This window comes from Roseivirga sp. AWQ4_251 (assembly GCF_056158225.1).
In genome coordinates this window covers 1-115,343 of the sequence record NZ_JBSWSW010000001.1, presented here as the reverse complement: position 1 = coordinate 115,343, position 115,343 = coordinate 1, and the positions used below count along the sequence as shown (strand labels likewise).

At 41.2% G+C, this 115,343-nt stretch carries 112 protein-coding genes, 2 tRNA genes and 3 pseudogenes (1 of these 117 running past the window's edge); 46 read left to right on the top strand and 71 right to left on the bottom strand.

Annotation, left to right across the window (positions count from 1 at the left end; all coding sequences use genetic code 11):
• Window positions 1–452: the 5' portion of a urocanate hydratase gene (gene hutU / locus ACXACJ_RS00585; RefSeq protein ID WP_475132319.1), read on the bottom strand. The gene continues 1,219 nt to the left of window position 1, outside the view; only the first 452 of its 1,671 coding nucleotides appear in the window; the start codon lies at window positions 450–452; its stop codon lies off the left edge, out of view.
• Window positions 430–1,998, bottom strand: a complete 1,569-nt coding sequence (gene hutH / locus ACXACJ_RS00580; protein ID WP_475132318.1) for a histidine ammonia-lyase — start codon at window positions 1,996–1,998, stop codon at window positions 430–432. Before hutH ends, hutU begins: the two co-directional genes overlap by 23 nt.
• A 198-nt stretch (window positions 1,999–2,196) precedes the next feature.
• Between hutH and ACXACJ_RS00575 the strand changes: the two genes are divergently transcribed.
• From ACXACJ_RS00575 to ACXACJ_RS00520, 12 genes are all read left to right on the top strand, one after another.
• Window positions 2,197–3,090: a LysR family transcriptional regulator gene (locus ACXACJ_RS00575; protein WP_475132317.1), complete on the top strand. Its 894-nt coding sequence runs from the start codon at window positions 2,197–2,199 to the stop codon at window positions 3,088–3,090.
• Between the two features lie 55 nt (window positions 3,091–3,145).
• Window positions 3,146–4,285, top strand: a complete 1,140-nt coding sequence (locus ACXACJ_RS00570) for a DUF4221 family protein (RefSeq protein ID WP_475132316.1) — start codon at window positions 3,146–3,148, stop codon at window positions 4,283–4,285.
• Window positions 4,286–4,482: 197 nt separating this feature from the next.
• A complete protein-coding gene (locus ACXACJ_RS00565; RefSeq protein ID WP_475132315.1) occupies window positions 4,483–5,991 on the top strand; it encodes an ankyrin repeat domain-containing protein in 1,509 nt (502 codons plus the stop codon).
• A 1-nt stretch (window position 5,992) separates the two neighbouring features.
• Window positions 5,993–6,487, top strand: coding sequence for a DUF2271 domain-containing protein (locus ACXACJ_RS00560; RefSeq protein WP_475132314.1), 495 nt, complete (start codon window positions 5,993–5,995; stop codon window positions 6,485–6,487).
• A 90-nt stretch (window positions 6,488–6,577) separates the two neighbouring features.
• Window positions 6,578–8,785, top strand: coding sequence for a PepSY domain-containing protein (locus tag ACXACJ_RS00555; protein WP_475132313.1), 2,208 nt, complete (start codon window positions 6,578–6,580; stop codon window positions 8,783–8,785).
• Between the two features lie 96 nt (window positions 8,786–8,881).
• Window positions 8,882–9,622, top strand: coding sequence for a lysophospholipid acyltransferase family protein (locus tag ACXACJ_RS00550; protein ID WP_475132312.1), 741 nt, complete (start codon window positions 8,882–8,884; stop codon window positions 9,620–9,622).
• On the top strand, window positions 9,609–9,896 hold the full coding sequence (gene gatC / locus ACXACJ_RS00545; RefSeq protein WP_475132311.1) for an Asp-tRNA(Asn)/Glu-tRNA(Gln) amidotransferase subunit GatC: 288 nt from the start codon (window positions 9,609–9,611) through the stop codon (window positions 9,894–9,896). Before ACXACJ_RS00550 ends, gatC begins: the two co-directional genes overlap by 14 nt.
• Window positions 9,897–9,900: 4 nt before the next feature.
• Window positions 9,901–12,486 (top strand): tetratricopeptide repeat protein, encoded by a 2,586-nt coding sequence (locus tag ACXACJ_RS00540; protein WP_475132310.1) that lies wholly within the window; start codon window positions 9,901–9,903, stop codon window positions 12,484–12,486.
• Window positions 12,487–12,672: 186 nt separating this feature from the next.
• Window positions 12,673–13,410, top strand: coding sequence for an ABC transporter ATP-binding protein (locus ACXACJ_RS00535; RefSeq protein ID WP_475132309.1), 738 nt, complete (start codon window positions 12,673–12,675; stop codon window positions 13,408–13,410).
• 6 nt (window positions 13,411–13,416) lie between these two features.
• On the top strand, window positions 13,417–13,971 hold the full coding sequence (locus tag ACXACJ_RS00530) for a cob(I)yrinic acid a,c-diamide adenosyltransferase (protein WP_475132308.1): 555 nt from the start codon (window positions 13,417–13,419) through the stop codon (window positions 13,969–13,971).
• Window positions 13,972–14,219: 248 nt separating this feature from the next.
• Window positions 14,220–15,284, top strand: a complete 1,065-nt coding sequence (locus ACXACJ_RS00525) for a branched-chain amino acid aminotransferase (protein ID WP_475132307.1) — start codon at window positions 14,220–14,222, stop codon at window positions 15,282–15,284.
• A gap of 44 nt (window positions 15,285–15,328) precedes the next feature.
• Window positions 15,329–15,832 (top strand): hypothetical protein, encoded by a 504-nt coding sequence (locus ACXACJ_RS00520; RefSeq protein WP_475132306.1) that lies wholly within the window; start codon window positions 15,329–15,331, stop codon window positions 15,830–15,832.
• A 7-nt stretch (window positions 15,833–15,839) separates the two neighbouring features.
• Here the strand turns inward: ACXACJ_RS00520 and ACXACJ_RS00515 are convergent, their stop codons facing one another.
• The 6 genes from ACXACJ_RS00515 to ACXACJ_RS00490 form a co-directional block, all read right to left on the bottom strand.
• Window positions 15,840–18,158 carry a TonB-dependent receptor gene (locus ACXACJ_RS00515; RefSeq protein WP_475132305.1) on the bottom strand — a complete coding sequence of 773 codons (2,319 nt, stop codon included), beginning with the start codon at window positions 18,156–18,158 and terminating at the stop codon, window positions 15,840–15,842.
• A 46-nt stretch (window positions 18,159–18,204) separates the two neighbouring features.
• Window positions 18,205–18,912, bottom strand: coding sequence for an RluA family pseudouridine synthase (locus ACXACJ_RS00510; protein WP_475132304.1), 708 nt, complete (start codon window positions 18,910–18,912; stop codon window positions 18,205–18,207).
• A gap of 25 nt (window positions 18,913–18,937) precedes the next feature.
• Window positions 18,938–20,026 (bottom strand): sensor histidine kinase, encoded by a 1,089-nt coding sequence (locus ACXACJ_RS00505; protein ID WP_475132303.1) that lies wholly within the window; start codon window positions 20,024–20,026, stop codon window positions 18,938–18,940.
• Between the two features lie 2 nt (window positions 20,027–20,028).
• Entirely contained in the window at window positions 20,029–20,715 is a 687-nt protein-coding gene (locus ACXACJ_RS00500; protein WP_475132302.1) for a response regulator transcription factor, read from the bottom strand.
• Between the two features lie 82 nt (window positions 20,716–20,797).
• Complete coding sequence (locus tag ACXACJ_RS00495; protein WP_475132301.1) at window positions 20,798–21,604, bottom strand: DUF3108 domain-containing protein; 807 nt, start codon at window positions 21,602–21,604, stop codon at window positions 20,798–20,800.
• Between the two features lie 47 nt (window positions 21,605–21,651).
• A complete protein-coding gene (locus tag ACXACJ_RS00490) occupies window positions 21,652–22,689 on the bottom strand; it encodes an aminopeptidase (RefSeq protein WP_475132300.1) in 1,038 nt (345 codons plus the stop codon).
• A 107-nt stretch (window positions 22,690–22,796) separates the two neighbouring features.
• On the opposite strand from ACXACJ_RS00490, the pseudogene recA reads away from it, so the two are divergent.
• From recA to ACXACJ_RS00475, 3 genes and pseudogenes are all read left to right on the top strand, one after another.
• Window positions 22,797–23,814 (top strand): annotated as a pseudogene (recA, locus tag ACXACJ_RS00485) (recombinase RecA).
• A gap of 151 nt (window positions 23,815–23,965) precedes the next feature.
• Window positions 23,966–24,844 carry a sigma-70 family RNA polymerase sigma factor gene (locus ACXACJ_RS00480; protein WP_475132299.1) on the top strand — a complete coding sequence of 293 codons (879 nt, stop codon included), beginning with the start codon at window positions 23,966–23,968 and terminating at the stop codon, window positions 24,842–24,844.
• A 52-nt stretch (window positions 24,845–24,896) separates the two neighbouring features.
• The gene (locus ACXACJ_RS00475; protein ID WP_475132298.1) at window positions 24,897–25,355 is read left to right on the top strand and encodes a carboxymuconolactone decarboxylase family protein; all 459 of its coding nucleotides are present in this window, start codon (window positions 24,897–24,899) and stop codon (window positions 25,353–25,355) included.
• An 82-nt stretch (window positions 25,356–25,437) separates the two neighbouring features.
• On the opposite strand, the gene ACXACJ_RS00470 is transcribed toward ACXACJ_RS00475, so the two are convergent.
• Window positions 25,438–26,697: an ABC transporter permease gene (locus ACXACJ_RS00470; protein WP_475132297.1), complete on the bottom strand. Its 1,260-nt coding sequence runs from the start codon at window positions 26,695–26,697 to the stop codon at window positions 25,438–25,440.
• A gap of 272 nt (window positions 26,698–26,969) precedes the next feature.
• On the opposite strand from ACXACJ_RS00470, the gene queA reads away from it, so the two are divergent.
• The gene (gene queA, locus ACXACJ_RS00465) at window positions 26,970–28,016 is read left to right on the top strand and encodes a tRNA preQ1(34) S-adenosylmethionine ribosyltransferase-isomerase QueA (RefSeq protein WP_475132296.1); all 1,047 of its coding nucleotides are present in this window, start codon (window positions 26,970–26,972) and stop codon (window positions 28,014–28,016) included.
• A gap of 108 nt (window positions 28,017–28,124) precedes the next feature.
• On the opposite strand, the gene arsC is transcribed toward queA, so the two are convergent.
• Complete coding sequence (gene arsC, locus ACXACJ_RS00460; protein WP_475132295.1) at window positions 28,125–28,466, bottom strand: arsenate reductase (glutaredoxin); 342 nt, start codon at window positions 28,464–28,466, stop codon at window positions 28,125–28,127.
• A gap of 71 nt (window positions 28,467–28,537) precedes the next feature.
• On the opposite strand from arsC, the gene ACXACJ_RS00455 reads away from it, so the two are divergent.
• The 4 genes from ACXACJ_RS00455 to ACXACJ_RS00440 all read left to right on the top strand — a co-directional run bounded on the left by ACXACJ_RS00455 (window position 28,538) and on the right by ACXACJ_RS00440 (window position 31,475).
• Window positions 28,538–29,437 carry an aldo/keto reductase gene (locus ACXACJ_RS00455; RefSeq protein ID WP_475132294.1) on the top strand — a complete coding sequence of 300 codons (900 nt, stop codon included), beginning with the start codon at window positions 28,538–28,540 and terminating at the stop codon, window positions 29,435–29,437.
• A 102-nt stretch (window positions 29,438–29,539) separates the two neighbouring features.
• Window positions 29,540–30,070 carry a YfiT family bacillithiol transferase gene (locus tag ACXACJ_RS00450; protein WP_475132293.1) on the top strand — a complete coding sequence of 177 codons (531 nt, stop codon included), beginning with the start codon at window positions 29,540–29,542 and terminating at the stop codon, window positions 30,068–30,070.
• A gap of 112 nt (window positions 30,071–30,182) precedes the next feature.
• Complete coding sequence (locus ACXACJ_RS00445; protein ID WP_475132292.1) at window positions 30,183–30,572, top strand: VOC family protein; 390 nt, start codon at window positions 30,183–30,185, stop codon at window positions 30,570–30,572.
• A 105-nt stretch (window positions 30,573–30,677) separates the two neighbouring features.
• Window positions 30,678–31,475: an SUMF1/EgtB/PvdO family nonheme iron enzyme gene (locus tag ACXACJ_RS00440; RefSeq protein ID WP_475132291.1), complete on the top strand. Its 798-nt coding sequence runs from the start codon at window positions 30,678–30,680 to the stop codon at window positions 31,473–31,475.
• Between the two features lie 14 nt (window positions 31,476–31,489).
• Here the strand turns inward: ACXACJ_RS00440 and ACXACJ_RS00435 are convergent.
• The 4 genes and pseudogenes from ACXACJ_RS00435 to ACXACJ_RS00420 form a co-directional block, all read right to left on the bottom strand.
• Window positions 31,490–32,071 (bottom strand): annotated as a pseudogene (locus tag ACXACJ_RS00435) (LytR/AlgR family response regulator transcription factor); the annotation flags it as partial.
• Between the two features lie 102 nt (window positions 32,072–32,173).
• Window positions 32,174–33,004, bottom strand: a complete 831-nt coding sequence (locus tag ACXACJ_RS00430) for a sensor histidine kinase (RefSeq protein ID WP_475132290.1) — start codon at window positions 33,002–33,004, stop codon at window positions 32,174–32,176.
• A 186-nt stretch (window positions 33,005–33,190) separates the two neighbouring features.
• Window positions 33,191–34,078 carry a hypothetical protein gene (locus ACXACJ_RS00425; protein WP_475132289.1) on the bottom strand — a complete coding sequence of 296 codons (888 nt, stop codon included), beginning with the start codon at window positions 34,076–34,078 and terminating at the stop codon, window positions 33,191–33,193.
• Window positions 34,079–34,219: 141 nt separating this feature from the next.
• Window positions 34,220–34,765 carry a D-glycero-alpha-D-manno-heptose-1,7-bisphosphate 7-phosphatase gene (locus tag ACXACJ_RS00420; RefSeq protein ID WP_475132288.1) on the bottom strand — a complete coding sequence of 182 codons (546 nt, stop codon included), beginning with the start codon at window positions 34,763–34,765 and terminating at the stop codon, window positions 34,220–34,222.
• 120 nt (window positions 34,766–34,885) lie between these two features.
• Here ACXACJ_RS00420 and ACXACJ_RS00415 point away from each other — a divergent pair, with 120 nt between their 5' ends.
• Window positions 34,886–35,677 (top strand): polyprenol monophosphomannose synthase, encoded by a 792-nt coding sequence (locus tag ACXACJ_RS00415; RefSeq protein WP_475132287.1) that lies wholly within the window; start codon window positions 34,886–34,888, stop codon window positions 35,675–35,677.
• Here the strand turns inward: ACXACJ_RS00415 and ACXACJ_RS00410 are convergent.
• Complete coding sequence (locus ACXACJ_RS00410) at window positions 35,674–36,891, bottom strand: ABC transporter permease (RefSeq protein WP_475132286.1); 1,218 nt, start codon at window positions 36,889–36,891, stop codon at window positions 35,674–35,676. The two genes, ACXACJ_RS00415 and ACXACJ_RS00410, sit on opposite strands and share 4 nt — an antisense overlap.
• A gap of 51 nt (window positions 36,892–36,942) precedes the next feature.
• Between ACXACJ_RS00410 and ACXACJ_RS00405 the strand changes: the two genes are divergently transcribed.
• The 3 genes from ACXACJ_RS00405 to ACXACJ_RS00395 all read left to right on the top strand — a co-directional run bounded on the left by ACXACJ_RS00405 (window position 36,943) and on the right by ACXACJ_RS00395 (window position 39,781).
• A complete protein-coding gene (locus tag ACXACJ_RS00405; RefSeq protein ID WP_475132285.1) occupies window positions 36,943–38,127 on the top strand; it encodes an exo-beta-N-acetylmuramidase NamZ family protein in 1,185 nt (394 codons plus the stop codon).
• A 230-nt stretch (window positions 38,128–38,357) separates the two neighbouring features.
• The gene (gene fmt, locus ACXACJ_RS00400) at window positions 38,358–39,278 is read left to right on the top strand and encodes a methionyl-tRNA formyltransferase (RefSeq protein WP_475132283.1); all 921 of its coding nucleotides are present in this window, start codon (window positions 38,358–38,360) and stop codon (window positions 39,276–39,278) included.
• Window positions 39,275–39,781, top strand: a complete 507-nt coding sequence (locus tag ACXACJ_RS00395; protein ID WP_475132282.1) for a dihydrofolate reductase — start codon at window positions 39,275–39,277, stop codon at window positions 39,779–39,781. Before fmt ends, ACXACJ_RS00395 begins: the two co-directional genes overlap by 4 nt.
• A 571-nt stretch (window positions 39,782–40,352) precedes the next feature.
• Here the strand turns inward: ACXACJ_RS00395 and ACXACJ_RS00390 are convergent.
• A complete protein-coding gene (locus ACXACJ_RS00390; protein WP_350126915.1) occupies window positions 40,353–40,553 on the bottom strand; it encodes a hypothetical protein in 201 nt (66 codons plus the stop codon).
• A 189-nt stretch (window positions 40,554–40,742) separates the two neighbouring features.
• Between ACXACJ_RS00390 and ACXACJ_RS00385 the strand changes: the two genes are divergently transcribed.
• On the top strand, window positions 40,743–41,516 hold the full coding sequence (locus tag ACXACJ_RS00385) for a hypothetical protein (protein WP_475132281.1): 774 nt from the start codon (window positions 40,743–40,745) through the stop codon (window positions 41,514–41,516).
• Window positions 41,517–41,528: 12 nt separating this feature from the next.
• A complete protein-coding gene (locus ACXACJ_RS00380) occupies window positions 41,529–41,936 on the top strand; it encodes a DUF5675 family protein (protein ID WP_475132280.1) in 408 nt (135 codons plus the stop codon).
• Window positions 41,937–42,428: 492 nt separating this feature from the next.
• Here ACXACJ_RS00380 and ACXACJ_RS00375 read toward each other — a convergent pair whose 3' ends face one another.
• Both ACXACJ_RS00375 and ACXACJ_RS00370 read right to left on the bottom strand, forming a co-directional pair.
• The gene (locus ACXACJ_RS00375) at window positions 42,429–42,956 is read right to left on the bottom strand and encodes a DUF6943 family protein (RefSeq protein WP_475132279.1); all 528 of its coding nucleotides are present in this window, start codon (window positions 42,954–42,956) and stop codon (window positions 42,429–42,431) included.
• Window positions 42,957–43,109: 153 nt separating this feature from the next.
• Window positions 43,110–43,727, bottom strand: coding sequence for a hypothetical protein (locus tag ACXACJ_RS00370; protein WP_475132278.1), 618 nt, complete (start codon window positions 43,725–43,727; stop codon window positions 43,110–43,112).
• Window positions 43,728–44,417: 690 nt separating this feature from the next.
• On the opposite strand from ACXACJ_RS00370, the gene ACXACJ_RS00365 reads away from it, so the two are divergent.
• Entirely contained in the window at window positions 44,418–45,284 is an 867-nt protein-coding gene (locus tag ACXACJ_RS00365; RefSeq protein WP_475132277.1) for a transposase, read from the top strand.
• Here the strand turns inward: ACXACJ_RS00365 and ACXACJ_RS00360 are convergent.
• From ACXACJ_RS00360 to ACXACJ_RS00195, 34 genes and pseudogenes are all read right to left on the bottom strand, one after another.
• The gene (locus ACXACJ_RS00360) at window positions 45,269–45,460 is read right to left on the bottom strand and encodes a rhodanese-like domain-containing protein (RefSeq protein ID WP_475132276.1); all 192 of its coding nucleotides are present in this window, start codon (window positions 45,458–45,460) and stop codon (window positions 45,269–45,271) included. The two genes, ACXACJ_RS00365 and ACXACJ_RS00360, sit on opposite strands and share 16 nt — an antisense overlap.
• A 4-nt stretch (window positions 45,461–45,464) precedes the next feature.
• A complete protein-coding gene (locus tag ACXACJ_RS00355; protein WP_475132275.1) occupies window positions 45,465–45,701 on the bottom strand; it encodes a thioredoxin family protein in 237 nt (78 codons plus the stop codon).
• Between the two features lie 5 nt (window positions 45,702–45,706).
• Entirely contained in the window at window positions 45,707–45,904 is a 198-nt protein-coding gene (locus ACXACJ_RS00350; RefSeq protein WP_475132274.1) for a hypothetical protein, read from the bottom strand.
• 29 nt (window positions 45,905–45,933) lie between these two features.
• Entirely contained in the window at window positions 45,934–46,245 is a 312-nt protein-coding gene (locus tag ACXACJ_RS00345; RefSeq protein ID WP_475132273.1) for an ArsR/SmtB family transcription factor, read from the bottom strand.
• Window positions 46,246–46,340: 95 nt separating this feature from the next.
• Window positions 46,341–47,069, bottom strand: a complete 729-nt coding sequence (locus tag ACXACJ_RS00340; protein ID WP_475132272.1) for a metallophosphoesterase family protein — start codon at window positions 47,067–47,069, stop codon at window positions 46,341–46,343.
• Window positions 47,066–48,128, bottom strand: a pseudogene (gene arsB, locus ACXACJ_RS00335) (ACR3 family arsenite efflux transporter). The gene ACXACJ_RS00340 and the pseudogene arsB overlap by 4 nt, the downstream one beginning before the upstream one ends.
• 54 nt (window positions 48,129–48,182) lie before the next feature.
• Entirely contained in the window at window positions 48,183–49,820 is a 1,638-nt protein-coding gene (locus ACXACJ_RS00330) for an alkaline phosphatase family protein (RefSeq protein WP_475132271.1), read from the bottom strand.
• Between the two features lie 23 nt (window positions 49,821–49,843).
• Window positions 49,844–50,974, bottom strand: a complete 1,131-nt coding sequence (locus ACXACJ_RS00325) for a hypothetical protein (RefSeq protein WP_475132270.1) — start codon at window positions 50,972–50,974, stop codon at window positions 49,844–49,846.
• Complete coding sequence (locus tag ACXACJ_RS00320) at window positions 50,971–51,639, bottom strand: low molecular weight phosphatase family protein (protein WP_475132269.1); 669 nt, start codon at window positions 51,637–51,639, stop codon at window positions 50,971–50,973. The genes ACXACJ_RS00325 and ACXACJ_RS00320 overlap by 4 nt, the downstream gene beginning before the upstream one ends.
• Window positions 51,636–52,583, bottom strand: coding sequence for a thioredoxin-disulfide reductase (trxB, locus tag ACXACJ_RS00315; RefSeq protein ID WP_475132268.1), 948 nt, complete (start codon window positions 52,581–52,583; stop codon window positions 51,636–51,638). The genes ACXACJ_RS00320 and trxB overlap by 4 nt, the downstream gene beginning before the upstream one ends.
• 19 nt (window positions 52,584–52,602) lie before the next feature.
• The gene (locus tag ACXACJ_RS00310) at window positions 52,603–53,073 is read right to left on the bottom strand and encodes a DUF6428 family protein (protein WP_475132267.1); all 471 of its coding nucleotides are present in this window, start codon (window positions 53,071–53,073) and stop codon (window positions 52,603–52,605) included.
• 47 nt (window positions 53,074–53,120) lie between these two features.
• Window positions 53,121–53,456: an ArsR/SmtB family transcription factor gene (locus ACXACJ_RS00305; protein ID WP_475132266.1), complete on the bottom strand. Its 336-nt coding sequence runs from the start codon at window positions 53,454–53,456 to the stop codon at window positions 53,121–53,123.
• Window positions 53,457–53,515: 59 nt separating this feature from the next.
• A complete protein-coding gene (locus tag ACXACJ_RS00300) occupies window positions 53,516–54,631 on the bottom strand; it encodes a Fic family protein (RefSeq protein ID WP_475132265.1) in 1,116 nt (371 codons plus the stop codon).
• 111 nt (window positions 54,632–54,742) lie between these two features.
• On the bottom strand, window positions 54,743–55,426 hold the full coding sequence (locus ACXACJ_RS00295) for an AAA family ATPase (protein ID WP_475132264.1): 684 nt from the start codon (window positions 55,424–55,426) through the stop codon (window positions 54,743–54,745).
• Entirely contained in the window at window positions 55,410–56,216 is an 807-nt protein-coding gene (locus ACXACJ_RS00290; protein WP_475132263.1) for a hypothetical protein, read from the bottom strand. The genes ACXACJ_RS00295 and ACXACJ_RS00290 overlap by 17 nt, the downstream gene beginning before the upstream one ends.
• 15 nt (window positions 56,217–56,231) lie before the next feature.
• Window positions 56,232–56,561 (bottom strand): helix-turn-helix domain-containing protein, encoded by a 330-nt coding sequence (locus ACXACJ_RS00285; protein WP_475132262.1) that lies wholly within the window; start codon window positions 56,559–56,561, stop codon window positions 56,232–56,234.
• An 89-nt stretch (window positions 56,562–56,650) separates the two neighbouring features.
• Window positions 56,651–57,277 carry an RteC domain-containing protein gene (locus tag ACXACJ_RS00280; protein ID WP_475135057.1) on the bottom strand — a complete coding sequence of 209 codons (627 nt, stop codon included), beginning with the start codon at window positions 57,275–57,277 and terminating at the stop codon, window positions 56,651–56,653.
• A gap of 22 nt (window positions 57,278–57,299) precedes the next feature.
• Window positions 57,300–57,497, bottom strand: coding sequence for a hypothetical protein (locus ACXACJ_RS00275; RefSeq protein WP_475132261.1), 198 nt, complete (start codon window positions 57,495–57,497; stop codon window positions 57,300–57,302).
• A gap of 207 nt (window positions 57,498–57,704) precedes the next feature.
• Window positions 57,705–58,445 (bottom strand): hypothetical protein, encoded by a 741-nt coding sequence (locus ACXACJ_RS00270; protein WP_475132260.1) that lies wholly within the window; start codon window positions 58,443–58,445, stop codon window positions 57,705–57,707.
• Between the two features lie 11 nt (window positions 58,446–58,456).
• Window positions 58,457–59,173, bottom strand: a complete 717-nt coding sequence (locus ACXACJ_RS00265; RefSeq protein WP_272987516.1) for an ABC transporter ATP-binding protein — start codon at window positions 59,171–59,173, stop codon at window positions 58,457–58,459.
• Window positions 59,166–60,722 (bottom strand): ABC transporter permease, encoded by a 1,557-nt coding sequence (locus ACXACJ_RS00260; protein ID WP_272987518.1) that lies wholly within the window; start codon window positions 60,720–60,722, stop codon window positions 59,166–59,168. Before ACXACJ_RS00260 ends, ACXACJ_RS00265 begins: the two co-directional genes overlap by 8 nt.
• Entirely contained in the window at window positions 60,707–61,714 is a 1,008-nt protein-coding gene (locus tag ACXACJ_RS00255) for an extracellular solute-binding protein (RefSeq protein ID WP_272987520.1), read from the bottom strand. The genes ACXACJ_RS00260 and ACXACJ_RS00255 overlap by 16 nt, the downstream gene beginning before the upstream one ends.
• Window positions 61,711–63,882 carry a DUF5916 domain-containing protein gene (locus ACXACJ_RS00250; RefSeq protein WP_475132259.1) on the bottom strand — a complete coding sequence of 724 codons (2,172 nt, stop codon included), beginning with the start codon at window positions 63,880–63,882 and terminating at the stop codon, window positions 61,711–61,713. The genes ACXACJ_RS00255 and ACXACJ_RS00250 overlap by 4 nt, the downstream gene beginning before the upstream one ends.
• 11 nt (window positions 63,883–63,893) lie before the next feature.
• Window positions 63,894–64,967 (bottom strand): efflux RND transporter periplasmic adaptor subunit, encoded by a 1,074-nt coding sequence (locus tag ACXACJ_RS00245; RefSeq protein ID WP_475132258.1) that lies wholly within the window; start codon window positions 64,965–64,967, stop codon window positions 63,894–63,896.
• Between the two features lie 44 nt (window positions 64,968–65,011).
• On the bottom strand, window positions 65,012–68,146 hold the full coding sequence (locus tag ACXACJ_RS00240; protein WP_188467602.1) for an efflux RND transporter permease subunit: 3,135 nt from the start codon (window positions 68,144–68,146) through the stop codon (window positions 65,012–65,014).
• 2 nt (window positions 68,147–68,148) lie between these two features.
• Complete coding sequence (locus ACXACJ_RS00235) at window positions 68,149–69,522, bottom strand: TolC family protein (RefSeq protein WP_475132257.1); 1,374 nt, start codon at window positions 69,520–69,522, stop codon at window positions 68,149–68,151.
• A gap of 110 nt (window positions 69,523–69,632) precedes the next feature.
• Window positions 69,633–70,982: a chromate efflux transporter gene (chrA, locus tag ACXACJ_RS00230; RefSeq protein WP_188467600.1), complete on the bottom strand. Its 1,350-nt coding sequence runs from the start codon at window positions 70,980–70,982 to the stop codon at window positions 69,633–69,635.
• Between the two features lie 79 nt (window positions 70,983–71,061).
• Window positions 71,062–71,790: a superoxide dismutase gene (locus tag ACXACJ_RS00225; RefSeq protein ID WP_226334942.1), complete on the bottom strand. Its 729-nt coding sequence runs from the start codon at window positions 71,788–71,790 to the stop codon at window positions 71,062–71,064.
• 86 nt (window positions 71,791–71,876) lie between these two features.
• Window positions 71,877–73,160 carry a sensor histidine kinase gene (locus ACXACJ_RS00220; protein ID WP_137402991.1) on the bottom strand — a complete coding sequence of 428 codons (1,284 nt, stop codon included), beginning with the start codon at window positions 73,158–73,160 and terminating at the stop codon, window positions 71,877–71,879.
• Window positions 73,157–73,840: a response regulator transcription factor gene (locus ACXACJ_RS00215; protein WP_188467599.1), complete on the bottom strand. Its 684-nt coding sequence runs from the start codon at window positions 73,838–73,840 to the stop codon at window positions 73,157–73,159. The genes ACXACJ_RS00220 and ACXACJ_RS00215 overlap by 4 nt, the downstream gene beginning before the upstream one ends.
• 186 nt (window positions 73,841–74,026) lie before the next feature.
• Window positions 74,027–75,274, bottom strand: a complete 1,248-nt coding sequence (locus ACXACJ_RS00210) for a site-specific integrase (RefSeq protein ID WP_188467598.1) — start codon at window positions 75,272–75,274, stop codon at window positions 74,027–74,029.
• Window positions 75,275–75,558: 284 nt separating this feature from the next.
• Window positions 75,559–75,632, bottom strand: a tRNA-Pro gene (locus ACXACJ_RS00205).
• Between the two features lie 391 nt (window positions 75,633–76,023).
• Complete coding sequence (locus ACXACJ_RS00200; RefSeq protein ID WP_475132256.1) at window positions 76,024–77,289, bottom strand: MFS transporter; 1,266 nt, start codon at window positions 77,287–77,289, stop codon at window positions 76,024–76,026.
• A gap of 11 nt (window positions 77,290–77,300) precedes the next feature.
• On the bottom strand, window positions 77,301–77,936 hold the full coding sequence (locus tag ACXACJ_RS00195; protein WP_475132255.1) for a TetR/AcrR family transcriptional regulator: 636 nt from the start codon (window positions 77,934–77,936) through the stop codon (window positions 77,301–77,303).
• A 146-nt stretch (window positions 77,937–78,082) separates the two neighbouring features.
• Between ACXACJ_RS00195 and ACXACJ_RS00190 the strand changes: the two genes are divergently transcribed.
• The gene (locus ACXACJ_RS00190; RefSeq protein WP_475132254.1) at window positions 78,083–78,418 is read left to right on the top strand and encodes a PadR family transcriptional regulator; all 336 of its coding nucleotides are present in this window, start codon (window positions 78,083–78,085) and stop codon (window positions 78,416–78,418) included.
• Entirely contained in the window at window positions 78,418–81,009 is a 2,592-nt protein-coding gene (locus ACXACJ_RS00185) for an FtsX-like permease family protein (protein WP_475132253.1), read from the top strand. Before ACXACJ_RS00190 ends, ACXACJ_RS00185 begins: the two co-directional genes overlap by 1 nt.
• Before the next feature lie 71 nt (window positions 81,010–81,080).
• Here ACXACJ_RS00185 and ACXACJ_RS00180 read toward each other — a convergent pair.
• Window positions 81,081–81,155, bottom strand: a tRNA-Val gene (locus tag ACXACJ_RS00180).
• 202 nt (window positions 81,156–81,357) lie between these two features.
• Between ACXACJ_RS00180 and mscL the strand changes: the two genes are divergently transcribed.
• Genes mscL through ACXACJ_RS00165 form a run of 3 tightly spaced genes read left to right on the top strand, consistent with a single transcriptional unit; the run spans window position 81,358 to window position 84,187 of the window.
• Entirely contained in the window at window positions 81,358–81,786 is a 429-nt protein-coding gene (gene mscL, locus ACXACJ_RS00175; protein ID WP_475132252.1) for a large-conductance mechanosensitive channel protein MscL, read from the top strand.
• A 59-nt stretch (window positions 81,787–81,845) separates the two neighbouring features.
• The gene (locus ACXACJ_RS00170; RefSeq protein ID WP_475132251.1) at window positions 81,846–82,727 is read left to right on the top strand and encodes a cation diffusion facilitator family transporter; all 882 of its coding nucleotides are present in this window, start codon (window positions 81,846–81,848) and stop codon (window positions 82,725–82,727) included.
• A 2-nt stretch (window positions 82,728–82,729) separates the two neighbouring features.
• Window positions 82,730–84,187 (top strand): M20 family peptidase, encoded by a 1,458-nt coding sequence (locus ACXACJ_RS00165; protein ID WP_475132250.1) that lies wholly within the window; start codon window positions 82,730–82,732, stop codon window positions 84,185–84,187.
• Window positions 84,188–84,327: 140 nt separating this feature from the next.
• On the opposite strand, the gene ACXACJ_RS00160 is transcribed toward ACXACJ_RS00165, so the two are convergent.
• Both ACXACJ_RS00160 and ACXACJ_RS00155 read right to left on the bottom strand, forming a co-directional pair.
• Complete coding sequence (locus tag ACXACJ_RS00160; RefSeq protein WP_475132249.1) at window positions 84,328–84,765, bottom strand: cytochrome B; 438 nt, start codon at window positions 84,763–84,765, stop codon at window positions 84,328–84,330.
• Between the two features lie 56 nt (window positions 84,766–84,821).
• Window positions 84,822–85,463, bottom strand: coding sequence for a DUF4412 domain-containing protein (locus tag ACXACJ_RS00155; protein ID WP_475132248.1), 642 nt, complete (start codon window positions 85,461–85,463; stop codon window positions 84,822–84,824).
• Window positions 85,464–85,641: 178 nt separating this feature from the next.
• Here ACXACJ_RS00155 and ACXACJ_RS00150 point away from each other — a divergent pair, with 178 nt between their 5' ends.
• Entirely contained in the window at window positions 85,642–85,974 is a 333-nt protein-coding gene (locus ACXACJ_RS00150) for a hypothetical protein (RefSeq protein WP_475132247.1), read from the top strand.
• On the opposite strand, the gene ACXACJ_RS00145 is transcribed toward ACXACJ_RS00150, so the two are convergent.
• Window positions 85,907–88,294 (bottom strand): ABC transporter permease, encoded by a 2,388-nt coding sequence (locus ACXACJ_RS00145; RefSeq protein WP_475132246.1) that lies wholly within the window; start codon window positions 88,292–88,294, stop codon window positions 85,907–85,909. The genes ACXACJ_RS00150 and ACXACJ_RS00145 overlap by 68 nt on opposite strands.
• A gap of 93 nt (window positions 88,295–88,387) precedes the next feature.
• On the bottom strand, window positions 88,388–88,930 hold the full coding sequence (locus ACXACJ_RS00140; RefSeq protein ID WP_475132245.1) for a DsrE family protein: 543 nt from the start codon (window positions 88,928–88,930) through the stop codon (window positions 88,388–88,390).
• A 251-nt stretch (window positions 88,931–89,181) separates the two neighbouring features.
• Between ACXACJ_RS00140 and ACXACJ_RS00135 the strand changes: the two genes are divergently transcribed.
• Together ACXACJ_RS00135 and ACXACJ_RS00130 are read left to right on the top strand one after the other, a co-directional pair.
• Window positions 89,182–89,820, top strand: coding sequence for an SGNH/GDSL hydrolase family protein (locus ACXACJ_RS00135; protein WP_475132244.1), 639 nt, complete (start codon window positions 89,182–89,184; stop codon window positions 89,818–89,820).
• A gap of 70 nt (window positions 89,821–89,890) precedes the next feature.
• A complete protein-coding gene (locus ACXACJ_RS00130) occupies window positions 89,891–91,705 on the top strand; it encodes a glycosyltransferase (RefSeq protein WP_475132243.1) in 1,815 nt (604 codons plus the stop codon).
• Window positions 91,706–91,807: 102 nt separating this feature from the next.
• On the opposite strand, the gene ACXACJ_RS00125 is transcribed toward ACXACJ_RS00130, so the two are convergent.
• A complete protein-coding gene (locus ACXACJ_RS00125) occupies window positions 91,808–92,803 on the bottom strand; it encodes a DUF1028 domain-containing protein (protein ID WP_475132242.1) in 996 nt (331 codons plus the stop codon).
• A 144-nt stretch (window positions 92,804–92,947) separates the two neighbouring features.
• On the opposite strand from ACXACJ_RS00125, the gene ACXACJ_RS00120 reads away from it, so the two are divergent.
• The 4 genes from ACXACJ_RS00120 (at window position 92,948) to ACXACJ_RS00105 (ending at window position 96,204) form a co-directional block, all read left to right on the top strand.
• On the top strand, window positions 92,948–93,553 hold the full coding sequence (locus ACXACJ_RS00120) for a TetR/AcrR family transcriptional regulator (RefSeq protein WP_475132241.1): 606 nt from the start codon (window positions 92,948–92,950) through the stop codon (window positions 93,551–93,553).
• Window positions 93,550–94,794, top strand: a complete 1,245-nt coding sequence (fabF, locus tag ACXACJ_RS00115) for a beta-ketoacyl-ACP synthase II (protein ID WP_475132240.1) — start codon at window positions 93,550–93,552, stop codon at window positions 94,792–94,794. Before ACXACJ_RS00120 ends, fabF begins: the two co-directional genes overlap by 4 nt.
• Before the next feature lie 116 nt (window positions 94,795–94,910).
• Window positions 94,911–95,612, top strand: a complete 702-nt coding sequence (locus tag ACXACJ_RS00110; protein WP_475132239.1) for a CPBP family intramembrane glutamic endopeptidase — start codon at window positions 94,911–94,913, stop codon at window positions 95,610–95,612.
• A gap of 151 nt (window positions 95,613–95,763) precedes the next feature.
• Complete coding sequence (locus ACXACJ_RS00105) at window positions 95,764–96,204, top strand: GNAT family N-acetyltransferase (RefSeq protein ID WP_475132238.1); 441 nt, start codon at window positions 95,764–95,766, stop codon at window positions 96,202–96,204.
• Window positions 96,205–96,279: 75 nt separating this feature from the next.
• On the opposite strand, the gene ACXACJ_RS00100 is transcribed toward ACXACJ_RS00105, so the two are convergent.
• The 5 genes from ACXACJ_RS00100 to ACXACJ_RS00080 are packed head-to-tail and all read right to left on the bottom strand — an operon-like array spanning window position 96,280 to window position 100,610.
• Window positions 96,280–98,133, bottom strand: a complete 1,854-nt coding sequence (locus ACXACJ_RS00100) for a leucine-rich repeat domain-containing protein (protein ID WP_475132237.1) — start codon at window positions 98,131–98,133, stop codon at window positions 96,280–96,282.
• 36 nt (window positions 98,134–98,169) lie between these two features.
• The gene (locus ACXACJ_RS00095) at window positions 98,170–98,712 is read right to left on the bottom strand and encodes a hypothetical protein (protein WP_475132236.1); all 543 of its coding nucleotides are present in this window, start codon (window positions 98,710–98,712) and stop codon (window positions 98,170–98,172) included.
• Entirely contained in the window at window positions 98,699–99,532 is an 834-nt protein-coding gene (locus ACXACJ_RS00090) for a hypothetical protein (RefSeq protein WP_475132235.1), read from the bottom strand. Before ACXACJ_RS00090 ends, ACXACJ_RS00095 begins: the two co-directional genes overlap by 14 nt.
• Window positions 99,529–100,113, bottom strand: coding sequence for a hypothetical protein (locus ACXACJ_RS00085; RefSeq protein WP_475132234.1), 585 nt, complete (start codon window positions 100,111–100,113; stop codon window positions 99,529–99,531). The genes ACXACJ_RS00090 and ACXACJ_RS00085 overlap by 4 nt, the downstream gene beginning before the upstream one ends.
• Window positions 100,114–100,136: 23 nt before the next feature.
• Entirely contained in the window at window positions 100,137–100,610 is a 474-nt protein-coding gene (locus ACXACJ_RS00080; protein WP_475132233.1) for a nucleoid-structuring protein H-NS, read from the bottom strand.
• Window positions 100,611–101,194: 584 nt separating this feature from the next.
• Here ACXACJ_RS00080 and ACXACJ_RS00075 point away from each other — a divergent pair.
• A complete protein-coding gene (locus ACXACJ_RS00075) occupies window positions 101,195–101,929 on the top strand; it encodes a VIT1/CCC1 transporter family protein (protein ID WP_475132232.1) in 735 nt (244 codons plus the stop codon).
• 70 nt (window positions 101,930–101,999) lie between these two features.
• On the top strand, window positions 102,000–102,689 hold the full coding sequence (locus ACXACJ_RS00070) for a hypothetical protein (protein ID WP_475132231.1): 690 nt from the start codon (window positions 102,000–102,002) through the stop codon (window positions 102,687–102,689).
• Here ACXACJ_RS00070 and ACXACJ_RS00065 read toward each other — a convergent pair whose 3' ends face one another.
• The 4 genes from ACXACJ_RS00065 to dnaN all read right to left on the bottom strand — a co-directional run bounded on the left by ACXACJ_RS00065 (window position 102,690) and on the right by dnaN (window position 105,368).
• The gene (locus ACXACJ_RS00065) at window positions 102,690–103,406 is read right to left on the bottom strand and encodes a phosphoadenylyl-sulfate reductase (RefSeq protein WP_475132230.1); all 717 of its coding nucleotides are present in this window, start codon (window positions 103,404–103,406) and stop codon (window positions 102,690–102,692) included.
• A 4-nt stretch (window positions 103,407–103,410) separates the two neighbouring features.
• A complete protein-coding gene (locus tag ACXACJ_RS00060) occupies window positions 103,411–103,656 on the bottom strand; it encodes a DUF2061 domain-containing protein (RefSeq protein ID WP_475132229.1) in 246 nt (81 codons plus the stop codon).
• 81 nt (window positions 103,657–103,737) lie between these two features.
• The gene (locus ACXACJ_RS00055; RefSeq protein WP_475132228.1) at window positions 103,738–104,151 is read right to left on the bottom strand and encodes an RrF2 family transcriptional regulator; all 414 of its coding nucleotides are present in this window, start codon (window positions 104,149–104,151) and stop codon (window positions 103,738–103,740) included.
• A gap of 95 nt (window positions 104,152–104,246) precedes the next feature.
• Complete coding sequence (gene dnaN / locus ACXACJ_RS00050; RefSeq protein WP_475132226.1) at window positions 104,247–105,368, bottom strand: DNA polymerase III subunit beta; 1,122 nt, start codon at window positions 105,366–105,368, stop codon at window positions 104,247–104,249.
• 343 nt (window positions 105,369–105,711) lie between these two features.
• On the opposite strand from dnaN, the gene ACXACJ_RS00045 reads away from it, so the two are divergent.
• The 4 genes from ACXACJ_RS00045 to ACXACJ_RS00030 all read left to right on the top strand — a co-directional run bounded on the left by ACXACJ_RS00045 (window position 105,712) and on the right by ACXACJ_RS00030 (window position 109,594).
• Window positions 105,712–107,856 carry a nitrite reductase gene (locus ACXACJ_RS00045; RefSeq protein WP_475132225.1) on the top strand — a complete coding sequence of 715 codons (2,145 nt, stop codon included), beginning with the start codon at window positions 105,712–105,714 and terminating at the stop codon, window positions 107,854–107,856.
• Complete coding sequence (cobA, locus tag ACXACJ_RS00040; protein WP_475132224.1) at window positions 107,856–108,635, top strand: uroporphyrinogen-III C-methyltransferase; 780 nt, start codon at window positions 107,856–107,858, stop codon at window positions 108,633–108,635. Before ACXACJ_RS00045 ends, cobA begins: the two co-directional genes overlap by 1 nt.
• Window positions 108,625–109,209: a precorrin-2 dehydrogenase/sirohydrochlorin ferrochelatase family protein gene (locus tag ACXACJ_RS00035; protein WP_475132223.1), complete on the top strand. Its 585-nt coding sequence runs from the start codon at window positions 108,625–108,627 to the stop codon at window positions 109,207–109,209. The genes cobA and ACXACJ_RS00035 overlap by 11 nt, the downstream gene beginning before the upstream one ends.
• A gap of 67 nt (window positions 109,210–109,276) precedes the next feature.
• Window positions 109,277–109,594, top strand: coding sequence for a rhodanese-like domain-containing protein (locus tag ACXACJ_RS00030; RefSeq protein WP_475132222.1), 318 nt, complete (start codon window positions 109,277–109,279; stop codon window positions 109,592–109,594).
• 60 nt (window positions 109,595–109,654) lie between these two features.
• On the opposite strand, the gene gldG is transcribed toward ACXACJ_RS00030, so the two are convergent.
• The 4 genes from gldG to ACXACJ_RS00010 form a co-directional block, all read right to left on the bottom strand.
• On the bottom strand, window positions 109,655–112,060 hold the full coding sequence (gene gldG / locus ACXACJ_RS00025) for a gliding motility-associated ABC transporter substrate-binding protein GldG (RefSeq protein ID WP_475132221.1): 2,406 nt from the start codon (window positions 112,058–112,060) through the stop codon (window positions 109,655–109,657).
• Complete coding sequence (gene gldA / locus ACXACJ_RS00020; protein WP_475132220.1) at window positions 112,041–112,970, bottom strand: gliding motility-associated ABC transporter ATP-binding subunit GldA; 930 nt, start codon at window positions 112,968–112,970, stop codon at window positions 112,041–112,043. Before gldA ends, gldG begins: the two co-directional genes overlap by 20 nt.
• Before the next feature lie 24 nt (window positions 112,971–112,994).
• Window positions 112,995–113,696: an SDR family oxidoreductase gene (locus ACXACJ_RS00015; protein WP_475132219.1), complete on the bottom strand. Its 702-nt coding sequence runs from the start codon at window positions 113,694–113,696 to the stop codon at window positions 112,995–112,997.
• 108 nt (window positions 113,697–113,804) lie between these two features.
• Window positions 113,805–114,623, bottom strand: coding sequence for a purine-nucleoside phosphorylase (locus tag ACXACJ_RS00010; RefSeq protein WP_475132218.1), 819 nt, complete (start codon window positions 114,621–114,623; stop codon window positions 113,805–113,807).
• A 122-nt stretch (window positions 114,624–114,745) separates the two neighbouring features.
• Here ACXACJ_RS00010 and ACXACJ_RS00005 point away from each other — a divergent pair, with 122 nt between their 5' ends.
• Window positions 114,746–115,270: an NADPH-dependent FMN reductase gene (locus tag ACXACJ_RS00005; RefSeq protein WP_475135056.1), complete on the top strand. Its 525-nt coding sequence runs from the start codon at window positions 114,746–114,748 to the stop codon at window positions 115,268–115,270.
• Window positions 115,271–115,343: the final 73 nt, after the last annotated feature.

The window sequence follows — 115,343 nt, the reverse complement described above, 5'->3', positions numbered from 1 at the left end:
TGAAGAATACCCTGACTACCGATGTAAATCCAGCTACCGGCCGTCATCTGGCCGTACATCATTAGGCCTCTTTCTTTCAGCTCGTTGAAATGCTCCCAATTTGCCCACTGCGGCACCAAATTGCTATTGGCAATTAAAACACGCGGAGCTTCAGGATGCGTTGGAATAATACCAACCGCCTTTCCTGACTGCACCAAAAGGCTTTGATCATCTTCCAATTTCAAAAGGCATTCTATGATTTTTTCCAAAGCCTCGGGATTTCGGGCAGCCTGACCATTTCCGCCATACACCACCAATTTTGAAGGATCTTCAGCAACGTCCGCATCAAGGTTGTTCAGCAACATGCGCAAAGGCGCTTCTGTTTGCCAAGATTTGGCATTCAATTCACTTCCTGTTGGCGCTTTATAGCTTGGATGTTTCGCGTATTTCTCAATAAACTTCGAATAACTCATGATGCTCAGTTTTTAAATCTTCAAATGTTTTGTGCGCTTGAACCAGTTTGAGCAAAGCTCCGCTTCGAACCAAATCAATCGCTTTTTCAATATCGTTAGCGAAAACTCTGTCTTCGCTGGCAAATTCAATATGTTGCCTCACCAAATCGTGCAAACCAGAAATTACTTCGCTCGATTTTAAAGGTTTGTGAAAGTCCAAGGCCTGTGCTGCGCAAAGCAGCTCAATGCCCAAAATCTTCTCTACGTTTTCCACCACGCGTAAAGCTTTTCTACCTCCAATCGACCCCATACTTACGTGATCTTCTTGCCCCAAAGAAGTTGGAATGCTATCGGCACTGGCAGGGAAGCAAAGCCCTTTATTTTCACTGGCTAATGCCGCTGAGGTGTACTGCGGAATCATAAAACCGGAATTGATTCCAGTTTCTTTCATCAGTAATTTAGGCACATTGCTCACGGTTCCTTCCAAAGAAAGGTAAGTTCTTCTGTCGGAAATATTTCCAATTTCAGAAGCCGCCAAACAAGCATAATCCAAAGGAAGCGCCATGGGCTGGCCATGAAAATTGCCTCCACTAATGGTTAAATCTTCGCTGAAAACTACCGGATTATCTGTAACTGAATTGAGCTCTACTTCGAGGCTTTCTTTCAGATGGAGCCAAGCATTTCGCGAAGCGCCATGCACCTGCGGAATACAACGCAAAGAATACGGATCTTGCACCCTATTGCAATTGGTGTGCGACTCCATTACTTGAGACCCCTGCAATAATGACTGCATTCTGGCCGCCACATGTTGATTTCCTCTAAAAGGCCTGAGTTGATGTAACTCGGCCCTGAATGGTTTTTTCGAACCCAGAAGTCCCTCCACCATCATGGCTCCGATCAAATCGGCTTGCGAAAGACAATTGTGCAATCGCTCAACCACCTTTACCGCAAAGGCGGCAATAAACTGCGTACCATTGATCAGCGCCAAACCTTCTTTAGGGCCAAGATCGATTGGCGTTAATTGATGTAGCTTAAAGGCTTCACAAGTAGGAACTCTTTTGCCTTCCATTATCACTTCGCCTAAACCAATCAATGGCAGAAAAAGATGAGAAAGAGGAGCTAAATCGCCCGAAGCACCTACCGAACCCTGGCTTGGCACAACGGGAATAATGTCGTTATCGATATGCCAGATCATCCTGTCCAAAGTAGCTTCGGCAATGCCAGAATAAGCCTGCGACAAAGCATGGGTTTTCAGAATCAGCATTAATTTAGCCACTTCCGTTTCAATCGGTTCGCCCACTCCCACACTGTGGCTCATCAATATGTTTTGTTGGAGAATACGGGTTTTCTCTTCAGAAATCATGGTGGTACACAGAGGCCCAAAGCCCGTATTGATACCATAAACAGCTTTTTTACCCGCTGCAATCTTTTCAACCACAGCCTGACTTGCCTTCACCTTTTTTCTCACAGCTGGACTTAATTGTCCGTGCATTTCACCTCGGCTAATGGCCAGCGCCTTACCCGCAGTCAAATAGCCTTCTCCATACCAAAAAGTACTTTCTGACATATTTCAAGTTTTATAAAAATCCTGTTTATCCTCTTGCTAACTAATACCTGCTCTCACAAATGGATTCTGAAACACTCCGATACTTCGGAGCAGAATGACAGCCATTTTCAAAAACGACATCCATTAAGCTTTGAGATATTCAAAAGTATCGTTTAGCTTTAATAATTAGAAATACCATTTTCTTACCAGTTAATAACCATGGGTTATCAAATAGAACTTAGGCATTTGCAATATTTTCAGGCTGTAGCCGAGACCCTGAACTACAGAAAAGCTGCCGAAAAGCTGTTCATCTCACAACCAGGCCTCAGTAGGCAAATTAGCCAGATGGAAGAAATGCTGGGCGTTAAACTTTTTGAGAGAACGAAAAGGAAAGTGGAGTTAACCGAAGCAGGCAGATTTCTTCAAAAAGAAGTGGCCTTTCTGAACAACCATCTCGACAGAACTTTTGAAGAGTTAAAAAGAATTGATTCTGGCGACCAAGGCGAAATAAAAGTAGGCTTTATTGGTTCGGCCATGCAGCAGATTATTCCTGAACTGATGGTGAAGATGAACGACAGTCTTTCGGAAATAAAAGTGAGTTTGGAAGAAATGTCGAATGGTTTGCAGGTGGCCGCTATGGAAAGAAACGAACTGGATTTCGGCTTTGTCAGGCTGGCCAAAGTTCCTGAGGGCTTTCATATGCGCCCAATTCTGGAAGATACTTTTTCCATTGTTTTACCTAAAAATCATCCGCTTAACTCTTCTTCCTTTAAGAACATGAGGCAATTCAAGGATGAGCATTTTATTCTTTTTTCAAGCGAATACAGCCCTTTGTATTATGATATGATTTTGAGCATTTGTGAAGATCAAGGCTTTACCCCTTACGTTTCACACAAATCCGTTCATGCGCAAACCATTTTTAAATTGGTAGAACGTGGGCTCGGAGTAGCCATTATCCCCAGTGCTCTGCAGTTTGGTTTCGATTTAAACGTGAAGTTTATTGAATTGAAAAATATTCCTCAGCGAACAACACTTTCGGTAATGTGGAAGAAAAACAACCGCAATCCTGCTATGCAAAAAGTGAAGGAGTTGTGGTTTGACAGTACAGTTTAAAAGACACTTGCAACCTAATCCATAGGTTAGGCATCATAGAACAAACCTTCTCTTTATGAAAAGCATTTTTTACACTCTTTCGGCTCTTTATTTTCTTTTATTTTTTAGCTGCAGCAAACCAAGCGAATCCGATTCGGAAGAAATTACTAGTATCCACTTTTCAAAAGTTGCAGAAAAATCTATTCAGGTAGAAGGTTTGAGCGACTGGAATTTCTTATTGCCTCAAACCCTGAAAAGTGAAGACAAAACTTACCTTATCAACTTTGACTATCAGAATCAAGCTCTTTTGATTTATGATTACGATAAAGAAAAAATTTACAAAAAGATTTCCTTCCCAAAAGAAGGCCCAAACAGCATCCCCACTCAACTTTTTGGATTTCAGGCCTTTTCTATAGATAGTCTTTTTATTGCTGACCCAATCGGTAACCTCTACCTTTCGGACTTTGACGCCATCATTCACAATAAAATTGCTTTGGACCCCGATAGAATTCCTGGCGCCCCACTGTTGAGACATAATGCTATTCCAGCATTTTTTCATAAGGGAAACCTGATTGTTGAGAACTACTTTCTACGAAATGAAGATCGGTTGATGAAAATCGCTGTAAACCTGAACAATGGAGAAACGGAATACTTTCAGAAACTCCCTTCAGAGTTCATAAAAGGGTTTTACGGAGTAGGTGATTTTGGCGACTACACCTCAGTAATCAATCAAAAAACAAAAAAGATGATTTACAATTTCCCCAATCAGGATTCGCTTTATGTTTGGGATATTGAATCTCGTGAGTTAGAAAAAGTCTATGCCGGAACAAACTTATTTGAGCATCCAATAAGTGAAATATTCGATTTAGATAGCAGGCCCTCAGAAAAGCAAATTGAAGAAGAACCCTTAAAAAGAGGCGCTTATACACACATCTTCTATGAGCCCAAAAGAGATATTTATTTTAGGTTAATAGGCCTGCCAATTAGCCAAACCCTGCTGGATTTAGATGATCCTATTAAGAGCAAGCAAAGAACCTACGCGGTTATGGTGCTTGATAATCAGTTCAAGCTGTTGGGCGAATTTATGCTGCCTGAATACGAATATCTCATCAATACAGAAAGAACATTTGCCAATGAACATGGCATACATTTTCAAAAAGAAAGCGAAAATGAAGATATAGCGGTGTTTGATGTCTGGAATGTCACTTCCAAATAAACCACACTCCATAAATCAAGAAAGCTTGACTTAAAAACTCGGCTTCTCTTACCAAGCAGAAACTTTCACAAACTTGTTCACCATTCTTTGTTGACAATAACATTCTCAATCTTATATTTGCAATTATTTATAATTAGTCTAAATAAGAAATACCAAAGCTGAAATTCTAAATTTCACAGGTTTACAAAAATAAAATAATGAGAATCAACAAGATAAGAACCCTCAGTGCAACACTGTTTTTTGCTGCTCTTATGGCATTTTCGTTTACAACTTTGGCTCAAGACAATCCTTTTCTTCAGTCGAGCTATTGGAATACGAAGCCAGCTTTAAGCGATATCAAAGCTAAAATGGCCGAAGGTCATTCAGTAACCCAAGCCAATTCAGGCGGTTTCGACCCTACTACTTATGCTATTATGGCGGCCAATCCCGTAAGCACTATCGACTTTTTAATCGGGCAAGGGAATTCCGTAAATAAAATCACTCACGATTCAAGAACTTATATTTTCTGGGCGGCATCTCGCGGAAACCTTGAAATCATGAAATATTTAATGGAAAAGGGCGCCAGAACTGACGTTAGAGATTCACATAACTACACCGTTACGCAGTTTGCCGCTGCTGGCGGGCAACAGTCTCGCGAAATCTATGATTTCTTCATTCAAAACGGAATTGATCTGAAAAACGAAACCACTGAAGATGGAAGAAATATCCTCCACATTTTAATTGGAAGACTCAAAGACTTTTCGATGCTAGATTATTTCGAATCGAAAGGCATTTCGCTCAACAGCACAGACAACAATGGCAATGGGCTTTTCAATTATGCCGCTCGTTCTGCGAACAAAGAGGCCATGACTGAACTGATCAAAAGAGGAGTTCCTTATGGTGAAAACAAAATTTCGGGAGAAAATGCCATTATTATGGCTAGCACCAACCGTTCTGCCACATTGGATTTCTTTAAATACTTGGAAGGTTTGGGATTGAATCCTGCGGCCAAAACCAACAGAGGCACTACTGCCCTTCACAACTTGGCCAACTCAAACAATAACCTGGAAGTATTCAACTACTTTATTGGCAAAGGCTTGAATGTTAACGATGCCGATGAAAATGGCAACACGCCATTGATCAATGCGGCCGGAAGAAACAGTTTAGAGGTAGTGAAATTCTTAGCAGAAAAGACCAAAAACATCATTCACACCAATAAGGAAGGTGTTTCGGCTTTAACAAGAGCCGTTGCCGGCAACAGCCCTGAAGTTGTTGATTACTTGCTTTCTAAAGGAGCAGACGCCACCATTGTTGACAAAGATGGACACAACCTGGGCTACTATTTGGTACGCGCATACCGATCGAACAACAAAGAGGTTTTCAATCAAAAACTGGCAGCCATTACAGCCAAAGGTTTTTCTCCAAAACAAGCTCAAAGCGACAAGAAAACTTTGTTTCACTTAGCGATTGATAGAAACGACTTAGAGCTTCTTAAAAAAGTAAACAGCCTAGGAGTTGATGTAAACGCCAAAGATGAAAACGGCAACACCGTTCTCCATTACGCGGCTATGAAAGCTAAAAATCCAGAAATCATGAAGTATTTGATTTCTATCGGAGCCAATACCAAAGCCACTACTGACTTTGACGAAACTGCCTATGATTTGGCTTCTGAAAACGAAATTCTGAAAGAAAATAAAGTGGACTTGAACTTCCTTAAAACCAAATAAAATGAAGTCGTTGAATTCTATTTCTACTAAAATATTGATGGTGCTGGGCATTGCTTTAACCTTTGCTTTTTCGGGAGCTACAGGGGCTAAAAAGTTCAAATGCATGGTGCAAATGATCAACTACACAGGCGAAAAAGCTTATATCGCGGTATCGTTGATTAACCCTGAAGGCAAATACGAAAGAACCCTTCACGTTCATGGCGATGACGATGAATGGTTCAAAGACGTGAAAACTTGGTGGGAATTTTCCAAAAATGCCGGTGAAGATATTGACGGTTTGGCTGGAGCAAGCATCGGAAATGGTGAACGCCAAATTTTGGTCTTCGATATTGACGAAGCCAAAATAGACACTGGCTATAAAATCCGTTTCGAATCGGCCGTAGAAAATCAAGATTACTACGAAACAGATGCTGAAGTAGACCTGAATAGCGAAACCCTTACCGATAAAGTTGTTGGCAAAGGTTATATCCGATACATTAGGCTTGTGCCTAACTAAAGCCTGCTTTAGAGTCTTCCTGAGTTTGTTTCAGGAAGACTCTAAAAAACACCTCCCTGTTCGCTTCGCAGATCAACAACTCCCAGACTGATGACACTTTCCATTTGGAGATTGAGCCACTTATCTCTAGCGCTGGCTTCATCTCTTTTCCTTCTATTGGCCTCCATTACCGGAGTTATTCTGGCCTTCGAACCCATTCTCGAAAATTCAGAGCCTTATGAGATAGAAAATGCTTCTCGCTTAACTATTGCCGAACTTCTGGAAAATGTGAGCGATCGGTATATGGAAGTTCTCACCATAGAAAAGGATAGAAACGACTTCATCAGAGCTTCGGTAATTACAAATGAAGGTGAAAGCGCAACTTTCTACATCGACCCATTTACTGGAGAAAAAATAGCAGATATAGAAAGTGAGCCAGAAATTTTTGAGTTCACCACAAGCCTTCATCGTTCGCTTTTCCTGGGCACTGTTGGCCAACTCTTCGTAGGCATTGCTTCATTCCTCTTCTTTCTTATGGCGGTTTCTGGTGCCTTTTTAATTCTGAGACGCCAAGGCGGAACCAAACACTTCTTCACCAAAGTGGTAAAAATGTCCTTTTGGGCCGATTACCACACTGTGTTGGGCCGACTTGCTCTTATACCCATAATCATCATTTCCCTATCGGGAACCTACCTTTCCTTGCTGCGATTCTCCATTATCAAAAATCCTGCAGTGAATTTGTCCGTGGACTATGACACGATAACTGATGATCCTGCGATTGATCGAAGTGAAATTCCAGCTTTCAAAAACAATACACTAGCCGATTTTAGATCTATTGAATTCCCATTTTCTCCCGATGTGGAAGATCCCTTCTACTTGAAATTGAAAAAGAAGGAAATGATGGTGAATCAGGTTACGGGAGAAATCCTGAGCGAAAAGCCATATCCTTTTGTAGCGCTATTTTCCGAACTGGCATTGATGCTCCATACAGGGCAGGGCACTACAATTTGGGCCGCTATTCTTGGCCTGGCTAGTCTCACCATTCCTTTCTTTATTTATTCCGGCTTCGCCATTTCGTTGAAAAGAAAGAAGAAGAAATTTAAAAATCCATTTGCCAAGGATAAGTGTGAGTTCGTAATTCTTGTAGGCTCGGAAGGAGGAACCACCTGGCAATTCGCAAATTTGCTTCACAAAGAACTCTTAAATCAGAAGAAGCACAGCTACCTGACAGACCTCAACAAAGTTGAGCATTTCAAATCCATGAAGCATCTGTTGGTAATTACAGCTACCTACGGCCAAGGCGAAGCCCCAAGCAATGCCACAAAATTTGCAAAAAGGCTCAACGAATTATGGCCTGCCGATCATCAGTTCAACTATTCAGTGGTTGGTTTTGGATCTTTGGCTTATCCTGAATTCTGCAAGTTCGCCTACGATACCGATCAATTAATTGATCAACACCCCGCTAGCCAACAATTGCTTGGTGTACACACAGTAAACCATCAGTCATTCGAAGCTTTTAGCCAATGGGTAAATGCATTGGCTACAAACTTGGGCTTGAGTTTGGAACTTCCCAAAGCACCTAACCTTCAATTCAAAAAGAAGATGAGTGCTTTTGAGGTGGTGAGTAAAACCATTTCGGATAACATTGAAGATGATACTGTGTTGCTGGAATTAACGCCAAAAAGCAAAGCCAAATTTCAAGCAGGTGATTTACTGGCCATTTACCCTGAAAATAGCGACCGAGAAAGATTATATTCTCTTGGCACTGATTTGACAGGCAAAAACATTCTGATGAGTGTTAAAAAACATCATGGAGGTTTATGTTCTACACTGTTGCATAACCTACAAATTGGCGATCAATTGGAAGGAAGTCTTCTAAACAACAATAGTTTTCACTTCCCTAAAAAAGCCACTAAAGTTGTAATGGTTGGCAATGGAACAGGCATTGCACCATTTTTGGGAATGTTAGGTGAAAACGGAATTAAAAGAGAAAGCACTCTTTATTGGGGCGCTAGAAACTTCGATTCTTTAGGTATTTACAAGCCTTTAATTGATCAGGCGTTGGCCAAAGGCAGTTTATCTCGCTTTGTTCCTGCCTATTCCAGAGTTGGAGAAAGACAGTATGTGCAAAACCTCATTTCACAAGATTCAGACTTTATAGCTGACACCTTCAAGGCTGGTGGGATTTTCATGATTTGCGGCTCCATCACCATGCAAAAAGGAGTGACTCAAGTGCTCGATGAAATTTGCAAAGCGAAAACCGGAAACAGCTTAAGCTACTACCAAAACAACAAACAAGTTCTGATGGACTGTTATTGATTCTTCCCTCTTTTAAAGAAATAGCCAACCGTTTATACCGAAAACGAACATCCCTTTATCTGGTAAAAGCATTTCCCTTATCTTCGCGCTACGCGCATGAAAACACTTCGAAAAATCTATACCGCTTACGGTTTTATAGTCTTTACGCTAACCTTTCTTGTTCTGCTTCCCTTCTTTTTGATGGCCATTTATATTAAACCATTGGAAGGCTGGGCGGGGCCGTTGAACCGTTTTTGGGCCAAGTCATTATTTTTCCTCTTGTTTCTTCATCGCTCTAAAATTCGTTATGAAACTGAGCTAGATAAGAAACAACGTTATATTTTCTGCGCGAATCACTTCTCTTATTTGGACATCCCCACTTTAGGATTGATCAAACACAACTTTAAGTTTATTGGCAAAAGTTCTTTGAAAAAAGTACCGCTTTGGGGCTTTATGTATAGCAAGCTCCACATTTTAGTAGACCGAAGTAGTTTGCGAAGCAGGCATGCCAGTTGGCTTCAAGTTCAGGAGAAAATCCGAGAAGGTTTTTCGATTGCCTTTTTCCCTGAAGGAGGTATTTATTCGAAAAACCCTCCACAAATGGCTCGCTTTAAAGACGGTAGCTTTCGAATTGCTGTTGAAGAACAAATTCCGATTGTGCCTGTAACAATTCACAACAATCACATAATTTTACCAGACAAAAGACCTTTTATTGTGAACATGGGAGTGATTTCTCTACAAGTTCACAAGCCAATTTGGCCACAAGGAACGGGAGATGAAGCTGCCAACTTATTAAAAGAGCAGGTTTTTGAAGTTATTCAAGGTGAATTGAACAAAGTACACAATGCAAGTAGATAAGGATACGTTGGAAAAAGTAGCTCATTTAGCTCGCTTAAATATTAAGCCAGAAGAACAAGAAAAACTTCTGAAAGACATGAGCGAAATTTTAACATGGGTAGATAAACTGAGTGAATTGGATACCGAAGGTGTAGAGCCGCTCACCCACATGACTCAAGAAGTGAACGTGCTTAGAAAAGATGAAGCCAAAACCTCAATTACTCAGGCCGAAGCTTTAAAAAACTCACCTACCCAAGACACCCAATTTTTTAAGGTGCCTAAAGTTTTAAAGTAAAACATTGAACACTCAAAGGGATAATTCGCTCATAAAAGTATTGAGCCAAGTTTGTGGCACTCTTGCCATTGCTTCGGCTGTTTTAGTCATTTTAACCTTGATTGTGGGCAACTCGTGGACCCTGCCTTGGTTTACCGACACCGAATACATCAAATCCCCGCTCTTCTTAGAGTATTTCACTATTGAAGGCAAACCCATCGGCCTTCAACTGGACCAAATCACCAGCTGGACACAGTTCAAAACTGGCCATTATCAGTTTTTGGCTTGGCCACAATACGCCCTTTTGGGCCTAACCTTATTTGCATTTGTTCTGATTTCCGTTGTCATTACCTACCTAGAGCGGTTTTGGTATTTGGTTTCTGCCGGAATTATGGTTTTCGTTTCCATCAATTTTGGACTGGATGAACTAGCTCTTTTTAACAATAACCTGACATACATCTTTATTGGTCTGCTACTAGCTTGCACGTATTATTTAAACAGTTTTAATCAAAATGCGAGCTTTCTATTCCGTTTTTCGATTACCTTTTTGATCTTCATTTTATTTACAAGCCTTTGTTTGTGGCTTTCTCCTGTACTTGAATCTCAGTTCGTTTGGACTGCCTTTGGGATTTTTGCCCCACTGACACTAGCTGGACTTTTCTTGATTTTTGTAGCAGGAGACAATTGCTTTTATCTATTCAAAATCGCTACCCAAAATGCACCAAGTGGCAAGAACGGTTTGGTCCATTTTCTAATCATTGGCGCAATTTACATTCTGCTTTTGGTGCTTCTGTTTTTGAACATGACGGGCGATTTAAATTTCGACCTTATCCTAATTCATCCTTATCTGATATTGGCCATCACATTGGTTTCTGGATATTTCGTAATCAATTTGAAGTTAGAAATTGTAGAGAGCGAATTACCAACTCGCTTAATCAGAAGGATGTTGTATCCAGCTTTTTCGGCACTGACTTTAATGATTATCGCCTACACGGAAATTACCGCTAATGATAGTCTAATCAATAGTATTCACATTTCGATTATCATTTCACATTTAGCTTTTGCCGTAGTTTACTATATCTATTGCTTTATGAATTTTACGCCATACTTAATGGCAAATGAGCCAGCTTGGCAAAACTTCTTCAAAGGCGAAAGAGCCCCGTTACTTACTGGTCGAATTGCAGCTATTGTATTCATGGTTGGTATGCTCTTCTTCCTCAATTACAAACCTTATTACCACTTAAGGGCCGGGCAATACAATGCTTTGGGAGAACTGGCCGAACATACCGAAAACGACTTGTTGGCGGCTCAATATTATCGTCAGGCGATATTCTATGACTATGCTTCGGTAAAAGCCAATTACAGTTTGGCTATGCTAGAAAAGCAAGGAAACAGTTCGGCACAAGCTATCAAGAAATTTGAAACGGCTTCAATTCGAAGCAAAAACCATAAGCCAGATTTAGCGCTCAGCCAATACTACAACGACAAAGGGCAGCTCTTCAATAAGCTTTTGCACCTAAAAGAGGTGAAGAATTCAAATGAAGATGAAAAAGTATTGAACAGCTTAGCCATTGCTCATTTTGAATTCAAACATTTAGACACTGCGTATTTGCTCATGCAAAAGGCATACGAAATAGACAATTCAACCACAATTGCCAGCAATTATCTGGCGCTGGATTTAAGCCTAAAAGAAAGCCTGAATATAGATTCTGTCCTTTCAGAAACTAGCAAATACACCGACCCAAAAGTCAAAACCAATAGACAGGCTTTGGCCAATGCAACATATCAAGCCGTAGATTTCAATATGGAATTGGCAAAGGATTCATTCCTCTTGATAGATGACCTTTATTACTTATACAATACCTCACTAAATGCGCAAAGCAACTCGGAAGAGATCATCAAAGCTTTGGATTATTATTTGGCTTATCCGCGAAATGTCTCGGTTTACGATTATTTAAAACTGGGCAAGGCTCTTCAGCTTTATCAACTTGGGCAGGTAAATGAAGCTGTGCTTTTACTTAACGACATGATAGCCTCTTATGGAAGCAAGGCTGGCCTATATAGTTATATTAAGGCATTGTGGGCTTATCACCAAGGCGCTATGAATTTGGGCATTGTGTTTTTAGCCGATGCCAAAGGCTATAATTTCGATACAGAAATCATTGCAGCTACTTATCTCGATTTGAAAGATCGGCAGATAGACCAAGTAGCCAATGGCTTAGAAACAGAATGGAAGACATATCAAACAGAAAAGTCTTCGCTTAATCAAGAGCAAAAAATAGAGAAACTCACTGCCTTGGCTTCCAAAAATGCTTTTAAAGATGATTTAACCATTAAAGCCATTGAAGAGCTTCGCAGTGTAAAGACTGACGAAGAACTAGTTTACGAACTGCTACAAAAAGCGCATTCTTTGAATAATATCAGCATTCCTTTATTCGAATCATTTATTTATCAGAGTGTGGAAGTGGGCTTAAGCGCTGTAGGCCAAAACGCCTTAGAGGAATTGAAACCCTTGGTTTCTGAAGCTGATTTTGAAAGAGTAAGACAAACTTTTGAGCAAAGAAAAATAGAAAGGACTGAAAGATCGCTGAATATTCAACCCAACAATTAGGGTAGCCGTTAAACTCAACTAATTGATTTTGAATCTTTCAAAAGGCCTTCAATCCGATTCAACATCCGTTCAAGGAATAAAGATTGTGACACCTTTATTATTGCGTTGTTTTGCCATGGATTAAACCATAGCGTTTTTTTTTAGTCTTCTGTTAAACTTTATTGATTATACATCCGTCCTACGAGTATGAAAACCGTTATACAAACCAAAGACATATCCAGAATTTACCAAATGGGAAGCGAGACCATTCGCGCCTTAAAATCGGTAACCATTGAAATCAAACAAGGAGAATATGTTTCCTTCATGGGGCCTTCTGGTTCGGGTAAGTCTACACTTATGAACATGATTGGCTGTCTGGATACTCCTTCTGGCGGACGTTACGTCCTAAACGGTCAGGATGTAAGTGACATGACAGAAAACGAATTGGCTGAGGTGAGAAACAAAGAAATTGGTTTCGTATTCCAGACTTTCAACCTTTTACCAAGAGCAACTTCTCTTGAAAACGTAGCGCTTCCATTGATCTATGCGGGTTACGGAAAAGCGGAAAGAGAAGAAAAAGCTATGGCTGCACTTGAAGGTGTAGGCCTTGCATCAAGAGCACACCACAAGCCAAACGAGCTTTCTGGTGGTCAGCGTCAAAGAATTGCGATTGCAAGAGCTTTGGTAAACGATCCTTCTATCATCCTTGCCGATGAGCCAACAGGTAACTTGGATACCAAAACTTCTTACGACATCATGGACCTTTTCGCGAACCTTCACGATAAAGGAAACACCATTATCATGGTAACGCACGAAGACGATATTGCTCAGTATTCACACAGAATTGTAAGACTAAGAGACGGTTTGATTGAAACTGACGTTCACAACCCAAATCCTACCAGAGGAAATCCTTTCAAACAAGCACAAGAAGCAGAAAACGCATAAGCGATTTTGAAAATATATACCAAAACTGGTGATTCAGGCACCACCTCTTTGCTAGGTGGTGCTCGTGTTTCTAAGGCACACGTACGTATTGAAGCCTATGGGACTGTAGACGAGCTAAACTCTTATGTTGGTTTACTAAGGGATCAGCCTGTAAATCAAAACCGAAAAGAGGTTCTGAAAGAAATTCAGGATAGGCTTTTTACTTTAGGAGCCGAACTTGCCACCGAACCTGGCAAAGACAAAGTAGTAAAACCCGATCTTCGAGAAGAAGACATCACTTTACTAGAAAATAAAATGGATGAAATGGAAGGCGATTTAGAGCCACTAAAAAATTTCATTCTTCCCGGAGGACATCAATCTGTTTCTTTTGCGCATTTGGCACGTTGCGTTTGTCGTAGAGCAGAGCGTATTGCAATTGCGCTCAACGAAGAATCAGAAGTTGATGCCTTAGCTATTAAATACCTCAACAGGCTTTCGGATTATTTTTTTGTACTCGGCAGAAAAATGGCCAAAGAATTGAATGCCGAAGAGGTTAAATGGGAACCTCGAAAAAAACTATAAAATTTTAAGTTTTTTTACTGACCATTCTCATTTGGAGCTTTCCCCAAAAAACTTCCGCCCTTAGAGAAGATTCTTTTTCTTCACCAAACATAATTCTGATTTTCTTACAAATAAAGAATTATAATTTTACCTCACGCTTTTAAAGAGCACTCAAAGCAAAGCATTATTGGCTGACAATCGTTTGAGTAAGTTTCGGTTTTTTGTATTTTGGGTGCATTGTTCTTTAATTCAATTTAAAATTTTGGCATATGATAGATACAATCGATATTTCAGTTGAGCAGGTGAGCCAGTCAAGAATAGATACCCTTGACGTACATAATATTCCTTTTGCCAAAATTTATTCCGACCACATGTTTGTGGCCGATTACAAAAATGGAGAATGGCAAAACGCTCAGATTGTACCTTACCAAAATCTTTCTTTAAGCCCAGCAAATACAACTTTGCATTACGCCATTACAGTTTTTGAAGGCTTAAAGGCATACAAAAATGAAAATGGAGAAGTTCTTCTTTTCAGACCTGAAATGAACGCCAAAAGGCTAAATATTTCAGCGGAAAGAATGTGTATTCCAGAAGTTCCTGAGTCTCTTTTTATGGAAGCTCTCACTCAACTTGTAAAGTTAGATAGCCAATGGGTACCTTCTGTCCCTGGTACTTCTCTATACATTCGACCTTTCGTGTTCGCTACGGACGAATATATCGGCATTCGCCCATCTGAAAGCTTCAAATTCATGATTATCACTTGTCCTGTTGGTGCCTACTATTCGGCTCCGGTTAAAGTGAAAATCGAAACTAAATTCTCTAGAGCTTTTGAAGGAGGAACTGGTTTTGCTAAAGCTGGTGGAAATTATGCTGCAAGCTTGTACCCAGCCAAATTGGCCAAAGAAAAAGGCTTTGATCAATTGATCTGGACTGACGGGAAGGACCACGAATTCATTGAGGAATCAGGCACCATGAACGTTATGTTCATCATCAACGACACCTTGATTACAGCTCCTGCGAGCGGCACCATTCTGAAAGGTATTACCAGAGATAGCGTACTTACTTTGGCCAGAGATTGGGGAATGAAAGTGGAAGAACGCAAAGTAGCCGTTAAAGAAATCGTTGAAGCTGCTAGAAACGGTCAATTGCAAGAAGCATTTGGCGTTGGCACCGCTGCTACGATTGCTCACATTGCTCAAATCGGCTTTGAAGACGAAACCTTTGACCTTGGCCCAATTGAAGAAAGAAAATTCTCTAACAAAGTGCTAGCTGAATTGGATAAGATCAAAACTGGACAAGTTGAAGATAAATTTAACTGGACACTTAAAATTTAAGCTTTAACATTCCTTAACCAGTTTTTTCATTTAATTGCAGGCCTATGAAACTCAAATGGCCCTTAATTATTCTATGCCTTTTTGTTACCTCTGAGGCCTTTTCACAGACCTATTTGGTGGTAAGAAAAAAAGGATCGATGCGCAAGTACGAGTACTTTGTTGGCTCTGAAATTGTGTACAAACAAAAAGGCATAGATGTGTACTTCACTGATCGGATTACCGAATTTGCTGATAGTACAATTGCTATGGAAAACAACCTAATTCGACTTAATGATCTTGCGGAATTAGATGTGAGAAATGCAGAATCTAACAGATCTAAAGCTCTTAAAGTTTCTGAAACGCTTCTACCTACTTTGGGAATTGGACTTTTAGCAATAGACCTTTTTAACACAACCGTTGTAGATGGCCGAAATTTTTCTCTAGACGCAGGAACAACCGCAGTAGCTGGCCTTTTAGCAGGAACAGGTTATGGATTGAAGATCGCTAGGCGCAAGAAGGTCAAATTTGAAAAGGACAAGTTTGAAGCTTACATTATTGGGCTGAAATAACTGGCTCTTAAAAGTCGATGACCACACCAAAAGTAGGAATCGTGCTACTGTTGTTCGCCTCTTCAATTTGAATTAATCTTCTGCGCATTACTACTTCACCATTATCATCAAGATCGAGGCCATATTGAGGCGATTGAGGCAAATCACTTCCCAGTAAATTGGTGACCTCCAAATACACATTGAGTGACCAATTTTTCAAATTCCATTTCTTATCGATCCGAACATCTAAAGAATTGTAGGCCTTTAACCTTTGCTGCCCAATTTGATCGTAGCGATAAACGATTGTCGGATATACATCTTCTGTGGCTTGTTCATTCACAGGAATGAATGGTGCGCGGCCCAAAAAACGATTTCGGACACCCAACTCCCAATTTCTGCCAAACTTATAACCACCCGTGAAGCTCAATAGGTGCCGATTATCCCACAAAGCGGGTTGGTATCCCGTATTATTCAAATCTGTGTATTTGCTCCAGAATAAGGTATAGGCCAGAATACCATAGAAGTTTTTATTAAGCTTTTGTTGAGCTAAAAACTCTACGCCATAAGTTCTTCCTTTACCCGATGTCGTGACATTCTCACTCCCCAAAACTTCAAAATCACCACCTAGATTAGCCAAGGAAACGCCATTTTCTACCGAAACCGGATAGTAGTTATAACGCTTATAAAAGCCTTCTAAAGTAAAACGGGTAGAAAGTCTTGGCAAAAATTCAACGCCAGTAACAAAATGATCCGACCTCGTATAGTCAGAATTTTGGTTCACAAGTTCATCCTGATTATTTCTGAAACCCAAAATCGTGTATGGCTGAATTTTATAATATCGACCAAAAGATGCATTCCATTTCCAGCGTTCGGCCAACAAATAGGATAACGAAAGCCTTGGCGAGAAATGGGCCATTTGATTCCATGCTTTTTCTGTAAAAAAGTCTACATCCATGCGAAAGCCTAGCGAAACATCAAGTTTATCATTGAACAGGCTTCTGGACGATTGAAGAAAGACACCATACTTCATCAAATCAATTTGAGAGCTGAAGTAACGGTTGTAATAGACATCGGAAGACTGATTTTGATATTCACCACGTTGCACAGAAAAGCCATAATCCCACTGCCAAGCTGCTCCAAATTGAGTGAAATTCACCCTTAACTTTTGTTCTGTTTCTCGTGAATCGTTATTAAACAGTAAACCCGATTTATTCTCATTGTCCGCGTAACGCTGAAATTTATTGTTGAGCACATTCCCACTCAAAACCGCCTTCATGTATCCATTGGGCATTTTATGCCTCCAACTCAGGCCTACTGTAGATGTCCATTGCTGAATGATTGGAATTTGATCTAAAGTTGCTTTTTGCTCTTCGGTAATATCACTAGGCTTGTTGATACTGAAATTGTCAATAGAACCAATCCCGATTAAAGAAATCTCATTTTTATCGTCAATCTTATGGTTGACCTTATACTGATAATCCCAATAATTGGGCAGAAAAGGAAGATCGATCAACTTGAATAAAAACTGCAAATAAGATCTTCTCGCAGAAATGATAAATGTAGTTTTTGCTTGCTCATTCTCTTTAGGCAAGGCTAACGGACCTTCAAAAGTCAAAGCGGCTTCACTTGCCCCTAAACGGAAATTCAGGTTCCTATTTCTGGAATTCCCATCACGCTGATTGAACTGCAAAACTCCCGACAATGCATTGTCATACCGGGCAGCGAAAGAACTTGTATTCAAGCTTACATCTTCAATAAACGAAACATTCAAAAGCCCTACTGGACCGCCAGCACTGCCTTGAGTAGCAAAATGATTAATGTTTGGTATTTCGACACCATCTAAATAGTAGACGTTCTCACTGGGGCCTCCACCTCGAATAATGACATCATTCCGAAAGCCCACTGAACCCGAAACACCGGGTAAAGATTGAACCACTTTCGCGATATCATTATTTCCACCTGGGTAAGTAGCAATCTCCTCTCGGGATAAGTTCTGGATTGAATTTGAGGATTCAATTTTATTGGGAAAAGGGCTCGCCACAACTTCTACTGCTTCAAGTTCGTCCGCTTCTTCATTCAAAGAAAAAATGAGATCGGCATTACCTGCGGAACGAATGATCACATTAAACTTAACCTGAGTTTCGTATCCCAGAAAACGTACTTCGACATTATAAGCCTTGGTAGCAATTTGTTCAATCACAAAAAAACCATTGGCATCGGTAACGGCTCCTTGGTTGGTTTCTAAAAGGCGAACGGTTGCTCCGGGAAGTGGGCTTTCTGTTCGAGCATCTTTTACGTAGCCCCTTAGCGTGCCTAAAGATTGGCCATAAGCAGAAAAGGCAACCATAAAAATGACTGCAAAAATTAAAAAACGATAGTGCATTGGTATCAGATTACTTAAACTTTCTCAGCTGCTTTAATAGCACCGCGAAGTCTTTAGGGTAATCTGCTTTTACAGTAATTTGTTCAGAAAAATTATCGAAAGTTAACGCATAGGCATGCAATGCAAAACGCTGAATGATTGGCCTTTCATCTTCGTATTTTCCGATGTTGAAGTTTCTTTTCAGCTGAGAAAGAAAAAGCTCCTTTCCGCCATACATTTCATCATTGATAATGGGCGAACCTAAAGTAGCCAAATGCACTCTGATTTGGTGCATTCGCCCAGTAACCGGGCGGCATTCTACCAATGAATGTTGCCTGAAGTTTTCTAATGTACTAAAGTAGGTAACGGCCTCTTTTCCCTTTTCCCGGTTAATAACCACTTTTCCCTTTTCCAGAGGAAGAATAGACAAAACCACTTCTTGATCTCTGAATTCAGAATGACCATCAACCAAAGCATGGTATACCTTCTTTACCGTTCTTTTCTCAAATTGAATGGAGGCATGGCGATAGGCTTCTGCACTTTTAGCAATCAGTAAACAGCCGCTGGTTTCCTTGTCCAACCTATGGCAAACTGAAAGGTGCTCAGAATATGCCTTCGCTAGTTTTTGAACATTTTGCGGGTCGTTTCTATCTTCCAAAGAAGCCATAAACGGTGGTTTATTCACCACTAGAAAATGGTCATTCTCGTAACAGACTAAATCTTCAAACTTAATTTTCATGAAACTCTTGGGGTCTTTCCGAAAATTATTCGGCTATCTCTTCAAAATCGTCTACTTCTTGCTCTTCTACTTCGGAAGCCTTTGATATTGGCAGTTTAAAGCTAAATGTTGAGCCTTTGCCTACTGTACTGATTACGCTCACTTTGGAATTGTGAGCTTCCATAATGTGCTTAACAATGGCCAAACCAAGACCCGTGCCGCCTTGCCTACCTTTCGAACGGCTTTTTTCTACCCTGAAGAAACGTTCAAAAACTCGGCCCAAATGTTCTGGCGGAATGCCTTGCCCAGTATCTTTAACGTAGGTGGTCACGTAATCGCCTGAAATATCGAAACCCAATACAATTTCACCCTCATCGGTGTATTTGTTTGCATTCGACACCAAGTTGGTGAGCACCCGATAGATTCTATCAGAATCAGCATAAACAAAAATAGGATGGTTGTATTCCTGATCCAATCGCATGATCAAACCTTTTCTTTCCACCTTATTTTCGAATTGCTCCAGCACTTCTTTCACTGTTTCGATCAGATCGAAATGCTCAAAATGCATTTTGGATTCTCCAGTTTCTATTTGCGACAACGTGAGCAAGTCATGGATGAGCGCATCCAAATTATCTAAACTTCTTGCGGCACGCTTCAAGAATTTGGTCCTGACTTTTTTATCGTCAATCGCGCCATCCAGCAAAGTATGCACAAAACCTTGCGCTGCGAAAACCGGGGTTTTAAGCTCGTGACTTACATCGGCCAAAAACTCTCTTCTGAAAGCCTCAATTTTCTTAAGGTCTTCAATTTCTCTTTGGCGCCCAGCCGCATAGGTATATATCTCTTGATTGATCCGTTTTAGCGGATTAAGGTATTTTCTGTCCTCTTCATCTTCGATAAAAGAAAAGTCCTTTTTTCGAATTTTATTCAGCGCTTCATAAATTCTACTGATTTCTCTGAAAACCAGAAACTCGAAAATAATGTAGGCGAACAAATAAGTTGTAGCAAATGAAATAAGGCCCCCAACCATGAGAGCCTGAACAGAAATATCTGCTACCAAAGACAGAAACGCGCTTGTGAGCAGGCCAACCAAAATGGCCAACAGCAGGGCAACTGCCTTGGAATTAAATATCATAACTAATTGGTTTCGAACTTGTAGCCAACCCCTTTAACGGTAGTAATATAGCCATCACCAATTTTCTCGCGCACTTTTCTGATGTGAACATCAACCGTTCTGGCCAATACGTATACATCAGTTCCCCAGATGTTTTGCAACAGATCGTCTCTACTGAAAACTTTGTTTGGGTTTTGTGCTAAGAAATAAAGCAATTCAAATTCCTTTTTAGGCAATGTAAATTGATCGTCACCAATAGACACAGTGTAGCTCGATTTATCGATAGCCAAATCGCCTACTACTACTTTTGGAATTGATTTGTTCTTTTTCTCCTTTCTGAAATGAGCACTGATTCGGCTCATCAAGGCTCTTGGTTTGATTGGCTTGGTGATGTAATCATCAGCGCCTGCATCAAAAGCAGCTACTTCTGAATACTCCTCGGCTCTGGCCGTTAAGAACGTAACATGAGCATTTGCCATTTCAGGCAATTCCCTCATCTGACGGCAGGTTTCTACTCCATCTTGATTTGGCATCATGATGTCGAGCAGAACCAATTCAGGCTGAAAGGATTTTGCAAGTTGCACTCCTTTTTTGCCATCCTCGGCCACTTTCACTTCGTATCCCTCCTTTACAAGGTTGTACTTGAGTAGCTCCAAGATATCCGGATCATCGTCTACCACAAGTACTCTGTGGCTTTGCTTAGCACCCATATTTCAAAAATTCCTGTTTGTCGATTTCGATAGCAACAAAGATATCTAAAAAAAAAGTGTATAGACTAAATTCAAGAGTGATTTACTCGACAATAGCAAGCCTATGTCGTAAATTCTTTACACTTTTCACTTCTACTTCTAGATATCCAACGAATATTTTAGCCTGAATTTTTAGCGGAACCTTATTCAAGTCATCTGAAAGCCAAACTTTTAAAGTATTGTCTTCTTCAAACAAGCTGTCTTTCTTCATGATAGGCACCAAAACAAGCGCTTCAACATCGCCTAATTTCGTATCAATAACTTCGCGCCCCATAAATTTCACCCTAAATGGCTTTTCCTTATCATCAAAAAAAGTGTTGACGGTAATGATTTCTCCCACACTTACTTTATTGAAATCGATAGAACGCAAGTAGTAATACCCACTGACCATGTCTTGCATTTTCGCAGAAAGGTCATGATCGATTTTTTCCTTCAATTTTCTAGTCTCCTTTTCAAGCTTGGCTACGGTTACCTTTTTATTGGCTTGATCGAAGTATAGAATTTCATTTTTACGGAATCTGCCCTCAGCGATATAACGGTAAAACTGGTGAGGATATAAAGTGGTGGTATCCATGTAAGTACCCCAGTTATCTCTCACAGAAGAGAATATATCGAAAACACCAGCGGTTCTGGCGTGAACATCAATTTTGTAGGTTGGGCGATTATTTACGTTGTAAATCACATCGCTAACTTTCAAAGTGGCTTCGGCTGCTTTTATAAAACCCACAGTTGCTTTCAGCACAACTTCTTCGCCTTCTTGAAAAGCCTTTTCCTTGGCCAACTCGTTTTCTTGGGCCTTGCCTTTAACACAAAATGCAAATAAGAAAAATGAGAGTAAAAACTGTCGCATTATCTTTTTTACACTCCAATTGACAAAGGTCATACCAATTTTATTATCTATAGCGATGGATACTTCGATTTGAGAAACTCTAAATATGCTTTTAAATCTCCATTAAATTTGGAATTTAATTCGTTTTCCAAAAGCTCTTGCTGAGAATTATATCTTAAATAAGACATAAAAAATGTGTTATTGGGGCTGTAGTTCTTAAAAAAACCACGATATCTATCTGAGGCAAAGCCAACTGTATCATAGTTCTGGCGGATTTTATCAATAGTGGATTTCTTAAGCTCCTTCTTTTCTGCGATAGGCAAATCTTTCATTTGCTTATAGAGCGAATCCAAACTTTTTGAGGCATGGAGAATATAATTCTTGAAAAGAATTTCATCGCTCAACTCTGCTTTATACTCCTCAACAACGGCAGCATTTTCCCCATACTTAGAAGACAAATACATCACCGCACCCTTATCGCCAATAAAAGAAGCTAGGTTCTCATTGAAAGTGACCGAGTCTTTTACAAACAGAGTTCCGTGAGTAAGCTCATGAATTAACAAGCTTGCCAAATCGCCTTCAGAGCGATTGAGCATATTGGAAAGAATCGGGTCTTTAAACCAACCCAAGGTAGACCAGCCACCAGCTGTTCGAACATTCACGTCCAAACTATCTTCTGCCTGAATTTGCTTAGCTAAGGCAATGGCCTTTTCTCGATCGAAAAATCCTTTATAAGGAAAACTGCCAACCACAGGAAACTTCCATGTTTTAGGCCGAAAGCTAAAACGGTCGCAAGCCGTAACCACATACATAGATGGCATCCCTTGCTGATCATAGATTTCGGTATAATTGTCTGAGTAATTAATCCCTAGAGAATCGAAGGCATAAGCCCTGATTTCTTCAACCAGAAGCGCCTTCTGCCTTAATGAATCAGGTGTAGCCGAATCTTCGATATATTCTTCTAATGGAACCGTATTATTTACAATATGAAGCTGCCCTCGCAACTGCATAATGCCATAATTCGCCAGTTCAAACTGCCATATGTAAATCAGGACAAGCAATACGAGCAAGCCCAAACCAATTCTTTTAAACCACTTTTTCACCATAACAATTGGCACTAAAATAAGCTTATTTATTGAAAGCTTCGGGTTGTGAATTGAAACCAATCCAGCTATCTTCACAGATTATTCCGAATTCAAATTCCCAATCCATAATGAGCGATAATTCCGAAAAATTAAAAGCATTACAGTTAACCATCGATAAACTTGAGAAAACATACGGTAAAGGTGCCGTTATGAAGTTGAGTGATGAAAAGGTGGTTGACCTTCCTTCTATCCCTACTGGCTCCCTAGGCTTAGATATTGCCTTGGGTATTGGCGGAATTCCACGGGGTAGAATCATTGAAATCTACGGTCCAGAATCTTCTGGTAAAACCACCCTTACCATGCATTGCATTGCTGAAGCTCAGAAAAAAGGTGGTTTAGCAGCTTTTATTGATGCAGAACACGCTTTCGATAAAGGTTATGCTGAAAAGCTTGGCATTGACACTCAAAATCTTTTGATCGCTCAGCCCGACAATGGAGAACAAGCTTTGGAAATTGCAGAGCATTTGATTCGTTCTGGCGCTATCGACATTATCGTAATTGACTCCGTTGCTGCCTTGGTACCTAAAGGAGAATTAGAAGGCGAAATGGGGGAAAGCAAGAATGGGCCTTCAAGCCCGATTGATGTCTCAAGCTTTGAGAAAACTCACCGGTACCATCAACAAAACCGGATGTGCTTGTATTTTCATTAACCAGCTTCGTGAGAAAATCGGAGTTATGTTCGGTAACCCAGAAACTACAACTGGTGGTAACGCTTTGAAATTCTACTCTTCTGTTCGTTTAGACATCAGAAGAATAGGCCAAATTAAAGAAAGTGCCGACAACATTTTGGGTAACAGAACCCGAGTGAAAGTGGTGAAAAACAAAGTAGCACCTCCTTTCAAAGTTGTGGAATTTGATATTATGTACGGTCAAGGAATTTCTAAAGCAGGTGAAATCATCGATTTGGGCGTAGAGCTTGGCGTAGTGAAAAAGGCTGGTTCTTGGTTCTCATATAATGGCGAAAAACTTGGCCAAGGTCGTGATTCAGTAAAATCTTTGATTGAAGACAATCCAGAATTGATGGAAGAACTTGAAACCAAAATCAAGGCAAAAATAAAAGGAGAAGAAGTAGAAACAGCTGAGTAATACCGGTTCTCTTCTCATTAAAAACTTCCTTCTTGGGCAACCCAAATAAAGAAGGAAGTTTTTTTATGCGCTATTTCCCAAAAAAACGTTCCACTCTGTCACGCCTTCCTTTTCAAAACTGTCCATAATTATTGACCTTCAGTTTATCGTTATGGCTTCTTTCGTTTTGGGAAAACAATCTATCAGTTCGGAATTCAGTAATCAAAAAACAAGGCTTCTCCCCTTCGCCTACAACATTACTGGCGACTACTTAGCTTCGGAAGACATTGTTCAAGAAGTGTTGAATCACTTTTTCATAAAGCCGCAAACTCACATTGAGAATCCGGACTCTTATCTGGTTCGCTCGGTGGTCAATCGCGCCATTAACCATAAAAAGCTACTAAGAACTCAAAAGGAACAGTACTTAGGGCCTTGGCTACCCAGCCCTATTTTAACGGAAGAAGAAATTTACAATCAGAGTGACAGCCAGTTCATTTTGAATTACTCTTTGCTGGTGCTTATGGAACAGCTTAACCCAAAGGAGCGGGCCGTTTTCATTCTAAAGGAAACCTTTAGTTTTACTCATCAAGAAATTGCAGAAACACTAGAAATAGAAGCTGACCATTCTCGGCAGCTATTAAAGCGAGCTAAAAGCAGAATTAATCTTCAGCAAGATTTCTCTCCAAAAGAACATGACGAGCAATTGATAGAGAGCTTGACTAAAGCCATTTTAAAAGCGGACGTTAATCAGGTAATGGAAATTCTGCATACCGATGTGGTTTTCCATGCGGATGGCGGAAACAAGATCAGCGCTTCTCGAAACAGCCTTTATGGGCAGACAGATGTTTACAAACTATTTCAGGCCATTCATTCAAAGTACTGGTATAAAAACACCCAAACACATTTCAGAATACTGAACCACAAACCTGCAATCGTGCATATAGCAGAAGGTAAAATTTATCGGTGCATCATTTTTGAAATTGCCGAAAACCAAATCAAAGAGGTTTTCACTATGGTAAATCCAGACAAACTGGAACACCTTTCTTTATAAAATTTGTCACGCCAAATGCTCGACAACTGTCATAAAAGAAAACACAAAAGCCATGACAGAACCTAGAATAAGTTACCAAGAAACGCCCAAAGGCATGTATGGTGCCATGCTTAACACCGAAAGCTATTTAGCAAGCTGTGGAATTTCCAAAAGTTTGATGGAATTGATTAAAACCAGAGCTTCACAAATTAACGGATGCGGATATTGCCTCGATATGCACCATAAAGATGCTTTAAACGCTGGAGAATCTTTTGACCGACTGTATTTGCTCCCTGCATGGGAAGAATCGCCATGCTATACCGAAGCAGAAAAGGCGGTACTGAACCTTACGGATGTGCTCACAGAAATTGCCCAGGCTTCACCAGCCGACATCGAAAAAGCTTACGATAGAATGGCATTACATTTTGACAAAAATCAAATTGCTAATGTGGTTTTGGCCATTTGCCAAATCAACTCATGGAATAGAATAGCCATTACTTTTGGCAATATCCCAGGAAGCTACAAAGGGTAGCATTCCTTGCTAAACCTCTTAAAAAGTAAAGGCCAACTCAAAAAACTGAGTCGGCCTTTTTGATTTATCAATCAACCTTAGACTATGCTGCTCTCATTGCCTCCACCGGATCAAGTCTGGCGGCTTTGGCTGAAGGAATAATTCCTGAAACTATTCCGATAATACTGGATACGACAACTCCCAATAAAATGTTTTTAAAGCTGAGCACAACTTCCAAATTTCCCATTGGGATAAAGGTGAGCAAGAATACGATAAACACCCCTGCGGCTCCACCTAACAAACAAAGGAAGATAGATTCGAAAAGAAATTGGAAGAGAATAAAATAGTTTTTCGCTCCTAAAGATTTTTGAATACCGATGATTTTGGTTCTTTCCTGAACCGAAACAAACATGATATTCATAATTCCGAACCCGCCTACTAAAATGGAGAACCCGCCAATAATCCAGCCTGCAATACCCAATACGTCAAAGATTCCACCAAGCGCATCGACTAGAGCTTCTGGTCTGTTTAGGGCAAAGTCCGATTCAATTTTAGGCTTCAAACCTCTCACTTTTCTCAGCATTCCTTCCATTTCATTTTGAAGTTCTACCAAGCCAATATCTGCCTCGTAACCCTTAACGGCTATCGATGGATTAATCCCCCATCTTCTTCCGATGTAATACATTTTAGTGAAGGCCTTGTAAGGAATATAAACACGGTCGTCATTACTTGGCGTACCAATAAAGCTTTCGCCTTCTCGCTCCATTACACCAATAATTCTGAATTTATAACCGCGGACCTTAATGTCTTTTCCAATTGGGTTTTCATTATTGGGGAAAAGTGATTTTGCTACTTCATCGCCAATAACTGCCACACTTCTTCCTCCTTCAATTTCTTGTTGAGTAAAATATCTACCAAACCCAAGGGGGACTTCGTAAACATCTTGATACTGATAAGTAATTCCATAAATATCAATACCGCTGATGCTGCTACTTTTTCTTTTTACGGTTGTAGCGCGGTTGGCCACAATGGTTACAGCCGCAGCATTTTTTAGGTTGGCAGATAAAAATTCGTATTCGCGGTAGCTATTGTTTGGCCTTCTGAAATACTTCCACCATGGGTAGTTAGGATCTGGGCCATCACCAAAAGGAAATTTATCGACCGTTACAACATTGGAACCAAGGAAGTCCAAACTGTCTTTAATGTTTTTCTCAAGCGAATCCACAAAGGTGAAAACCGCGATAATGAGCATAATACCAATGGTTACACCTAAAAGTGAAAGCATGGTTCTGAGCAAGTTGGTAGAGAGTACCTGCCAGGCGAATCGGATGCTTTCGCCAAGAAGTTTCAAGAATAGTCCCACGTGTAGCGTTTTAAATTTTTGACTCGTACTATAACGAACGCAAAGAATCAAAAAAAGTAAACAGCGACCAATGCGTTTTAGTTAAAAACATCAATCTTACTATTGATCGGGTTTTTACCTGCCTGAATGGAGCAACCTTCAGATTAAGATGAACTACGGCAAAGGTTTTGAAGCCTAGGCAATTATAAACCGCTATCACCTATGACACTAGCGCTTTTATTCTTATCTTTGCCAGCTATTTGAAAAAACGCAGTAACGCTAGCATATAAAGAATGAAGTTATCAGCCTTTAAATTCGACCTTCCTGAAGATAAGATCGCAAAATACCCTGCTGAAAATAGGGACGAATCCAAACTTATGGTTCTACACCGCGAAACTGGTGAAATTGAGCACCGAATTTTCAAGGATGTAGTAGAATATTTTGACGAAGGCGATGTGCTCGTGAACAACGACACTAAAGTTTTCCCTGCCCGTTTGTACGGTCAAAAAGAAAAAACCGGAGCTAAAATCGAGGTTTTCTTGCTAAGAGAACTGAATGAAGAAATGCACCTATGGGATGTTTTGGTTGATCCGGCTAGAAAAATCAGAGTAGGTAATAAATTATATTTTGGAGATGGCGAGTTGGTAGCTGAAGTTATTGACAACACCACTTCTAGAGGTAGAACGATCCGTTTCTTGTTCGATGGAACTGACGAGGAATTCTACAAAACCATTGACTCTTTAGGCGAAACACCTCTTCCGAGAACAATCCCAAGAGATACTGAACCTGAAGACAGAGAAAGATTCCAGACTATTTACGCTAAAAATGTAGGCGCAGTAGCTGCACCAGTTGCAGGTTTGCACTTCACTTTGCAAGTGATGAAGAGAATGGAAATTAAAGGTGTGGACATCGTTCCTGTAACCTTACACATTGGTTTAGGAACTTTCCGTCCGGTAGATGTTGAGGATCTTACCAAACACAAAATGGATTCTGAAAACTACATGATTTCTCAGGCTACTGCCGATGTAGTGAATCAGGCGCTTGACAACAAAAAAAGAGTTTGTTCAGTAGGAACAACTTCTATGAGAGCGCTGGAATCTTCTGTTTCTGCTGGAGGCCGCTTGAAAGCCAACCAAGCTTGGACAGACAAATTCATTTTCCCAGAATACGAATTCAAAATCTGTAATTCGTTGATCACCAACTTCCACTTGCCAGAATCAACTTTGTTGATGCAAGCCGCTGCTTTTGGTGGATACGAAAATGTAATGAAAGCTTACGAAGTAGCTAAAAAAGAAGGATACAGATTCTTCAGCTATGGCGATGCCATGTTGATTATCTAATCGATTTTCTTCTAAAGAAATACAGAAGAGGTTGCTTTAAAAGTTGGTTGAGTTTCAGTTTAAAACTGATATAACCTCTACAGCTTTTAAGACAACCTCTTTTTTTGTTTATAACAATGATTTCACATTCTCTGGTGGCCTCCCTAAAACCGCCTTATTATCTTTCACAACAATAGGGCGTTCAATTAGCTTAGGATTTTCCACCATTGCGGTTATCCATTCATCTTCTGTCAGGCTTTTGCCCTTATACTGCTCCTTATAAATCGGCTCACTTTTTCTTACCAATTGCTCTGCAGTAATACCCAATTTCTGAAGAATGCTTTTCAATTGATCTTCTGAAGGCACTTCTTTCAAATATTCAATAATCGTGACCATTTCGCCACTTTCTTCAATCATTTGAAGGGTTTGCCTGCTCTTTTGGCAACGCGGATTATGATATATTTTCAGCATGTCTCTCTTTTTTAAACTTAAAGTTCCAAAGTTTTAAAAGTTCTTGTAAACTTCGTTTAAGAAAAATCGATATGGATAGAATAAAGTTTAGCGATCAGGTAGAAATTTCTAGAATTGTACATGGCGTTTGGCGCCTTTCTGAATGGAATTTAACTAAGGAACAGGTAGTTACATTGATTGAACAGTGTCTTGAATTGGGTATTGACACTTTCGACCATGCAGATATTTACGGAGACTATAGTTGCGAAAGTCTTTTTGGCGAAGCCTTAGCTGGCCAATCAGCATTGAATAACAAACTCAAAATCATCACAAAGTGTGGCATTAAGCTTTTGTCTTCAAAAAAGCCAGACCATTACATTAAGCATTACGACACCAGCTACGACCACATTGTGAGTTCGGCTGAAGCTTCTCTTAAAAACCTTAAGAGAGACAATATTGATGTGCTGTTGATTCACAGACCCGACCCATTTATGAATCCCGAAGAAGTAGCCAAAGCATTTTCTGAGCTAAGAGAACAGGGCAAAGTGAAAGAATTTGGTGTGTCTAACTTCTTGCCTTCTCAATTCAACTTACTACAAAGTTATCTTGACTTCCCGCTTGTGACCAACCAAGTAGAGATCTCGGCTGTATGTTTAGATCAATTCCAAAATGGCGTTATGGATCAGTGCATGGAGAAAAGAATGGCACCAATGGCATGGTCTCCGCTTGGAGGTGGCGCTGTATTTACGGCACAAACACATAAAATTCTGACCATTAAAAACGTGCTCTACAAAATCGCTAAGCAATTGGATTGCCCGATGGATCAACTCATGTATGCGTGGCTTTTAGCGCACCCTGGCAATATCATCCCTATTGCGGGTAGCGGTAAAATTGAAAGAGTGAAAAGAGCAGTTGATGCACTTCAAACCAAACTTACCAGACAACAATGGTTTGAAATCTGGGTGGCCGCTTTGGGTCAAAATGTAGCTTAAACCTCTGAAGGACATTTGCTGTTCTGGTGCTACTTTTTTGGCTAAACCGGACCAGCAAATGCCCTTTATTTTTATTGAATTTGGCAGTATAATTTTTAGCTCATGACACAAGATTTACGATACCCAATTGGCAATTTTTCCGCTCCTTCAGAAATATCTGATTCGGAAGTTCAACAAGCCATTCAGAAAGTAAAGGAAATCCCTAAACATTTAGCCTCAGCCATAGAAGGCCTTTCAGAAGAACAATTGGATACGCCCTATCGGCCTGAAGGTTGGACGGTGAGGCAATTGATTCATCATGTTGCGGACAGCCACATGAACGCCTATATCCGCTTTCACTGGACACTCACCGAAGAAAGTCCTAAAATCAAAGCTTATAATGAAAAGGCTTGGGCCGAACTTCCCTATATGAAGACTTTGAGCACGGATGTTTCGCTTCAGTTACTCACCAACCTTCACCAACGCTGGAGTACTTTGCTAGAAAGCCTCACTCAAGCCGATTTGGAGAAATATTACATTCACCCAGAAGGCGACAAAATCTACGCGCTTAAAAAAGTAGTTCTTCTTTATGCTTGGCATGGCGAACATCACACTGCTCACATCACAGCACTAAGAAAAAGAATGGACTGGTGACCATTTCCTTTTAAAATAAAGCCCTCTTTTTAAGGCAATTCCACGCTTTTCATACTTTGGTATGAGTGCTTTTTAACACTACATTTAGTCATTTGAAAGAAACATTTACAACATGAGCGATAAAGAAGAACCTGTATTCGGAACGGTAGGTTGGTTCGACCTAACTGTTCCTAACGCCACTGAGGTGAAAGATTTTTATGCAACAGTAACAGGCTGGAAAGCTGAACCTCTGAGCATGGGCGATTATGATGATTACATGATGAGCGCCAATGGTGAACCGAAAGCCGGCATTTGCCATAAGAAAGGAGCCAATAGCGATATCCCTTCCCAATGGATGATGTATATCAATGTTCAGAATTTGGACGAAAGCTTAGCCAACTGCGAAAAGCTTGGAGGAAAAACAGTCACTGCCATCCGTAAAATGGGAGAAATGGGCAGATATTGTTTTATTCAAGATCCAGCCGGTGCTGTTTGCGCACTTTTTGAACCGAAACAAGACTAATCTTTTTCAAGGATTTTCTTCGTAAGTTTAAATCGGATTGAATGCTTCTTTATTTCGGCATAAAAGAGCACCCAATCCGTGATAAGTGAATGTAGATTTCTGCGAATGAAAATCCTTTTTTCCTTTCTTTTAACCTTCTTCGGAAGTTATAATTCGGTTCGGCCTCTGTGCGACACTTGCAATCAAGATGGACGCTACAATTGCGCTGCCAACACATTGTCTATGAATTATAGACTTTGCATGGATATGACCGAAGTTTCTGGCCGTATGTATAAAGTTTTTCTTTTGGATATAAAGAAGGAAAAGGGAGAAAGCAGCGAAGCTTACCAAAACCTACTTCCCAACTGGCAAGTTTGGAGTGAAATTTACCCCAAACTTTCAGCTTCAAAAATCGAAAGTCAGTTTTTCGAAACTTCGGAATTTGCTCTAGCTCCTATGATAGGGATTAGCTACCAACAAGCCGTTGCTTTTAGCGAGTGGAGAACTACAGCTTTTAAAAAGGAACTTGCCAAAATGGATGCCGATGAAAGAGCGGAATTCCCTAAAGACTTTGTTTTCAGGCTACCTACACCAGCGGAATGGGGACGCATGCGTTTTATGAGCCAAGACAAGAGAATGCTGAAGCAGATTGATAAAATTGCCGAGAGTTACAACAAAGAATATGACCTAAAAAAGAGCAAAGTCCTCTCTTCTGACGCTAAAGTTCAGAGTGTATTTCTGGGGATGGACGAAAGCCTTGGCCTTTTCCATTTGCATGACAATGTTTCTGAAATGACCGCTGAGGAAGGCATTGCCATGGGGGGAAGCTGGAAAATGAAGAACCAAGACTTTCAAAAAGAGATAGAATACTCAGCACCACAAGCTTGGCTGGGCTTTCGCTGTATTTTCGAAATTTTGGAGTGATAGAGAGTTTTTTCTCATTCCGAAATATGCTTCAGAAAATCTTCTTTAAAGCTTTGCCCAATAGGAATAAACTGGTCTTGAATTTTCACTTGATTGCCCTCCACATATTCAATCTTAGACTTGTTTACAATAAATGATTTGTGGACACGGACAAAAAGGCTTTCTGGCAGTTCTTCCATTAATTTTTTAAGCGTAGTGGTCACAATCAAGGTCTTTCCTTCCACATTTACTTTTACATAATCGCCCAAAGCTTCGCAAAAAAGGAGGCTTTGGTAATCCGTTCTGTATATTTTTTTATCGGCCTTTAGCAATATATGCCCTTGATCATAAGCGATATTATTGCTCTGGTTCAGCTTTTCCTTCACCTTGTTGATGGCCTTAATAAAACGCTCAAAAGAAAATGGCTTAAGCAGATAATCCACGGCATTCAGTTCAAAACCTTCCACAGCAAACTCAGGATAGGCCGTGGTAAAAATCACCTTGGGCTTATGATTTAGCGACTTATAAAAATTGACGCCCGAGAGTTTGGGCATGTTTACATCCAAAAAAATCAGATCAATAGCTTCCTTTTCCAAGGCCGCCATAGCCTCAAAAGCATCTTTGCAAGAATGCCGTCACCTCTAGCTCAGGATGATCGGCACAATAAGTTTTGAGCACATCGCGAGAAAGGGGTTCGTCATCAACAATTAAGCATTTGATCATAGCTTCAATTTAAGATTTACACGGAACACTTCTTCGCCTTCTTCAACTTGAAAATCATGCGCATTGGGATAGATCAACTCAAGTCGGGAAGAAACATTTTTAAGGCCAATCCCGCCAAATTTACCCGCTTCCACATCGTCAACTTGCCCCTTATTATTTTCAATCTGAAACTCAATTAGTTTGGAAGAACAAGTGAGTTTCATCCGCACAAAAGCGGAATCGGAAACGCCTTTTACACCATGTTTAAAACTGTTTTCAATCAAAGGAAAGAAAAGCAAAGGCGCTACTTTCTTCCCTTTCAAATCTCCTTCAATTTGAAAATTAATTTGGGTAGAATCATCCGCTCTGAGCTTCTGTAGGTCTAAGTAATTCTGAATCATTTCAACCTCCTTTTCTAAATCCACTTGTTTGTCTGCCACTTCATAGAGCATATAGCGCATCAGGTTAGAAAGTTCTAAAACAGAAGGTGCCGTTTTCGAACTTTTGGCTAAAGCGAGTGAATAAATGCTGTTGAGGCTGTTGAATAGGAAATGAGGGTTGATCTGCATTTTGAGCGATTTCAGTTCCAATTCTACCTTTTCCTTTTCAACACGCTGAAGCACATACCATGATTTGGAAAGTTTCAGCAACGTGGTCAAAAGTATATAAATGCAGAATATGGCAGCCAAAACATGCCAATCCGTGAAGGAAACCATGTAATATTCTGTTGGTAAAAGCGGCAACAGAAACTCAAAAGTGAGCTCGTGAATTGCGTAAGCCGCTAAAACAGTCAAAAGCACCAAAGGGAGATAAAGTAGGTAAATCCCCTTTTGCAAAAACTTTGGCACTAGCACCCTCAAATTGATATAAACCAAAAAAAAGAGAGGGATGTGAAAAAGTAGCGAATAGAAAAAGTCAATCGATTTGAAGGTGTTTGAGATGGAAAAATATTGGCCAATTGCCAGTATGGACAGCATCCAGAAAACTGAATGCTGTAACCACACAGACCGTAATGTTCTATTGAGCCACTTCATTTATTGCACTCTCGAATAGTGATTGGGATTATCGAAAACGGATTCGTCTTTAGAATACTTGCCCAAAAACTTCCTCAATTCGGGAGACTGAGCCGTAATCAAAATTGTTCCGTCCACATCTTCATGGCGCAAGCGAATCAAATTACTTTTGAAAAGTTTATTGAGTTTATCGTAGTCGAACTGCGTAAGCGCCATTTTATCGCCATCCATTTCCACTTTCATAAAGGAATGAACCGGAAACCAAACCATGCTAGAAAATGCCTGATCGGCCAGCTTACTATCCGTAGCAAAAATATCGAGGAAGTAGTCGCCTTCAATCTTTGTTAGCGTAGCTTCATAAACCGCCTCCTGTTTACCATCATTGTAAACGGTCATTAAGTAACTTTCGGCAGACTTTTCAAATTGAAAGTCAGTTCTTCCCTTCATGCTGCTTGCTATTCTCTCCAAGCCCCTCGAAAGCTTTTCCAGTTTACCCGGAAGCTCTTCTTCAATAAGCTTTGTGCTAAATTCTTTGAGTTCTTCTCTATAATATTCCTCAATTTTAGCCTTATCTCGGATTGTATCGCCCTCTAAAACAATATATTCATCACCATCAAATTCTATGGTGAATTCAGGATTGCCAACTTTAACTTTCACCTTCCCGTCATCTGCTGATTTAGGTTCGCTTGATGAAGGCTCATTTGCAGTCACTTTTACAGTTCCTTCATAAGACATCCCACTTTCAAAAATGATATAGTTGCCAGGGTCATCCCCTTCTTGCCATTTCCCCAATAGTTCGGGTAAGTATTCACGGGTTTCATCAGTAAAAATGGGGAAAAGCGAATAAATACAAGAGTTCATCAGTAGCGCAACACACGCGAAGGCAACGATTACTTTTAACTTTTTCATAGTTCAAGATTTTGAGTTATTGACCTTTGTCTGATTCAAAAGTGAATCAGAAGCGGCTCCTCTCAAAAAAATATCGGTGAACGCTACAAAACTCCGGATGAAACTGAAAAATGGGTTGAAAAACTTACGACAAGCCTTCTTTCAGTGCTTCAAAATAACATCAACCACTTCAGGAAAAGACTTAGCATGAAATTCAGCCAAATCGCTAGATTCATACAGCGACTCCATCTGGATTCTTCGCAATCCTAATTTTTTAGCGGGAATCAAATCAGAACCTTTATCACCCACCATCCATGATTTTTCAGGGTCGGCACCAAAAAGGGCTAAACCTTTTTCAAGCATCAATGAATCAGGTTTCCTCATGAGCGATTCACTAATATGCGGCACCAAAGGAGCGTAATAGAATTTATCGATCAAGTGATTTGTAGCTTCTTGAAGAATGGCATGGCAATCATCGACCAATTTTGCTTCGTAATAACCTCTGGCAATACCACTTTGGTTGGTTACCACCACAAGTTTATAGCCAGCCTCTTTCAGCTTTTTCAGGCCTTCTGGAACTCCTTCATTAATTACAAACTCATCGAGGTTTAACACGTGCCTTCCCAGCTCTTCATTCAACACGCCATCTCTATCCATAAATACACACTTGTTCATTTTATGCCCTTCGTTTTCATAAGTCTTTAACATTTGATTAACTTTCCCGTTAAGAACACCCTTTCGGGGACTCAACAGCGGGGTGTCATAAAACTAATGAATATTATTAGCCGTATGGTAATTTCTATACTGGGTTAATTTGGAACCACTACAATGAGAGATAGTCTTGTCATTATTCCTACTTATAATGAAAAGGAGAACATTAAGGATATTATCCAAGCTGTTCTTTCCCAACCTTCTGATTTTGAGCTTTTAATTGTTGACGACAACTCCCCTGACGGTACAGCTTCCATCGTAAAATCACTTATTCCTGAATCTGAAGGAAGACTTCATATTGAAGAAAGAACTGGAAAGTTGGGTTTAGGAACCGCCTACATTCATGGTTTCCGATGGGCTTTGAAGCATGGTTACCAGTATATTTTCGAAATGGATGCGGATTTTTCACATAACCCTGAAGACCTAAACAAGCTTTATCATGCTTGTAAAGTTGAAGGCAACGATATGAGTATTGGTTCGCGCTACGTTACGGGTGTAAATGTGGTAAACTGGCCCATGAGCAGAGTAATGCTTTCTTTCTTTGCTAGCCACTATGTGCGCTTGGTTACCGGAATGCCCATTCGCGACACCACTGCAGGCTTTAAATGCTACCGCAGATCGGTTTTGGAAACCATCGACCTTCAAAAGGTGAAGTTTATGGGCTACGCCTTTCAAATTGAAATGAAGTTTTTGACTTGGAAATACGGGTTCAAAATAGCGGAGGTACCCATCATTTTTACCGATAGAACCAAAGGGAAATCCAAAATGAGTGGCGGAATTATTAAAGAAGCCGTTTTTGGGGTGCTACAAATTAAAATCAGCAGCTTTTTCCGTAGTTATAGAAAAGAGATGGAAGAAGACTACGAAACCAATTTGGAATTAACGACAGAGGAAAAACTCGTTAGTTAATCGAACCTCATTGCCCTTACCGGTCGGATTCTTGAGATGATTGCTGTTGGCAAAATCAGTACTAAAGAAACCAGAATTAAAGTGACCAAATTGAGCATAAGCGTTGTGCTCCACTTCCATTCAATAGGCACATATTCCATATAATAATTCACTGGGTCGAGCGGAATTAAATGGAATGTATCTTGCAGAAAAGCGAAACCGATGGCAATGGCATTTCCAATCAAAAGCCCCTTCAACACCAATCGCATTCCATTAAAAGTAAATACCCTGCGGATTAAACCATTATTGGCGCCTAAAGCCTTAAAAGTTCCAATCATTTGAGTTCGTTCCATAATCAGAATAAACAAAACGGAAACCATATTAAAACAGGCCACAAAAAGGATAAGCCAAATAAAAATGCTTACGTTTTGCCCAAGCAGGTTCAGCCAATCGAAAATGTGAATGTATTTATCGTCTACCCTTTCGGTGTACTGCTCTACGCTCAACAGATTGATGATGGAATCATCCGCTTCCGCAATTTTATCCACGTCTTTTAAATACACTTCGTAGCCACCTACCTCATTATCATCCCAGTTATTCAAACTGCGAATCATATTAATATCGCCAATCATAACCTGTTCATCGAAGGTATCGAGCCCGGTTTCAAAAATGCCCTTAATAATCACTTTCCGGGTTTTGGGAGGATCCATAATAAAATAAGTGATCACATCATCGCCCACCTTTAAGCCAATATCATCGGCCATGCGCTGGCTAATCATCACTTCATTTGAAGCGGTAGAATCGTTAAAACTGATAAATGAACCCGCTTTAAGGTAGCGTTCAAAAATAGTTTGATCGTATGAAGGTGCAATACCTTTTAAAAGCACACCAAAAACTTCATCATTTTTGCTGATTAAGCCCGGTTTATGAGCGTATTCTTGCAAATGAGCTACATAAGGATTCGCCTTGATCAATTCGAACCTTTCGGGATCGACAATTATGGGTTCTTCTTCATAAGAATTACTCAAAGAGTATTTCAGAATTTGAATATGACCTGAAAAACTGAAGATTTTATCCTTTATATTTTTCTGAAACCCACCCAAAATAAAGTAGGCAATCACCATTATGGCTATGCCCAACGCAACACTGGCGATGGCAATTTTGTGGATAATGGCCGAAAAGCTGTTATCTCCTGGATCGCTGATTCTTTTTGCTATGAAATAAGGGAGGTTCAAGAATATGGTTATTTTTGACCGAATCGTTAAGTCCCAAAGATAACGAACCGAATGAATAGACTGCTATCCGCCCTTTTTATTTTAATGAGCTGCCTAAGTTGCCAAGCTCAAGAACAATCGCTAAAACTTGGTGCTGAAAGGCTCAATGAATATTTGCCCTTGCTAAAGAATAAAAGAGTAGCGTTGGTGGTAAACCAAACTTCTACCATTGGCGATACTCACTTGGTAGATTCCCTTTTTGCTTTGGGCGTTGATATTAAAAAAGTAATGGCTCCAGAACATGGTTTTAGAGGCGAAGCACCTGATGGAGAAACCATCGACAATGCTAAAGATGCCAAAACAGGCATTCCAATTGTTTCAATCTATGGCAAAACCAAAAAGCCAAGTACCGAAATGCTGGAAGATGTAGACATCTTGATTTTCGATATTCAAGATGTTGGTGTGCGCTTTTACACTTTCATCAGCACGATGCATTATGTGATGGAAGCTGCTGCAGAAAATGGCAAAAAAGTGATTGTGCTGGATCGTCCCAACCCCAACGGAATGTACGTAGACGGCCCGGTAAAAGATGATGACATTAATGGTTTTGTTGCTATGCACCCCATTCCTATTGTTCATGGTTTAACGGTAGGCGAATTGGCCAAAATGATCAATGGCGAAGGCTGGCTAAAACCAGAGAAAACAAATCCAAATCAAACCCCAAGTCCTAAATGTGACCTAACAGTGATTGCAATGGAAGGCTGGGATCATACAAAAACTTATAATTTACCGATTAAGCCATCTCCTAATTTACCGACTGACAACGCCATCACCTTATATCCCTCTTTAGGACTTTTTGAGGGAACTGTGGTCAGTGTTGGCCGTGGCACGGATTATCCTTTCGAAGTGATTGGCCACCCCGATTACAAACCAGGTTCGTTCAAATTCACACCACAACCGAATGAAGGATCAAAATACCCTCCTTTGGAAGGAAAGGAATGCTTTGGGCAAAGTTTCGTGGGTACCGATGCTCATCACGAGCTAACCTTGAAGTACCTTCTGACCTACCACAATGAGTTAAAAAATGACACTACCTTTTTCAGAGATTATATCGACTTACTTTCTGGCACCAAGGATTTCCGCAAACAAGTAGAAGCAGGAATGACCGAAAAAGAGATCAAAGCAACTTGGCAACCCAAACTGAACGCTTATAAAGCCATGCGCAAAAAATATTTGCTGTATAAGGATTTTGAGTAATCTATTCTAAAAATCGCCAGAACCTGAGACATACTCTCCCTACTGAGTTTGGAAAAGGCCAAAGACAATTTCCTTCGCTCCGCTCGGGATAAAAAAGAAGAATATGAAAAGATTGAAAGGCACACAAGCCTATTAATCTTTTGGTTTCTCATCTTTCTTTTCTTCTCAACAAGATCATGATTTCTATCCTCAGCTCGTTTCCCTATTTTTGACATTCAGAAATTGATTGAATGACGGATTTACGCATTATATACATGGGCACGCCAGATTTCGCTGTGCCGAGCTTACAAATTCTTGTTGAAAACGGCTACAATGTTGTGGCGGTAATCACTGCGCCTGACAAGCCCAAAGGCAGAGGCCAGAAATTAGCCACAACACCCGTTAAAGACTATGCGGTTTCACAAAACATTCCTGTTTTACAGCCTACCAATCTAAAATCACCAGAGTTTTTAGAAGAACTTAAAAGCTATAATGCCAATCTGCAAATTGTGGTCGCTTTTAGAATGCTACCCGTTGCCGTTTGGGATACGCCCGAAATCGGCACTTTCAATCTCCATGGCTCATTGTTGCCTCAATATCGCGGTGCTGCGCCCATCAATTGGGCCATCATCAATGGAGAAAAGGAAACGGGAGTTACCACCTTCTTTCTAAAACATGAAATTGACACTGGAAATGTGATTTTTCAGGAGAAGGAACCGATTGGAGAAAATGATACGGTAGGTGAAGTTTATGAACGTTTGATGCACAAAGGTGCTAAACTGGTGCTAAAAACGGTTCAGGCTATTGAAACAGGTGATTACCCGCAATTGCCTCAAGATGAGTTGGGCGAAATTAAGCACGCTCCAAAAATCTTTAAAGAAACCTGCGAAATCGACTGGAACAAACCAGCCGCTGAAGTCCATAATTTTATTCGTGGCCTTTCGCCCTATCCTGCCGCTTGGTGCACTTTGGACAACAAGCAATTCAAAATTTTCGGAACTCGAAAACTCGACACCGCTTTAGCAGAAAAGGCTCCAGGAGCTTACGAGACAGACAATAAAACCTATCTTCATATTCAAACTGCAGACCATGCAATAGCCATTACAGAACTTCAGCTTCAGGGTAAAAAGAGAATGGACATCAAATCATTTTTATTAGGAAACAGCTTATGATTCGTACCATAGTAGTCGCCATTTCGAAGAATTACGCCATCGGTAAAGACAACGACTTACTTTGGCGTTTGCCCGATGACTTCAAGTTTTTCAAGCAAGTTACCACAGGAAATTACATTCTTATGGGGCGAAAAACTTTTGAATCGCTTGGTAGACCTTTACCTAATAGAACTTCTGTGGTAATTACCAGAAATAAGGATTTTGAAGTTCCTGAAGGGCATTTTGTGGCGCATAGTTTAGAAGAAGCTTTGGAGCTTTGCCAAAAACAAAACCTCCACGAAACTATGATTATTGGTGGTGGAAAAATTTATACTGAAGCTGTTGAAAAAGGATTGGTAGACCGAATGCTCATTACCGAAGTAGACGCAACAATTGAGGATGCCGATACTTTCTTCCCAAAATTTGACAAAACAGAATGGCAGGAAGAAAGTAGACAACATCACCCCGCTGATGAAAGGCATCAATATGCTTTCGATTTTGTGATCTACACCAAAAAAGCATAAGCGCTTACCTTTCATAAAATCACGACAACCTTTTAAACACTATTAAGGTATAGGAGAAAGGTTCGATTGATTCACCGTGGAAGAGAAACATTACTTATTAACTGAGCACCCCGCCCACAAACTGGCGGTGCCTTTATTCTTAATTACCAGTTTAATTTACCTGATCCCCTTCGGTTACGATTATTTTAATTGCTGCAAACCCGACCACACCTTTGCATGGTTTGCTGGCTTTTATGTGCTGCTATCAGCTGGTTATTTAGTAAAACGGATTCTGTGTGGAAGAAAATGAAAAAGGAGGCAAAAGCCTCCTTTGTTTTGTCGGGGTGGCGGGATTACAACCACCCCGTGCAAATCTTTATGTATCAGTAAGTTACAAAACGTAATTTCAGTGGGTTCACCGTTCAGTTCTCAATTTATTCGAACTGGTTTGAGTGCATTTGGTGAACTTCGAAACCTTTGTAAATATACAAAAAAGCCCGCTTTTTGGGTTCAAATCGTGGCAAAAAGTGCTAAATTTTATTGTAAGGGGGTATAGAATTTAGTGCCGTTTGACTGCCTTCATCTGGCAAGGTCAATCGGTGATGTAACGCTCAACAATGGCCGGTGCAAGGCCGGTGAACTCACAGAATTCATCTACACTGATGAACTGGTGCGGTTCTTTGGAAAACTCCTCCCTGATCCTGTTTAGGAGCTTCCTTCCGTATCTCTCGCTCTTGCCGGTGATCCGCTGCACGTCTTTTGGATAAATACAGGCTCGTTTGGTTTCGATCATACTCTATCTATACTTCATCTATGCTTTTGCTATACTGTAAATATACTAAATGACCTCCGCAGTTCTTTTTGAACCAATCGGAATAAATGGTATCCTATCGTCCTATACGGAACCTGCCTTTTGTCTGCCTGAAGGAGATAGTTGATTTTCGATGAGTTGCAACAAAGCAACGAATCAAAATCAAGACGTATGGCACGACAAAAAGGTATTATTAAACTGCAAGGAACCATCGGGGATGTGTCCTTCTACAAGAGTAAAGACGGCTATTTAGCCAGGGAAAAAGGGGGTGTGGATGGAGAACGGATCAAGAATGATCCGGCCTTCCAAAGGACCCGGGAGAATGGGTCGGAGTTTGGACGGGCAGGGAAAGCTGGTAAGCTAATCCGCACGGCCTTCAGGCCGCTCTTATTGAAAACTTCAGATAGCAAGGTAGCCTCCAGGTTGACCAAGCAATTAATGATCGTCCTTCAATCAGATGGAGACAATCCAAGAGGAGAGCGGACGGTTTCCAATGGAAACCTGGACTTGATCCAAGGGTTTGATTTCAATGCGGCTGGCCGACTGGAGGCCACACTATACGCTCCCTATGAAGTGAGTTTTGACCGTGCGGCCGGTACCGCATCCATTGACATTCCTGAGTTCATTCCAGCCAATAGCCTGGCCTATCCCCAAGGTGCTACACACTTAAAGATGGTAGCGGCTTTATCGGAGGTGAACTTCGAGAATGATGAATTCACTTTCAACCTGGCAGAGTCAGCAGATGTGGAAATCGGCAATGTGGCAACCGGTCCCCTGGAGCTGGATTTGGCTTTTAATGCCAACAGCGAAGAGGTGCTATTAGTGGCCTTTGGCATTGATTTCTATCAATCCGTCAATGGTCAGATGTATGCCATGAAGAATGGTGGGTTTAACTGTCTGGCTTTGGTTGAGGTAGACAAGTTTGTCCAGCTACCGGAAAACTAATGATGCCCTGAAATGGAATTAACCCTATTCAGAGTTTATCATCAGGACGGTACCAAGGGAGAGCTTTGTGATGGGGAGCTGTTGGTCAGCTCCACCATCGAGCTTCCCTGGAGGGAAAACCAGCGAATGGTGTCCTGCATCCCGGAAGGGAGGTATGAGCTTGTAAAGCGATATACCGACAAACGGGGCTGGCATTTGCTGGTGAAAAATGTACCCAATAGAAGCGGCATCCTTTTTCACCCTGCCAATGACGCCCTGAAGGAACTGAAGGGCTGTATAGCCCCGGTTTCAAAGGTCATCGGTCCAGGTAAAGGGACGGATTCCAAAGCTGCCGATTCCAGGCTGAAAACACTTGTGTTTGAGGCCATGGAAAGAGGCGAAAATGTATTTCTCAATATTCAAAAAGCAAAAAGCGTATGACGATCATAGAAAGGGCGAAAGCCCCAACACCCAAGTTTTTCAAAGTGCTCCGTAACGTAGGTTTGGCACTAGCGGCAGCTGGTGGCGCTTTGTTGGCAGCACCGATCAGCTTACCGGCCGGAATAGTTGCCCTGGGCGGCTATCTCACCGTAGGCGGGACGGTACTGACTGCAGTCAGTCAGGTGACCGTAGAGGATAGCGCAAAAGCGGACAGGAAAGATGGCTAATCTGGTTAGCGGTGGCGATACGAAAGCAGGAACTGCCGGAGGCACGTTACTGAGCGTTCTTGTGAACATAAATTCCGGGGATATCCTCCAAACCTGCATTTTGGCTGCTGTCGGAGCGTTAGTGAGCTTTACCGTGTCCATCCTGCTAAAGTTGTTACTCCAATGGTTCAAAAGAAAACATCCACCTCCGAAGGGGATGTGATTCCCGCAAGTCGGGAAAGTTTGTGTTCCTCTCAATGAAAAGGCCTCCTCGTGGGGCCTTTTTTCATTTCAGGAGTATCTGAAACATGATGGCTCTCTTGACCTGCTTCACAAGCTCCACCTGCTTTTGCAGGATCTTGGCTTTCTGCTCAAAGTCCTGAAGGAGTGCCAATGACTTCAGGTACTTCCTACGATCTTTCAATGCCTTCTCCTGTCCTACCAGCAATACCGCCTTGGCATCACCTATCCTGATGAATGGAACGACTGAACCGGTCAGGTGCGGTGTGAATGCCTGGGCTTGCCAAAGGCCATAAGAGAGCCAGAAATAAAAGTTCCGTGCCTCCTCCGATTCTGTTATGATGGCAAAACAATTAGGGCAAGGTGTTTCGAGCGGCTTTCCCGCATTCAGTCCTTTGGAAAGAATGAAGAAATGAGGCTTAGAGCTGGTGGAGTTTTTTCGATAAGTTTTGATCTGAAAAGTGTGCATAATATGAGCATTTAAAGTTTTGCTCGCTCCGCTTCGCACACATTTCAAAAGAGAAAAGAAAAAAGGGAAAAAAAGAAAAGAGAAAGCCTTTTGCCAGGTGGGCATGGACAGGGCAGTCAAGGTTTTTTGGAAAAATACTACCCAGAGGGTGGAGATTTTTTCAAAAACCCGGAGGGCTTGACCTTGATAGTCTTGATCAGGGTTGGCCTTGCGGGGCCCGCCTAAATTAGCTGCACTCTTTGTTTTTGTTCGGTTTCGTCAACCAATATGATTTTCGATCCCATTCATGTCAAGATGTTGGTTTAGTAAGTCAAATCTCATTTCCTTCAGGTCATTGGTTTCTCTTAATTCATCGATCATTTTTCTGAGGGTTCTTTTTCTGGCATCTTTTGCCACAATCCTATTAAACATCTCTATGCCGTTGTAATTAGGGTTATCTGGTCTTCTTCGTGTAAAACTGATAAAGCTTTCCAAGCAAGTCTCAGGAATAATATTCCATGAAATACAGAGCATATTAGTAGCAGTAAGTAGCTCCCGATTGAAGGGATGTATTAATGCTTTGTCCTTGGATCCGGAAGAATTACTGTTGCCTGGAGAGTGATTCCCCTGCTCATGTATTAAAGGATTAAAAAGAGGAAGAGGGTCGTGTTTGATAATATCTAGAAATTCATTGGCACAATGAGTACCGACAAAAAAGTATTTCGATTGAGCGTCATAATCACCCCTGGGTCTATACGAAAAGATGTAGTATTTGTCATCCAATGCCCCACAACAGCCTTGTTTGTGTTGACCATTAAGAAGTTTTAAGTAGTTAACGGGTTGAATATAAAATTTTCGGTTGAGTTCTTCCTTTCTTTTTCTGGTTCTACAATTCATAAATTATCAATATTGTTAGCTGTGGAAATTGAATTTAGTGCGGGAACGCAGGAAAACCAAAACGGCTGGACGGAGGCTGTGGAGCGCAGCGTAATGGACGAACGGCCAAGCCAGCCGAAGAGAGGAACGAACGGAGGCTTGCGAGCCGTCTGCGAGTGGAGCAAGGGGGCTAGACCGGAAAGCAGTGAGGTACGAACTGCGGGGGCTTGCTATGTGTGAAGTGGAATGCAGGGCTTTTGTAATTTGATCCTCCACAAAAGCCCGGAATGAAACGGAACTACACAAGGGCTGGCGTGATTTTTTGCCTTTTGAGCGTTGGCCGGGTATAAGCGATTACCTGTGTGTTGGGAACCGGGGTTGGTGCAAAAAGCATGACAGTCCCGCAGCCCGCAGCGACCCGCAGGCGAGCAAAAACAATAAGCAGCGGCAGACCCCCAATAAAAAATATTGTGAGTGTAGCGAACACCTTAGAAGGGGTTTGGGGGGATGAAATAGCTGCGAGTGAGGAAGGAGAGAGTGTGTGAAGCAAAACAAGTGAACGGCAGTGAGTGAGCACCTACTGGAGCGCAAACGAACTGGTAAGTGAGCGGTATATGCAAGGAGGATAAAGCCAAGCCCACGCTTCAATCAGGCTCCTTCGCTAAAACAATTCACTGAATTGTTTTTTAACGCTCGGCCCTCCTTGCAGATATGTTTTTGCGAAACAAAACGGAACGACTGACGAACACCGCTCATCCCCTGATAGCCTTTGTCGGACAGACCAGGATGGTGGCCAACGCATGGTTAAGACCGGGCAACACCGCTGACAGCAGCAGTTGCAAACAATTCATGCGGGAGACGTTTGACCATGCCCTCAAAGGGAAAAAAGTTGGTCTTGTGAGGGCTGACAGTGGATTTTACACAGAAGAATTACTCAGCTATCTGGAAGAGGAGCGCCATAACTATATCGTGGCTGTCAAAATGTACCCCAATGTGAAAACAGAGGTTTGGGGACTTAATGACTGGGTGGAATTAACCAAAGGCATCGAGCTCAGCGAAATGAGGTTTTCGCATGAGAAAGGGAAAAGCAGAAGATATATCATTGTAAAAAAGCAGGTGGATATACGTCCCAAATCGGGAGGAAAAATGGTTTTCGAGGATTTACCGGGCTATCGGTTCAGTTGCTATGTGACCAACCTTGAGCTTCCACTGGACCAGATATGGAATATCTACAATACCAGAGCAGACTGCGAAAACAGGATCAAAGAGCTCAAAGACGACTTCGGTTTGGAAAGCTTTTGTATGCAGGATTTTTGGGCGACTGAGGCATCATTCAGATTCATCATGGTTGCTTATAATTTAATGAGCCTGTTCAGGCATTTTGCGCTCAACCATCATAACAGGGCAACTTTGAAAACCCTCAAATCCTATTGCTTTGCATTAGGAGCATGGAAGGTTAACCATGCCAATAAACAGATCCTGAAAATCTCTTTACCCGTCAAAAAAAGGCCTTGGATGGATGGGATTTTCTCCCAAATTCAGAACCTAAGTCCGCCTTTCAATTATTCTAATGCATAATCCGGGTTAAAGCGTTCTTCAAATTCACTAAGCGGAATATTGATAATGCTAGGCACATCATAAGCCAATTCTACAACTTCATCTTTTTCACGGACATCAACCAACAGTGCTCCGTTTTTCACCCATTCCTGCGTAGTAGTTGGGCAAATTTCTTTTACAAAAGTTTGATTTTCCATTTGGTTATTTTTTTAAGAGTTCAATAATTTCGCTTATTTGGGCAATTCTGCCTTTAACTTTCATTTCGCCATCAATCATTAATACCGGGGTGGTCAAAATGTTGTATTTCATCATTTCTTCAATGTCTTCTACTTTTTCTACATTGGCTTCCATGTTGCTTTGTTTGAGTGCTTCAAGCACATTGCTGTAGGTGGTTTTGCACTTTGGGCAACCCGGACCTAATACTTTTATTTCTTTCATTCTTGCTAGATTTTAAATATGTTAACTATAATTAATTTTTGATTCTTTGTTAGTTGTTTCTGTTTAGCTTCCGCCCATTCCATCACCTGATATACAGGGGGATCATTCGAATAGGTATAGGATGGTTGTTGAATCTCAATAACCTCTGAAAAGTGCTCATGGCCTGCCTGATCTTGCAGTACATAACTTACAAATGCTTTCATATTGAATTTGCTATAGGTTAAAAATCATTTTAAATATTTTGGAAAACTGCATCAAATATTTTCTTTGCTGAGACCCAATTTTCTTTGTTTAGACAATATTTCACTTTAGGAGGGAGTATCTCACCTTGTATGAGCCCCGCTTCTTTCAACGCTTTCAAATGTTGAGAAATGGTAGATTGTGCCAAAGGAATCTTATCTGTGAGGTCACCTGTATAGCAGCAAGCCTGACTTTTTAAAAGTCGAAGTATCTGTATCCTTACAGGATGTCCCATCGCTTTGGCAAAAGAGGCGAGTTTTACATCCTCCACCGCATATTCTATTTCAGATAGCGTTCTACTCATTTTTTTATGTTTATTGTTCATCGTAAATATACGATTAATGTATTGTTGCGAATGTGACTTATGTTACATTAGAAGATGATGTTGATCAGCAATGTCTACCTTGCGAGTCTCAAGGCTTCTGCATAAGCGTTTGGTAATTGACTTTCTTCTACTGCTTTCGCAGCTTTTTCTACATCATAATCTACCCTGATGAAGTGTACTGAGATGGAAGTAGGCTTTTCTAAAGAAAGTGAGGTGTTTATCTCCATAAGGGCATAGCATGCTCTAGGGTCTCCGTCTTTGGGTTTGCCCACAGAGCCAATATTTATAACATGCTTGAAACGATCACCGTCCTTAATTATCCTATGAAAGGGTTTGTGTGTATGACCGCATAATAACACATCTGCCTGATGTGATTGCATCATGCTTAATACTTCTTGCTCAGGATAATCAACTACCATATAATCATTGATTGACATGATACTGCCGTGAACCATCAAGAGATTTAAAGGTTCTTCGTTGCTGACAAATGACAAAGACAAATGTCTCGGTAGATTTATCAGATAATCTCTGTTTTGATCAGTAATCAATGCCCGAGTCAACCCTCTATTTGAGGGTTGAGCTTCTTGGACAATAGGTTTTAACAAAGCCTCATCATGATTTCCCATGATAGTAGGAATTCGTCTTTTACGAATTTCATTCACGACCTCATTTGGCCATACATTATATCCCACCAAGTCACCTAAACAATAAATTGCATCTGGATTAATAGATTCAACATCCTGAAAAAAAGCTTCCAGTGCAGGTAGATTGGCGTGTATATCTGAAAAGAAAGCTATTCTCATTTTGAGACTGCCTTAGGGGTATCGTAATATTTCTTTTTCAACCAGAAAGAAACTCTTACCAAAAGGATTAATGCTGGCACTTCTACCAGTGGACCAATAACTCCTGCAAACGCTTGACCTGAGTTAAGACCAAAAACAGCAATTGCAACAGCTATAGCCAATTCAAAATTGTTTCCCGCTGCTGTAAAAGCAACTGAAGCAGTTTTGTCGTATTCCACTCCCATTGCTTTGGTAAAGAAAAATCCGATAATGAACATTAAGGTAAAATAGATAAGTAGAGGCACTGCTATGATCAGCACATCCATTGGGATTTCTACGATTAACTCACCTTTCAAAGAGAACATGACCACTATTGTAAATAGAAGGGCGATTAAGGTCATTGGGGAGATTGTCGGAATGAATTTTTTCAGATACCAATCTTCTCCTTTAAGCTTCACTAATATTAGTCTGGACAGGATTCCCATTACGAAAGGAATACCTAAATAGATGGCGACACTCTCAGCAATAGTAGCTATCGATATATCTACAATAGCACCATCAAAGCCAAAATAAGGAGGTAAAACGGTAATGAATATCCATGCATAGAAGCTATAGGCAAACACTTGAAAGATACTGTTCAGTGCGACCAAGACCTGCACCATATTCGCTGCTTCCTTCCGCCAGATCATTCCACACTAAGACCATGGCTACGCATCTCGCCAATCCAATCAATATAAGACCAACCATATACTCTGGATAGTCCTGTAAGAATGTTAAAGCCAAAACAAACATCAACCCTGGACCAATAATCCAGTTTAGAACTAATGAAATAGAAAGGATCTTTACATTCCTAAATACTTTGGGCAAAAGTTTATAATCCACTTTGGCTAAGGGTGGGTACATCATCAAGATGAGACCTATTGCTATTGGAATGTTGGTACTACCAGTGCTAAAAGAATTAATGAAGTCGGAACTGTTTGGGATAAAATATCCCAATCCTACCCCCAGAGCCATGGCTAGGAATATCCAAAGGGTTAAATACTGGTCGAGGAAAGATAGTTTTTTGGTCTTATTTGTCATCTTTTTACTTTAATATTTGAGAATGTATAATTAGAATATTTAGATATGCCGGTATTACTCCTCCTCATCATAGAAACTATCAAGTACTTGTTCAATTGGTTGGCCAGTTGCACCATTGGGGTAACTGATTCCCAAAATACTGGAAAGGGTAGGTGCAATGTCCTTTACATGAGTAAGCTTATGGCTTCTAACACCTGTTTTAATTTTCGAGCCGTAAAAAATCAAAGGAACGTGGGTATCGTATGGAAAAGGGCTTCCATGAGTGGTACCTCCTCGGGCGTTGTAGCTGTCTAGCCACCCCGGAGCTTTAACAAAGAAAACATCTCCGCTTCTTTTTGGGTCAGTGCCATTGTAAGCTCTTTCACAAATACTTTCATCTGAGAGGCATAGACGTTGGTTTGGTAAAACTGCTCCAATAATACCTGCCTGGTTCAGAAGGAACTTTGCAAGATGCTTTTCTACTAATTCTTTGTTCAGGTTACCTGATTCTAAAGCGGTATTGCTGATATAGACCTGATCATTCGTGATTTTTTCGATCAGGTCTACCTGAAATTTTGCTAAAGATTCAGCTCGCAGTAAACTGTCCAACTTATTTGTTTGCAAATACGCTGCATTGGTGCCAGCCTGACCAGTAATATCACTCACGCCATGATCTGAGGTGATGAAAATCAGAATATTTTCTTTTCCTAATTTCTTCTCAACGAAATTGAGGAAAGAAGCAATGTCCCGATCTAACCGGATATACGTGTCTTCTACCTCTAAGGAGTTAGGGCCAAAAAGATGACCAATGTAATCAGGTGAAGAAAGGCTGATGCTAAAGAAATCAGTCGAGTTATTTGCACCCAGGTTTTCGCTTTCAATGATGATTTTGGCAAGGTCAAAGGTGATGGAGTTCCCAAAAGGAGTTTGTCTGATCAGTCCGGGACCATTTGCTTTCTCAATGGTAGCAAGCTTGTGTGGAAAAACGGGCTTATCCTCGCCTTTTAGTTGACCTTCAAAGGGCATATTATCCAGATCACCAGCCAAATATTCTGACTGTGGCAAGAGGGTTTCCCATGAAGATGAAAGGTATTTTTTTACCAAATTCATGTCATTAAACTGATTCATGTAGTTGGGGAGCTGATCCATATAAAAACTACTGGTAACGAACTTCCCGTTAGTCTCATCAAACCAATAGGCAGCATCCGCATTGAACCCGACAGGCAGAATTGCCCCCCGATCTTTCAGAGCAATCCCAATAACCTTGCTGTCTGGACTTGCTGATTTGAGCTGGTCTGCGAAGGTGTTACTCTTAAGGTTTCTTGGGGAATAATAACCAGCTTTTGAATCTGAACCAACGGTTGAAACAGTCAAGTCATCCACGCAATAAACCATCTTTTGGGTTTGGCGGTCATACCAATTATTGCCGGCAATTCCATGAATATTAGGACTGGCACCCGTACCGATAGTAGCATGCCCGACACCCGTGTAGGTAGGTATGAGATCATAATGGGTGTTGGCCAGAAATAAGCCCTGATTTACTAATTTCTTAAATCCGTTCTCTTCATAATGGCCCCAAAATCTTGTGATGTAGTCATACCGCATCTGATCAATGGTAATGCCTATTATAAGTTTTGGATTTTCATGATGTTGAGAATATGCTGTACTTCCTATTACAGTAAGCATCAATAAAATTGCTAATATTTTTTTCATTTGGATGATGATTTAATGTTTGTTTAATTGAAGATTTGAATAAACCAATTTTGTATTTCTTCCCTTATTGCAGGATTTGCTCCTGAGGCCAAAATAACCGATATTATCAAGCCAATTGTAGCATAAGAAATATCTCTTCCAACCATCCAGAGTGATTTTATCCGATGCTTTTTACCTGTTTTATTTCTGGCCAGATTTACAGCAATTTCTCTACCGCCAATAATTCCAAGGAAAACCCATGTAGTACTCATAGGAACAGTGCTTATAAAGAGCTTGTAGGTTAATAGCAGCACATAAGTTAAATCTATGAGGGTGGCCGCTCTGACATCAGAAATCCTGACTTTTTCACTCACGACTTGTTGAATTTTATCTCCCCGCAGGTAAAACAACAGGCCTAAACCAAAAAAGATTGTGGCACTAAAGATAATGAATTGAAATAGGGATTGTTGTCTGGGAAGGAAGACCGCAATATTAGCACCATCCTGCATTACCCATACTGCCCATAATGAACCACTTACTACCCACTGCAAAATTGTCCAAAAAAAGGGGGCCTTTCTTTTCTTAAAATATTTTCTAATAAAATTATAACTGAAATACCATACCATGAAAGATAGGATAAAAGCGATGGCATAACCCGATATACTTTTGTTAACCATAGAAATAATCCCGGACGAACTGGCACTGAATACACTTAGCATTAAAAATGTAGTAGAAACAGGCATTCTCAGTCTAGTGAGTATAAGAAGTATAAGAGGAGCTATAATCTGAAAAAAACTGAAATTCTCGGGATGCGGGTAGTTGGTTTCCCCTTTTGGGTTGAGCAGGCGTTGGTATGTTACATCACCGTCAAAATAAAACCAACTGAAACCAACGGTAATCAGGAATATACCCCCTACAAAAAGCCACAATATCCACCATCTTTTGAATTTGTTACTTTCTATAAAGGTGCCAAGTGACTGAATGCTATCGTTGGCCACTGCCGCATAAGCGGCAAATAAGAATCCGATCCACATAGCGCTCTGTCCATAATTGACTAGAATAGATGAAAGTACCAGACCAATAAGAACTAACGCTAAAAAAGTTTTTTCCCGGACTAAAAAATCCAAAACATTTAGGTAGGGATAATTTCTATTATGTATTTTTTCATTTTTCATTTGAAGGAATCGATTTTAAGGCCTGAGTTGACTCGAATTGGTATTTTCATTTTTATATTTGAGAATACATAAAACAGTTCACTTGCTATCTGCATAGATCGTTCGTCATACTTAGATGCCTCTTCAGGCGTATCATCAAATGCCTTGGGATCATCATAACGCACAGGTATGCGTTTTTCGGTTCCAGGTATAAAAGGACAATTCTCATCTGCATGAGAGCATGTCATAACCGCAGCAAATTGGTCAGCTCTATTGATTGGGTCATCAAAGAGTTTTGAAAAGGTAGTCATTGGCTCACCATCATATGAATTTAGAATGAAGTAAATCGGATTATCCTCTCCTTTAGAAGAGACTATAAATCCACTTCTTTTGAGAGAGGCAACAGCTCTTTTATTGAATGCGGTTACTTCCACACCCCCTGAGTAGCAATTGGCATGAATGCCGAAATAGTCAGCTGCTGTTTGTGCCCAAATTTGTGAAAACTGACTCCTGCGAGAATTATGAGTACAGATAAAGTTCAGATTTACTTCCTTTTCCTGATCAACTTTCGATTGTATGTAGTCAATCAAAACTTTTAGAATTTCTTTTCTTTCTTCCGATATATTCAATGATTTCACCTGATCAAGTGTCTTATCTAGTTCAGGTAATAGGTTGTATTTACTCATAGTTGTTTTTCTAATTTTGTTTCTAAGCTCATCAAATACTTTTCTGCTTCCAGTGCAGCCATGCAGCCAGAACCTGCTGCTGTTACTGCCTGACGGAACTTCTTGTCCTGCACATCTCCACAAGCAAACACGCCAGGTATATTGGTTTCAGTAGAGTCAGGCTTGGTGATGATATAGCCCTGATCATCGGTTTGGATGGCATGTTTTAAAAAAGTTGAGTTAGGAGTGTGTCCAATCGCTACAAAAAAGCCTTCAGCTTGGATCTCAAATTCCTCTCTTGTTACCGTATTTCTGACTTTAGCGCCCTTTACTTCCTGTTCGCCCAAAACTTCAATGGTTTCAGTGTTCCAATAGACCTTAATATTAGCCTTGTTGAGCACTCTGTCCTGCATGATTTTAGAAGCTCTGAGGTGATCTTTCCTTACCAGCATGTGCACAGTAGGGCACAGGTTTGATAGGTAAAGTGCTTCTTCGCAAGCTGAATCTCCTCCACCTACTATTATGACCTCTTTGCCTCTGTAAAAAAAACCATCGCAAACGGCACAAGCAGAAACGCCAGAACCATTCAGTCTTTGTTCAGATTCCAAGCCGAGCCATTTGGCTGACGCACCAGTAGCAATAATGATACTGTCGGATGCGATTTCGGAACCATTGTCGAGTTTCATTATATAAGGATGCTGGATAAAATCTATTTCGATGACCTGATTGAAGCGAATTTCAGTACCAAATCGAACAGCCTGTTCTTTAAACTCTTCCATCATTTGTGGACCATTAATACCATTAGGGTATCCTGGGAAGTTTTCCACGTCATTAGTGATCATTAATTGCCCCCCTGGTTGTGCACCAGTAAGCATTACAGGCTTGAGGTTTGCCCTAGCGGCATAAATAGCAGCTGTGTATCCGGCAGGACCAGCTCCGATGATTGTACATTTTTGATGTTCCATAATAATTAGCTTATACAGTTTAACAACAACCTGAACCTGGTGTACAGCTATTTTCTTGAGCTTGAAGGCTGGAAAGTCTTATTCTTGGCTTTTCCTGTGGAATACCACATTTGTCTTTAGCCAGGCAATCGGTTTGGGTAGAAGTGAGTTGAAAAACGCCATTTTGAAACTCCAAGCCATACTTGCCAATGGTTTCTCCCTGATATTCAACTTCAATTTCAAGATTTTCAAGACCAAGTTTTTCTTCTGAAAGTTCGATAATAGAACGAAGTTTTTGAGCACTCAATCGATGGTCATAGTCTGTGGCGGTGAACAATTGAAAATTGATTACTGATTCTTTACGTATGGTTCCTCCACAATCGATAAAGTGTTTCTGTATGTTCCCGACCTCTGTGACATGAAAGTGAGATGGAACTTGATGTCTATTTGGTAAAGTGAATTTCACTTCTTCAACTTCTTCTAAAGCTGCTTTGATTTCTGATAGCCTCATTTGCGTTTATGTTATTGCAATATTACGATATGATTAAACAAATTTTTTTAGCAACAGTCTCCGGGTGAAGGAGATTCAAACTGATTGAAAATTTCATTGAATTGACCTTTGACCTCAACCCATCGAACAGGATTGATACAGTAACTGATACGTGACCCTTCAATGGTACCTTGTATGATGCCAATGTCTTTTAGTTCACGCAAATGCTGACTGATAGTCGCCTGTGCCAATCCCAGTTCTTGAACTAAATCCCCATTGATACAGGCATTGGATTTGAGCAGGTATTGAATGATGGCCACACGAGCAGGATGGGCAAATGCCTTTGCTGCCACGGCTATTTCATTTTGCACATCCGAAAAAAGGTCTGTTTTAGTTACTCCCATCTTAGTTGTATTGTCATTGCAATATTACGATAAGTAATTCGGATTCGCAAAGAAGTGGTCTAACTTTGCTTCAGTAGTTGGTACAATTGCTGGTTGATGAAAATATTCTCTTTCCCGATAGGTTCGAGTTTTAGGATTCCAATGGATTCCAAAGTCTTTAAGTATCTGGAAGCGGCTTTTCTTTCTACGCCCAGTCCATTTGAGATATATTCTATTTTGGTATAGGGATGAACAAACAATTGTTCGATCAAGTCTTTCGAGTAGATTTTAGGGGCTTCATTTTTTACCTTATCCTGGATCTCATTGAAGATGCTGTTGATTCCGTGGATCTGGGAAATAGCCTTTGTCGCAGTATCCTCAATGGCCTTGAGCATAAACAATACCCAGCCTTCCCAATTGTCTTTAGTCCTCACCTCCTGTAGCAATTTGTAGTAAGCTCCTTTGTGGCCTATAATGTAGCCACTGAGGTAAAGCATGGGTATTTCCAACAGATTGTGAAGGATGAGGTAAAGCACGTTAATGATCCTGCCCGTACGTCCATTTCCATCATAGAATGGATGGATGCTCTCAAACTGGTAGTGTTGTATGGCCATCCTGATCAGGGGTGACATTCTATCAGGTTCATCATTGATAAAGTCTTCCAGATTTTTCATCAGTTTGACAATTACTTCCTTATCATCTGGCGGTGTATAAATTGTTTTACCCGTCAGATCGTTTTTTAGGGAAGTACCAGGCAATTGTCTAATTCCGGCCTCATTCTCTTCCAATATGGATTGAATCCGGACAATACCATTGGTGTTTAGGAAGCCTTTCTTTTTAATCTCCTCAAAACCATAGAGCAGGGCTTCCCTGTACCGTAGGACTTCCTTGGTAGAAGGATCAATTGTCATCGACTTGGCCGCCAAAGCCTGATAGAGCTTGTCATGCGTGGTAATGATGTTCTCCATTTCTGAGCTAGCCTGTGCTTCTTTGAGTACAATGGCATTGATCAAAATACCCTGGTTGGTCAAGGTTCTTGCCAATCCCTTCAGCTCTGCAAGGGCAACAGCAGCTTTACTTTCCTGTTTGAGGATTTGGATAGTCTCTACTTTTTCCACCGGAGGAGGTAGAAGAGGCAAATCATTGAGTGGTTTCGATGGATCGATATTCTTCATTTTATAAATTACGTGAGACAAAAATACGAAAATTGGGACATGAAACAAGTTGTATGTACCATCATGGGACATGAGACAAACACCTCAAGAATAGGACATGAAAACCAGCACATGTACCACGATGGGACATGTTCATACCCGCTTATCTTTCGCCTCCTTATCAAACGCTAGAACATTCATCATTTCTCTCATCCTTGATCTAACCCGATTGCCATAGCAGCTTTCAATCTCACTGGCGGAAAGATTGGTGGTGGCATGAGTGAGCATGTGCCGACCAATGAACATATCGTAGCGGCTCAAAAGGATCTCTGCCATTACATTGGTTTCATTTCCATAATATTTGATGTTGGACTCCACTCCCAGGTCATCGAAGCAATACGCTTTTGGGGTCAGCTCTCCGCTTGTTTGCTGGAAGGCTGATTTGGAGTATTTGTTGATAACTGGATAGCCGTCCTGAATGAATTCCAGAGTGATGTCACGAGTGGATTTGATGATATATTGTTCTTTGGGAGCCAACATAAACCGTAGAAGGGTCATCAGGGAAGTTTTGCCACAACCGACCGGGCCAGTCAGCAGGATGCCTTTGTGTAAGTCAATGCCGTGCTTTTCAGCATTGGGTTTGTCCTGGTAGAAATAGATAAGCAGCCTAAAAATAATGAGGTGGTCTTCTTTACATATCCTGAATTTCGGGCTGATGTATTCTTTGCCTGCTTTCTCAAGGAATTCAAGGCATTTGTCAAACTGGATGATGTTGCTTTGAACACCCTCCTGCTTTTGCCCATCTCTTGCCACAGAAGACTTAGAGCGGCTCGCCATAGTCTTTGCCGGTTCCTGTGTGGAGGTTTCTTGGCTTAAGACCTGACTGATGGTTTCTCTGATCTTTTGCATAGGCATTGAATTTTTGTGCGTTCAGCATCCAGTTTCGGGCGGCTGCTTTCCAGTCTTTCATCTTGGAGCGGCCACCTACCAGCCAGCCATTGCTCTGGAAGTAGTTATAGAACTTCTCAGCCTCCACGGGTGGATAGCCTTTTTCATCAAAGTAGATTTTTACATGGGCTTCCAGAGGCGGAATGTCCGGGCCATAGCCAGCAGCTTCCTTTTTCTTTTGCCGCAACTTTTTCCCGACATCTGCCGGGATTTCGCCCGCCCGTGGCGAGCTCAACTTTCTTTTCATTTCAAAATCATTTGAATCGATCTCCATTTTTTTTGATTGCTCACCCAAGTTTGTTTCGTTTTCACTGTTTAAAGGGTTTGTATTGTTTTTATAAGGTCTCACAGCTATTTCACTACCTGTATCAGCACCTGTCTCACTACCTTTATCAAAACTGTACAGGTAAATGAGGCTCCCCCGATGCGGATTGTATGACGGTTCATAACGGATATACCCGAATTGATCCAACTGTTTCAGGCACTTGGTGTAGGTGTTCACCGAACCGATTTTTGACAACCTCATCAACTCGTCCCGCGACACGGATATCGGGTTCTTGAAAAAGTTGAGGTTCCACCGCCTGAACAAGGCCATATACAGACTGATATGGTAGGGCGTGAGCCTGGTATCTGCATCCATCTGCTGGAACGCTGCGGAAAGGTGCCTGATGTAGTTCATGCCCGGCCATGTGCTTTACCTCAAGCGGTTCTGAAACTTATTGGACTGGAGCATGGACTGAATGTCTGCATAGTCATAATAGATCACTCCTCCTATCTTGGTAAAAGGTAATGTGCCGTTTACCCGTAGGTTCTGCAATGTGCCGGGCGAAATGCCCAGGAGCTTGCGAACCTCATAGGATTTCAGCCATTTCTTGGTTGGCTGTCCGGAATGTTCTTTGAGTAGCCTTTTGAGATCTTCCAGGAGTTCAATCTTGAACTCACGAAGGTCATCCGTAGTAATAATTTGCTCGCGATATAATTTATTTCCAGAGGTGCTCGCGAACCTGTCGGTTTCTGCTGCCATATCTTAACAAATGTTGATTGAATAGCGAAGATGTTCCCGTTTAGTGGGTTTTATTCACAAGGCAAACCGAAGTTGGGAAAGATTTTGTGCTATTTCTCATCAGCTTCATCCATTCTGCGGATAAGGCTTTCATGCAGGGAATCGAGGAATTTCGTCCTTCCTGTCTTTCTGATACGTATTTCGAGGAATGTGCGGTGGTATTGCCCTAAATCTACTCCAAATGTGTCTTCCAAACATTTGGAAATTTCTTTCAAGTCTGCTCTGCCATGGTTAAAGACCCCACGGGCATGGAGGGCGTACATCAGCTCAATCAGAGCTACTTTGGAGTTTGTCCATGCCATTTTCCCCTTCGGTTCGACTTGTGATTTTCCGTTGCTTAAGTCCCTCATATCCAGCTTATTCAATTCATCTTCCAAATAGACGTTGAGCAGATCATTGGCCAGGATGTTGGAAACTTTAAAATCATGGCTGGTAGAGAAATTTGGATCGGTCTCGAAAAAAAATGAATCAAGGGTTAAGCGTATATCTTGCTTGCCACGGACAAAATACTTGTGGTCCAGGTAGTTGCTGTGGGTACGGTAATAGCGGTAAAACTCCAGGTTGTTATTAAAGTACCGTTTGAGCTTATCTAACTCGTTCTGATAGTACTTGCGTCTTACCTTGATCCCTCCGTTGGGTTTGTTGGTTTCGATATTGAATACACTGAGGTGGTAGATGAGCTTACTAACAAATTTTGGCTTAATTTCCTTGAAAAAGCAGGATTTCGCTAGCTTGAGAATCTAATGGGTTTTTAGTCAAGCCCTCCCTTAACTGGTTAATGGCAATCAGGACCATTTGAAAGCTCTGTTCAGATTTTTTGAGAATGTTGTCTTCTTCCAGATCAATCATTCTAAGCCTGTCCTCTAAATCTTCATATAGCTGGTCATTGTTGAACATTCGCAATTATTGATTCACCACTCAGTGTACATTGCTTACCGACAGATACAAACCACCGAGATAAAGAAATCTCGACTTCATACACTGAGGCCTCCAGCAAGTTTTCAACCGGCTTTTGCCATTATTTTCTGTGCCCTTCAAACCTCCCATGGGGTTTTCAATTGCGGAAATATCAAGCGGCTCCAGTGCTATTTCCAATGGTTTAGTCTATTTAAATTTCTGTATTTCAAAATCATCAAAGTAGGTCACGGCATCTGCTTTTGTCCAGAAACCCACTTTACCGGCTTTTGTGAAGGTTTTGTCCTGCACTTTGAAAAGTTCTTTATCCTCAAGAAGTACCGTGAACACATCGTCTTTTACAATTAATTTGAGCGTATGCCACCGGTTTCCCATTGGCGGAACATCAACTCCATACGTTCTTCCTTTGCCCACCAGCTGCAAGTCTGTGCGTTTACCGTTTTCCACCTTGTATAATACCACATTATCTTCGAGCGGATTGGCCCGCACTACATAATAGTTGTTCTTATCCGTAAACCGCCAGACAAAACCGCCTCCCTGATCATGGTTGCCGGTAACGCCTTTCAGCCGGACGGTAAGTACCATGTCTTTTGCCGTAATCCGGTTATTGACCACTACATTAAAATGATTGTTGGGATTGTCGCTGTAAAATTGTGCCAGCACTTTATTTCCATTATCCTCTGTCACTTTCCATTCCGTGCCGCCCGATCCGGTATAGTATTCCGACCAGTCGTCCGGCAGGTGACCGGCAGTGTAATTCTCAAAATCAAACCGGGTTGTTTCAGTGGGTTTTACGGAATAAGGAAATTGCGCCTGTTCATTGATTTCCTGGATTTGTTCTTCCGAGTGCCTTGATGTCGAATTACCACATGCAACCGTTATCAAAACGGATGCGATTATGGGCATTAAATAATTTACTGTTGTTTTCATAATTCCTCTCTTCAAGTTTTTAGAAATGATTTTACAAATTCAGATGACGAACGGCTGACTTCTTCCTTTGATCCGGCAGCCGCTATTTTTCCGGCATTCATGACCACTATGTAATCACCTGTGTTCATGGCTTCTTTCTGGTCATGTGTAACATACAGCATAGTGAACTGTTGCTGTCGCTGAATGTCTTTCAAATGCCCAAGTATGCGCTCTTTTAAATGAGCATCAATATTGGCTAGTGGCTCATCCATCAGGAGTATCTTGGGTTGCAGTACCAGCGAGCGGGCAATGGCCACCATTTGTTTTTGTCCACCCGAAAGCTGATGCGGGTATTTCCTGGCTTTATCGCTTATCCCGAATAATTCGAGCCATTCAAATATTTTTTCTTTGATGTTTGCTTCTTTGCTTTCCTTCAAGGCAAAAGCAATGTTTTTGTACACCGAAAAATGCGGCCAAAGCGCCAGATCCTGAAAGACAAAACCAACCTGACGTTGATGAGGTGGGATAAGGATGACACCCTTTTCGCTTACTTTAACTCCGTCTATTTTTATCACCCCGCTGGAAGGCCTCTCCAAACCGGCAATTAATCGCAGCACAGTGGTTTTACCACAACCGGAAGGACCCAGCAGACAGGTTGTTCCCCCTTGCTCAAAAGAATAGGAGAAATTGTTCAACACTTCTTTATCTCCATAGCAATGGGTGATATGTTGCAGGATGATCTCAGGCATATTGATATCTTTTGAACAACCATTTTCCAGCCACAAAAAACAGCGCGATTAATGCTATGGTCACGCCAAGATTGATCAGGGTCATGCTGCTGGTAAGGGCTTCCGGTGCATTGGCGCTGATGGTGAATGTTTTGACCGGCATCAGCTCCATACCGGGAGGATAAACCAGCATGGTAACCCCCAGCTCTCCCAGGCTTAAAATGAAGGATAGAACAAATGCGGCAAATAATGATGGTACCAATAAAGGCAGATTGATCTTCACAAATATTTTCCAGGAAGGTATGCCCATCACAAGGGCTGATTCCTCCAAAGAAACCGGTATTTGCCTGATACCATTGCCGATGATCCGGGAAGCGATAAAACCAAACTTGCCGAGATAGGCAAGCAGCAGAATTGCGGTAGTGCCATATATAAAATTCATGGCAGGCAGATTATAATACCTTATCAGGGCGATGCCCAGCACGGTAGAAGGAACAATAAAAGTCAGTAAAAGCAATACATTGGGCAGCCGGTTTCCCATACGGTCTTTAGCGTAGGCCGTCCAGAGGCCAACAGATGTCAGCAATAAGGTGCCCGACAGGGCAAGTTTTACCGATTGCAGGGCAGCCGGACGCATCAGTATCCATGCTTCCCTGAAGAATAAGGTTCTTCCGCTCAAAGACTGGATTCCCAGCATAAAGACAGGCATCAGCAAAACCATTATCAACAATAACCAAAGCAAAGCGTGAAACAAGGCTTGCCGCTTCTGGATATTGTATTTTTTGGACACGCCTCCCTTTACCGACACGGAAAAGAATGGAGCATCTGAAAGGTAGCGGGCTTCTGCCAGCATAAGCAACAGGCATATAAACAGCAATAAAACAGATTGCCCGATAGCCAAGGGGAAATTATACAGGGCAGAAAACTGGGTAAATATCTCAGTGGTAAAGGTGCGCACGCCAAAGAAAGCAGGAACTGAAAAGTCACTGAGACTGAATATCAGGATGAGCAGGAACGAGATTGTTAAGGCAGGACGGATCAAGGGGAGGACAATTTTCACCACCATTTTCCTGAAAGGCATCAGCATTAATCCGGCTTCTTCATAACCGGCATCAACTTGGGATAGTGCGCTACCGGTAATGAGCATCGCCAAGGGGAAAAAGACTATGGTATGTACCAGGATCACACCTGCATCTGAATAGATGGCAGCATTATTTCCAAATAGCCAGAAAAAACCATCTTTCCAGGCCACCGCAAAAATATAAGGGGAAATGAGTAAAGGCAGTAGCAGCGCCACCTTGTAAATGCCGATGAAAGCAAACCGCAGTTTGTAGAGAATAAATCCACAGACCGTTCCTGTGAAGGTGGCAAGCAAAGCCACTATACCAGATATCAGCAGGCTTTTGCCAACAAGAACCAATGTCTCCCTGCTAATGGAAGACAAAAGCGCTGACTTATCTTCACCACTAAGCCATTGCAGAAGCAGTAATACCAGTGGCAACCCCAGCAGCAGAAACAGCAGCAGTGAAGGAACCATCCGTATAATATGCCTGACTATTGCTCTGTCCATGCTTTTAGCCAAGATTGTATTGCTTCCAGTTTATCAGAAGTCTCTTTGTAATCGATTTTCATCGGTTGAATGTTATCCAATGAAGGAACATTTTGCGGCACTTCCGTTCCTTTGATCAGCGGCATCTGTGCACAGGATTTGGCCAGTTTCGTTTCTGTTTCCCGTGTCAGCAGGTAGTTAATCAGCTTTTTCCCGTTTTCATTTTGAGGCGAACCTTTAATAAGACTAAGGGCATTGGGCATGATGAGTGTCCCTATGCCATTTTCCTGTTGATCCAGAAAAATGTAATCTACCTTATCACTTTCTTTTTTGGCTTCAAAAGCATCATCCGTATCGGTAAGGCCAAAGGCGAGTTCCCCGTTCATTACTCGCTTTTTAACGTCCCCATTGCTGGCAGCTATCACCACTCCATTGGCTTTCAGATCATTCATCCACTGTTTGGCTTTTTCATCGCCCAATTTCACAAACAGAGCAGCCATGTGGAAAGTGGTGGTGCCGAACAAGGGGTTGGCAATGGCAAACTGGCCTTTGAAGCGGGGTTTTGTGAAGTCGAGAACAGACCGGGGTAATGAATCAGGAGAGATAAGCGTCTTGTTGTAGATCAGCACCCTGGCCCTGGCAGAAAAACCAATCCAATGGTTATCCTTTTCTTTGAACTGGGTAGGGATGAGCCGGGTTTGCTCCGATTGATAAGGTTCAGTTATGCCTCTTGACTGCAACACTCCATTACGTACCGGGTCACCGCTCCAAAATACATCGCACCGGGGATTGTCCCTTTCGGCTATTAGCCGGTTCATCACTCCGGTGGATTTGGTTTCTTCGGTATCGTACACCGCTTTTACTTTAATGCCGGTTTCTCGTTCAAAATCCTTCAACACCGGTTCCGAAAAGACCTGGTCAACGGTACAGTAAACGGTTACTTCATTACTGGGTGGGCTACATGCGGTAAGCATTAGCATGAATAGTATGATCGAATTAAACAGGTGTCTCATAGCTTTTCTTTTTGAATTACAAATCTCCAAATCAATTTCCCCAGGATGGTTGTCCTTTCAAGTTTCCAATCATTCCCTGATGTATCATAGGCCTGGTTGACAATGAAAAAGAAATCAGCCCCGATAATCGGTATCCATTGCAAACGAAAATTGAGGATGGCCTCCTCATCTTCGCTGTTCCACTGTGAAAACAATGATCCAAACAAATTCGGGTTGACTGCATATTCCATCCGGCTTCCGATCAGGTCGGTATCAAAGCTTCCTTCCGGTAAGTCAATCCAGTTTTTCTCATAGTTAGCGCCTATTTTAAGATAGCGGCTGGCTCGCCAGGAAAGTTCGTATGTACTTTCGGTACTTTTGCCTGTAAAGAAATCTCCCCAGTTTATTCTGGAATACACCGACCAAGTGCGACCACTGAATGTAGCGGCTTGTATTTCCATCCGGTTGTACCAGTAATCGCCTTCAGGTATGGTAATGCCTTCTTTGATCTCAAAAGGTTCACGCAAACCTTCTGCCTTCCTTTGCAGGTTAAACTCAAAAAATTCCCCGCTGCGTGTTTCAAAGCCTAATGGCCGGATTTCATAAGAGAACGATTGCAGTTCCCCTGTATCATCAAAGACAAAGTAGTTCATATCAAGCCCCTTAAAGCTGAACTGCCGTATCCATTTCAGAAAGTTTTTAGGCCGGGGCTTCCATTCGAGTTCTGCATAAAACTCCTGGAAATTGTCCCTGCGCAGGAAACCCACCTCCGGGTTGAAAGCGGGAGCGCTTCGTTGCCAGGCCATATCAAATTCCACTTTGTCGTTGGGATAGCTCAGATAGATGCGGTGAGCATTGGCTTTAGAATCATAATTATCAGAATTAATATTTTGAGTAAAAGAAGCTCCAATATTCAAATTTTTATCACCGAATAGCTTGGATGTACTGTAAAGCCCGTAGCCACCGGTAGTGCTGTGCCAGCGTCCATTTTCGTATTTATTGGCAGACAGAATGCCTATGGAGGATTGTTTCATCACATCCTGACGCCAGCTTACCACTGAGTAGTTGGTGGACGGAATGCTGTCCCGGCTTGCTGTCTGCATAGACAATGCTCCCAGGGTGGAATTTTTTACTTTACCCAGAATCCTTGCCCCGGCAATAATGGGTACGGTGGAACGGTCTTCGGCCAACCCAATCCTCCTGCTATAAAATGGGATAATGCTATTTCCCATTCCCATATCAAAATAGTCCTGTCCTTCCAGGAAAAACTCCCTGCGCTCCGGGAAGAACAGGGGAAATCGGGTCAGGTTGATCTGCTGGCGGTCGGCTTCCACCTGCGCAAAGTCAGTGTTGAAAGTCAGGTTCATACGGAGCGTGGGCGTAATGAGGTAGTTGATATCCCCACCGGCATTCAGTTGCCCTTTTTCCTGACCGGGTGTAAATTCGCCTCCTCCAATGGCATAAGGTTTTATTTCAATAAAATCCTTGCTGACAATGCTGTCCAGACCAGCCAGCGTACCCGCCCTGTTGAGCAGTTCCAGTTCGGAATCCCTGGACCAACCCTGCCAAAGCAGTTGCTCACGCTTTCTGCGGATATTCCGCTCGAAGTTGATGCCCCATATCTGCTCCTGTGCATCAGTGGGGAATTTTAAAGTGGAAAAAGGGATGGCTATTTCTGCAAACCAGCCTTCATCGGTAATAGTGGTTTTGGCATCCCAAACGCCATTCCAGAATTTATTAAAAGATTCACCGTTATTGAGAACCTGCGCATCCGCTCTTGCCGCATTGGGATTGATAGCAAACAGGAATCCGTTGCGGTCGTCATTGTAGGTATCAATGATCACCTCAAAATTGTCTTCTCCTCCCCAGTCAAAGTCTCTTTTCATCTCGCGGGCTATTATCTTTTGAGGATTCCTGTCATATCCCCAAAACCCGATGTACAGGGTTTTGGCAGTATATAGAATCGCAACTTCTGTTCTTTCGGTAGCCGGTTCACCAATGTTCAATTCCCGCTGTGTGAAATTTTTGATATGTACGGCTCGCTTCCATACTGCTTCATCCGGCTTGCCATCAAGCTGAATTTCTTCCTGAACGTACTCTGCGTAAATCGTATCCGGTTTACTTGTTTGGGCTTTGCAAGTAGCATAGCAAATGGCCCAAACCAGAAACGTGATAAAGAAACGGCCCATACAAACGGAAGTTAGTTGATAGGCATTCCCTCTGTCATTTCTTCATTGGGCTGCAAGAGGATGTGATCCCCGGCATCAAGCGCGCCAAACACCTCAACCGTACTTTCGTTTTTCATGCCTGTTTTTACTTCTACCCATTTCAGCTTACCCTCTACCACCTTTCCCACAGCTTTTCTACGGAGGGTGGTCAATACAGCACTTTGAGGTACCCACATACTTCCACCGGTTCGCTGAATATGTAATTGTATTTCTGCAAAAAGCCCTGCATTCAACTCACCTTTTTGATTGTGCACGATAAATTCCCACATCTCTGTGCGGGTGTCCGGATCGATGCTTCTGGCTCTCCGGTAAAAATCTGCATTGAACAATGTCGCGGGAAATGGCTCTACTTTAAATGTCACAGCGTTCTCCGCCACAGAACTTCCGGTCAAGGCTTCCGGCACCGGTACCTTTAACCGCAATTTTTGATTGTTTTCGATCACCAACAAAGGGACACCATTATTTCCTCCGACAAGATTTCCCGGATCGGTATTCCTTTGGGTGATCACTCCGTTGAAAGGTGCCCGGATGGTAAGATAATCCAGCAATTGTTGCTTTGCCGTGGCGGTATAATCTGCTGCCACCAGCCGGGTGCTGTCAGCCATAGCTTTGTTCTTTGCTTTGATCAGGTCGGATTCTGAAACCGTACCAGGCTTTCCGGAGGCTTTCACCAACCGCTCAAAGACATCTTTGCTACTCAAATAATCTGCTCTGGCAAACTCTACCTCGCTACGGGCTTCAGCATAAGCTGCCTTTACTTCCGGTGCTTCTATTTTTATCAGGACTGCTCCTTTTTTTACTTTATCACCAATATCCACCAGCACCTCGCTTACATATCCCTGCACCCTGGCATTCAGCCCGGCCTTTTCAAAAGCATGCAACTCTGCCGGGAGTGTCAGGGCCTGTGGGGCATTTTCGTAACTCACTGTTATTATTTCCGCTTTTTTTGCCGGCCCACCTTTGCTTTCCATGTTGCTGTTTTCAGCTTTATTCGAACAGCCAGAAACAATGGCCATATATAAAATTGGTAGGATGTATTTTCTCATTATGTTTAAACTTTACTGTTTTTTCTGGTTTCATGTAAATTTTACTACTGTCCAAAATAGGCGCTCTGCTCATCGTCCGGATCGAGTGATATGCTCTTATAGTGTTTTCTTCCCGTAAGTTGCCAGTAAACGGAAGGCAGGATGAACACGGTGGCAAACACGGAAAACAGCAACCCGCCAATCACGGCTAGCCCCAGTGGGGCGGTTTGCTCGCCTCCCTCGCCCAGTCCAAGCGCCATAGGAGTCATACCAGCTATCATGGCAATGCTGGTCATGAGTATGGGTCTCAACCGATCCTTTATTCCTTCCAGGTGTGGGTTTTGTCTTTGATCTTTCCGATATTGCTCGGCTATGGTGACAAATAAAATGGCATTGGCCACCGCCACCCCTATGGCCATGATACTGCCCATGAAAGATTGAATATTGAGCGTGTTCCCACTTATCCAGATAAGAAGGAAGGATCCGGCTATGACGGCAGGAACAGTAGATAGCACTGCGAAGGAAAGCCGGAACGACTGAAAGCTGGCTGCCAGTAGCAGAAATATTACAGCTACTGCCAGCAAAAGGCCGGTGCTCAGTTCATCAAAGGTTTGGGTGAGAGGTTCTGCGAGTCCTCTGAATTTAACACTCATCCCGGCAGGTGGTTCACCCATTGCATTCACCTCATTACGTAGGGTTTTAATGGCGCTTCCCAGGTCTTTGTTATGCAGGTTTCCTGTGATGGTGATGAACCGTTGCTGGTTAAGGCGGTCGTATTCCCCAATCACGGTAGCCGGTTTCCATTTGCTCACGTCACCCACATAGACGGTTTTTCCATTTTCCGATTTAAGCGGCACCTTTTCGATATCACCGGGTTGATCTACCATATATTGTGGAAACTCTACCTGCACTTGATAAGCATTACCCGATCCGGCATCCAGCCAGTAATTGGGCTGGGTGAAACGGCTGGAAGAAGTGGAGGCCGTTACCGACCGGCTGATGTCTTCAATGGTAAGGCCCAACTGGCCGGCACGTACACGGTCGTACTCCAGGTCAATGGAAGGATAGTTCAACGGAATGCCAAACTGTACATCCCGCATAAAAGATAACCCTTCTATTCTGTTCTTTATTTCTTCAGCAAATTTTCGTGATTCAACAAGGTTTTTACCCTGCACGGCAATTTCCACCGATGTATTGGCCCCCTGGCTCATCACCTGGTCTACCAGGTCAGCAGGTTCGAAAGAGAGGCGCATTTCAGGTATGGTTTCCGCTATGCTTTTCCTGAGGGTTTCTTTGAGGACGTCCAAGTCTTGTCCTGTTTCTTTCAGCTTGATCTTGACAACTGCCTCATGCGGACCACTTGTCCATAGAAAAATAGTATTGACCGGGTAGCTCGGAGGCTGGATGCCGACAAATGCTGAAGTGATCTCTACATTTTCTCTACCCACCACCTCGTCTACTACCTCCAGGAATTTTTTTGTTTTCTCTTCAGTGTTTTCGATACGGGTGCCATCGGGCATCCTTAACCGGACTTGCAACTGTCCGGAGTTTACTTTTGGAAATATCTCTGTGCCGGTAGACTGCCAAACGGACGCAAGCATAGCAATAATGACTACCAGGTAAATACCGATGGCCCATCCGCCCATGTTTGTGATACCTTTTGTATATCCTGTTACCCGGTTTCTAAACCGTTGAAACTTTCCATCTTCGTTTTTAGGAACATGATCTTTCAAAAACCAATTGGAAAGAATGGGTACCATGGTTTGAGAAAGCAGAAAAGAGGCGATCATGGCAAAACCTACCGCCAGCGTAAGCGGTAAGAACATGGCCCGGGGCGTGCCGCTCATAAAAAAGGACGGGACAAATACGGCAAGGATGCTGATCAGGATGAGGAGTTTGGGCAAGGCAATTTCTTTGCAGGCATCCAGAATGGCCCGGGCCTTCGTCTTGCCCATTTCCTGATGCCGGTGGATATTTTCAATCGTCACAGTCGATTCATCTACGAGAATACCTATCGCCAGTGCCAGTCCGCCTAATGTCATGATATTGATTGTCTGTCCGGTCAGATAGAGGCACACTACTGCCGATAATATGGCAAGCGGTATGGTGAGAACCACAATGAGTGCACTGCGCCTGTCACCCAGGAACAGCAATACCATTAAGCCGGTAAGCACTGCTCCCAATACCCCTTCAAAGGACAGGGTTTTCAGGGAGTTGATCACGTAACCCGACTGATCAAATTCATAACTTACTTTGATGTCATCCGGCACAGCCGCCTGCATTTCCGGCAGGCTTGCCTTTATGCGCTTGACGACATCCCAAGTGGAGGCGCTCGCCCGTTTGGTTACAGGAATATACACCGAACGGCTGCCATTGATCAGAGCATAGCCTGATGCTACATCGGATCCGTTTTGCACCTCGGCTACATCCCTTACGTATACAGCGGGTCCGGAACCTTTCTTTAAGGGGATATTGGCCAGCTCCTGAATATCACTTACCACCGTATTCTGATTTGCGATCAAGAGTTTGTCCGCTGTCCGGATGTTGCCGGAGGGAGATATGTTGTTGCCTTTGGCAATGGCCATAACCAGTTCATCCGGGCTGATGTTGTAACTACGCAGCTTGGAAGGGTCGGCTTTGATGAGCACCGTACGCTGGTTTCCGCCAAAGGGAGGAGGAGCTGACACGCCCGGGATAGAAGCAAATTTGGGGCGTACTTTAAAAAGCGCCAGATCTTGTATTTCACCCAAGGACCGGGTTTCACTGCTAAAAACCAATTGGCCTACCGGTGCGCCTCCTCCGTCAAACCGGGTAATAAAAGGGGGTACGGTACCCGGAGGCATAAATGCCCTGGACCGGTTGACCTGGGCCACTACTTCCGCCAGAGCCTGAGACATATCGGTTCCTTCATGAAAGGTGAGCTTCATTAAGGAAACGCCCTGGATCGTTTTGCTTTCTACTTCTTTTATACCATTAATGTACAGGAAATGATATTCGTAGTAGGAGGTCATAAAACCCTCTATTTGGTTGGGAGCCAAACCTCCATACGTTTGAGCCACATATATAGTTGGCGTACCCAGCTTCGGGAATATATCGACCGACATGTTCCGGATAGCCAACACAGCAAAAAACACGATAGCCAAAAGGGCTACCATAACTGTTAAAGGTTTCCTTAAAGCAGATATTATTAGTTTGATCATCTTTATAATTGGTTTAAAAAGATTTCCAGATTACCATTTATAGCGGCTACATACAGTAGTGCTTTCCAGGCTTCCCAATAGGATCTTCGAAGTTCTATTTCTGCTGTTACCAGCTCATTCCGGGCTTCAATCAGCTCCGTAAAGGTTATCAGCCCTGCCTGGTACTGGGATTGTATGGCTTCATACGCATAACGGGCATCCTGGAATTGTACAGGGGTTTCCCCGGCAATGGCCAGTGCAGTGATTAATGTGTTATCAGCAACGGACTTTTGCTTATTGAGGGCCAGAAGAACTTTTTCCAGTTCTTGTTTATCGGCATCAGCTTCCAATTCCCTTGCTTTCCACTGGGTTTGATAGCGGAAGATCTGGGTCAGCGGTATGGCAAGTTGTACACCAATGCCATAATTGAACCTGTTGATATTAAACCCGTCAGACGGGTTATCGACAAAGGTGTTACCGTTGTTGTCAAGCTGCACACCGGAACCTCGACCATAAGCAGTACCCAATACACTTAGGGTGGGCATCCAGCTTAATTTCTCTGCTTTAAACAGGTATTGTGAGGTTTTCCACTCAGCCATGGCCAGTTGTTCTCTCGGATGGATCATTTCGGCAACTTCTGAAACCTGAGGGAGTACCTTAAAAAAGGACGAGTTTACCAGGTTTTCAGGTAAACCAGCCGCAATCAATTGTGATAGCGCTGCTTTGTGTTCATAAATGGTGTTTTGCTGTTGCAGAATTTTGATCTTTGTCTTGGATAGTTCGGTATGAAAACGTGCCGTATCCACCCCCGAAACCAATCCGGAAGTAGCCAGGCTTACAGCTTGTTCATAATTTGCTTCAGCTCTTTCCCGATCGCTTTCCAGTACATTCAGGATTTGAAGGGCCAGGAGGTAATCCAGGTAGGTGCTAGATAATTGCACGTTATGTTCCAATAGCGTAAGGCTTTTCATGGCCACCCCGGCCTCATAGGTGCTTTCGGCTGCTTTTATCTCATTGCCTCTGCGTCCGAAGGTGTAGGGCTCCCATTTCATGAGCAAACCGGCAGCCGAACCCCAGACCATATTATTGAGATTCTCTGTAGAAGGGGGACCGCTCACCGGTAAAATGTATTCAGGATAAAACATCCCCGTAAGGTTGTTATAAGTCGAATAGTTGGCCTGGGCAGAAGCATTAATATCGGGTATAATTGTACGCCTGGTGGATTTGACCCTTTCTCCGGATGCCTCCTTTTGTGCCTCCGCAGCAAGAATTGCGGGGTAGTTTTTTGTGGCTGTTTCCAGTAGCTGTTTTATAGGAACCTGGGTCTGGGAATGTACATTCGTCCAGGCAAAGGTAATGATGGCTACTAGCAGGGGGATCTTGAATATTCGAACCATTTTTCAATTTTGTCATTAATTATCACAAACCTATGATGCGATTCTGTAGAAATATGGGAATGGAGTTGGAAGCGGGGAAATGGGGAGAAGGAAGTGGGGAGGGACTTATATTATGAAAAGGTGAAATAATACAGGATGCCGCATATTATACTGACCAGGATTGTTTTCAGCATGTCCCATTTCAGGATGAAATAAACAAATGCAGCAATAAGTCCAATCACCAATGAAGGAATGTTAATTGTAGCCCACTCAGGTATCATCCACCTAATCCCCAGGGAATGGCTTTCGTTTACTTCTCCAAAAAGTGTATGGATAGCGAACCACACGCCAAGGTTGAGCACAACTCCTACAACAGCAGCCGTAATTCCGGACAAGGCAGTAGTGACGTTTTTATTGCCTCTTAAATACTCAATATAGGGAGCTCCGGTAAATATAAACAGGAAGCAAGGCACAAAAGTAGTCCAGGTTACCAGTAAGGAAGCTAAGATTCCGGCCAGAAGTGGATCCATCGTACCAGATAAGCGATAAGCTCCCATAAACCCGACAAATTGCACAACCTGAATGAGCGGCCCGGGGGTGGATTCTGCCATGCCCAATCCGTCAAGCATTTCCCCACTTTTGAGCCAGCCGTAATCCTCCACAGCTTTCTGGGCTATATAAGCCAACACTGCATAGGCACCACCAAAGGTGACCACAGCCGTTTTGCTGAAAAACAGGCCTTCCGAAAAGAAAATATTTTCTGTTCCTATCCACAGGGCGATCAGTACTAACGGCAGTGCCCATAAGGTTATGAACAGCAAAACTGTTTTGACTGTTTTCTTTATTGAAGGCTTAACGGGCTGAATATAACTGTCAATGAAATAATTATTCTCCTGATCCGATTTGGCCTCATGTCCTTTTATTACATGAAATTTTTCTTCCCAAATTCTGCCACCAATAAAACCGGTCAGCCCTGCCACAATAATGATGTAAGGAAAATCCACCTCGAAGAAAAATATGGCCACAAATGCCAGTGCAGCCATTATTATCATCACTTCATTTTTTAGCGCCCTTTTACCTATTTTGATGACCGCACCAATAACGATGGCCAGCACTGCTGGCTTTATACCAAAAAATATGGCTTCAACGATTCCTACGTCCCTGTAGGCTGCATAAAGAATACTCAGGATCAGAATGGAGATGAATCCCGGCAGGATAAACAGTAATCCGGCAACCAATCCTCCTTTGGTCTTGTGCAATAGCCAACCGATGTAAGTGGCCAGTTGTTGTGCTTCAGGGCCCGGCAACAACATGCAATAATTCAATGCATGTAAGAAACGGTTCTCGCTGATCCATTTTTTTTCTTCTACCAATATTTTGTGCATCACGGCAATTTGACCGGCCGGGCCTCCAAAACTGTAGATGGCAACTTTAACCCACACTTTTAGGGCTTCTTTATAGGAGACCTGTTTATCGATCATATATTATCTATATATACTGAATATACTGGTGGTAACAGAGGAGAGGTCATGTGGTCTTAGTTCTATATTCCAACAAAAATTATCCGTGTAATTTTTTAGCTGTTACAAACCGTTCTGCCACATTGTCCCAATTGATAATTTCCAATACAGTGTCGACAAATTCTGCCCTCTTGTTTTTGTATTTCAGGTAATAAGCATGTTCCCATACATCAATGACCAACAGGGGAACCACACCCCACTGCGTGAGCTTCTGGTGGTTTTCGCATTGCAGTAAAGTGAGGGATTGTGAGTAGGGCTGATAGCCCAATATTCCCCAGCCACTCCCTTCTACAGATTTGGAAATTTTGGATATGTATGCTTTCAGGTTATCAAAAGAGCCAAAGTCTTTCTCTATCTGTTTCAGTAATTCCGCTTTGGGCTGTGTTTTTTTATTGGTCAGGTTAGACCAGAATATGGAATGCAGGACATGACTTGAAAAATGATAGGCCAGCTTACGAGTCCACATATCTACTTGATCCATCTCGCCTGATTGAAGGTGTTTTTTGATGTTTTCCAGGTCTTTATTCGCCCCTTTTACTGCTCCTCCATGATGGAATTCATAATGCAGGTGCAGGGTTTCTTCATCCATGTGTGGTTCTAAGAATGTCTTGTTATATGGAAGCGATTTTTGGATGAAATTACCATTGCTGTCCACCAGTTTATCCATGCCATTTTCTGTTACATTCTGTGAAAAAACGTTGTTGATGGGAAGGATGCTCGCTCCACCCAATATTGCCGAATTCCTGAGAAAATCCTTTCTGTTCATCATTGAAGTCATTTTATTTTAGATAATACACGTATTTATAAAGGTAAAGTAAATCATCAAATCTGTAGAAATTTGGGAAGATCGTCTGGTTACCCGAAATCCACTTCAAAAATGTGCAACCCTTCTTCTTCACGGTAATGAAGCTCCCACCCACTTGTATCGGCTATCTTGCGGGCAATTGCCAACCCTAGCCCCCAGGTATCGGGATTACCCGATTGTTTGTAAAAACGGCTGAATAATTTGTCTTTTTCTAATACCGTCCCTGTTTCTTGTTTTTCATGCCCTGTATTGGCAATCATGAACTTTCTCTCTTTTGTTTGAATGTTCACCGTGCCATTTTCCCTGTTATGCAGAAATGCATTTTTAAGCAGGTTCTGTACCAGTATCTCGGCAAGCATCGTATTACCCTGCACGATCAAATTATTTTGTATTTCCGTTTTCACCGATATATTCAGGGCAGCTTTCTGTTCTTCATAATATTCCATTGATCGGCTGATTATTGTGTTTATATCAACCTGTTCTGAAAGGAGAAACTGCCGGTTTTCGATTTTAGATAAGAGCAGCAGGGTTTTGTTCAATTTTTTTAAGCGCTGTGTGGAGCCGATAATGCCTTCCACAATTTCCGCCTGCTCTTGTGTGAGTTCTGCCTGTCCGATAAGCCCTTCCAACCTTGACTGGATAACAGACAGGGGTGTTTGCATTTCATGGGAAGCATTTTCGATAAATTGCTTCTGGCTTTCAAACACTTCCATATTTTTCCGGGTCAGCTCATTCACAGCTTCATTCAGCATCCGGAACTCATCAATATGTGTAGATGGCAGTGCAGGAAATTCTTGTTTATCAAATCGAAAGAGCCGGAGTTTTTCGAGTATTTCGAAAAACGGGCCCCATATTTTCCGGGAGATAACGCGCTGGGATACATAAAAAGAAAGCAACAGGGCCAGGAACAAAGATCCCAGCGTGATAGCAATGGTTCCGATCATTTCAGCCGCTTCCAGGTGAGGTTTTATGATTTCCAGCCGGTAATGTTTGCCATGTAGTCTCACAAAAGTGTTCAGCATGCGGTACTCATCGAACTCGTCATCAACAGGCTCATAAATGAGGGTATCGGTATAACTTTCGTATCTTTCCTGAAAAGCAGCTTCTTCAACAAGATAAAAAGTGAAATCGTCCAGCGGATTGTCCTCTTTAAACGGTGCTTCAGGGTTTTGTTCAAGGTAAGCCAGTAGGTTGACTTTACGGTTGTACAACACTTCATCTACATTTTGAAGTACGTTCCAGCTTAGCACCAGGTAAAACAATATGGAAAAAATTCCGAAAAGCATCAGGAAATAAAGCAATTGAATGCGGGAGGTGTAGGTAAGCAGCTTCATAATGCCTGGATTTGATAACCTACCCCATAGATGTTGTTGATTTCTAGCTGTGCCCCGGCATCTTTCAGCTTTCTTTTGAGGTTCCTGATCTGAGAGAACAGAAAATCAAAACTTTGGGCCTCATCCACATAGTCGCCCCAAATATATTCGGCCAGCGATACTTTGGAGATCACCCGCTTATGATTATTGATCAGGTGTGTAAGAATAGCATACTCCTTTTTTGTAAATGAAATAAGATTTTCAAGGTCGTTTACCCCGACCAGATACTGGTCCGGTTCTATAACCAGGTTTGCAAAGCGGACAAGTTTGTTGGTTTTGAATTGTTTTCTGCGGATGATGGCTTTTATCCGGGCATTGAGTTCCGAAAAATAGAACGGCTTGGTGAGGTAGTCATCAGCCCCAAGTCCCAAGCCTTTCAATTTGTCATCCAGCGAGTTTCGTGCTGAGAGGATGATCACCCCGTCCGTCTTTCCATTCTTATGAAGTGTTTCCAGCAGATCAAATCCGCTACCATCAGGAAGGTTAATGTCCAGTATTATGCAATCATATTCATAAAGGGAAATACGCTCCATAGCAGACTGAAGCCCTGTTACAGAATCATAAATAAACCCTTCTTCGGAAGCAAAGTCTTCCAGGCTTTTTAGCAACTGCGGCTCGTCTTCTACGATGAGTAATTTCATAAGTTCAAAATACGGGATTAATTCTGTAGGAATATGGGATTACACTAAGGAACCTGATTTTGGCCTGAGGGTCTTTATAGATTCCTGTTTGATCCCATGTTTTGTAAGCAAAGTAATAAGCGTGTCAACTCTCTTTTTTGGACACTTTGGTACAAATACAAACAGCTGCTTTAAATAAATGAAGGACTACTTGGCCCTTCTCATCAATTTTGGTGCTGCCAGCCTTTCACGGAGAGCCTGCATGTCTTCGCTCACTTTCTTCTCCACCACCTTTGCATAAACTTGGGTAGTGGTGATCTTTGAATGGCCGAGCATTTTACTCACCGTCTCCAAAGGTACGCCATTACAAAGAGTTACGGTGGTGGCAAATGTGTGTCTGGCCAAGTGAAAGGTCAGGTTCTTTTCAATTCCGCACAGGTCGGCAATTTCTTTCAAGTAGGAGTTCAGCTTTTGGTTAGAGATCATAGGGAATACCGATCCTTTCTGCAATGCCCTAGGATGGGTCTTGTATTTCTCTATTATTTCCCAGGCTTTAGGAAGGATAGGAACCCTTACTGGCTGGTCAGTCTTTTGCCTGCAGGTCGAAAGCCAGTATTCTCCGTCTATGCCAATGGTAATGTTGGATGGCGTCAGGTTCATTGCATCGATGTAGGCCAGCCCGGTATAGCAGCTGAATACAAACAGATCCCTTACCCACTGCAAACGTACAATTTTGAAGTCTTTGTTTTCTACTGCCTCGAGTTCTTCATGATTGAGAAAATCCCTATCCACTCGATGAAATTTAAGTTGGTACTTATCAAATGGATCCCGACTTACCCATTCCATTTTTACAGCCATGGTCACCATTTTCCGGAAACGTTCCAAGTGCTTCATCACTCCATTGTTACCAAGCGGTTTCTGGTGGTCTTTGGGTTTGTAGTTACGGAGGTAGAATTCAAAGTCTGTGATGAACTTGTACGACAGTTCCGAAAGGAACATGTCAGTAGTGCCAAAGCGCTCTTTCAAAAATCGGTGGATGTACTTCTGAGTGGTGAAGTAGTTTTTCATCGTACCCCAAGCCAGTGTATCTCGCATAGCCTGGTTGTGATAATCCACCAGCTTGCATAAGGTGAAGTCTTTTTGATCTGTGCCCAGGAACATGCTTTTGATAGCATCTGCGGTGATCAATCGCTTTTGCACTTGCATCTCCTGGTAGCATTCCATGATACGGGCCTGGACTTCATCCAAATAATGATTAAGCGATTTGATTTCTTCCCGGCTGCCCTTGGCCATGCCTTTGCTGCCATTCCAGTCGCCTGGTTTGATCCAGCGTTTCAATGATATTTCTACCCTGCGGCCATCAACGGTGACCCTGGCATAGATTGGGAGTAGGCCATCTTTGGCCTTGTTCGTTCTTGTGATGAACTGAACTCCGAAGGTGTTTGTAGTTCTCATGACAATTCAGCTTTTGAGTGTTTGTGTTAAAATGATTCCTCTCGTGGTGAACTGCTTCCACAAGGTCACTCAAACAGACCTAAAGCAGTTCAAAATGTGTGATGCAACTATCTGTTTTACAGTTATTTGCATCAATCTGGTGAACTAAAATAAACCATTCATTTGGTTCACCGAATAGGTCTCATTTTTGCTGAAATTGTCTAAATCGAACTGATACGTAAAAAATAAAAAAGCCCGCAAATCGTAAGATTTGCAGGCTTTTGGGTTCAGATGAACCTTTGTTGTCGGGGTGGCGGGATTCGAACCCACGACCCCTTGCACCCCATGCAAGTACGCTACCGGACTGCGCCACACCCCGAACTATTGACTTTTATAGGTAGTCAAACCTTAGCTTTTCCTTTCGGTTATGGTTGCGCTCCAATTCTTATAAATTAGTACGCTAACGTCCCGAGGCTTCGGGAGCGCCACACCCCGAACTATTGACTTTTATAGGCAGTCAAACCTTAGCTTTTCCTTTCGGTTATGGTTGCGCTCCAATTCTTATAAATTAGTACGCTAACGTCCCGAGGATTCGGGAGCGCCACACCCCGAACTATTGACTTTTACAGGCAGTCAAACCTTAGCTTTTCCTTTCGGTTATGGTTGCGCTCCAATTCTTATAAATTAGTACGCTAACGCTCCGAACTGAGCGGCAATATTAAAACAATCTGCTGAATGGAAAAACTGAATTCAGGAATTCGAAATGGTTTTTACGCTTCTGCGGAAATAACCACCTCTATTTCAGCTTCGGGTTTTACTTGCTCCTTCTTGCCAAACACCATTTTATTGATGTAATACATCATAACAATGGTAAGCACTATGGAAACCGAAACCACAATACCCAACAATGGATAATGAAGCAACTTTCCTGATTCGCTTTGAACCACAATTACTCCAGCCAAAGCAGAAGCCAAACCTCCTGAAATCTGCATTACTGATGAGTTAATTCCCATAAACGCACCTCTGTCCTTCGGTTCAGGAATAGCGGTAAGCAATGCTTGGGAAGAAATCATTCTGAGCGTTATTCCCATAAAAAGCACAACGTTAATAATGATGACTACCCAAATTGGAGTAATGCCCAAATTGGTATAGACGAGTATTAAAGTCATGGCGATTAATGAACCAATGGTGAACAAGCGGAATTTGCCGTAGCTATCGCTCAGCTTGCCTCCAATCGGACCAGACATCATGGTGAAAATACCCGTTACGAGATAAACCAAAGGCAACAAATCGATAGAGATTCCAAGGTTATTCACGCCATAAGCCGCCCCAAAAGGCATCAACATAAAACCTCCGGTAGCCAATAGTGTGGTGGCAGAAAAACCTCTTAGATATCTCTTGTTTCCCAATGTTTTCGCCATATGCACGAAAGCATTCTGACGCGTCTGTAGTTTCAAGTGCTCATTCACTGGTTTCATGTAAATGATTATAGAAACAGCCACCAACAAACTAACTCCCACAATCAAAAGGAATGGCGAATGCCAACCAAAATTATTCGCGAGATATAAACCAAACGGAATTCCCAGAATCTGACTGGCAGCAAAGGCCATTTGTACAAAGCCCATTACCCTACCTCGCTTTTCGAGTACAAACAAATCGGTGATAATGGCATAAACAATGGAGCCGATTACGCCTCCAAAAATACCAGTGACCACTCTGGCAATGAGCAAAAAGTGATAATTAGGTGCCAATCCGCAAAAGAGAGTTCCTAGAATAAAGCCTGTGTAAAAAAACAGTAAAAGCTTTTTTCGGTCGAACTTATCGGCAAAACCTGCTGCTAAAAGCCCCGCTGCTCCAGCACTGAAAGCATAAGCCGAAACTACCATACCAAATTGCTGGGTAGTAATCTGAAGCTCATCGAGCAAAATGGCACTCAAAGGAGAGAGCACCATAAAATCCAGAATTACGGTAAACTGGGAGAATGCCAGAATTACAATGAGGAATTTCTGGTAAGAGGTAAATGTTTGAGTTTTCAAATTGTTGTTGTTTATGGTTTTAGACCTTTGAGCACTGCTGAAAGTGCCACTTCCAAACTCAGATCATCGAGAGAAAATGGCTCTTTCTTCACTCCTTTTCCATTGATATGATATTTGACCAGTTGATATAGCGGAGCAAAAGCCAGTGACCAAAACACTTCGATTGGCAAACGAGCTAACTCTCCATTATCAATTGCCTTGCGTACAAACTTCGACATGGTATTGGAGAAAGAAATTCTGTTTTCTTGCCCCACTTGTTTGTAATAAGGCGAGTGTTTCATTTGCTCCAAAAAATAGAGTTGAAGCGGATTGTCCATAAAGTATTTAGCGCGGTTTTTCCACTGAACGCGCATCCCTAAATCAAACGACATCTCTGCATCAAAACCTTCCAAAGTAGCATCGAAAACCTTTTGCTCCTGTTCCGTTCCAAGTTGAACAATCAAATGGTCACGATCTTTGAAATAGATATAAATAGTGGCAGGAGAAACACCAGCAGCTTTCGCCAGCTTATGCATGCTTAAGCCATCGAAGCCCTCCTTAACAATCATCTCGACTGCCTTTTCCTTTATCGCCTTTTCTTTGTCTGCGTCCCTAGGTCTCATCTCATCAGAAAAATCAGGCACAAACATAACTGAACGATTGTTCACTTACTAATTATTTATTCTGAAAAAAAATTCTGTAGCCCAAGCACCTGAATTATAGAGCGTAACCTAGTAAACAGATTAAATCTACATAAGTATAAATTATTGGTTTCTTTGATTTATATTATTTACATTCATATAAAATATTAACTATGAAAGGCGACTCTTTAGGCGAATTTGAAGAACTGGTTTTACTGGCTACTTGCGCTTTGGGCGAAGACGCTTATGCTAACACCATTAAAGATGAAGTTGAAAACCATAGCCAGAGAACCTATAATTTGAGCGCCATTCACGCTGTGCTTTATCGGTTAGAAGAAAAAGGTTATCTCAAGTCTCATTTGGGAGACCCTACACAAAAAAGAGGCGGAAAGAGAAAAAGAATATTTCAGCCTACCACTTTTGGCGTAAGCAGCTTGAAAAAGAATCGAGAAATGCGAGAAGCCCTCTGGCAAAACATTCCTCTTTCCACACTAAATCTGGCTAAATAATGTATCGCCCACCAAAGTTTCCTTTAAAGGTTTTTCGCTGGTTTTGCTCCGAAGAAAGGCTCGAAGAAATTGAAGGCAACCTTTTTGAAGCCTATCAGGATTGGCGAGAAAGCAAAAGTAAATTGAGTAGCGACCTGCTCTATTTTCAAACAGCCTTGCGCGATGCCCTTATTTTCTTCCGAAAACCCAACTTCTACCCTAATTCATTTTTTCTCATGCTGAATCATTATTTGAAAACAGCGAAAAGGTCAATGCTTCGCGAAAAGTCATTCACCCTTATCAATCTTTTTGGTTTGAGTTTAGGGCTTGCCAGCAGCCTGATGTTGTTTCTGTTAATCATTGAACAAGTCAGAAAAGACTACGACTTGCCCGATAAAGACAGGCTTTATAAGGTTGAATCGAATGCAGGCATTAGGCCTTCCGAAGGTTTTACCAGCACGGTTCATCCTGGGGTGGGCTCTTTTTTAAAACAGCAACTGCCTCAGGTAGAAGGATACACGGTTTTGAATAAAATTGAATGGGATGTTATTTCCCGACATAACGGAAACACCAGCTATTTCAGCGAAGATTTTCTGATTGCCGACAGTAGCTTTTTCTCTCTTTTTCCGCAGAGATTTATTGAAGGAAACGCCAAATCAGCACTTAATTCACCTTCTAACATAGTTCTTACAGAATCCATTGCCCATAAATATTTTGGAGATGAAGACCCACTGGGCAAAGAAGTCGATCTCGCCATTGACCGTAAAAACAAGTTCATCGTGAGCGCAGTGGTGAAAGATCCGCCACCTCATTCCAGTATTCAATTCGGGCTAATCGTTGATCAAGACAAGCAGTATGACATTACTTCTGGCGGATTCGACATGACCAATCTCTACCTAAAATTAGCCCCTGAAACCTCCATTGCTGAATTTGAAAAACGCGCCAATGAAGAGATTTCGGCCGTGGTTTCTGGTGCTCTGATGAAATCCATTGAATACAGGCTAAAACCGTTTGAAGCAGTGAAGTATGATCTGGAAGTTCCGAATGATGTAATCACACCAACAGACAAACGACTTTATACTATTTTTACCACCATTGCCATTGCTATACTTTTTCTGGCCATCATCAATTACATAAATCTTACAGCGGCTCGATCGCTAAAACGCGGGCAAGAAGCCGGAATCCGTAAAATAATGGGTGCAGCGAAAGGAAGCTTCATCAGCCAATTCCTCTCCGAATCCTTGCTTTTGTGCTTCATTGCCCTTCCCATTGCCATTCTTTTGGTAGAAGCTTTCACTCCGTATTTTGAATCGGCATTGAACACACAACTAAGCTTCAATTATCTCACTGATCCCACATTTATTGCTGTCGCCTTTGCTATAGTTCTAATCATGGGTTTTGTGGCTGGCCTCTATCCTGCTTTGTTGATTTCGCGATTTCAATTTGCGCAGTTTCTCAAAGGCAACATTGCTTCAACTAACAAAGGCCAAACCATCCGCAAAGTCTTGGTCATTTTTCAATTTACGATGTCCATAATTCTGATTGTGGGAGCCGTGATTGTTCAAAGGCAACTGGATCTCTTTCAAAATCAGAAACTAAGCTATAAACCCGAACAAATTTTAATACTCAATAGAGCGCTGTCTAAAAATTTTGATTTGGTCAGGGAGGATCTTAAAGCAATTCCAGAAGTCATCATCAGCTCCATGACTTCAAGCCCGCCTGCAGGCAACAATTTCAGATTCAATACTGATGGGCTCAAACTGGGTTCACTCGTTCAAGGCCACGAAATAGACGAAAACTATGCTGAGCTGTTGAATTTAGAATTCGTTCAGGGCGAAAATTTCGATCCAGAAAAATTTTCAGACGACAATCCCACTGTGATCATTAACGAAACCATGGCCAGGCTATTGGAAGATGTAAACCCAAAAAATTCTGCTCATCCTTTAGAAGAAAAATATCCTTTTATGTATGCTGAAAGCAGCATTCAGGGTGTGGTAAAAGATTTTCATCTACAATCCATGCGAGAGAAAATCAAGCCTATGGTTTTCTTTTACGAATCATCTCGCGGTTATAGTGGCCCTTATACGCTTATCAAAATAAACACCAGCAACATTGCTGAAACCATAAAAAGCATTGAAGAAATCTGGCAGAAGCACATTCCAACTTCACCCTTCCGTTATCAATTTTTAGACGACAGATTTCAAAACCTCTACACTACGGAAGTTCGATTAGGAAAGATTTTTCAGCTTTTTACTTCTATTGCACTGATGGTTTCTTGCCTCGGTTTATTTGGTTTGATGAGTTTTGTAGTTCAAGCTAAAGTGAAGGAAATCGCAGTTCGAAAAGTGTTGGGTGCACGAGTACCGCAAATTGTTTCCATCTTCTTAAAAGAGATTTATTGGCTTATTGGCATTGCAAGTTTAATCGGGCTGCCAATAGCTTATTGGTTAATGAACCGATGGCTTCAGGATTTTGCTTACCACACCAACATCCCCATTTTCTTGATTATCACTACTGTGGTTACCCTTTTAGCACTAGCCACAGCAACGGTATTGATCAGAACATGCAAAACAGCCAGAATGAACCCTGTAAACTCGTTAAGAAATGAATGAACGTAAGAGAAATGCTCTAATAGAGCCAAAATATTGAAATGAAAAAAGCCTCAAAATGAGGCTTTTTTTTGTGGAGTGTATTGGATTCGAACCAACGACCCCTGCCCTGTCAAGGCAGTGCTCTAAACCAACTGAGCTAACACTCCTTTTACTTTCTCTTCAGACCCGAAGAGCCCGTGCCATTTTTCAAAGGCCTGCAATATTAGCAATTTCTATTTATTCCGATTCCCTTCAGGATTAAATATTCCACTCCTAAACAGTCAACTTTCTGAACCGCTAAAACAATTTGCTTCATTTCGTGATTTTTTAATTCTAGGCTTGGCCTAAACATCAACCTTAAAAATCATTATGCAAGAATTCAGAAAATTTATACACCGCGGTAATGTGGTAGAAGTGGCTGTAGGTTTAATTATGGCAACCTATTTTGGCGCTATCGCGAAATCGTTAGTAAACGATGTCTTAATGCCTCCCATTGGACTGCTTTTGGGCAATGTGGATTTCACCAAATACAAAATCGTTTTGCAAAAAGGTGTTGCCGAATCATCGCAAGGGGCTGGCGATGCTATTGCAGAAGTGGCCATAACTTATGGTAATTTCATCAATACCATCTTCACTTTTCTGATTGTAGCCATGGCCATATTTATGGTAGTGAAATGGTACAATCGCATTGAAGATAAGTTTGAGAAAAAGAAAGAAGAAGCGCCAAAGGCTCCTCCTGCACCAAGTAAAGAAGAACTGTTGTTGACAGAAATCAGGGATTTACTCAAGAAAGATTAATATTCGGCATTGCTTAATAGCTTCCTTATTTTTTAGCAAAAAAACATGATATTTCACTCATGCCAAAAGAACCTAAAACCCAACAACAGGAAGCTATTAAAACTGCTGTATTCAGCATTGTGGGCAATGCACTTTTGGCAATTGTAAAAGGACTTACCGGTATTTTCGGTAATTCTTATGCGCTCATTGCCGATGCCATTGAATCCACTACCGATGTTTTTTCTTCTCTATTAGTTTGGTTTGGACTGAAGTATTCTTCGAAACCAGCGGACGACAATCACCCTTATGGCCACGGAAAAGCAGAACCTCTGATCACATTTATTGTGGTTGGATTTTTAATGGTATCTGCCGCTGCTATTGCTTACCAAAGCATTCAGCACATTCTAACTCCACACAAAGTACCCGAAACCTATACGCTCATTGTGCTCGGGGCCATTGTGATTATCAAAGAAGTCTTTTACCGTTTCGTTTCAAAAAAGAGTGACGAAACTAAAAGCTCTTCACTCAAAGCGGATGCTTGGCACCATCGCAGCGATGCCATTACTTCACTAATGGCGCTTATCGGCATTTCCATTGCCATTTTTATGGGAAAAGGATACGAAACAGCAGATGATTGGGCCGCTCTTTTAGCTTCTGGATTCATCGTTTACAATGCCTACTTAATTTTTCGCCCTGCTTTGGGAGAAATCATGGACGAGCACCTACACGATGATTTGGTAGAAGAAATTCGATCAATTGCTGAAGGAGTAGAAGGCACTAAAGGCACTGAAAAGTGCTTTGTACGCAAAACTGGAATGACATTCCATGTTGATCTTCACTTGCTGGTTGATGGCCATATTACCGTAAAAAAGGGGCATGATTTAGCGCATTTGGTCAAAGAAGAAATTCAAAAAAAATTACCAGAAGTTGCCAATGTTTTAATCCACGTAGAACCTGAATAGCCATGAAAACCTTCCTTAAATTTCTAGGTGTAGTGCTGCTGCTTTTTATAGCCTACATTCTTTTCAAAACCTTCACGTTCAAAAGCAAACAACTTAAAGTTGAGCCTATCGCCAAAACGCCAATACAGGAAAGCTCCGTCAATAGGCTTTCAGAAGCGCTTCGTATTCAAACTATTTCCAACGAAAATCGATTCGATTTTGACTCTGCAGCTTTCGAACAATTCAATCAGTTTCTAGCAGAAAACTATCCTTTGGCTGATTCGCTATTGAATCACCAAACCTTTAATCAGTATAGCCACCTTTATCGATGGCAAGGTTCCATACCAGATTTAAAACCCATCATTCTAATGGGACATTTGGATGTTGTACCAATTGCTTCGCCAGAAAAATGGACCGAAGCGCCTTTTGGAGGAGTAGTGAAAGATGGTGTGATCTGGGGTCGAGGAACGATTGACGATAAGTTTTCTGTCATCGGGATTATGGAAGCTGTGGAAATGCTGCTTTCAGAAGGTTTTCAACCCGAAAGAACCATCTATTTATCTTTTGGTCATGATGAAGAGGTGGGGGGAGATTTAGGTGCGGTAACCATTGCCAAGTATTTGGAAGAGCAAGGCGTGGAAGCCGAATTTGTTTTGGATGAAGGCTACGCTATCACTCAAAAACTCGTTCCTGGCGTAGAACCCGATGTTGCTTTTATTGGCGTTGCAGAAAAAGGTTCTACCACCATAGAACTCAAAGTAGATATGGATGGCGGTCACTCTTCTCGCCCTGATAAAGAAACAGCGATTGACGTTTTGGCGAATGCCGTTGCTAAGGTGAAAGCCAACCCTTCTAAAGCTGCCATTTCTGGCCCAATGGAAGGTTTCATCAACCAAATCGGCCCTGAAATGGGGTTTGTAAACAGAATGGCGTTTGCGAATACCGCCATTTTCAAACCTCTAATTATAAAAACTTATGAAGGGGCTGGCGGAGCCGGCAATGCGTTAATAAGAACCACTACAGCACCAACCATTTTTGAAGCTGGCATAAAAGAAAACATCATCCCTACGCATGCCAGAGCTTTGATCAACTTTCGGATAATTCCTGGTGAAAGCGCACAGGATGTAATGGATCACGTTAACCAAACCGTTGATGATGAACGTGTGGTTGCTAAATTTTATGGTTTCAATTCTGAACCATCACCAGTTTCTTCAAGCGAAACCGTTGGCTACGAAATCATTAACAGATCAATTAAGCAGATTTTTGAAGACGTTCTTAGCTCACCTAACTTGGTAATTGCGGCTACTGATTCGAGGCATTTCACTAAGGTAAGCCCGAATATTTATCGCTTTGTTCCCTATCATATCAACGATGAAAACATAAGCACTTTCCATGGGGTGAATGAGCACATTTCGGTAGAAGACTATCACAATGCCATCCGATTTTACAAGCAGCTGATAATGAATAGCAAAAGCAGATAAAAAAATAAGGCTATCTCAAAAGCTGAAAACCTAATCGCTCTGAACTTTACCTGATTTTTCAGGATAAAGACCCTGAAATGAATTCAAGGTGACGTTAGATTCTCCTTTGAGATAGCCTCTTCTAAAATTTCTTCTCTGGATTAGAACCAGCTAGCTGTGGCAATTCTAAAAGGCCATGGAATAGCCGCAAGAATTAAAATAAGCGCCAAAAGATAGAAAACAGAAATGGCCTTGAATTTTGCTGTACCATCCGCAGCTTTCTTTGATTTACTATGGCCAATGGTTATCAACACAATAGCCACAAGCATTAAGCTTACGTGCTCTACCAAATAAAAACGCTGAATTGGGTTGCTCATAGATTCTCCCGAAAACACAACTAAAGGACTGATAAAATATAGAATCAAGCCAATGGTGAACTGTGTGTGGGTAGAAATCATGGTGAACAAGGCAAGCTTTCGATCACCTTCAGAATAAATACCTGATTTCTTCTTAGAGAACGCATTGAAAATGCTCGCTAGCAAAAGGATAAGAACTATCCATCTTAAGCCAGAATGAGCATGAAGTAGAATATCGTACATAGTTATTGGGTTTGCGGGCAAGTTAAACACAAAAGGTTTATTTACCGCATCCGTTTTTAGTGATTACCGAACAGTGAACCGATCTCTTCTAAGGTCATAGTTTTATAACCTGACGGAATAGCAAAGTGGCCATCAGCAAGTTTTTTGCGCTCAATATTTTTGGCTGTCATTTTAACTTTCATTCCGTTAGCTTCTGTAATATACTCTAGCGGAAAGCCATTCAGCTTGTTGAAATCAACGTTTTTAGCCTCAATTTCATTAGTGTACCAAAGTGTCACACTGCTTTCGGCCGATTTAATGATTGCTTTTTTACATTTAAATCCACTAATCGTTTTTGTTTCATCAAAGTATTCGATGTCCGTATTTCCAGAAGTTTTTGCCTCTTCGGCCTCAATATCTTCTTTGCTCATATGGATATGAATTTTCTGTCCCATCATGTCCATTAAAACATCTCCTGTTTTAGCATCCTGATCAGAAAGAATGGTTTGAGATCCTCCCATAACTTCTTGTTGAACTTTTACTTTCGAACCTTTAATTGAATAGCTCAATTCAGAAGGAAGCATTGCCTCCATTCCCTTTGCATCTTCAGGAAGTTCCAAATATTGGATACCATAGATAATGGTTCCTTCAAAGTCCTTCAGAGGGCTGCTGGCCGTGAACATTACGAAAGCAAGCAGCAAAACAGTGATTTTTTTCATAGCATTTGGTTTGAAGAACTAAAGGTAAGCATTCAGTCAAAATAAAATGCTCCGTTTAAAAATTGCCAGAAGAATTCATCACTCCTGCCTTCTGTCTGCTTTATTCACCTTTCAGTATCCAGTGGCTATACCTGTGCTGCTAACAAACGTAAAACTTCAAAGCTAAACTCTTCAGGCCATGGAAGGACATTCACATCATGCTATCAACAAAAACTCTAAAAACCCATTTGGTGATAACATGGAAAATGCAGCAACTCGCCAAGTCGATAAAGAAAAAATCACCACCAACTTTGACGAACTTCTCACTTTAAGAAAGGCCAATGCAGCAAAAAGAGAGCGCTCTAACAGTCGCTTTTTACTTTTTCTAGGGCTTGCCTTGACTTTTTTCTTGATTGTATTTTTAGTTATGACCATGGAGAGATTGAATGACAAATCAAGCTCCTTTACTCATATCGCAAAGCCTCCACTGGATTTCGCTTGGCCACAGCATAAGTTTGCCCAACAACTGTGAGTAAAGCCAAAACCAAAGTAGCCAAACCTGCTGTTGCGAAAATCCACCAACTCAATTCGGTTTGATTTGCAAAGTTAGCGAGCCATTCTTTGGTAAAATACCAAGCCAATGGACAAGCCACCACAAAAGCCAGCATTACCCATTTAAGGAAAGATGTACTTAAAAGGCCAACTACTTGCCCAACGTTTGCCCCAACTACTTTTCGTATTCCCACTTCTTTAATTCGTTTGCGTGTTTCGTACAGTGCAAAAGTGAACAAACCGATAGAGCTGATAATTAAGGCTATGAATGTAAACAACATGAAGGTATCTGATAAACGGGCTTCACGTTCATATTGTGCCTTCAATTTATCTTCTAAAATGGAATAAGAGAAAGCCTGCTGTGGGTTTGCTTCTCTATATAAATCCGAAATTTTAGGCAAAACTGAAGCAAACTGGTCTTCAGCAATTTTGATATCGAACTCACGATCAGCACTTTTCACGTACATCATCACTACTGGCCCAACCTTACGTGAAAGGTGTTCAAAGTTAAAGTCTTCCACTACTCCAATAACGGAATACGGCCTTCTTTCGCCTCCCAATACTGTACTGATGAGTTTGGTGTTTTCAATATCTTCAATATTCCAATATTTCATAGCCGCTTGGTTAATCACAACCTTCATGCGGCTGGTTCTATCCAAGGAATCCACGAAAAACCTACCTTCTGAAAGCTTGAGACCGAGGACACTGGCATAATTCGGATCAACCATGATATTATTAGCCTCTTTATACTCAAAATCGCTTCCTGCCGGCTTCCAAATCATAGGGCTCGCATTTTTCTGAACAGGCAATGTCCCTTGAGAAAAGCCCAACACACCGGGCATTTTACTCAACTCGTTTTGAACAAACTCATATTTCACATTTTGTTCTTCCTGTTGCTTTTTAGTGATTTCAGGATTTTCGAAATTATATGGAATACGATCAAAAAGCTTAACACTAATCACACCTGACGGATCATAACCCAGATCTTTGTGTTCCATATACTTGAACTGTTTGTAAACTACCACGGTGATGATTACCAGAGCAATGGCAAAAACGTATTGAATAGTGGTCAACACCCTTCCTGCAGTGCCTTTACCTCTTTGGGTCAAGCGCCCCATTAGGGCTTCTGAAGTAATTACTTTGGAAGATTGAAACAGTGAAAAGATTGTGGAAATCAATACAAAAAGTAAAACTCCAGTAGTGATCGGCAAAAGAATTTGCGGCCAAGTTTGATTTAAGGACAACTCCAGAAAAGAAAAGTAAATCGGCTTCACAAGCAAGAACAACCCAAAAACCAATACAACACCCAAACCTGCATAAATCAGTCTTGAAGCAATCATTTCAAGGAAAAAATCGAACCTTGTTGCTCCATTCACCTGCTTGATACCTTTGGTTTTCATTTGGCTAAAAACAAGCGTTGACTGCATATTGGTAAAGTTGAGGATACTGACCAAAAGAATGACAGCAGCTACTAAGATCATAATATTCACTTCCTGCATGTCGCCATGTTTGCCCAACAGCTCTTGGTTCAAGCTGTAGTTGAAATAAACATCTTTAAAAGGGACTGTTGAAAGTTCGCTTTCTTTAAACTGGGGGTGATTTCTTCCAAAAAGCTTAATTTCTTCATCAAACTGAGCTTTATCGAAGGCCTCATTCACCAAAATGAATTCCATTCCCGAATGAAGCCACATATCTTGAGAATGAGTGGGCACTAAAAAATCAAAAGAGATGGTGCTGTTGGAAGGCATATCTTCTAAAATGCCCGCCACCTGATAATAACCATTTCGGTTTGACTGTAAATATAGCGTCTCACCAATTGGATTCTCATCTCCAAAAAGTCTTTTAGCGAAGGTTTCCGTGAGCAGAATATGAGATGGATCTTTTAATATTTTATCTGCATTTCCCGTCTTCAATGTGAAGTCAAAAAAATCGAAGAAGGTACTATCGGCTACTAAACCAGCTCCTCTGTAATCTTGATTTTCGTATGTGAGTTTTATGGTTTGAGGGTTAAAATAAGCCGTAAAAAGCTTCTTCTCAACCCCCGGATATTTACTGTAATCCACATTAAAAAACTCTCCAATACTAAAAGCTCCAATATTATCCGTAGGACTTTGGCGCATTACAGGAACATAAATACGATCTAGCTCAGCATGGAATTTATCGGTTGAAAGCTCAGAATCCACCCATATATAAATCAAAAATGCACTGAGTACTCCTACCACAAGACTGGCAAGGCTTCCCACTGCAATCAATTTATTTTTAAAAATATCTCTTACAGCAAATTTGAAGTGAAAACGCATAGCATTTGGTTTAAAGGTGATTGATCTATCAAAAAATATCTCCCCCAGTTTTGCTTAAGATGGTTCCCACTTCAAAAAAGTTTGAAGCTTCTTCTAAAACTTCAAAGCGGCATACCCTTTTAGCTGGTAGGTAGTCATAGTAGTAAGCATAGAAGTAGCCACTTTAATGCCTGGCGCCAACTTAGTGTGATCTACATTTCTCCCCATAAGCGACTGCGAACAAGCAAACAGCTTAACGCCAGCATCTTCCAATTCTTTAAACAAAGGAATATGAGGGTTATCTACTCCATATTTCTGTTTGTAAGTGTCATTGTCTAAAACTGACCAAGCAGCTTGACCGTGGATGGCCAAAACCACATGTAAATTTTCTTTAGGGACTCCGCCCATCGCATGCAGGTTTAGCAAACGAGCCACGTTTTCTAAAGAATACATCACCTTTTTAGGATCTGAATCACCCGTTGCCACATCAATAATGATATTATACTGCATGTTTGGATCCGGCTTTTCCACAGCATGAGGCGCATCCATAATCCCTCCATATCCTTTTATAATCGGATTAATCGTTTTTTGAGCCCAAGCGCTTTGGCCAACAAAAAGGAGAAAGCAAACGATGGTATATTTTTTCAACAAGTTCATTTCAATGCATATTTAGGTTCACACGTTCAATAGAGTTAATTAAACGCAATAAGTCAATGTATCTTTTTGCAGAGGGTGAATAAATGCGCGCTCATGGTTCTGCTTTAAAATCAACGGCAGCTTTCAAAAAGAAAACAATTCGCAAAAAAGCCTTCACATTTTAGTAAGTTGCTTTCCAAGATATTTTCCTCAAATAATACAGCATGAAGAAGCTACAATTCACTCTCATTTTTGCATTAACATTTTTTTCTATGCAGCTATCATTCGCTCAAGATTGGCCCAACCTTAAACGCTTTCAAGAAGAAAACGAAAAACTAGAGGCCCCAAAAGCCGGGGAACAGCGAGTGGTTTTTATGGGCAACTCCATCACTGAAGGTTGGAAAAACCTTCACCCAGAATATTTCCAGGGGAAACCTTATGTAAACCGTGGTATTGGCGGTCAAACCACACCGCAAATGCTGATCAGATTCAGACAAGATGTGATCGATCTAAAGCCCAAAGCTGTCGTTATTTTGGCTGGCATAAATGATATTGCTGGCAACACAGGCCCCTCTACCATAAAAATGATCACCGATAATATTTTTTCCATGGCAGAACTTGCCAAAGCCAATAACATCAAAGTATTGATTTGTTCGGTGCTACCAGCTTACGACTTCCCTTGGAGACCAGGCATGGAACCAGCATTAAAAGTGATTGAGCTCAACAAACAATTAGAAGCTTACGCAAAAAAGAACAACCACACCTACGTGGATTATTTCTCATCTATGGTGAATGAAAAAAATGGTTTAAAAGATGAATTAGGATCTGACGGAATTCACCCAGTAAAGGCTGGCTATTTGGTTATGGAACCTATTTTAGAAAAAGCGTTAGACAAAACCCTAAAACGATAATTCATTCTAATTTCTGAGGAACTTTGCCTCATTTTTTAAGTTCACTAATTGAAAAACCTTTAACCACCCAATGGCTCAAACCACAAAAAAGCTCTTTGAAAACAATCTATTAATCGAATCCTCTTGGGAAGTTTGCAATCAACTTGGCGGCATTTATACCGTAATCCGATCCAAGCTTCCTGCTACTGTAGAAAAATGGGGAGAAAACTACTGTCTAATTGGCCCTTTGGTAAATCAGGCAGTAGACGTTGAATTTGAAGAAATTTCAGAAGTGGATTCTTCCATCGGCAAAACGGTAAGCCACATGCGCGACATGGGTTATGAAATCCGTTATGGCACTTGGCTGGTTTCTGGGCGTCCAAAAGTGGTACTGCTTAATCCTGAGAATGTTTTCAATAGACTGGAAGCCATCAAGCAAAGGCATTTTCAAAACTTCGGCATACCAGCAGGCAAAGACGATTCGCTTTATGATATTTCATTGCAATGGTGCGACATGGTGTATTCCTTCACTAAAATTTTAAGTGAAAAGGAAACTGAAAAAAGCATCATTTTCCATGGCCACGAATGGATGACCTGCGGAACCATTCTGGATTTAAAGCAAAATAAGACCGATGTAAAAACAATTTTCACTACGCATGCCACAAGGTTAGGACGCGTTTTGGCTGTAAATAGCAAAGAGTTTTACGATGAAATGCCCAGCATTGACGATCAGGCAATGGCCAGAAAATTCGGCATTCCAGGTATTCATAAATTAGAAAAAGAAGGAGCCAAACATGCCGACTGTTTTACTACGGTTAGCCAAATCACAGCAAAAGAATGTAAATATCTACTGGGTACGGAACCGCACCATGTCACTCCAAATGGACTTAACCTCGATCGATTTTCATCTCATCATCGTATTCATATTCGCCACGATAAATACAGACAAAAAATCGATGAGTTTATCATGGGGCATTTCTTCCATTCTCAACCATTCGACCTGAATAAAACCCTGTATTTTTTCACCAGTGGTCGATACGAGCATGAAAACAAAGGTTTCGATATTACCATTCAAGCACTTAGCAAACTAAACGAATGGCTGATAAAAGAGAAAATCGATATCACCATTGTGATGTTCTTTATCACCAAAGCCGATGTTTATTCTATCAATCCTGATGTACTTCATTCAAGAGCATTGCTAGAAGAAATTAGAAAAAATTGCGGGGCCATTGAAAAAGAAATTGCTCAAAGACTCTATGTACATGCAGCATCATCAACGGGCGATTACAAACTTCCGCAGCTCAATGACTTTGTTGATGATTACTGGCGACTGCGTTACAGAAGAGCGCTTCAATCGTGGAAATCGGACAAGTGGCCTTACATCGTCACGCACAATTTAGTGAACGACATTGATGATCCTATTTTGAAGGATTTCCGAGCCAATAAGCTTTTCAACAGTCCGCTGGATAAGGTCAAGGTGGTTTATCACCCTGAATTCATTAGCCCAACCAACCCCTTATTTGGCATGGAATATTCTCAGTTTGTGAGAGGTTGTCATTTAGGAGTTTTCCCAAGCTATTACGAACCTTGGGGCTACACACCTTTGGAATGTATTGCCCGTGGCGTGCCCACCATTACTTCCGACCTTTCAGGTTTTGGTTCATACATTGAAAAAGTGAACGACAACCCGGAAGAAACTGGGGCTTTTGTTTTAAAAAGAATGGGAAAAGGAAGAAGTCTTGTGGTAGAAGAACTGGCAAAACTACTTTTGAAATTCTCGAAAACTAGCCAAGGTTACAGAGCCATTCAACGGAATAAGCTTGAAGATTTTAGCCAAAGGTTTGATTGGCATCATCTCACCAAAGAGTACGATGAAACTTACGCCATAGCTACCGAAAACGAATAGATAAATAGAAATTTACTGAAAGTAAAAAGTCCACTTTTCTCTAAGACTTCTAAAGAAAAGTGGACTTTATTTTTTTAAGACCTTATTGCGCTAGAAAGCGTTCTATTCCTGATTCAATATTTTGTCTAAACCTCCCTGATCTACCGCTAAAAACCCAAGGGGTACAAGTCGTTCAGTCAAAGTTTTCCAGTTTTTATCTTTATTGAAAACCTGCTTAAAAATAGGCAAGGCCTCATTCAAGCGATCATTATTGGCCAAGGCAACCGCTTTCCAAAACTTCATTTCCAAATTGTCTGGAAACATCGCCTCTGCTGCTCCATATTCGCGAAGCGCGGCAGCCATATCTCCATTTTCTACAGCTACATCTCCCCCATTCATATGCTGATAAGCCACATGAACATTATACAATCTTCGCAATTCAGGCAGCGGAGCCGAGCTATCATCTACCCTGAGATTTACCTTATAATTATCCCAAGCATCTGTTTTTTTGCCGCCTACTACCATCAAAGCGGCCGATTGTTTTCCTCTGATATCTCCTCCTTCTTTTTCGGCTGCATCTAAGGCTGCCAAAACCCTTTCTGCCAAAGGCAAACCTTCACTAGCCTCAAAAGCCTTGGCCATAGCATCCCAAACCGTAGGTTTCAGCATCATATTCGCTTGTACCGAAAAGTTGACCCCTTGCTTATCTCCCGCAAACTGAATGCATTGTTTGCCTGTGTAAGCCGCCACATTTCCCTTGTTGTCCAAAATAGCAACTTGGCGAACTTCCTTACCAGTATCGGTTTTCAACAATTCGTCTAAAGCCTGCTTTGCTGTTTTACCTTCCTTCAAAAGTTTCAACCCGCGTGGACCAAAAGAAGGATTCACGAACGATTGAGTTGCCACTACCCCAACGCCAGCTTCGGCCCAAGAAACGGAGGTTCCTACTGAAAACCAGTGCGATTGAACACCAACCGCCATTTCACCAGTTTTTGCATCGCGCGCTACGATAGAATATGTATGTGCCAAAGGCGATTCAGCATTATACATTTGAGCAAAAGACGTTGTATTGAAGCCAAAGTAGAGCACTAAACAAAGTAGAGATATGGAGAATTTCATGGTAGTTTAAAAATGGTTAGGGGGTTAATATAACATGAGTATATCTTAATTAGACTAGAAAATGTTCAAAAATGTTGGCATAAACCCCTTCTCTCTAATTTCATAAAGACTTGTAAAAATATACCAATTGGTATATTTTTGTGCGTGAGTTTATCAAAAGCACAAAGAACAAAGCAAGCTATTATTGAAACTGTAGCGCCTATTTTCAATAAAAAGGGCTATCAGGGCACTGCTTTGTCTGATATTACTGAAGCCACTGGCTTAACCAAAGGAGCTATTTATGGTAATTTCCAGAACAAGGAGAAATTAGCCGAAGCCTGTTTTAGCCACAATCTCGCCTTTATTAAAAATGGTTTACGGTTGGCTTGGGCTTCTTCCAATTCCAATTGGGGAAAGCTGGAAGCCTTGCTGGAATTCTACAAAGATGGCTACGAAACCGTTGCTGCAAATGGTGGCTGTCCTTTGATGAATACCGCGGTAGAATCAGATGACTGCCTTCCTTATTTCAAAAACAAAGCTGCCAACACTTTACTCAATTGGCATGTTGAAATAAAGGAAGTGATAGAAAATGGGAAATCAACAGGTGAATTCAGAGCTGAAGTAAATGCAGAAGCATTTGCCTCCACATTTATTGCCATGATTGAAGGTGGAATATTATTAGCAAAAACCACCGATAACCCAACTCACTTTTATTACGTGATACAGAACTTAAAACTATTGGCTCAAAGCCAATTAAAGCAAAACCTATGAAAAGAGTAGTAATTACAGGTATGGGAGCTCTTACCCCGATTGGAAACAACCTGAACGATTTTTGGGCGAACCTTAAGGCTGGAAAAAATGGAGGAGGGCCGATTACAAAATTCGACACTGCGAAATTTAAGACCAAGTTTGCCTGCGAACTCAAGGATTTTAATGTTGAAGATTTTATTCCACGCAGCGAAGCAAGGCGCTACGACCCTTATACACAGTATGCTCTAATTGCAGCAGAAGAGGCACTTCAACATGCCCAGGTGAACTTCGATAATCTGAACAAAAACCGAATCGGTGTAATTTGGGGTTCTGGAAATGGAGGAATCGCCACCTTTACAGATGAAGTAGTAGCTTATGCTAAAAATGACGAAACCCCTCGGTTTTCTCCTTTCTTCATTCCTAAGATTATCGCGGATATTGCTTCCGGCATTATCTCTATAAAGTATGGCTTGCGTGGCATCAATTACACAACAATTTCGGCATGCGCTACCTCCACTACTGCCATTATCAATGCCACCGACTACATTCGTTGGGGCAAAGCAGATATGATTATCACAGGAGGTTCTGAAGCACCCATTACCACAGCAGGCATCGGTGGTTTCAATGCTTCTAAGGCATTGAGCACCAATAACGAAAATCCCGAAACAGCTTCGAGACCATTTGATGTTAGCCGTGATGGTTTTGTGATGGGAGAAGGTGCTGGCGCATTGGTGTTGGAATCTTACGAACATGCCATAGCACGAGGTGCTACCATAATTGCTGAAGTTGTAGGCGGAGGAATGGCTGCAGATGCCTATCATTTAACGGGAACTCACCCTGAAGGGGAAGGCGCATTTTTGGGCATGCAAGAAGCCTTGAACGATGCTGGCATTAGCCCTGCTGACATTGACTATATCAACATGCATGCAACTTCTACTCCTGTTGGTGATCCGAGTGAATTAATCGCGATCGAAAGAATTTTTGGAGAAAAACCGAACCTGAATATCTCTGCCACAAAATCTATGACAGGTCACTTGTTGGGGGCCGCTGGAGCCATCGAAGCAATTGCCTGCGTTATGGCGACTGTTGACGACATTATTCCTCCCACCATGAACACGCAAAATGTAGATCCCGACTGGGACGGTAAGTTTGAACTGACGCTCGGAAAAGCTCAGGAAAGAACTGTGAATTACGCTCTCAGCAATACCTTTGGCTTTGGCGGCCATATTGCCAGTGCGGTATTTAAGAAGTATACGAAATAATCAAAAGCTCTATATTTAACTTCTGTTACTCCTTAAAAGCCTTTTGTTTTTAGGGAGTAACTTTTCTAAACACAGCCAAGTCACCAGAATAGCCTAATTTGAAAAAGCACTTTTAAATGATTGGTATTTTGATCGCATTAGTCATTTCTTGGCTATTGCTTTACTTTTTTGAAAGGAGAAACATCCTAGCCCTAGGATTTCTACCTGTCGGCAAAAGGCTGAAACAATTCTCAATTGGATTTTTATTTACGGCAACACTCTGTGTTTTGACCCAATATTTAGAAGCCTTTCTCAAGTCAGCAGGATGGACACTCAATTCAGACTTGAATTCTACACTTTTATTAAAAGCTTTTTGGTGGGATGTAAAATCTGTATTTACAGAAGAACTTGTGTTTAGAGGCGCTTTGCTTTATCTACTAATTCATAAACTTGGTTCTCACAAAGCCATTTGGATTTCAGCCATTGCCTTCGGTATATATCATTGGTTTTCATATGGAGTTTTAGGTAACGTTACGGCTATGATTCTTGTCTTTTTAGGCACTGGCCTTATGGGTTTCGCCTTTGCTTGGGGCTTTTCAAAAACCAAATCCATCATGTTCCCTTTCGGACTTCATTTAGGCTGGAACTTCGTTTACAACAGCATTTTTTCAAAAGGCCCTTTAGGCAATCTAGCATTTACTTTGCAAGGTGGCCATGACCTAGAAGGTTGGCCCTCACTACTCAACTTTACCAGTGGTTTAATTATCGTACCGATCTGCGTAATACTTTATGTTCGATTTTTCGTGAAGGAAGAGCTAGAAGTAATCAGCAAAACATAAAAGCGGCTTGATGCCCTCTCAGAAAATCAAAAGGGCACATATTGAAATTGAACAAAGCCGCAATTTCAACGGGAAAACAGATTTTACTGCTAGAAGATTCGAGCCCTAATAATATCATTGGCTTCTCAGCAAAAAGCTAGAGCTTTAAAATATGAAATCACAATTCCAGTTCACCATTGAACCTTGTAGTAAAGAGAACATCAAGTGCATTGTAAATGGCATTAATGAATTCAACTTGAGCCATGTAAAAGCCCTGGCCGATATTTGGACACCCTTAGAATTTGTAGCCAAAGATGCGAACGGGATTGCAATTGCAGGAATACTAGCCGGCATTGGTTACTGGAATGGATTGGAGATTAAAATCCTTTGGGTGAAGGAAAATCACAGGAATAAAGGAATCGGGACTCAGCTGTTAAAGCTGGTGGAAAATAAAGCCAAAGAGAAAGGAGCATATATTTCCATGCTGGACACGTTCGATTTTCAAGCCGAAGGATTCTACTTAAAAAACGGTTATTCTATTGCAGGGGAGATAAAAGATTTCCCGAAAGGGCACAGAAAAATTTACTTTTCTAAGAAGCTAAAAGATGATTAAAAACAAGAGCAAAGAATTTGGTTCAACTATAGTCCTTTGCTCTGTTTAAAGATATTCTCAAAAAAGAGGGTTACATCAATAGTAAACCACCTCCACACTAGGATTTGCTTCTTTTAGCTTTTCAATATCATTGTCTCGCAAGCCTGTATTAAAGCAAATCACTTTTTCTAATTTCTTAAGTTCCGTAAGTCTATCCAATTTAAAAACTCGCGTATTGGAACAATCCAAAACTTTCAAATTGGTAAGATTTTCTAAACCCGTAAGGCGTTTTACATTGGTTCCAGAACAATTGATGGACTCCAAATCGCCCATAGTGGTTAGCGGACGCAAATCGTCCACTGCAGTGTTTCTAAAGTTGATGGATTTAAGATTATTGAATTTCAGAATTGAAAGCAGCTCATTGATTGGCATTTCTGTAAAACTCAACACTTCGAGTGAATTCAGTTCAGGCAATGAGTTCAAATCTCTAAGACTTATTCGAGTTAAGTTCAATTTCTTCAGTCTGTAAAACTCCGATAACTCGGCTAAACTCTGGATAGCAGTTCCGCTAAGATTCAATGTTTCTAAAGCCACCAATTGGTGTAGTTGTTTGGCCGTTGGCTGACCTGCCATCACCAAATTTTCTTTGAAACTCTTTTTCAGTGGCTCACTTAAAATTCCCCACCAAGCATTTAGTTCTTTAGTCTGGAAAATTACGGTCAAGTCATCTTGTCGCGACAATAAAGCCGCAACGCCAGCTTTGGTTACTCGCGAACCTTCAGCATTGACAAAACTCAGTTTGGTCAATCTTTCCAACGGACTTAAATCACTTACTTTAGTGCCTTCAATGTCTACTTGTCGCAGGTAAGATAATTCCGCCAAAGGCGAAAGATCGGCCACCGCTGTGTTTTTTAAGCTCAAAACTTCGAGTTTATCCAATTCTTCAATTCCCTTCAAGTTAGTGATAGTGTTACCATCCAAATTCAAATAAGTCACTCGCTTGAGTTGAGAAAGAGGTGCAATGCTAGAAATACCAACGCCTGCCAAATTCAACGAATCTACTTTTAGCAACTGAACAAGTTCTTCGTTTTTCGGATTTGAACTGCTCACAAATTTGCTGAGCACTCCTTTCCATCCTGCAGACATTCCCTTCCACCATTCTGTAAGTTGCTGTGTATTACGAATCACCAAAGCACGTGGATTTGCTACAATAAAAGCCTCCACTGTACTTTCAGTAAGGGGTGCATTATCGCAATAAATTTTGTTTAGCGATTTAATCGACTTCAAAGCCTCCAATGAATCAACCTGGGTATTGGTAATATTGAGCACTTTTAACTTAGTAAGCTCCCTTAAAGGGCTGATGTCTTTGAGATTCGTCAATTCTAAATTCAACTCTTCCAAAGATTGAAGCCCTTGAAAACCTTCGATATCTGCAATATCACTGGCAGACAAATCCAGAACTTTTAGGTTTCTTAACGCTGAGAAGTCAATGGCATTAACGCCTTCAGCTTCTGACAAATCGAGTTTTTCTAGCTTGGTGAGCGAACCCACAAAAGACAAATCCACCTGATTGATTCTCGATAAGTTCAACGCTTTCAACTTCTCGAAAGAAGCTAGAATTGAAAAATCTTCAATGTGGCTATTGGAAAGATTCAGCGATTCAATTTCGCTGTGATATTTTAAAAACTGCAAATCATAAACTGAGGTGTTAGAAACATCAAGAGATTTGAGTGTATTGATAGAACGAAGCGGTTTCAAATCGTTAATCCACGTATTACTCAATTTGAGGTATTTCAAATTGGTAAGCTGGTAAATTGGTTCAAGGTTGAGAATATAATCATTGCCCGAAAGGTCTAGAGAATCAATAGACGCAAGTTTTGCTAAATCCTGAGTTGTGAGACTATCCTTTTCAATGCCAGCTCTTTGTTGCAATACGTTTTTCCAGCCCAAGGTTAACAAAGTGTACCATTCGCGAAGTTGCTTATCTCAACTCAGTTTATTGGTGTAAATACTTACGATTTTCAGCTCCTTTTTTGCTGGGTCAAGATTCAATTCAACATACCTCTTTTGTGTACTATTAACAGGCTCACCCTCCAACGAAGTGCCTTGAAGGTTTCTCACCAATTCTACTTTGTAATATGGTGATCCATCCTCCTTAGTTTCGGCTAGGATATCGTTGATTTCGAAATCAAAAACGACATTTTTAAAGAAAAAATCGATGTCTTTTAAATAAGCTTGAACGTCTTTAAAAGTGCTTGTAGAACGATTCTCTTCAAGATCATCTTCCACCTGAACCTTAGCGTTTGAAAACAGCTTTTTATAACTGTTATTTATAATCACTTCTTTTTCACTAACGGTAGTTCTTTCGGCCCCAAGCACGTTGAAATAGTATTCCAAAGCGCTGATCATGCCTTTTACTTCCTCTTTCTTTTTTTCAAGAACGGAATCGGGCATTACCGCAGGTTGCGCCAAAGCAGGCACAGAAAACAGGCAAACGCAAAGGAGTAATATGAGTTTATTTTTTCTCATAAATCAATTTCATCAAGTCTTCTTTCTGAGAAGCGTTAATTTTTAGTAGGTCGGAAATAAGCCAACCAGAGTTGTATCCAGGACGGTTAAAATTGGTGAGGGAAAAATACCAGCCATCTACGCTAAAGAAATGAAAGTTCACTCTATTTACAGTTTTAAACTGAAGCGTTCCCATTTTGACTTGGTATAGAAATAAGGTCATAAAGTCGGGCACAAAATCTTTTGGTGTGTAAGATTCTGGACTTCCGTCCTTTTTCAATGCCTTTCTTAAGTTCATAAAATCAAGCTCGTGGCTCATTGGGTGCAAAAACTCTTTAGTTTCTCCCCTTTGCTTATTGAACAAGGTTTTATAAGGTTCGAAAGAGATATCGGAGATTACCCATTCGTAGCCCAAACCTTCCTGCTGAATTTTCATGTACAGGGTCATAGGCCACTCTCTTCCTTGGTAAACAAACGTAGTTTGAACTACCGCAAACCAATTATCGGAATGTAGATTGAGATAAACAGGATTTTCATCGCTGGTAATTTGCTCTACAAAATCTTCCTTGGTTTGAGCAGTAATATCAGTATCCTCCTCATCGAAGAGGATACTGAGGTATTTTTTGCGCAACCTACTATTATGGTATTGTCGGTCGCCCGGCTCAAACTTTTTTCCTTTAGTATCTTCTTCTCCATTAAATCTTCTGAAGAATTGATTGAGCTGCTTTGTGCTGGCCATAAGCTGCTGCTCTATTTCGTAGTTTTCATCTACGATTTGGGCAGCCGATTGAGAAATAGCTGCAAAAAACAGGAAGAGGGAAAAAAGAATTAGTCGGTTCATACTGAAGTTTCAGATACTCTGATATCACCCAAAATTACATCCCAGAACTCAATGCTTCTACCAGCAATTTGAGTCACTTTCTTTTCTACGTAAATGGTGATGTCCTTTTTAGTGGTGTCTTTATAGTTCATTTGGTCTGAGGTACTTCCTTCAAATCTTTGATAAATGGTAACCACACCCACATAACGGCCGTCAGGTTGTCTTTCTAAATCTGAAATGTAGTGAATATCATACCATTCGATTTTCACCTTATCATAGTTCAAGGCCATTAATCTTTGGAAGTATTCACGCACTTTGTAATACTTAATTTCTTCTTTAGCTAAAGAAGAAACTCCCATTTCGCTACCAGGAGCAAAAAGCTCTTCAGCGCGATCCATTACGCGGTTAGCCTCTGAAAATGGAGTGTCTTTATTACCAATAATGGCGATGTATTTACCAAGGTCTTTAACTTTTTCTAGAGCCAAAGAATCAATAGCCTTTTCTCTGTTAGGGTCTACAGCACTTTGAGCATTGGCAGCCGAAGCGAAAAACGCCAACAGTACAACGATGCCAAAAAACTTATTCAATATTGTTTTGTTCATGATTTCTTGTGTTTGCTAAGTGATTATTTCTTTACCAAAACGATTTCTTTGATTTTACCCTGTGGGTCTCTTACCACTTCTTTCACCTTATGAGGGTTCAGTTTAACGTCTTTTAAGTAGTTAAGGTATTTCGAAATTGTGGTAGGCTCATCATAATCTTCAGCACCATTGGCGCTATAGAAAATAATAAGAACTGGCGCTTCTCCTGAATTGAAAAGGCCTAAAGCTTCGCGAATGTTATTATTGGCGGAAGTCACAGAAGAAGCTCCGGCAATGGCGGTAAAGTAATTCGAAATTTTAGTTTCCAAAGTCGCGCTTGGTGCTTCGCGAACATCCTTTGGTGCTTCCACTACTGGTTCTGGCTCTGGTTCAGGAGCTGGTGTTTCTATTACTGCTGGTTCTGGAGTGGCATCGGCCGCAGCTTTCTGGCTCTTACAAGAAGAGAGGGCAATAATAGCCGCACAAATCAGGGGCACAGTTTTGAAAATGCGTTTCATGTTGAGAGAATTTTGTTTCATGTTATTGTTTGTTTTTCATAGGTATCTCAAGGAAAGCGAGAGCTCACCCTTAAGTAATCAGGTTGATTGGCGCCAATGCCGCATCGAAGTGAAAGACTTTCGGTTGAGAACATTTCATTGATGACTGAATATGGCTTCGTTAAACGTATTCCATTCAGGCAAGTTCTGTTCCAAATCGTCCACTTGGGGCAAAAACAGCCATTTTTAAAGATTTATTTTCAGATTGATTTCCGAATAGAGAAAAACACTATCAAAATGAAAACAAGAATCTTGTGAATGGAATCTTGTGTCGTGCAAATTTGACCTATATCGTCACATATAGACAATAAATTGAGGGAATTTTTCCACAGCCTTTTAAAATTACCTTAGTACTTACAGATATTCCCATTCTTTGGCGTGTATAGTCAATCGCCAACACACCTTATACTCATTCTTATTTTCAAAAACCTTTTAACTTAAAGGATGAATAAATCTTAAGTTTTAACCCAAATAAAAGGCTTCCTGTTTTGATGAGATTCAAATTATCTTGATCCTTATCAGTGGCTTAAACGAATAACATAGAAATGAGCAAGAGACATCACGAAGGTCAGTTGCATGGCAAAGCAACCGCATTTTCACGTTTTCAGGAATACATTGGCGAATTCATTTATGGTGGAATGGACGGAAGCGTTACCACATTTGCCGTTGTGGCCGGAGCTGCAGGAGCGAACCTGGACAGCGCGGTAGTGCTGATATTGGGTTTCGCCAACTTATTTGCCGATGGCTTTGCCATGTCGGTAGGTAGCTATCTTTCAACTAAATCAGAAAAACAGAACTACGAAAAACACCAGTCTATCGAATATTGGGAAGTTGATCATTTGCCAGAAAAAGAAAGAGAAGAAATCCGTGAAATCTATCGAAGCAAAGGATTTGAAGGTGAACTGCTGGAACAAGTAGTGGAAAAAATAACCGAAAATCGAGATCGCTGGGTAGACGTAATGATGAAAGAAGAACTAGAAATGACCAAAGAAACCAAATCACCGTTTCAAATGGGCTTGGTTACCTTCATTTCATTTTTGATGATGGGATTTATTCCATTGATCGTGTATGTGGCCGACTACACTAGTCCTTTAAATATTGACTTATTCCGCTGGTCTTCGGTACTCACTTTCCTCACTTTTGCCGGCATTGGTTATGCCAAAAGCTATGTTACGGCAACCAGTAAAATCAGAGGTGTTCTAGAAACTTTATTTCTCGGTGGATCGGCTGCGACATTGGCCTATTACGTTGGTGTAATCTTAGAAAAAATAGTGAGCTAATACTCCCAAATTCGCATATTCACTTCTTAGTCACACAATTTTTCTATTTTAGGTCTTTCTACCCTGAATCATGGTCAAATTCGGCACATCAAGAAGACTATCTAAGGTCAAAAAAGCCAGCATTATTACTTATGCTGTTGAAATCTTTATTGTGATTTTCGGGATTACCGTGGCCTATCAACTCAATGTTTATTACGAAGACAAGAAGGATTTGAAGCTTGAAAAATCTGCCTTGGAAAAAGTGAGGGCTGAAAACGAATTGAACCTAATGCAATTCGAAACTTTGATAGACGAGCGCATTCAACTGGAAGAAGACACCAGACAATTGGCTCGTATTCTATTTTCCGGAGGAAATCTAGAAGACGATGGCATTTCGCATTACCTCTTCGACATTAATAAAACCTACAAGCCCAACATTCAATTTGAAGGTTTGAATTATTACCTAAACACAAATTATACGGATGCCAATCTGGATTTGAAAAATGAGCTGCTTACACTCAAAAACAAATGGATTGAATTGCGGGAAATCACGCAGTATTATGCCCAAATGAAAGAAAAGTACTACAGTGAATTCCTCGTAAAGGATGTAGATTTTGGAGAAGAGAAAATCATAAGTCTACAAAAAATAAAAAGTGTTGAATTCAAAAATCTCGTGGTAAACCTTCTTTCCAACGAAATTGAACTCAACACTCTTTTGACAGAAGCTTATCAAACTTCCATCGACATAGATTTATTGATCGATAGTAAAATCAGCGACTAGCTAACGGGCCGACTGCAGCTTTACAGAATGCAAACCGCATTCCTTCTGGCTCGCTTCCCACCACCAACGGCCTGCTCTTGGATCTTCACCAGGTTCTATGGCTCTAGTACATGGCTGGCAACCAATACTTACAAAGCCCTTGTCGTGTAGTGTATTATAAGGCACATTGTTCACCTTTAGATATTCCAACATTTCGTCATACGACCAATTCAAAAGAGGATTGAATTTGATAACTTCATTGCCTTCATCCCATTCCACCAAATTGAAGCTTTGGCGGTTTTGCGATTGAGAAGCTCTCAGCCCTGTAATCCAAACTTTCGTTCCTTTCAAAGCTCTTTTCAAAGGTTCAACCTTACGAAGAAAACAGCATTGCTTACGATTTTCAACAAACTCGTAAAAACTAAAAAAGCCCTTTTCTTCTACCATCGGCTCCAACAACTCTGGATTGGGATAGTAAGTTTTAATTTTGGCTTTATACCTTGCTCTGGTTTTATCCATAAGCTCGTAGGTTTCAGGAAAAAGCCTACCTGTATCTAGGGTAAATACTTCAACATCTAATTTTTTAGCATAGATCACATCAGTAATCACCTGATCTTCTTGCCCAAAGGCCGAAGAAAATTTTACCTGACCAGGAAATAACTCTGTAAAGTAGCGAATCCCATCTTCTATACTGGCATTGGCCAATACGTTGTTATAGTCGTCAATTTCTACCTTCATTGTATTATTTTTTGAGTTTAACAGCAGACCAAGCCCTTTCGTGCAAATAGTAAAGCACTAATTTGCTAAACACTTCTACTGAGCCAATAGAAAGTGCCATGGCTATTTCTCCTGTTACGATATATGAAATCATCATGGTATCGAGCGTTCCTACAACTCTCCAGCTAACGGCCTTCAACAGGCTTTTAAGGCTGCTATCTCCCTTTACCTCCTTATCTAGTTTTGCTTTTACTGCGCTATCTATAAACATAAGCTCAACGGTTTTACCAAAATGACAGGCAAAAATATATATTCCCTACCATTTTTGTAGACTAATAACGCAAAAAAATATTTATCGTTTCCGTAAAACGTCTTGAAGGGTCTTATTTTCTAGAACTTTCAAGGTATTATCGCGCACTTCACACATTACAGTATTCAAACCACAAACCTCTTCTTGGCAGTTTTCACACTTCTCGTAATAATTTAAACTCACGCATGGCAAAAGCGCAATTGGGCCATCTAGCATGCGAATTATTTTCGCTAAGGCTACTTCTTCCGGTGGCTTAATCAAATAATAACCACCGCCTTTTCCTTTCTTGCTCCCTAGAATCCCAGCTTTTTTAAGCTCCAATAAAATATTCTCTAAAAACTTGAGTGAAATTTTGCGCTCATCAGAAATTTCAGAAATAAGAATAGGCCCTTTATCCTGATTTTCGGCTAAATAGGTAAGTGCGTGAAAGGCGTATTGGGTCTTTTTAGAAAGCACAGATTGATTTTATAGTCAGCGAATTTATCAAAAAAAATGGAGTGTATAAAAAAAGGAGCTCGAAGCTCCTTTTATTCAATATTTTAAAACTAGAATTAGTAGTTATTCAACATAACAGGCATAACGAGCATTAAAATATCCTCGTTATCATCTTTTTCGCCTGGCACCAACAAACCAGCTCTGTTAGGAGCCGACATTTGCAAAGTAACCTCTTTAGCGTGAAGGTTAGAAAGCATTTCTACCAAGAACTTAGCATTGAATCCGATTTCGATATCTTCGCCTTCGTGCTCACAAGCTAAGGTTTCTTTTGCCTCGTTAGAGAAATCTAAATCTTCAGCAGAGATTGTCAATTCGCTACCAGTAATTTTCAATCTGATTTGGTGCGTAGTTTTGTTCGCATAAATCGAAATCCTTTTCAAAGAACCCAACAATTCACCTTTATTGATTTTCATCTCAATTGGGTTATCTGTTGGAATTACATTTTCGTAATCAGGAAAACGCTCATCGATCAAACGACAAATCATTTTAATATTATTGAAGTGGAAGAATGCGTTAGCCGCATTGTATTCCACAATTACATTTGAGTTTTCTGAAGGCAACGTAGACTTTAAAAGATTCAAAGCCTTACGAGGAATAATGATTGACATTCCTGTATCTGAAGCAACATCCACTCTTCTATATCTTACCAAACGGTGCCCATCAGTAGCAACAAAAGTTGTATTGGTTTCTCCTAGCTTAATATAAACCCCAGTCATTGCAGGCCTCAATTCATCGCTACTTGTTGCGAAAATTGTATTGTTTATAGCGCTGCTCAATACTTCAGTAGACATATCCACTTGATAAGCATCTGTTACTGAAGGAACTTTAGGGAAGTCCGTAGCATTTTCGCCCGCTAGTTTATATCTACCATTATCAGAGTTGATTTCTACGCTGTACGTCTCATTATCAATAGAAAACGTAACTGGCTGCTCTGGCAAGTTCTTCAAGGTATCCATCAGAATTCTTGCTGGCACAGCAATGCTTCCATCATCTTTAGCTTCCACATCAATTTCGGTAATCATGGAAGTTTGAAGATCAGATGCCGTAATGGTCAGAAGTCCATCTTTAATTTCGAACAAAAAGTTTTCAAGGATTGGCACCACAGGATTTGTAGTGATCACTCCATTAATATTAGAAAGGCGTTTTAGCAATTCTGCTGAAGAAACGATAAACTTCATAAAAGCGGATTTATTACTATAGGGTTAATAAGCGCATAAAGTTAAAAATAAAATCAATACCTAGAATCAAAAGCAGGCTTTTTGCCAAGGCCGTTGTTCAACACCTATACAAGACATTAATTTCTTGAATTATGTCAAACGGAAAATCATTGAAACCTAAGCGGTAGATTATCAGATTTTTCGCTTTTCATAAAGGCCTATCACCTACTTATATCACATTGTAAAACATATTTCTACCATTCGTAATTTATTACCCTACTAAATTGGTAGATTTTATATCCTTTTCGTTTACTTTGCGTTCGGAAGTTTAAATCCAAAGGTGTCGCAAAAAGAAAATTCTATTATGAGTTTGAACATTTCACCCAGCGTTAGCAAAGCAGCAAAAAGAGACATCATTGACCTTCAAGAAAGAATTGAAAGGTTTAATGATGGCAAAATCGAAGAAGATAAATTCAAGTTATTCCGCTTAACACGAGGCGTTTATGGCCAACGCCAACCTGGTGTTCAAATGATTAGGATCAAATTGCCTTACGGAAAAGTAACACCAAATCAGTTGATCAAAATAGCTGATGTTTCTGACAAATACGCGACAGGAAATCTTCACTTGACAACCCGACAAGACATTCAACTGCACTTTGTTAAGTTGAAAGACTCGCCAGCACTTTGGGCTGAATTGGAAGAAGAAAGTGTAACGCTTCGCGAAGCTTGCGGTAATACCGTAAGAAATGTTACTGCATCGCCTGATGCTGGCATCAATCCAAACGAGCCTTTCGATATAACCCCGTATGCTCATGAACTAACGCATTATTTTCTTCGAAACCCTGTTTGCCAAGACATGGGTCGGAAGTTCAAAATTGCCTTTGCCTCAGACGAAAAAGATACGGCTTACACCTACTTTCACGACATCGGATTTATTCCAAAGATTAAAGAAGAAAATGGAGAAACTACCAGAGGCTTTAAGGTGGTTTTGGGAGGCGGATTGGGAGCGGTTGCCATGACCGCTCACACCGCCCATGAATTTCTACCGGAAGATCAAATGATTCCGTTTACAGAAGCTGTAATTAAAGTCTTCGATCGCTATGGAGAAAGAGCCAACAGAAACAAGGCTCGAATGAAATTCCTGGTGAAGAAAATCGGCTTCGAAAAGCTGATGGATTTAGTAGCAGAAGAACAAAAGGCTCTAAAAAGCAAAAGCTACAGTGTAAATCAACAAACTGCAGAAACTCTGCCTTCTACAACTTCAAGCATTCCTGAAGTGAACAATATTGATTGGGAAGCTTTTGAAGATTGGCAACGAACCAATGTTTTTGCTCAAAAACAGGCCGACTATTTTGGTGTTTGGGTGCGTGTTCCTTTAGGCGACATTCATTCCGAAACGGCTAGGGGATTGGCTGCCGTTGTAAAACAATGCGCTGCTGACGACATCCGTGTAACAGTTAATCAAGGTTTACTCATCAAATTCGTTAAAAAGGAGTTTTTGCCTTTCCTATATCAAGAATTAGAGAAGTTGAACCTTTCAAAACCTGGTTTCAATAGCACTCATGACATCACCGCTTGCCCGGGTTCCGACACTTGTAATTTGGCCGTTACCAACAGTACTTCACTTACTTCAGAATTGGAGAAAATGCTTCAAACTGAATTCAAAGCTTTGATAGATGAAGCATTCATCAAGATCAAAATTAGTGGATGTATGAATGCATGTGGTCAACATATGGCAGCCAATATTGGATTCCACGGCAGTTCGATTAAAAACGGAGCTCTGGTTATTCCAGCCATGCAAATTGTAATTGGAGGAGGCGTTTCTCCTAACGGAGAAGGTTTTATAGCTGAAAAAGTCATTAAGGTTCCTACCAAAAGAATTCCTCAAGCTTTGGCTGCAGTACTTCATGAATATGAAAATCAAGCTGAAGAAGGCGAATACTTCAACGACTTCTATCAGCGCTTGGGCAAAATGCATTTCTATCATCTGCTCAAGCCGTTTGCCGATGTGCCATCATTATCAGAATCGGACTATGTGGACTGGGGCAAAACCGAAAACTTCATTCCTGAAATTGGTGTGGGAGAATGCGCCAGCGTAACGCTAGACGTAATTCAAACCGTTATTGAAGAGGCTCAAGAAAGACTAGACTGGTCGAAAGAAGGCTTCGAAGAAGGTATTTATGCCGATGCGATTTATAACAGCTATAACACTTTTGTGATTGCTGCCAAAGCCTTGCTCCTCAGCATCGATGTAAGTTGCAATACTCAAATTGGCATTCTCCAAAGTTTTGACGAGCATCTAACAGGAAAAGAATTGTTCCAATTCGAGCATGGCTTTGAAGCTCATGTTTTGAAAATGAAAGAACAAGAACCTACCGAAGAATTTGCCAGCGCTTACTTCAAAGAAGCTGAAGAATTCTTGGTGAAAGCCAGAGCATTCAGAGCTCATCAACTAGCTGAAGCCGGAGGAAAAGATAAAGTTGTAATCACAGATTTCTACAAAGCCTAATGCAAACTATTAATCCGAAACTTACCTTGGTGGGCGCGGGCCCAGGAGATCCTGATTTAATTAGCGTGAAAGGCATAAAAGCCATTGCCGATGCTGATGTTATTCTTTACGATGCGCTCGTAAGTAAAGAATTGCTTACTTATGCCGCCAAAAGAGCTGAACTGATTTATGTTGGCAAACGGGTTGGCAAACACAGCCATACCCAAGACGCCATCAACGAACTCATCGTTTATTTTGCACATGCAAAAGGCCATGTCGTGCGCTTAAAAGGTGGCGATCCTTTTATTTTCGGCCGAGGTTTTGAAGAAATTCAGTACGCTGAAAAGCACGGTATTTCCACTTCCATAGTCCCTGGAATAAGTAGTGCACATGCAGTGCCGGCTATGAAAAACATTCCATTAACTTCTCGTGGTGTGAACCATAGCTTTTGGGTAATTACGGGAACGACCAGTGAAGGCGAACTTTCACGAGATGTTGCTGTTGCCGCTCAATCCTCAGCCACTATTGTTATTCTAATGGGCACAAAAAAGCTGGCTGAAATTTGTCAAATCTTCGAGAATCAGGATCGCGCAGATACTCCTATTGCCATTATTCAGAACGGGACTTTGCCAAACGAGAAAATGGTAAAAGGCCATATTTCAGATATTCAAGCTAAGGCTGAAAAAGCAGAAATTGCTTCGCCAGCCATTATCGTAATTGGAGAAACGGTGGAACTCTATGACCGAGAATTAGCTCCACTGGTTCAACAACAAACCGCAAATTTCGGCTATGGCCAATGAGCTATATCCCATATTTCTAAAGGCTCATACTTTCGATATTCTAATCGTGGGTGGCGGAGCTGTAGGCCTAGAAAAGCTTTCTTTTCTACTTAAAAGCAGTCCACAGGCCCGGGTTACTTTGGTAGGTAAATCCATCAAGGAGGAAATAAAAGTGTTAGCTAAGCAACATGAGCAGGTAAAACTTATAGAAAGGGAATTCTTTGATGAGGATCTTACCGAAATGCAATTGGCCATTGTTGCAACAGAAAACCATGAGCTGAACCTAACGATTAGGGATGAAGCCAAGGCCAGAGGTATTTTAGTAAACGTTGCCGATACACCTGACCTTTGCGATTTCTACCTAGGCAGCATTGTAACTAAAGGTGATTTGAAAATTGGGATTTCAACCAATGGAAAATCACCAACCATTGCCAAAAGGCTAAAAGAAATCTTTAATGAAACTTTGCCCGATGAAATCGATGATCTACTTCAAAATATGAAGGCGATAAGAGATAAGCTGAAAGGCAATTTTGAAAATAAAGTAAGAAAACTGAACGAGCTTACAGAAAGCTTAGTTGAGAAAAGTGAAGAATGAATAAACAGAAGTCTAATTTCATTTCTTTACTTTATAGCTTTAATCGCTCAAACATACTTACAGAATCATGAAGGAAATTACCGTAAAAGAATTAGCTGAATTGAAATCCAGCGGTGCAGATTTTCAACTCATCGATGTGCGCGAACCTAACGAGTTCGAAGTTGCAGAAATTGGTGGAGAATTGATCCCTATGAATACGATACCTGCCAATGTTGATAAAATTAGCCGCGATAAAAAAGTAGTAGTACACTGCCGAAGCGGAAAAAGGAGTGGTGATGTAATCAATTGGCTAGAAGCGAACCATAGCTTCGAAAACCTTTACAATCTTAAAGGTGGAATTTTGGCTTATGCCGATGAAATTGACAACAGCCTGACCAAATACTAAAAGAAATTAGAGAAGCTGCTTCAACAGTGTTATTCAAAACTTTGAAGCAGCTCTGTTCCTTTAAAAACTGGCGTATTTTTTCTTTCTCAACACGCCTCGCACAAGTCCAAAAATCAAAATCACAACAATTGGACCTGCTAAATTGATCAGTTGCCATTTCAGCTTTTCTTTCTGCGCCTTAATTCGATCCAGCGGTCGTAGTTTGATTTCTTTATTGCGAGCGGTAATCAGTCCGTCTTCATCAATCATGTAGGCCAGAGTATTCAGCATGAAATCCTTATTGGCGAAAGTTTGCTTTTCGCTTCCTTCAGTAAAAGGGTTTAACCCCAAATCCATCGGACGACCATTTCTGATTTCATTTCTAATTAAATCGCCATCTCCTAACACAAGAATTTTTGTTTCTGGGCTTTCCTCCTTAAAATTCTTTGTATTCACACCTTCCTTCGGTAGAATTCTATTTTTGAAACTGCTAGTAAACTTCCCTTCTAAAAGATAAGCTAAAGCCTGCGGCCCACCTTGGTACAAATTTGGGTCGCTTTCAGCAGCAATAGCTTCAAATGAAACAGGCGCGGGGGCATTCAGCACTCGTGAATACTGAGACGAAAACAACAAAGGTGTTTTCACAACACCAGCTGCAGCAACTGTATCTATTGAACCTGCAAAACGCAGGTAAACGGCATCAAGGTTTCGAGTAATCGGATGTTTAGTATAGTTACCCGCACCATAAAAATACGGCCACCTCAAATTTATTATGGTTTTTTCAGCGTCCACAATTACAGGATAGCGACCAAAATTCTGAACGTCCATCACGTAATTCTTATTCAATCGAAAGCCATAACGGAAGAACATTTCGTCTAAATCGAAATCGTATGGCATTGCGAAAGTTCCTGCTCCGCCTGCATAATCCATATCCACACCAAGCGCATCGAGCATGAAAACAGCTTTTCCGCCATGCATTAAATACTGATCGATTTTAAATTTATCCTCACGTGAAAACTTTTGTGTCGGCTTAGCCATAATAATGGCATCGTAAGGTTGAATTTCCGTTACCTCCGAAAGTTTGACAGGCTCGATATCGTATGACTCGATAAAGTCTCTTACAAACCAATAGATATTCAGCGAGTCCAATTCGCCATGCCCCTGAAGTAAGCCCAAACGCTTACGGTTTATTCCAGAAATACGCTGAATAGCTGTAGCCAATTCAAACTCAACGCCTTCAATCGATTGATTCAATTTCACTTCTGGCGGAGCACCTTGACTACCTTTTAGCAATAAAATTCCAGCAGTACGATTGTCATAATGAACCACAGCATAAGGGAAAATCAACTTCTGAACTTCCTTGCCGTCTTGGTTGTCGAAAATTCGAGTTGGCGAAAGTCCTCGATTCATCCATGCTTCGTAATTCGCATTTCTTTCCTTTTCTGAATTTGCAGAACCAGGATCGTTGATGGAATAATAAATAGGCTGACTGCTATAAATACCGAACTCTTCAATGGTTTCAAGAATCGATTTTTGAAACCGTTGAAACTCTGTTGGCAAATCTTCTCCCAAAAGGATTTCAATCTCTAAAGGGTGCTCTAGCTTTTCCAGTAAATCTTTGGTGGAATTCTGAAGTGTGAAACGTTTTTCTTCTGTCATATCAAAGCGCCAGAAATAATTAGCAGCCACCACGTTAATGACTAAAACCGCAAAAATTCCGAACCCAAAAGTCTTCCAAGCACTTTTTCTATGTGCCGAAAAAGACATTCTTCGCGCAGCGAAACGAAGCAAAGTAAGCAGCAGAACTACGGTAATTGTACTTAAAAAGAAGACCAAATTTCTGGTATCAATCAACCCACGGCTCATGGCCTCATAGTTGAAAGAAAAACTCATTTCATCGATATATAACGCAGTTTGACCTGAAAAGAGTCCGGCTACCGAGCTAATGCCCGTGTACATAAAAAAGCAGAAGAAGACCGCCAGAATAAATGCCACAATCTGGTTTTCGCTCAAAGCTGAAGCGAAAAGACCAATGGAAGTGAAAACGCCTCCCAATAAAATAAGCCCGATATAAGAGCCAATAATACCTGGAGTATCTAGGTTTCCTATTGGATTTCCGAGGCTATAAACCGAATAATAATAAATGAGGGTTGGCAAAACAGCGAGAATCACCAGCGTGAAAGCCGCTAAATATTTGCCGAAAAGAATCTGAAAATCACTCAGCGGGCGGGTAAGTAAAAGCTCTAAAGTTCCCGTTTTCTTCTCCTCAGCCAGCATCCGCATGGTTATGGCCGGTATCAAAAACATGAATACGAAAGGCCCAAGGGTGAAAAGAGTTTCCATGCTTGCGTAGCCATAGGCCAAAACGCTCGTATCAGGAAATACCCACATTAACAAACCAATACCCGTCAAAAAAACACCAATTACCACATAAGCAATCAGCGAATTCAGAAATTGCCTGATTTCCTTATGATAAATCGCCCACATTTTGGTTTTGATTGGTTAGTTGATAAAAGACTTGTTCTAGATTTTGCTCAGTTTGCTGCATGCTCAGAATCACCCACTTTCTTTCTGTAGCCAATTCAAAGAGCTTTTCGCGAATATCACCCGCTTGTTTACTTCCTACCTCGTACTGGTTCCCTTCCAAATGACGAAAAGAAAACTCTGGAATTTCAACAAGAATATTTGGATCGATTGCTTCTCTGAATTCTACCAAAACAGCAGGTTCAGCAGCAGACGTTAGCCTTTCTACCGAATCATTGGCCACAATCTTTCCATGGTTTATAATCACAACTCTGCTACACAATGCTTTCACTTCTTGCATAATATGCGTGGAAAGAATCACAGTTTTGTTCTTACTGATTTCTTTGATAAGTCCCCTGATTTCAGAAAGTTGATTCGGGTCTAGGCCAGTTGTGGGTTCATCCAGAATCAAAACTTCTGGATCGTGAATCAGCGCCTGGGCTAATCCAACACGCTGTCTATACCCTTTAGAAAGAGATTCAATCTTCTTATTTTGCTCCTTGGTTAAACCGCAAAGCGTAATCATTTCGGCCACCCGCTGCTTTCTTTCCTTGCCTTTGATATTGTGAAGCGAACAAATAAAGCTTAGGTATTCGTGCACGAACATATCCAAATAGAGCGGATTATGTTCTGGCAAATAGCCGATAATGCTTCGGGCTTCTTTCGATTGTTTGATAATATCGAACTCACCAATCATCACAGATCCTTCTGAAGGTGGCAAATAACCAGTAGCGATTTTCATGGTTGTGGATTTCCCTGCACCATTTGGCCCTAAAAAGCCAAGAATCTCTCCTTTTTTCACTTCGAAGGAAATGTCATCAACAGCCTTTTGCTGGCCGTAGATTTTCGTAAGCTGATTGACTTTTATCGACATCGAATGCTTTAACGCAATGAAAGTTTATTTATTGGGACGACCTTTTGGCCAAAGCGGACGCACTTCTACGTCTACCACGTGATAATTCGCATAAGTTTGAACTGCCTGAACAATGCTTGTAGCAATATCTTCAGGACGCATCATATTGTCATTGGCCTCAGCGAATTCAATGCTATCGAAGAAATTTGTATTGGTTGAACCAGGATAAATGGTCGTTACTTTTATCCCGTGGTCTCTTAGTTCCTGAAAAATGGAATGTGAAATACCTCTTACCGCATGTTTTGTCCCTACATAACCCGACATGGTTTTAACACCATTCGTACCAGCAATTGAAGAAATATTGACAATGTGGCCTTCCCCTAATTCGATCATATCAGGAACTGCAACCTTGATACAGTAGAAAAGGCCGTGGACATTGATATCGTACATTTCCTTCCACTGCTCTACTGGCATTTCATGAATCAAACCTTGATACCCCATTCCTGCATTATTAACCAACACTGAAGGTTTTCCAAAATTGGAAACAGTTTCGGCATAAGAGGCCTGTACATTTCCCCAATCAGAAACGTCAGTTTTAATAAAATGGAAATTCGAGTGACTTAAATCGGGAGCAGTTCTTCCCCAACCGGCCACAATGGCTCCAGTTTCCAACAACTGTTTCACGGTTTCCAGACCAATCCCCTTACTAACTCCGGTTACTATGGCTAATTTTCCTTTCAATTCCATAAAGTGAAATTAGTAAGCTTAGATGGATTATGGAACTGATGCCAGCGTATAATTAAAGGCGGAGCGAAACAACTTAGTTACTTCACTCCGCTCCGTTTCTTCTTCTCTTTATTGAAGAGCGATAAGCTTCTGAATGATGGTTGTCATTCCCTTCTCTGCTTTTGCGGCCGCAGCCAATATTTTAGAAATCTCAACAGGCTCTAGGTGATCTGGGTCGCAAAGGTCAGTAATTGCAGAAATGGCAAAAACGGGTAAATCCATGTGTCTGGCCACAATCACTTCAGGAACTGTAGACATCCCAACGGCATCGGCCCCAATAATTTTTATGTACCGATATTCCGCTCTAGTCTCCAAATTTGGCCCGCTAACTCCAGCATAAACACCTTCATGGCAACGAATACCTTCTTCCTCTGCAATATCTAAAGCTTCTTCGATCATCTTGCGTTCGTAAGGCTCACTCATATCGGGGAACCTACCGCCAAATTCATCAAGATTTGCTCCAGTCAGCGGATTCTCCTTTGTCAAATCAATATGATCCTCTATGATCATTAAATCTGAAACTTGATAATCTAAATTCACTCCTCCCGCAGCATTACTCACAAAAAGCTTCTTAATGCCTAACAGCTTCATAACACGAACCGGAAACGTCACCTCCTTCATATTATAGCCTTCATAATAATGAAAACGTCCCTGCATAGCTACTACCTTCTTTCCTGAAAGCATACCGAAAATAAGCCTTCCACTATGACTTTCTACTGTTGAAGTTGGGAAGTGAGGAATGGCTTTATATTCTATCTCCTTTTGAATCTCAATCTTATCAACCAATGCCCCTAATCCTGTCCCCAGAATAATCCCGAATTCTGGTTCAAAATCTGTCGCTGATTGTATGTAGGCTAACGCCTGAGCAATTTCTTGGGTATATGTCATCTCTCGATTTTTAGTATCTATAATTTGTAGTGATATCACAAATTAATCAATCATTGATAATAGCAATAAATAAGCTGTGCAGTTTATATGTATAAACTTAACTTCGAATCAAAGTTAGAATGATGATAACAGTAGTAGCAGGAACTAACAGAAAAAATTCACTCAGCCGCAAGATTGCTGAATACTATATCCAACTTCTAAAAGAAAAGGGAGCTAATGCTGAACTTGTAGATTTAGCTGACTTACCTAACGACTTTATCGATTCAGCTCTTTACGAATTCAATGGTAAGAATGAAAAATTCAACCTTATCAGAGACAAAGTTCAGAATTCCAATAAGCTCGTATTCATTGTGCCAGAATACAATGGTTCATTCCCTGGAATACTCAAGACTTTCATCGATGGCTTTAAATACCCCGAAGGTGTAAGAGATAAAAAAGCTGCTTTGGTAGGTCTGTCATCAGGTGTACAAGGCGGTGTTTTTGCTATGTCGCATCTAACGGACATTTTCAACTATTTAGGCATGCATGTGCTTGCTATCAAACCTAAATTAGCCAACATAGAAAGGCATTATCAAGATGGTCAGATAGTCAATCCTTTATACAAGGAACTTCTCGAAACTCAAATTGAAAAATTCTTAAGCTTCTAGTCTTCCTTACCCTTCAATTAATTACCTCAGATATACCCACTCAACTTGAATGTGGACCAAGGATTAGATGGGC

What these genes read in the sequence shown, in the direction of transcription:
- hutH (WP_475132318.1), bottom strand. Translation starts at nt 1,998, where the DNA reads ATGTCAGAAAGTACTTTTTGGTATGGAGAAGGCTATTTGACTGCGGGT.
- ACXACJ_RS00575 (WP_475132317.1), top strand. Translation starts at nt 2,197, where the DNA reads ATGGGTTATCAAATAGAACTTAGGCATTTGCAATATTTTCAGGCTGTA.
- ACXACJ_RS00570 (WP_475132316.1), top strand. Translation starts at nt 3,146, where the DNA reads ATGAAAAGCATTTTTTACACTCTTTCGGCTCTTTATTTTCTTTTATTT.
- ACXACJ_RS00565 (WP_475132315.1), top strand. Translation starts at nt 4,483, where the DNA reads ATGAGAATCAACAAGATAAGAACCCTCAGTGCAACACTGTTTTTTGCT.
- ACXACJ_RS00560 (WP_475132314.1), top strand. Translation starts at nt 5,993, where the DNA reads ATGAAGTCGTTGAATTCTATTTCTACTAAAATATTGATGGTGCTGGGC.
- ACXACJ_RS00555 (WP_475132313.1), top strand. Translation starts at nt 6,578, where the DNA reads ATGACACTTTCCATTTGGAGATTGAGCCACTTATCTCTAGCGCTGGCT.
- ACXACJ_RS00550 (WP_475132312.1), top strand. Translation starts at nt 8,882, where the DNA reads ATGAAAACACTTCGAAAAATCTATACCGCTTACGGTTTTATAGTCTTT.
- gatC (WP_475132311.1), top strand. Translation starts at nt 9,609, where the DNA reads ATGCAAGTAGATAAGGATACGTTGGAAAAAGTAGCTCATTTAGCTCGC.
- ACXACJ_RS00535 (WP_475132309.1), top strand. Translation starts at nt 12,673, where the DNA reads ATGAAAACCGTTATACAAACCAAAGACATATCCAGAATTTACCAAATG.
- ACXACJ_RS00525 (WP_475132307.1), top strand. Translation starts at nt 14,220, where the DNA reads ATGATAGATACAATCGATATTTCAGTTGAGCAGGTGAGCCAGTCAAGA.
- ACXACJ_RS00520 (WP_475132306.1), top strand. Translation starts at nt 15,329, where the DNA reads ATGAAACTCAAATGGCCCTTAATTATTCTATGCCTTTTTGTTACCTCT.
- ACXACJ_RS00515 (WP_475132305.1), bottom strand. Translation starts at nt 18,158, where the DNA reads ATGGTTGCCTTTTCTGCTTATGGCCAATCTTTAGGCACGCTAAGGGGC.
- ACXACJ_RS00510 (WP_475132304.1), bottom strand. Translation starts at nt 18,912, where the DNA reads ATGAAAATTAAGTTTGAAGATTTAGTCTGTTACGAGAATGACCATTTT.
- ACXACJ_RS00505 (WP_475132303.1), bottom strand. Translation starts at nt 20,026, where the DNA reads ATGATATTTAATTCCAAGGCAGTTGCCCTGCTGTTGGCCATTTTGGTT.
- ACXACJ_RS00500 (WP_475132302.1), bottom strand. Translation starts at nt 20,715, where the DNA reads ATGGGTGCTAAGCAAAGCCACAGAGTACTTGTGGTAGACGATGATCCG.
- ACXACJ_RS00495 (WP_475132301.1), bottom strand. Translation starts at nt 21,604, where the DNA reads ATGCGACAGTTTTTACTCTCATTTTTCTTATTTGCATTTTGTGTTAAA.
- ACXACJ_RS00490 (WP_475132300.1), bottom strand. Translation starts at nt 22,689, where the DNA reads ATGGTGAAAAAGTGGTTTAAAAGAATTGGTTTGGGCTTGCTCGTATTG.
- ACXACJ_RS00480 (WP_475132299.1), top strand. Translation starts at nt 23,966, where the DNA reads ATGGCTTCTTTCGTTTTGGGAAAACAATCTATCAGTTCGGAATTCAGT.
- ACXACJ_RS00475 (WP_475132298.1), top strand. Translation starts at nt 24,897, where the DNA reads ATGACAGAACCTAGAATAAGTTACCAAGAAACGCCCAAAGGCATGTAT.
- queA (WP_475132296.1), top strand. Translation starts at nt 26,970, where the DNA reads ATGAAGTTATCAGCCTTTAAATTCGACCTTCCTGAAGATAAGATCGCA.
- arsC (WP_475132295.1), bottom strand. Translation starts at nt 28,466, where the DNA reads ATGCTGAAAATATATCATAATCCGCGTTGCCAAAAGAGCAGGCAAACC.
- ACXACJ_RS00455 (WP_475132294.1), top strand. Translation starts at nt 28,538, where the DNA reads ATGGATAGAATAAAGTTTAGCGATCAGGTAGAAATTTCTAGAATTGTA.
- ACXACJ_RS00450 (WP_475132293.1), top strand. Translation starts at nt 29,540, where the DNA reads ATGACACAAGATTTACGATACCCAATTGGCAATTTTTCCGCTCCTTCA.
- ACXACJ_RS00445 (WP_475132292.1), top strand. Translation starts at nt 30,183, where the DNA reads ATGAGCGATAAAGAAGAACCTGTATTCGGAACGGTAGGTTGGTTCGAC.
- ACXACJ_RS00440 (WP_475132291.1), top strand. Translation starts at nt 30,678, where the DNA reads ATGAAAATCCTTTTTTCCTTTCTTTTAACCTTCTTCGGAAGTTATAAT.
- ACXACJ_RS00425 (WP_475132289.1), bottom strand. Translation starts at nt 34,078, where the DNA reads ATGAAAAAGTTAAAAGTAATCGTTGCCTTCGCGTGTGTTGCGCTACTG.
- ACXACJ_RS00420 (WP_475132288.1), bottom strand. Translation starts at nt 34,765, where the DNA reads ATGTTAAAGACTTATGAAAACGAAGGGCATAAAATGAACAAGTGTGTA.
- ACXACJ_RS00415 (WP_475132287.1), top strand. Translation starts at nt 34,886, where the DNA reads ATGAGAGATAGTCTTGTCATTATTCCTACTTATAATGAAAAGGAGAAC.
- ACXACJ_RS00405 (WP_475132285.1), top strand. Translation starts at nt 36,943, where the DNA reads ATGAATAGACTGCTATCCGCCCTTTTTATTTTAATGAGCTGCCTAAGT.
- fmt (WP_475132283.1), top strand. Translation starts at nt 38,358, where the DNA reads ATGACGGATTTACGCATTATATACATGGGCACGCCAGATTTCGCTGTG.
- ACXACJ_RS00395 (WP_475132282.1), top strand. Translation starts at nt 39,275, where the DNA reads ATGATTCGTACCATAGTAGTCGCCATTTCGAAGAATTACGCCATCGGT.
- ACXACJ_RS00390 (WP_350126915.1), bottom strand. Translation starts at nt 40,553, where the DNA reads ATGATCGAAACCAAACGAGCCTGTATTTATCCAAAAGACGTGCAGCGG.
- ACXACJ_RS00385 (WP_475132281.1), top strand. Translation starts at nt 40,743, where the DNA reads ATGGCACGACAAAAAGGTATTATTAAACTGCAAGGAACCATCGGGGAT.
- ACXACJ_RS00380 (WP_475132280.1), top strand. Translation starts at nt 41,529, where the DNA reads ATGGAATTAACCCTATTCAGAGTTTATCATCAGGACGGTACCAAGGGA.
- ACXACJ_RS00375 (WP_475132279.1), bottom strand. Translation starts at nt 42,956, where the DNA reads ATGCCCACCTGGCAAAAGGCTTTCTCTTTTCTTTTTTTCCCTTTTTTC.
- ACXACJ_RS00370 (WP_475132278.1), bottom strand. Translation starts at nt 43,727, where the DNA reads ATGAATTGTAGAACCAGAAAAAGAAAGGAAGAACTCAACCGAAAATTT.
- ACXACJ_RS00365 (WP_475132277.1), top strand. Translation starts at nt 44,418, where the DNA reads ATGTTTTTGCGAAACAAAACGGAACGACTGACGAACACCGCTCATCCC.
- ACXACJ_RS00360 (WP_475132276.1), bottom strand. Translation starts at nt 45,460, where the DNA reads ATGGAAAATCAAACTTTTGTAAAAGAAATTTGCCCAACTACTACGCAG.
- ACXACJ_RS00355 (WP_475132275.1), bottom strand. Translation starts at nt 45,701, where the DNA reads ATGAAAGAAATAAAAGTATTAGGTCCGGGTTGCCCAAAGTGCAAAACC.
- ACXACJ_RS00350 (WP_475132274.1), bottom strand. Translation starts at nt 45,904, where the DNA reads ATGAAAGCATTTGTAAGTTATGTACTGCAAGATCAGGCAGGCCATGAG.
- ACXACJ_RS00345 (WP_475132273.1), bottom strand. Translation starts at nt 46,245, where the DNA reads ATGAGTAGAACGCTATCTGAAATAGAATATGCGGTGGAGGATGTAAAA.
- ACXACJ_RS00340 (WP_475132272.1), bottom strand. Translation starts at nt 47,069, where the DNA reads ATGAGAATAGCTTTCTTTTCAGATATACACGCCAATCTACCTGCACTG.
- ACXACJ_RS00330 (WP_475132271.1), bottom strand. Translation starts at nt 49,820, where the DNA reads ATGAAAAAAATATTAGCAATTTTATTGATGCTTACTGTAATAGGAAGT.
- ACXACJ_RS00325 (WP_475132270.1), bottom strand. Translation starts at nt 50,974, where the DNA reads ATGAAAAATGAAAAAATACATAATAGAAATTATCCCTACCTAAATGTT.
- ACXACJ_RS00320 (WP_475132269.1), bottom strand. Translation starts at nt 51,639, where the DNA reads ATGAGTAAATACAACCTATTACCTGAACTAGATAAGACACTTGATCAG.
- trxB (WP_475132268.1), bottom strand. Translation starts at nt 52,583, where the DNA reads ATGGAACATCAAAAATGTACAATCATCGGAGCTGGTCCTGCCGGATAC.
- ACXACJ_RS00310 (WP_475132267.1), bottom strand. Translation starts at nt 53,073, where the DNA reads ATGAGGCTATCAGAAATCAAAGCAGCTTTAGAAGAAGTTGAAGAAGTG.
- ACXACJ_RS00305 (WP_475132266.1), bottom strand. Translation starts at nt 53,456, where the DNA reads ATGGGAGTAACTAAAACAGACCTTTTTTCGGATGTGCAAAATGAAATA.
- ACXACJ_RS00295 (WP_475132264.1), bottom strand. Translation starts at nt 55,426, where the DNA reads ATGGCGAGCCGCTCTAAGTCTTCTGTGGCAAGAGATGGGCAAAAGCAG.
- ACXACJ_RS00290 (WP_475132263.1), bottom strand. Translation starts at nt 56,216, where the DNA reads ATGAACTACATCAGGCACCTTTCCGCAGCGTTCCAGCAGATGGATGCA.
- ACXACJ_RS00285 (WP_475132262.1), bottom strand. Translation starts at nt 56,561, where the DNA reads ATGGCAGCAGAAACCGACAGGTTCGCGAGCACCTCTGGAAATAAATTA.
- ACXACJ_RS00275 (WP_475132261.1), bottom strand. Translation starts at nt 57,497, where the DNA reads ATGTTCAACAATGACCAGCTATATGAAGATTTAGAGGACAGGCTTAGA.
- ACXACJ_RS00270 (WP_475132260.1), bottom strand. Translation starts at nt 58,445, where the DNA reads ATGAAAACAACAGTAAATTATTTAATGCCCATAATCGCATCCGTTTTG.
- ACXACJ_RS00265 (WP_272987516.1), bottom strand. Translation starts at nt 59,173, where the DNA reads ATGCCTGAGATCATCCTGCAACATATCACCCATTGCTATGGAGATAAA.
- ACXACJ_RS00260 (WP_272987518.1), bottom strand. Translation starts at nt 60,722, where the DNA reads ATGGACAGAGCAATAGTCAGGCATATTATACGGATGGTTCCTTCACTG.
- ACXACJ_RS00255 (WP_272987520.1), bottom strand. Translation starts at nt 61,714, where the DNA reads ATGAGACACCTGTTTAATTCGATCATACTATTCATGCTAATGCTTACC.
- ACXACJ_RS00250 (WP_475132259.1), bottom strand. Translation starts at nt 63,882, where the DNA reads ATGGGCCGTTTCTTTATCACGTTTCTGGTTTGGGCCATTTGCTATGCT.
- ACXACJ_RS00245 (WP_475132258.1), bottom strand. Translation starts at nt 64,967, where the DNA reads ATGAGAAAATACATCCTACCAATTTTATATATGGCCATTGTTTCTGGC.
- ACXACJ_RS00240 (WP_188467602.1), bottom strand. Translation starts at nt 68,146, where the DNA reads ATGATCAAACTAATAATATCTGCTTTAAGGAAACCTTTAACAGTTATG.
- ACXACJ_RS00235 (WP_475132257.1), bottom strand. Translation starts at nt 69,522, where the DNA reads ATGGTTCGAATATTCAAGATCCCCCTGCTAGTAGCCATCATTACCTTT.
- chrA (WP_188467600.1), bottom strand. Translation starts at nt 70,982, where the DNA reads ATGATCGATAAACAGGTCTCCTATAAAGAAGCCCTAAAAGTGTGGGTT.
- ACXACJ_RS00225 (WP_226334942.1), bottom strand. Translation starts at nt 71,790, where the DNA reads ATGATGAACAGAAAGGATTTTCTCAGGAATTCGGCAATATTGGGTGGA.
- ACXACJ_RS00220 (WP_137402991.1), bottom strand. Translation starts at nt 73,160, where the DNA reads ATGAAGCTGCTTACCTACACCTCCCGCATTCAATTGCTTTATTTCCTG.
- ACXACJ_RS00215 (WP_188467599.1), bottom strand. Translation starts at nt 73,840, where the DNA reads ATGAAATTACTCATCGTAGAAGACGAGCCGCAGTTGCTAAAAAGCCTG.
- ACXACJ_RS00210 (WP_188467598.1), bottom strand. Translation starts at nt 75,274, where the DNA reads ATGAGAACTACAAACACCTTCGGAGTTCAGTTCATCACAAGAACGAAC.
- ACXACJ_RS00190 (WP_475132254.1), top strand. Translation starts at nt 78,083, where the DNA reads ATGAAAGGCGACTCTTTAGGCGAATTTGAAGAACTGGTTTTACTGGCT.
- ACXACJ_RS00185 (WP_475132253.1), top strand. Translation starts at nt 78,418, where the DNA reads ATGTATCGCCCACCAAAGTTTCCTTTAAAGGTTTTTCGCTGGTTTTGC.
- mscL (WP_475132252.1), top strand. Translation starts at nt 81,358, where the DNA reads ATGCAAGAATTCAGAAAATTTATACACCGCGGTAATGTGGTAGAAGTG.
- ACXACJ_RS00170 (WP_475132251.1), top strand. Translation starts at nt 81,846, where the DNA reads ATGCCAAAAGAACCTAAAACCCAACAACAGGAAGCTATTAAAACTGCT.
- ACXACJ_RS00165 (WP_475132250.1), top strand. Translation starts at nt 82,730, where the DNA reads ATGAAAACCTTCCTTAAATTTCTAGGTGTAGTGCTGCTGCTTTTTATA.
- ACXACJ_RS00160 (WP_475132249.1), bottom strand. Translation starts at nt 84,765, where the DNA reads ATGTACGATATTCTACTTCATGCTCATTCTGGCTTAAGATGGATAGTT.
- ACXACJ_RS00155 (WP_475132248.1), bottom strand. Translation starts at nt 85,463, where the DNA reads ATGAAAAAAATCACTGTTTTGCTGCTTGCTTTCGTAATGTTCACGGCC.
- ACXACJ_RS00150 (WP_475132247.1), top strand. Translation starts at nt 85,642, where the DNA reads ATGGAAGGACATTCACATCATGCTATCAACAAAAACTCTAAAAACCCA.
- ACXACJ_RS00145 (WP_475132246.1), bottom strand. Translation starts at nt 88,294, where the DNA reads ATGCGTTTTCACTTCAAATTTGCTGTAAGAGATATTTTTAAAAATAAA.
- ACXACJ_RS00140 (WP_475132245.1), bottom strand. Translation starts at nt 88,930, where the DNA reads ATGAACTTGTTGAAAAAATATACCATCGTTTGCTTTCTCCTTTTTGTT.
- ACXACJ_RS00135 (WP_475132244.1), top strand. Translation starts at nt 89,182, where the DNA reads ATGCAGCTATCATTCGCTCAAGATTGGCCCAACCTTAAACGCTTTCAA.
- ACXACJ_RS00130 (WP_475132243.1), top strand. Translation starts at nt 89,891, where the DNA reads ATGGCTCAAACCACAAAAAAGCTCTTTGAAAACAATCTATTAATCGAA.
- ACXACJ_RS00125 (WP_475132242.1), bottom strand. Translation starts at nt 92,803, where the DNA reads ATGAAATTCTCCATATCTCTACTTTGTTTAGTGCTCTACTTTGGCTTC.
- fabF (WP_475132240.1), top strand. Translation starts at nt 93,550, where the DNA reads ATGAAAAGAGTAGTAATTACAGGTATGGGAGCTCTTACCCCGATTGGA.
- ACXACJ_RS00110 (WP_475132239.1), top strand. Translation starts at nt 94,911, where the DNA reads ATGATTGGTATTTTGATCGCATTAGTCATTTCTTGGCTATTGCTTTAC.
- ACXACJ_RS00105 (WP_475132238.1), top strand. Translation starts at nt 95,764, where the DNA reads ATGAAATCACAATTCCAGTTCACCATTGAACCTTGTAGTAAAGAGAAC.
- ACXACJ_RS00095 (WP_475132236.1), bottom strand. Translation starts at nt 98,712, where the DNA reads ATGAGAAAAAATAAACTCATATTACTCCTTTGCGTTTGCCTGTTTTCT.
- ACXACJ_RS00090 (WP_475132235.1), bottom strand. Translation starts at nt 99,532, where the DNA reads ATGAACCGACTAATTCTTTTTTCCCTCTTCCTGTTTTTTGCAGCTATT.
- ACXACJ_RS00085 (WP_475132234.1), bottom strand. Translation starts at nt 100,113, where the DNA reads ATGAACAAAACAATATTGAATAAGTTTTTTGGCATCGTTGTACTGTTG.
- ACXACJ_RS00080 (WP_475132233.1), bottom strand. Translation starts at nt 100,610, where the DNA reads ATGAAACGCATTTTCAAAACTGTGCCCCTGATTTGTGCGGCTATTATT.
- ACXACJ_RS00075 (WP_475132232.1), top strand. Translation starts at nt 101,195, where the DNA reads ATGAGCAAGAGACATCACGAAGGTCAGTTGCATGGCAAAGCAACCGCA.
- ACXACJ_RS00070 (WP_475132231.1), top strand. Translation starts at nt 102,000, where the DNA reads ATGGTCAAATTCGGCACATCAAGAAGACTATCTAAGGTCAAAAAAGCC.
- ACXACJ_RS00065 (WP_475132230.1), bottom strand. Translation starts at nt 103,406, where the DNA reads ATGAAGGTAGAAATTGACGACTATAACAACGTATTGGCCAATGCCAGT.
- ACXACJ_RS00060 (WP_475132229.1), bottom strand. Translation starts at nt 103,656, where the DNA reads ATGTTTATAGATAGCGCAGTAAAAGCAAAACTAGATAAGGAGGTAAAG.
- dnaN (WP_475132226.1), bottom strand. Translation starts at nt 105,368, where the DNA reads ATGAAGTTTATCGTTTCTTCAGCAGAATTGCTAAAACGCCTTTCTAAT.
- ACXACJ_RS00045 (WP_475132225.1), top strand. Translation starts at nt 105,712, where the DNA reads ATGAGTTTGAACATTTCACCCAGCGTTAGCAAAGCAGCAAAAAGAGAC.
- cobA (WP_475132224.1), top strand. Translation starts at nt 107,856, where the DNA reads ATGCAAACTATTAATCCGAAACTTACCTTGGTGGGCGCGGGCCCAGGA.
- ACXACJ_RS00035 (WP_475132223.1), top strand. Translation starts at nt 108,625, where the DNA reads ATGGCCAATGAGCTATATCCCATATTTCTAAAGGCTCATACTTTCGAT.
- ACXACJ_RS00030 (WP_475132222.1), top strand. Translation starts at nt 109,277, where the DNA reads ATGAAGGAAATTACCGTAAAAGAATTAGCTGAATTGAAATCCAGCGGT.
- gldG (WP_475132221.1), bottom strand. Translation starts at nt 112,060, where the DNA reads ATGTGGGCGATTTATCATAAGGAAATCAGGCAATTTCTGAATTCGCTG.
- gldA (WP_475132220.1), bottom strand. Translation starts at nt 112,970, where the DNA reads ATGTCGATAAAAGTCAATCAGCTTACGAAAATCTACGGCCAGCAAAAG.
- ACXACJ_RS00015 (WP_475132219.1), bottom strand. Translation starts at nt 113,696, where the DNA reads ATGGAATTGAAAGGAAAATTAGCCATAGTAACCGGAGTTAGTAAGGGG.
- ACXACJ_RS00010 (WP_475132218.1), bottom strand. Translation starts at nt 114,623, where the DNA reads ATGACATATACCCAAGAAATTGCTCAGGCGTTAGCCTACATACAATCA.
- ACXACJ_RS00005 (WP_475135056.1), top strand. Translation starts at nt 114,746, where the DNA reads ATGATAACAGTAGTAGCAGGAACTAACAGAAAAAATTCACTCAGCCGC.